Annotated in this window: 97 protein-coding genes, 4 tRNA genes and 1 pseudogene (1 of these 102 cut by a window edge); 57 read left to right on the top strand and 45 right to left on the bottom strand. The window is 73.1% G+C overall.

What is annotated here, in order from left to right; translation table 11 throughout:
• The 4 genes from ACIRBX_RS30725 to ACIRBX_RS30710 all read left to right on the top strand — a co-directional run.
• Positions 1-83 carry the end of a Mov34/MPN/PAD-1 family protein gene (locus ACIRBX_RS30725; RefSeq protein ID WP_402301922.1) on the top strand. 343 nt of this gene lie to the left of the window's left edge, so the window shows 83 of its 426 coding nt (coding positions 344-426); its start codon lies off the left edge, out of view; its stop codon occupies positions 81-83.
• A 136-nt stretch (positions 84-219) separates the two neighbouring features.
• Complete coding sequence (locus tag ACIRBX_RS30720) at positions 220-336, top strand: putative leader peptide (protein WP_402301919.1); 117 nt, start codon at positions 220-222, stop codon at positions 334-336.
• A gap of 91 nt (positions 337-427) precedes the next feature.
• Positions 428-700, top strand: coding sequence for a MoaD/ThiS family protein (locus tag ACIRBX_RS30715; RefSeq protein WP_402301917.1), 273 nt, complete (start codon positions 428-430; stop codon positions 698-700).
• Between the two features lie 166 nt (positions 701-866).
• Complete coding sequence (locus ACIRBX_RS30710; protein WP_402301915.1) at positions 867-1,835, top strand: PLP-dependent cysteine synthase family protein; 969 nt, start codon at positions 867-869, stop codon at positions 1,833-1,835.
• Between the two features lie 60 nt (positions 1,836-1,895).
• On the opposite strand, the gene ACIRBX_RS30705 is transcribed toward ACIRBX_RS30710, so the two are convergent.
• Complete coding sequence (locus ACIRBX_RS30705; protein WP_402301914.1) at positions 1,896-2,330, bottom strand: type II toxin-antitoxin system PemK/MazF family toxin; 435 nt, start codon at positions 2,328-2,330, stop codon at positions 1,896-1,898.
• A gap of 168 nt (positions 2,331-2,498) precedes the next feature.
• Between ACIRBX_RS30705 and ACIRBX_RS30700 the strand changes: the two genes are divergently transcribed.
• Together ACIRBX_RS30700 and ACIRBX_RS30695 are read left to right on the top strand one after the other, a co-directional pair.
• Positions 2,499-2,693, top strand: coding sequence for a helix-turn-helix transcriptional regulator (locus ACIRBX_RS30700; protein ID WP_402301912.1), 195 nt, complete (start codon positions 2,499-2,501; stop codon positions 2,691-2,693).
• 168 nt (positions 2,694-2,861) lie between these two features.
• Entirely contained in the window at positions 2,862-3,608 is a 747-nt protein-coding gene (locus tag ACIRBX_RS30695) for an MBL fold metallo-hydrolase (protein WP_402301910.1), read from the top strand.
• Positions 3,609-3,651: 43 nt separating this feature from the next.
• Here ACIRBX_RS30695 and ACIRBX_RS30690 read toward each other — a convergent pair whose 3' ends face one another.
• The 5 genes from ACIRBX_RS30690 to ACIRBX_RS30670 form a co-directional block, all read right to left on the bottom strand.
• Complete coding sequence (locus tag ACIRBX_RS30690) at positions 3,652-4,920, bottom strand: LLM class flavin-dependent oxidoreductase (protein WP_402301908.1); 1,269 nt, start codon at positions 4,918-4,920, stop codon at positions 3,652-3,654.
• A complete protein-coding gene (locus ACIRBX_RS30685; protein WP_402301906.1) occupies positions 4,917-5,846 on the bottom strand; it encodes an LLM class flavin-dependent oxidoreductase in 930 nt (309 codons plus the stop codon). The genes ACIRBX_RS30690 and ACIRBX_RS30685 overlap by 4 nt, the downstream gene beginning before the upstream one ends.
• 231 nt (positions 5,847-6,077) lie before the next feature.
• Positions 6,078-7,334 (bottom strand): PTS transporter subunit EIIC, encoded by a 1,257-nt coding sequence (locus ACIRBX_RS30680; RefSeq protein WP_402301903.1) that lies wholly within the window; start codon positions 7,332-7,334, stop codon positions 6,078-6,080.
• A 287-nt stretch (positions 7,335-7,621) separates the two neighbouring features.
• Positions 7,622-8,872: a PTS transporter subunit EIIC gene (locus ACIRBX_RS30675; RefSeq protein WP_402301900.1), complete on the bottom strand. Its 1,251-nt coding sequence runs from the start codon at positions 8,870-8,872 to the stop codon at positions 7,622-7,624.
• 242 nt (positions 8,873-9,114) lie between these two features.
• Complete coding sequence (locus ACIRBX_RS30670; RefSeq protein WP_402301898.1) at positions 9,115-10,404, bottom strand: PTS transporter subunit EIIC; 1,290 nt, start codon at positions 10,402-10,404, stop codon at positions 9,115-9,117.
• 343 nt (positions 10,405-10,747) lie between these two features.
• Between ACIRBX_RS30670 and ACIRBX_RS30665 the strand changes: the two genes are divergently transcribed.
• The 4 genes from ACIRBX_RS30665 to rdgB all read left to right on the top strand — a co-directional run bounded on the left by ACIRBX_RS30665 (position 10,748) and on the right by rdgB (position 13,247).
• Complete coding sequence (locus ACIRBX_RS30665) at positions 10,748-10,981, top strand: glucose PTS transporter subunit EIIB (protein ID WP_030060521.1); 234 nt, start codon at positions 10,748-10,750, stop codon at positions 10,979-10,981.
• 139 nt (positions 10,982-11,120) lie between these two features.
• Complete coding sequence (rph, locus tag ACIRBX_RS30660) at positions 11,121-11,855, top strand: ribonuclease PH (RefSeq protein ID WP_402301897.1); 735 nt, start codon at positions 11,121-11,123, stop codon at positions 11,853-11,855.
• An 84-nt stretch (positions 11,856-11,939) separates the two neighbouring features.
• Positions 11,940-12,326 carry a hypothetical protein gene (locus ACIRBX_RS30655; RefSeq protein ID WP_402301895.1) on the top strand — a complete coding sequence of 129 codons (387 nt, stop codon included), beginning with the start codon at positions 11,940-11,942 and terminating at the stop codon, positions 12,324-12,326.
• 312 nt (positions 12,327-12,638) lie between these two features.
• Entirely contained in the window at positions 12,639-13,247 is a 609-nt protein-coding gene (gene rdgB, locus ACIRBX_RS30650; protein WP_402301894.1) for an RdgB/HAM1 family non-canonical purine NTP pyrophosphatase, read from the top strand.
• Positions 13,248-13,333: 86 nt separating this feature from the next.
• Here rdgB and ACIRBX_RS30645 read toward each other — a convergent pair.
• A tRNA-Leu gene (locus tag ACIRBX_RS30645) sits at positions 13,334-13,416 on the bottom strand.
• A gap of 520 nt (positions 13,417-13,936) precedes the next feature.
• Here ACIRBX_RS30645 and ACIRBX_RS30640 point away from each other — a divergent pair.
• Positions 13,937-16,318 carry a chitinase C-terminal domain-containing protein gene (locus tag ACIRBX_RS30640; RefSeq protein ID WP_402302092.1) on the top strand — a complete coding sequence of 794 codons (2,382 nt, stop codon included), beginning with the start codon at positions 13,937-13,939 and terminating at the stop codon, positions 16,316-16,318.
• Between the two features lie 115 nt (positions 16,319-16,433).
• Here ACIRBX_RS30640 and bcp read toward each other — a convergent pair whose 3' ends face one another.
• A complete protein-coding gene (gene bcp / locus ACIRBX_RS30635) occupies positions 16,434-16,910 on the bottom strand; it encodes a thioredoxin-dependent thiol peroxidase (protein ID WP_402301893.1) in 477 nt (158 codons plus the stop codon).
• 144 nt (positions 16,911-17,054) lie between these two features.
• Between bcp and ACIRBX_RS30630 the strand changes: the two genes are divergently transcribed.
• Positions 17,055-17,396 (top strand): DUF3618 domain-containing protein, encoded by a 342-nt coding sequence (locus ACIRBX_RS30630; protein ID WP_402301892.1) that lies wholly within the window; start codon positions 17,055-17,057, stop codon positions 17,394-17,396.
• Positions 17,397-17,573: 177 nt separating this feature from the next.
• Positions 17,574-17,876 (top strand): GroES family chaperonin, encoded by a 303-nt coding sequence (locus ACIRBX_RS30625; RefSeq protein ID WP_402302091.1) that lies wholly within the window; start codon positions 17,574-17,576, stop codon positions 17,874-17,876.
• Here the strand turns inward: ACIRBX_RS30625 and ACIRBX_RS30620 are convergent.
• Entirely contained in the window at positions 17,867-20,377 is a 2,511-nt protein-coding gene (locus ACIRBX_RS30620; RefSeq protein WP_402301889.1) for a transglycosylase domain-containing protein, read from the bottom strand. The genes ACIRBX_RS30625 and ACIRBX_RS30620 overlap by 10 nt on opposite strands.
• Before the next feature lie 320 nt (positions 20,378-20,697).
• On the opposite strand from ACIRBX_RS30620, the gene ACIRBX_RS30615 reads away from it, so the two are divergent.
• The 9 genes from ACIRBX_RS30615 (at position 20,698) to ACIRBX_RS30575 (ending at position 31,035) form a co-directional block, all read left to right on the top strand.
• A complete protein-coding gene (locus tag ACIRBX_RS30615) occupies positions 20,698-21,543 on the top strand; it encodes an ABC transporter permease (protein ID WP_402301888.1) in 846 nt (281 codons plus the stop codon).
• On the top strand, positions 21,536-22,390 hold the full coding sequence (locus tag ACIRBX_RS30610) for an ABC transporter permease (RefSeq protein ID WP_402301887.1): 855 nt from the start codon (positions 21,536-21,538) through the stop codon (positions 22,388-22,390). Before ACIRBX_RS30615 ends, ACIRBX_RS30610 begins: the two co-directional genes overlap by 8 nt.
• Positions 22,391-22,418: 28 nt before the next feature.
• Positions 22,419-23,378: an ATP-binding cassette domain-containing protein gene (locus ACIRBX_RS30605; RefSeq protein WP_402301884.1), complete on the top strand. Its 960-nt coding sequence runs from the start codon at positions 22,419-22,421 to the stop codon at positions 23,376-23,378.
• 207 nt (positions 23,379-23,585) lie between these two features.
• Positions 23,586-24,731, top strand: a complete 1,146-nt coding sequence (locus tag ACIRBX_RS30600) for a DegT/DnrJ/EryC1/StrS family aminotransferase (protein WP_402301882.1) — start codon at positions 23,586-23,588, stop codon at positions 24,729-24,731.
• Positions 24,732-24,873: 142 nt separating this feature from the next.
• A complete protein-coding gene (locus ACIRBX_RS30595) occupies positions 24,874-25,887 on the top strand; it encodes a Gfo/Idh/MocA family protein (protein WP_402301879.1) in 1,014 nt (337 codons plus the stop codon).
• Entirely contained in the window at positions 25,884-26,993 is a 1,110-nt protein-coding gene (locus tag ACIRBX_RS30590) for a glycosyltransferase family 2 protein (RefSeq protein ID WP_402301876.1), read from the top strand. Before ACIRBX_RS30595 ends, ACIRBX_RS30590 begins: the two co-directional genes overlap by 4 nt.
• Positions 26,994-27,118: 125 nt before the next feature.
• Positions 27,119-28,417, top strand: a complete 1,299-nt coding sequence (locus ACIRBX_RS30585; protein WP_402302089.1) for a nucleotide sugar dehydrogenase — start codon at positions 27,119-27,121, stop codon at positions 28,415-28,417.
• A gap of 208 nt (positions 28,418-28,625) precedes the next feature.
• Positions 28,626-29,915 carry a DUF445 domain-containing protein gene (locus ACIRBX_RS30580; RefSeq protein ID WP_402301874.1) on the top strand — a complete coding sequence of 430 codons (1,290 nt, stop codon included), beginning with the start codon at positions 28,626-28,628 and terminating at the stop codon, positions 29,913-29,915.
• Between the two features lie 61 nt (positions 29,916-29,976).
• The gene (locus ACIRBX_RS30575) at positions 29,977-31,035 is read left to right on the top strand and encodes an adenosine deaminase (RefSeq protein ID WP_402301872.1); all 1,059 of its coding nucleotides are present in this window, start codon (positions 29,977-29,979) and stop codon (positions 31,033-31,035) included.
• Positions 31,036-31,038: 3 nt separating this feature from the next.
• On the opposite strand, the gene ACIRBX_RS30570 is transcribed toward ACIRBX_RS30575, so the two are convergent.
• The 4 genes from ACIRBX_RS30570 to ACIRBX_RS30555 form a co-directional block, all read right to left on the bottom strand.
• Entirely contained in the window at positions 31,039-31,908 is an 870-nt protein-coding gene (locus tag ACIRBX_RS30570; RefSeq protein ID WP_402301870.1) for a YidC/Oxa1 family membrane protein insertase, read from the bottom strand.
• Positions 31,909-32,044: 136 nt separating this feature from the next.
• The gene (locus ACIRBX_RS30565) at positions 32,045-32,338 is read right to left on the bottom strand and encodes a DUF6412 domain-containing protein (RefSeq protein ID WP_402301867.1); all 294 of its coding nucleotides are present in this window, start codon (positions 32,336-32,338) and stop codon (positions 32,045-32,047) included.
• A gap of 130 nt (positions 32,339-32,468) precedes the next feature.
• Entirely contained in the window at positions 32,469-33,569 is a 1,101-nt protein-coding gene (locus ACIRBX_RS30560; protein ID WP_402301865.1) for a Gfo/Idh/MocA family oxidoreductase, read from the bottom strand.
• A gap of 150 nt (positions 33,570-33,719) precedes the next feature.
• Entirely contained in the window at positions 33,720-34,676 is a 957-nt protein-coding gene (locus ACIRBX_RS30555; RefSeq protein WP_402301862.1) for a lytic polysaccharide monooxygenase, read from the bottom strand.
• Between the two features lie 321 nt (positions 34,677-34,997).
• On the opposite strand from ACIRBX_RS30555, the gene ACIRBX_RS30550 reads away from it, so the two are divergent.
• The 3 genes from ACIRBX_RS30550 (at position 34,998) to ACIRBX_RS30540 (ending at position 38,063) form a co-directional block, all read left to right on the top strand.
• On the top strand, positions 34,998-35,777 hold the full coding sequence (locus tag ACIRBX_RS30550) for an HAD-IIA family hydrolase (RefSeq protein ID WP_402301860.1): 780 nt from the start codon (positions 34,998-35,000) through the stop codon (positions 35,775-35,777).
• Between the two features lie 223 nt (positions 35,778-36,000).
• Positions 36,001-36,714: a uracil-DNA glycosylase gene (locus ACIRBX_RS30545; RefSeq protein ID WP_402301858.1), complete on the top strand. Its 714-nt coding sequence runs from the start codon at positions 36,001-36,003 to the stop codon at positions 36,712-36,714.
• A 482-nt stretch (positions 36,715-37,196) separates the two neighbouring features.
• Positions 37,197-38,063: a glycoside hydrolase family 6 protein gene (locus tag ACIRBX_RS30540; protein WP_402301856.1), complete on the top strand. Its 867-nt coding sequence runs from the start codon at positions 37,197-37,199 to the stop codon at positions 38,061-38,063.
• A gap of 76 nt (positions 38,064-38,139) precedes the next feature.
• On the opposite strand, the gene ACIRBX_RS30535 is transcribed toward ACIRBX_RS30540, so the two are convergent.
• Complete coding sequence (locus ACIRBX_RS30535) at positions 38,140-38,862, bottom strand: 3-oxoacid CoA-transferase subunit B (protein WP_402301854.1); 723 nt, start codon at positions 38,860-38,862, stop codon at positions 38,140-38,142.
• 4 nt (positions 38,863-38,866) lie between these two features.
• The gene (locus tag ACIRBX_RS30530) at positions 38,867-39,628 is read right to left on the bottom strand and encodes a CoA transferase subunit A (protein ID WP_402301851.1); all 762 of its coding nucleotides are present in this window, start codon (positions 39,626-39,628) and stop codon (positions 38,867-38,869) included.
• A 524-nt stretch (positions 39,629-40,152) separates the two neighbouring features.
• Between ACIRBX_RS30530 and ACIRBX_RS30525 the strand changes: the two genes are divergently transcribed.
• The 6 genes from ACIRBX_RS30525 (at position 40,153) to ACIRBX_RS30500 (ending at position 46,402) form a co-directional block, all read left to right on the top strand.
• Entirely contained in the window at positions 40,153-41,472 is a 1,320-nt protein-coding gene (locus tag ACIRBX_RS30525) for a substrate-binding domain-containing protein (RefSeq protein ID WP_402301849.1), read from the top strand.
• Between the two features lie 5 nt (positions 41,473-41,477).
• On the top strand, positions 41,478-42,299 hold the full coding sequence (locus ACIRBX_RS30520) for an ABC transporter ATP-binding protein (RefSeq protein WP_402301846.1): 822 nt from the start codon (positions 41,478-41,480) through the stop codon (positions 42,297-42,299).
• A gap of 110 nt (positions 42,300-42,409) precedes the next feature.
• Entirely contained in the window at positions 42,410-43,249 is an 840-nt protein-coding gene (locus ACIRBX_RS30515) for an ABC transporter ATP-binding protein (protein ID WP_402302087.1), read from the top strand.
• Entirely contained in the window at positions 43,249-44,130 is an 882-nt protein-coding gene (locus ACIRBX_RS30510; RefSeq protein ID WP_402301843.1) for a branched-chain amino acid ABC transporter permease, read from the top strand. The genes ACIRBX_RS30515 and ACIRBX_RS30510 overlap by 1 nt, the downstream gene beginning before the upstream one ends.
• A 74-nt stretch (positions 44,131-44,204) precedes the next feature.
• The gene (locus ACIRBX_RS30505) at positions 44,205-45,371 is read left to right on the top strand and encodes a branched-chain amino acid ABC transporter permease (protein WP_402302085.1); all 1,167 of its coding nucleotides are present in this window, start codon (positions 44,205-44,207) and stop codon (positions 45,369-45,371) included.
• A 182-nt stretch (positions 45,372-45,553) separates the two neighbouring features.
• A complete protein-coding gene (locus ACIRBX_RS30500; RefSeq protein WP_402301841.1) occupies positions 45,554-46,402 on the top strand; it encodes an alpha/beta fold hydrolase in 849 nt (282 codons plus the stop codon).
• Between the two features lie 164 nt (positions 46,403-46,566).
• Here ACIRBX_RS30500 and ACIRBX_RS30495 read toward each other — a convergent pair whose 3' ends face one another.
• The gene (locus ACIRBX_RS30495) at positions 46,567-47,841 is read right to left on the bottom strand and encodes a hypothetical protein (RefSeq protein ID WP_402301838.1); all 1,275 of its coding nucleotides are present in this window, start codon (positions 47,839-47,841) and stop codon (positions 46,567-46,569) included.
• A 415-nt stretch (positions 47,842-48,256) separates the two neighbouring features.
• Positions 48,257-48,856, bottom strand: coding sequence for a DedA family protein (locus ACIRBX_RS30490; RefSeq protein WP_402301835.1), 600 nt, complete (start codon positions 48,854-48,856; stop codon positions 48,257-48,259).
• 649 nt (positions 48,857-49,505) lie between these two features.
• Between ACIRBX_RS30490 and ACIRBX_RS30485 the strand changes: the two genes are divergently transcribed.
• The 4 genes from ACIRBX_RS30485 to ACIRBX_RS30470 all read left to right on the top strand — a co-directional run bounded on the left by ACIRBX_RS30485 (position 49,506) and on the right by ACIRBX_RS30470 (position 53,521).
• Positions 49,506-50,651, top strand: coding sequence for an LLM class flavin-dependent oxidoreductase (locus tag ACIRBX_RS30485; protein ID WP_402301833.1), 1,146 nt, complete (start codon positions 49,506-49,508; stop codon positions 50,649-50,651).
• A gap of 254 nt (positions 50,652-50,905) precedes the next feature.
• A complete protein-coding gene (locus tag ACIRBX_RS30480; RefSeq protein ID WP_402301831.1) occupies positions 50,906-51,607 on the top strand; it encodes a DedA family protein in 702 nt (233 codons plus the stop codon).
• Between the two features lie 187 nt (positions 51,608-51,794).
• Complete coding sequence (locus ACIRBX_RS30475) at positions 51,795-52,886, top strand: sensor histidine kinase (protein ID WP_402301828.1); 1,092 nt, start codon at positions 51,795-51,797, stop codon at positions 52,884-52,886.
• On the top strand, positions 52,877-53,521 hold the full coding sequence (locus tag ACIRBX_RS30470) for a response regulator (protein ID WP_402301827.1): 645 nt from the start codon (positions 52,877-52,879) through the stop codon (positions 53,519-53,521). The genes ACIRBX_RS30475 and ACIRBX_RS30470 overlap by 10 nt, the downstream gene beginning before the upstream one ends.
• 120 nt (positions 53,522-53,641) lie before the next feature.
• Here the strand turns inward: ACIRBX_RS30470 and ACIRBX_RS30465 are convergent, their stop codons facing one another.
• Together ACIRBX_RS30465 and ACIRBX_RS30460 are read right to left on the bottom strand one after the other, a co-directional pair.
• Complete coding sequence (locus ACIRBX_RS30465; RefSeq protein ID WP_402301825.1) at positions 53,642-55,555, bottom strand: putative bifunctional diguanylate cyclase/phosphodiesterase; 1,914 nt, start codon at positions 55,553-55,555, stop codon at positions 53,642-53,644.
• A 319-nt stretch (positions 55,556-55,874) separates the two neighbouring features.
• A complete protein-coding gene (locus tag ACIRBX_RS30460; RefSeq protein WP_402301822.1) occupies positions 55,875-56,300 on the bottom strand; it encodes an OsmC family protein in 426 nt (141 codons plus the stop codon).
• A gap of 213 nt (positions 56,301-56,513) precedes the next feature.
• On the opposite strand from ACIRBX_RS30460, the gene ACIRBX_RS30455 reads away from it, so the two are divergent.
• Together ACIRBX_RS30455 and lepB are read left to right on the top strand one after the other, a co-directional pair.
• Complete coding sequence (locus tag ACIRBX_RS30455; RefSeq protein ID WP_402301820.1) at positions 56,514-56,900, top strand: chorismate mutase; 387 nt, start codon at positions 56,514-56,516, stop codon at positions 56,898-56,900.
• A gap of 321 nt (positions 56,901-57,221) precedes the next feature.
• Complete coding sequence (lepB, locus tag ACIRBX_RS30450) at positions 57,222-57,995, top strand: signal peptidase I (protein ID WP_402301818.1); 774 nt, start codon at positions 57,222-57,224, stop codon at positions 57,993-57,995.
• 81 nt (positions 57,996-58,076) lie between these two features.
• Here the strand turns inward: lepB and ACIRBX_RS30445 are convergent, their stop codons facing one another.
• From ACIRBX_RS30445 to ACIRBX_RS30430, 4 genes are all read right to left on the bottom strand, one after another.
• Positions 58,077-58,730: a DNA alkylation repair protein gene (locus ACIRBX_RS30445; RefSeq protein WP_402302084.1), complete on the bottom strand. Its 654-nt coding sequence runs from the start codon at positions 58,728-58,730 to the stop codon at positions 58,077-58,079.
• Positions 58,731-58,906: 176 nt separating this feature from the next.
• Positions 58,907-59,899 carry an EamA family transporter gene (locus ACIRBX_RS30440; RefSeq protein WP_402301816.1) on the bottom strand — a complete coding sequence of 331 codons (993 nt, stop codon included), beginning with the start codon at positions 59,897-59,899 and terminating at the stop codon, positions 58,907-58,909.
• 242 nt (positions 59,900-60,141) lie between these two features.
• Positions 60,142-62,520, bottom strand: coding sequence for a transglycosylase domain-containing protein (locus tag ACIRBX_RS30435; protein ID WP_402301815.1), 2,379 nt, complete (start codon positions 62,518-62,520; stop codon positions 60,142-60,144).
• A gap of 223 nt (positions 62,521-62,743) precedes the next feature.
• Positions 62,744-62,817 (bottom strand) — tRNA-Lys (locus tag ACIRBX_RS30430).
• 80 nt (positions 62,818-62,897) lie between these two features.
• Between ACIRBX_RS30430 and ACIRBX_RS30425 the strand changes: the two genes are divergently transcribed.
• From ACIRBX_RS30425 to ACIRBX_RS30395, 7 genes are all read left to right on the top strand, one after another.
• The gene (locus ACIRBX_RS30425) at positions 62,898-63,620 is read left to right on the top strand and encodes a DUF998 domain-containing protein (RefSeq protein ID WP_402301812.1); all 723 of its coding nucleotides are present in this window, start codon (positions 62,898-62,900) and stop codon (positions 63,618-63,620) included.
• Positions 63,617-64,660, top strand: coding sequence for an alpha/beta fold hydrolase (locus tag ACIRBX_RS30420; protein WP_402301809.1), 1,044 nt, complete (start codon positions 63,617-63,619; stop codon positions 64,658-64,660). Before ACIRBX_RS30425 ends, ACIRBX_RS30420 begins: the two co-directional genes overlap by 4 nt.
• Before the next feature lie 310 nt (positions 64,661-64,970).
• Entirely contained in the window at positions 64,971-66,695 is a 1,725-nt protein-coding gene (locus tag ACIRBX_RS30415; protein ID WP_402301807.1) for an ATP-binding protein, read from the top strand.
• Positions 66,692-67,096, top strand: a complete 405-nt coding sequence (locus ACIRBX_RS30410) for a roadblock/LC7 domain-containing protein (protein WP_402301804.1) — start codon at positions 66,692-66,694, stop codon at positions 67,094-67,096. Before ACIRBX_RS30415 ends, ACIRBX_RS30410 begins: the two co-directional genes overlap by 4 nt.
• Positions 67,093-67,452: a DUF742 domain-containing protein gene (locus tag ACIRBX_RS30405; protein ID WP_402301801.1), complete on the top strand. Its 360-nt coding sequence runs from the start codon at positions 67,093-67,095 to the stop codon at positions 67,450-67,452. Before ACIRBX_RS30410 ends, ACIRBX_RS30405 begins: the two co-directional genes overlap by 4 nt.
• The gene (locus ACIRBX_RS30400; protein WP_402301798.1) at positions 67,433-68,029 is read left to right on the top strand and encodes a GTP-binding protein; all 597 of its coding nucleotides are present in this window, start codon (positions 67,433-67,435) and stop codon (positions 68,027-68,029) included. The genes ACIRBX_RS30405 and ACIRBX_RS30400 overlap by 20 nt, the downstream gene beginning before the upstream one ends.
• Before the next feature lie 295 nt (positions 68,030-68,324).
• The gene (locus tag ACIRBX_RS30395) at positions 68,325-69,710 is read left to right on the top strand and encodes a cytochrome P450 (protein ID WP_402302081.1); all 1,386 of its coding nucleotides are present in this window, start codon (positions 68,325-68,327) and stop codon (positions 69,708-69,710) included.
• A gap of 248 nt (positions 69,711-69,958) precedes the next feature.
• Here the strand turns inward: ACIRBX_RS30395 and ACIRBX_RS30390 are convergent.
• The 6 genes from ACIRBX_RS30390 to ACIRBX_RS30365 all read right to left on the bottom strand — a co-directional run bounded on the left by ACIRBX_RS30390 (position 69,959) and on the right by ACIRBX_RS30365 (position 75,645).
• Positions 69,959-70,032, bottom strand: a tRNA-Lys gene (locus ACIRBX_RS30390).
• Between the two features lie 52 nt (positions 70,033-70,084).
• Positions 70,085-70,669, bottom strand: a complete 585-nt coding sequence (locus ACIRBX_RS30385; RefSeq protein ID WP_402301795.1) for a bifunctional DNA primase/polymerase — start codon at positions 70,667-70,669, stop codon at positions 70,085-70,087.
• A gap of 133 nt (positions 70,670-70,802) precedes the next feature.
• Positions 70,803-71,207 (bottom strand): hypothetical protein, encoded by a 405-nt coding sequence (locus ACIRBX_RS30380; protein ID WP_402301793.1) that lies wholly within the window; start codon positions 71,205-71,207, stop codon positions 70,803-70,805.
• Positions 71,208-71,353: 146 nt separating this feature from the next.
• The gene (locus ACIRBX_RS30375) at positions 71,354-72,736 is read right to left on the bottom strand and encodes an AAA domain-containing protein (RefSeq protein ID WP_402301790.1); all 1,383 of its coding nucleotides are present in this window, start codon (positions 72,734-72,736) and stop codon (positions 71,354-71,356) included.
• On the bottom strand, positions 72,733-74,307 hold the full coding sequence (locus ACIRBX_RS30370) for a hypothetical protein (protein ID WP_402301788.1): 1,575 nt from the start codon (positions 74,305-74,307) through the stop codon (positions 72,733-72,735). Before ACIRBX_RS30370 ends, ACIRBX_RS30375 begins: the two co-directional genes overlap by 4 nt.
• 141 nt (positions 74,308-74,448) lie before the next feature.
• The gene (locus tag ACIRBX_RS30365) at positions 74,449-75,645 is read right to left on the bottom strand and encodes a hypothetical protein (RefSeq protein WP_402301787.1); all 1,197 of its coding nucleotides are present in this window, start codon (positions 75,643-75,645) and stop codon (positions 74,449-74,451) included.
• A 674-nt stretch (positions 75,646-76,319) separates the two neighbouring features.
• Between ACIRBX_RS30365 and ACIRBX_RS30360 the strand changes: the two genes are divergently transcribed.
• Positions 76,320-76,961, top strand: a complete 642-nt coding sequence (locus tag ACIRBX_RS30360) for a histidine phosphatase family protein (protein WP_402301785.1) — start codon at positions 76,320-76,322, stop codon at positions 76,959-76,961.
• A 20-nt stretch (positions 76,962-76,981) separates the two neighbouring features.
• On the opposite strand, the gene ACIRBX_RS30355 is transcribed toward ACIRBX_RS30360, so the two are convergent.
• Positions 76,982-78,385 carry a tetratricopeptide repeat protein gene (locus ACIRBX_RS30355; RefSeq protein WP_402301783.1) on the bottom strand — a complete coding sequence of 468 codons (1,404 nt, stop codon included), beginning with the start codon at positions 78,383-78,385 and terminating at the stop codon, positions 76,982-76,984.
• Positions 78,386-78,672: 287 nt separating this feature from the next.
• On the opposite strand from ACIRBX_RS30355, the gene ACIRBX_RS30350 reads away from it, so the two are divergent.
• Positions 78,673-79,116 (top strand): hypothetical protein, encoded by a 444-nt coding sequence (locus ACIRBX_RS30350; protein WP_402301780.1) that lies wholly within the window; start codon positions 78,673-78,675, stop codon positions 79,114-79,116.
• A gap of 230 nt (positions 79,117-79,346) precedes the next feature.
• The gene (locus ACIRBX_RS30345; RefSeq protein ID WP_402301778.1) at positions 79,347-80,270 is read left to right on the top strand and encodes a spermidine synthase; all 924 of its coding nucleotides are present in this window, start codon (positions 79,347-79,349) and stop codon (positions 80,268-80,270) included.
• A gap of 128 nt (positions 80,271-80,398) precedes the next feature.
• Here the strand turns inward: ACIRBX_RS30345 and ACIRBX_RS30340 are convergent, their stop codons facing one another.
• The 5 genes from ACIRBX_RS30340 to ACIRBX_RS30320 form a co-directional block, all read right to left on the bottom strand.
• Positions 80,399-81,232, bottom strand: a complete 834-nt coding sequence (locus ACIRBX_RS30340) for a hypothetical protein (protein WP_402301775.1) — start codon at positions 81,230-81,232, stop codon at positions 80,399-80,401.
• Between the two features lie 57 nt (positions 81,233-81,289).
• Entirely contained in the window at positions 81,290-82,741 is a 1,452-nt protein-coding gene (locus ACIRBX_RS30335) for a GH1 family beta-glucosidase (protein ID WP_402301773.1), read from the bottom strand.
• Positions 82,742-82,781: 40 nt separating this feature from the next.
• A complete protein-coding gene (locus ACIRBX_RS30330) occupies positions 82,782-83,690 on the bottom strand; it encodes a carbohydrate ABC transporter permease (protein ID WP_402301771.1) in 909 nt (302 codons plus the stop codon).
• A gap of 3 nt (positions 83,691-83,693) precedes the next feature.
• Positions 83,694-84,683, bottom strand: a complete 990-nt coding sequence (locus ACIRBX_RS30325; protein ID WP_402301769.1) for a carbohydrate ABC transporter permease — start codon at positions 84,681-84,683, stop codon at positions 83,694-83,696.
• Between the two features lie 173 nt (positions 84,684-84,856).
• Positions 84,857-86,182, bottom strand: coding sequence for an ABC transporter substrate-binding protein (locus tag ACIRBX_RS30320; protein WP_402301767.1), 1,326 nt, complete (start codon positions 86,180-86,182; stop codon positions 84,857-84,859).
• Positions 86,183-86,463: 281 nt separating this feature from the next.
• On the opposite strand from ACIRBX_RS30320, the gene ACIRBX_RS30315 reads away from it, so the two are divergent.
• The gene (locus ACIRBX_RS30315; protein WP_402301765.1) at positions 86,464-87,534 is read left to right on the top strand and encodes a LacI family DNA-binding transcriptional regulator; all 1,071 of its coding nucleotides are present in this window, start codon (positions 86,464-86,466) and stop codon (positions 87,532-87,534) included.
• A 201-nt stretch (positions 87,535-87,735) separates the two neighbouring features.
• Here the strand turns inward: ACIRBX_RS30315 and ACIRBX_RS30310 are convergent, their stop codons facing one another.
• From ACIRBX_RS30310 to ACIRBX_RS30295, 4 genes and pseudogenes are all read right to left on the bottom strand, one after another.
• Positions 87,736-88,182 (bottom strand): DUF4442 domain-containing protein, encoded by a 447-nt coding sequence (locus ACIRBX_RS30310; protein WP_402301764.1) that lies wholly within the window; start codon positions 88,180-88,182, stop codon positions 87,736-87,738.
• A gap of 318 nt (positions 88,183-88,500) precedes the next feature.
• A tRNA-His gene (locus tag ACIRBX_RS30305) sits at positions 88,501-88,576 on the bottom strand.
• 140 nt (positions 88,577-88,716) lie between these two features.
• Positions 88,717-89,319: an oligoribonuclease gene (orn, locus tag ACIRBX_RS30300; RefSeq protein ID WP_402301763.1), complete on the bottom strand. Its 603-nt coding sequence runs from the start codon at positions 89,317-89,319 to the stop codon at positions 88,717-88,719.
• 323 nt (positions 89,320-89,642) lie between these two features.
• Positions 89,643-90,845: pseudogene (locus ACIRBX_RS30295) on the bottom strand (helix-turn-helix domain-containing protein); the annotation flags it as partial.
• Positions 90,846-91,833: 988 nt separating this feature from the next.
• Here ACIRBX_RS30295 and ACIRBX_RS30290 point away from each other — a divergent pair.
• Positions 91,834-92,652, top strand: coding sequence for a GNAT family N-acetyltransferase (locus tag ACIRBX_RS30290; protein ID WP_402301761.1), 819 nt, complete (start codon positions 91,834-91,836; stop codon positions 92,650-92,652).
• Between the two features lie 275 nt (positions 92,653-92,927).
• On the opposite strand, the gene ACIRBX_RS30285 is transcribed toward ACIRBX_RS30290, so the two are convergent.
• Positions 92,928-93,773, bottom strand: coding sequence for an HAD family hydrolase (locus ACIRBX_RS30285; protein ID WP_402301760.1), 846 nt, complete (start codon positions 93,771-93,773; stop codon positions 92,928-92,930).
• Between the two features lie 851 nt (positions 93,774-94,624).
• Here ACIRBX_RS30285 and ACIRBX_RS30280 point away from each other — a divergent pair.
• Positions 94,625-95,134, top strand: a complete 510-nt coding sequence (locus tag ACIRBX_RS30280; RefSeq protein ID WP_402302080.1) for a universal stress protein — start codon at positions 94,625-94,627, stop codon at positions 95,132-95,134.
• Positions 95,135-95,339: 205 nt separating this feature from the next.
• Here the strand turns inward: ACIRBX_RS30280 and ACIRBX_RS30275 are convergent, their stop codons facing one another.
• The 4 genes from ACIRBX_RS30275 to ACIRBX_RS30260 form a co-directional block, all read right to left on the bottom strand.
• Positions 95,340-96,530: an acyl-CoA dehydrogenase family protein gene (locus tag ACIRBX_RS30275; RefSeq protein WP_402301757.1), complete on the bottom strand. Its 1,191-nt coding sequence runs from the start codon at positions 96,528-96,530 to the stop codon at positions 95,340-95,342.
• Positions 96,531-96,617: 87 nt separating this feature from the next.
• Complete coding sequence (locus tag ACIRBX_RS30270) at positions 96,618-97,601, bottom strand: hydroxymethylglutaryl-CoA lyase (RefSeq protein WP_402302078.1); 984 nt, start codon at positions 97,599-97,601, stop codon at positions 96,618-96,620.
• Between the two features lie 86 nt (positions 97,602-97,687).
• Positions 97,688-99,901, bottom strand: a complete 2,214-nt coding sequence (locus tag ACIRBX_RS30265) for an acetyl/propionyl/methylcrotonyl-CoA carboxylase subunit alpha (protein ID WP_402301755.1) — start codon at positions 99,899-99,901, stop codon at positions 97,688-97,690.
• Positions 99,902-100,064: 163 nt separating this feature from the next.
• A complete protein-coding gene (locus ACIRBX_RS30260) occupies positions 100,065-101,753 on the bottom strand; it encodes a carboxyl transferase domain-containing protein (RefSeq protein WP_402301753.1) in 1,689 nt (562 codons plus the stop codon).
• Positions 101,754-101,888: 135 nt separating this feature from the next.
• Here ACIRBX_RS30260 and ACIRBX_RS30255 point away from each other — a divergent pair, with 135 nt between their 5' ends.
• The 3 genes from ACIRBX_RS30255 to ACIRBX_RS30245 all read left to right on the top strand — a co-directional run bounded on the left by ACIRBX_RS30255 (position 101,889) and on the right by ACIRBX_RS30245 (position 108,200).
• Positions 101,889-102,512: a TetR/AcrR family transcriptional regulator gene (locus ACIRBX_RS30255; RefSeq protein WP_402301751.1), complete on the top strand. Its 624-nt coding sequence runs from the start codon at positions 101,889-101,891 to the stop codon at positions 102,510-102,512.
• A 301-nt stretch (positions 102,513-102,813) separates the two neighbouring features.
• Positions 102,814-106,689 carry an ABC transporter ATP-binding protein gene (locus ACIRBX_RS30250; RefSeq protein WP_402301749.1) on the top strand — a complete coding sequence of 1,292 codons (3,876 nt, stop codon included), beginning with the start codon at positions 102,814-102,816 and terminating at the stop codon, positions 106,687-106,689.
• A 197-nt stretch (positions 106,690-106,886) separates the two neighbouring features.
• Positions 106,887-108,200, top strand: a complete 1,314-nt coding sequence (locus ACIRBX_RS30245) for an MFS transporter (RefSeq protein ID WP_402301747.1) — start codon at positions 106,887-106,889, stop codon at positions 108,198-108,200.
• Positions 108,201-108,396: 196 nt separating this feature from the next.
• Here the strand turns inward: ACIRBX_RS30245 and ACIRBX_RS30240 are convergent, their stop codons facing one another.
• Positions 108,397-109,272: an ATP-grasp domain-containing protein gene (locus ACIRBX_RS30240; RefSeq protein ID WP_402301745.1), complete on the bottom strand. Its 876-nt coding sequence runs from the start codon at positions 109,270-109,272 to the stop codon at positions 108,397-108,399.
• A gap of 81 nt (positions 109,273-109,353) precedes the next feature.
• On the opposite strand from ACIRBX_RS30240, the gene ACIRBX_RS30235 reads away from it, so the two are divergent.
• The 4 genes from ACIRBX_RS30235 to ACIRBX_RS30220 all read left to right on the top strand — a co-directional run bounded on the left by ACIRBX_RS30235 (position 109,354) and on the right by ACIRBX_RS30220 (position 112,994).
• Positions 109,354-109,851 (top strand): NUDIX hydrolase, encoded by a 498-nt coding sequence (locus tag ACIRBX_RS30235; RefSeq protein ID WP_402301742.1) that lies wholly within the window; start codon positions 109,354-109,356, stop codon positions 109,849-109,851.
• Positions 109,852-110,118: 267 nt separating this feature from the next.
• Positions 110,119-111,165 (top strand): tryptophan--tRNA ligase, encoded by a 1,047-nt coding sequence (gene trpS, locus ACIRBX_RS30230; protein ID WP_402301739.1) that lies wholly within the window; start codon positions 110,119-110,121, stop codon positions 111,163-111,165.
• A gap of 112 nt (positions 111,166-111,277) precedes the next feature.
• On the top strand, positions 111,278-112,243 hold the full coding sequence (locus ACIRBX_RS30225) for an LD-carboxypeptidase (protein ID WP_402302077.1): 966 nt from the start codon (positions 111,278-111,280) through the stop codon (positions 112,241-112,243).
• Between the two features lie 73 nt (positions 112,244-112,316).
• Positions 112,317-112,994: a nucleoside/nucleotide kinase family protein gene (locus tag ACIRBX_RS30220; protein WP_402301737.1), complete on the top strand. Its 678-nt coding sequence runs from the start codon at positions 112,317-112,319 to the stop codon at positions 112,992-112,994.
• Positions 112,995-113,374: the final 380 nt, after the last annotated feature.

The following is a 113,374-nucleotide window of genomic DNA, read 5'->3' as shown; positions in this document are numbered from 1 at the left end:
GGGACGCCTTCCAGTTCCGTTCCTTCCGGATCGTCGAAGGGGTCATCACCGAGGAGCCGGTGGAGCTGGTCGAGGCCTACTGACCAGCCGTCCGGGGCCCGTCGCCGCACCCCCGGGGTGCGCGGCGGGCCCCTGCCGTGTCCCGGGATGTGACACGCATTCATCCGGATGGCGAGACATGGATGTCGGGGCGGGCCGGGGAATCTATACGATGAGCCCATGCGTTCCGTCGATGTGAGCAACCAGGCCCAGGGCACCCGCCTTGTCGCGCGCCTGCACGTCGACCTGTGCCGGCTCGCCAGCGCGATCTGTCCCGGCCCCGCCGCGGCTCACTGAGCCCGGCCAACCGCCTTGCCCCGTACGGGGATCGCACCGCCCTGCCGCGCCCTGCGGCCCACCCAGAACCCCACTCCACAGGAGCGCAGTCATGGCCATCGAGGTCCGCATCCCGACCATCCTCCGCACCTACACCGACGGCGCCAAGGCCGTCGAGGGTGCCGGTGCCAGCCTCGGTGAGCTCTTCGCCGACCTGGACGTCCGCCACCCGGGCATCGCCGCCCGCCTGCTGGACAACGGTGAGCTGCGCCGCTTCGTGAACGTGTACCTGAACGACGAGGACGTCCGCTTCCTGGACGGCATCGAGACCGGCCTCAAGGACGGCGACAGCGTCACCATCCTCCCCGCCGTGGCCGGCGGCTAGGGGCCTCCGGTAGTCGGGGGGCGGCGTCGCGACGCCCGGGCTCTCGCCTGACCGGCTTCTCCTCAGTCGCCGCAGCTCCGCTGCTACTCCATCGTCGGCACCGCCCAGACTCGGCCCGGACGCCGCTCCTTGCTCCACCCCCCGACTACCGGAGGCCCCGGATCTGATGAAGTACGACAGCCCGCTCGAAGCCGTCGGCAACACCCCGCTGGTCCGCCTGCCCCGCATCTCCGCCGCCGTGCCCGGCAACGGAGACGGACTGGTGACCCTCTGGGCCAAGCTGGAGGACCGCAATCCGACCGGATCGATCAAGGACCGGCCGGCCCTGCACATGATCGAGCGGGCCGAGGCCGCGGGGCTGCTCACCCCCGGCTGCACCATCCTGGAGCCCACCAGCGGGAACACCGGCATCTCGCTCGCCATGGCGGCCAAGCTCAAGGGCTACCGGATGGTCTGCGTGATGCCGGAGAACACCAGCGAGGAGCGGCGCGAGCTGCTCACCATGTGGGGCGCGGAGATCATCCCCTCCCCGGCGGCCGGCGGCTCCAACACCGCCGTCCGGATCGCCAAGGAGATCGCCGCCGAGCACCCCGACTGGGTGATGCTCTACCAGTACGGCAACCCGGACAACGCCGGCGCGCACTACGCCACCACCGGCCCGGAGATCCTCGCCGACCTCCCCACGGTCAGCCACTTCGTGGCGGGCCTGGGCACCACCGGCACCCTGATGGGCGTCGGCCGGTACCTGCGCGAGAAGGTCCCCGGCGTCCAGGTGGTGGCGGCCGAGCCGCGCTACGACGACCTGGTCTACGGGCTGCGCAACCTCGACGAGGGCTTCGTCCCCGAGCTGTACGACGCCGAGGTGCTGACCACCCGGTACTCCGTCACCTCCGAGGACGCGGTGCGCCGCACCCGGGAGCTGCTCCAGCAGGAGGGCATCTTCGCGGGCGTCTCCACCGGTGCGATCCTGCACGCCGCGATCGGGGTCGGCCGCAAGGCCGCCCAGGCGGGCGAGCGGGCGGACGTGGTCTTCGTGGTCGCGGACGGCGGCTGGAAGTACCTCTCCACCGGCATCTACACCGCCGAGTCCACCGAGGCGGCGGTCGAGGCGCTGCAGGGCCAGCTCTGGGCCTGACGGCCCGTCAGGCAGGCAGGAGGGCGCGTTCCCGGTCCCGGGGACGCGCCCTCCGGCGTGTCAGCGCAGCGCCCGCTGGACCCGGGCCCAGGTCTGCCGGTCGACCGGCCCGACCTTCCGCCGGAAGGCGCTGACCGGCACCTCGCGCAGCTCGTCCGTCTCCAGCCAGCTGGCCCGCCCCTGCCGGTCGCCGACCGAGCCCGGCGGCAGCGGCAGCACGCCCGGCCGCTCGGCGTGGTGCTTGCTGGTGATCTTCACGACGGTGGCGGTGCGGCGGTTCACCCGGAGCACCAGGCAGGGGCGGTCCTTGGCGCCCGGCCCGTCCTCGAACGGGACCTCGGCCCACCAGATCTCCTGCGGCGCGGGGGCGCCGGTCCGGGGTCCCGCCGGGGGCGTGCGGCGCGCAGCGGGCGCTGGTGCCGCGCGCCTGCGCAGCGCCCACAGGGCGACCGCCAGCACGGCCACCACCAGCAGTGTGATCAGCACCTTTTCCATCCGCAGACCGTACCCCGGGCGGTCCGGAGCGTCGTGACAGTCGGGGATTTATCCGTTCCGTGCTGCCGATTCGTCACGGAACGACCACGAAGTCCGTTCCGCGCTAAAGATTCTCGTTGGGCCGGAAAAGCTGACCACGGAAGATCATCCGACCCGAAGGTGGCCCAGATGTCCTTTTGCAGCCGCGAGTTGTGGTCCTACTCGGAGATCGCCCGGCACATCAACGTCCAGCCCGACACCGTCCGCAACTACCGCCGGCACGGCCTGCTCCCCGACCCCGACGTGGTGGACGGCAGCGGCCACCCACGCTGGTACGCCGAGACCATCCGGGCCTGGGCCCGGAACCGCCCGGGCCACCGGTGAGGCCCCGGCCACCGGGGGCGGCCCGTTCTGGTGACATCAGCCACAGCACGGCACGGGGACGGGGGCAAAGTGCCGTCCGGCCCTTACTCTCGTCTGGCAGCCCGGCCACCGCGCACCGGTGGGCGTCCGGGGCTCGGACCATGACCAGACGGGGTGGAGGGGCTCGGCATGAAACTGACCGTGGTGGGGTGCTCGGGGAGCTTCCCCTCGGCCGAGTCGCCCTGCTCCAGCTACCTGGTCGAGGCCGACGGCTACCGGGTGCTGCTGGACCTCGGCAACGGCGCGCTCGGCGCGCTGCAGAAGTACGCCGGGCTCTACGAGATCGACGCGATCCTGCTCAGCCACCTGCACGCCGACCACTGCATCGACCTCTGCGCCTACTGGGTGGCCCGCAACTACCGCCTGGAGGGCTGCCCGGACCCGGTCCCGGTGTACGGCCCGGAGGGCACCGCCGAGCGCCTCGCCCGCGCCTACGACATGCCCGAACAGCCGGGCATGACCGAGGTGTTCGACTTCCACACGCTCACCGAGGGCAGCTTCGTGCTCGGCCCGCTGCGGGTCACCGTGGCCCGGGTGAACCACCCGGTGGAGGCGTTCGCCTTCCGGATCGAGCACGAGGGCCGCAGCCTGGTCTACTCCGGCGACACCGGGGAGAGCCCGGAGCTGGTCGAACTCGCCCGGGGCACAGAGCTGTTCCTCTGCGAGGCGGCCTACACCGACGGCAAGGAGACCTTCTCGGCGGTCCACCTGAACGGCCGGGAGGCCGGCCAGCACGCCGCCGCCGCCGGGGTCGGCCGACTGGTGCTGACCCACATCCCGCCGTGGACCGACCCGGAGGTCAACCGCCGGGACGCCGCCGCCGTCTTCCCGGGGCCGGTGGAGCTGGCCCGCCCCGGCGCCGTCTACCAGGTCTGAGGACGGCACCGGGGCCTGACGGGCGGTCAGCCCGCTCCGGTGCTCAGCCGGTGAGCCGCTCGCGCAGCGTCCCGACGGGGTACTCGGTACGGTGCACCCCGCGCCGCTGGAGCAGCGGCACCACGTGGTCGACGAAGTCGTCCAGCCCGCCCGGCGTCAGGTGCGGGATCAGGATGAAGCCGTCCGCCGCGTCGCGCTGGACGTGCTCGTCCAGCGCGGCGGCCACCGACTCGGGCGTGCCGACGAAGGAGTGCCGGCCGCTGAGCTCGATCACCACTTCGCGCGAGCTGAGCCCCTTGTCGGTGGCCAGCTTCCGGTAGCGGGCGGCGAGTTCGAGCGGATCGCCCAGCCGGGTGCGGCCCTGCACCAGGGTGGAGCCGGTCACCGGGTCGGCGGTCGGCAGCGGGCCGTCCGGGTCGTGGTCGGAGAGGTCGACGCCCCAGATCTGCTCCAGGTGGGCCAGCGCGGTTCGCGGGCTGACCTGCTGACGCCGAATCAGCGCGGAGCGCTCGGCCGCCTCGGCCTCGGTGGAGCCGAGCACGAAGGTCACCCCCGGCATGATCTTCAGCTGCTCGGGCCGCCGCCCGTACGCCGCCAGCCGCCGCTTGACGTCGGCGTGGAAGGCCCGGCCGTCCTCCACGGTGGAGTGCCGGCTGAACACCACGTCGGCGTGGGCGGCGGCGAACTCCCGTCCCTCGTCCGAGTCCCCGGCCTGGATGATCACCGGCCGCCCCTGCGGGGAGGGCGGCAGCGGCCCGGCGCCCTCGACGGTGAACTGCGGCCCGGAGTGCCGCACCACCCGGCCGTCCGAGGCCCAGAGCTCCGAGGCCAGCCGGACGAACTCCTCGGCCCGGCGGTACCGGTCGGCGTGGTCCAGGTAGCCGCCCCGGCGGAAGTTCTCGCCGGTGAAGGCGTCGTTGGAGGTGACCACGTTCCAGGCCGCCCGGCCGTCCGAGAGGAAGTCCAGCGAGGCCAGCCGGCGGGCCAGCTCGTACGGCTCGTTGAAGGTGGCGCTGACCGTGCCGGCCAGGCCGAGGTGGGTGGTGACGGCGGCCAGCGCGTTCAGCACGGTGATCGACTCGGGGCGCCCGACCACGTCCAGGTCGTGGATCCGCCCGTTCACCTCGCGCAGCCGCAGGCCCTCGGCCAGGAAGAAGAAGTCGAACAGCCCGCGCTCGGCGGTGCGGGCCAGCGCCTTGAAGGAGGAGAACTCGATCTGGCTGCGGGATTCCGGATCGGCCCAGACGGTGGTGCTGTTGACGCCGGGGAAGTGCGCGGCGAGGTGCACCTGCTTCTTCGGGCGGGCGCTCATCGGGCCACCCCCGCCGCGGCGGCGTAGCGGGAGACCGGGCGGGCCAGGCCGAGCCGGTCCCGCAGGGTGCCGCCCCGGCCGCTCCCGGCCGCCGTGGCGTCGATGAACTCCCGGAGGTCGGACGGGAGATGGCGGGGCACCAGGTGCAGGCCGTCGACCGCGCCGGCCCAGTCGGCGGGGCGCACACCGGGGGAGACCCGGGCCAGCACCGGCAGCGCCCGCCCGGCGGCGGCCCGCAGGGCGGCCCGGGCGGTGCCGGCGGCCTGCGGGGTCGGTGCGTCCAGCAGCACCAGGTCGGCGTGCAGGACAGCCAACTCCCTACGGGCGCCGCCCTCCTGGTGGCCGAGCCGGACGGCCACCACCGGGCGGCCCTGCGGCGGGCGGGGGGTGATCGAGGGGCCCTTGACCGAGAACCACCGGCCCTCGAAGTCGGCGTAGTGCAGCTTGTCCCGGTCGACGAACCGGCCGGTGGCGACGTCCCGGATCTCGGCGTCGTCCTCCCAGCTGTCCCACAGCCGGGCGGCCACCTCGACCGCGTCGGCGGCCTCCTGCCAGAGCTCCTCGGCCGGCAGCACCGGCCGCCGGCCGAAGGCCCGGGCCTCCTCCTCGGTGGCCGAGACGTCCACCAGCCAGCCGGCCCGGCCCTCGCTCACCCAGTCCAGGGTGTTCACCGCGAGGGAGGTGTGGAACGGCTCGGTGTGGGTGGTGGTGACGGTCGGCACCAGGCCGATCCGCGAGGTGGCGGGCGCGACCCGGGCGAACACCGCGAGCGCGTCCAGCAGGTTGGAGCCGGGGGCCAGCGAGTCGTCCAGGGTGACGAAGTCCAGCCCGCCGTGCTCGGCGAGCAGGGCGAGGTCGGTGTAGTGCGCGGCGGTCAGCGGCCCGGGGCCGTCCAGACCGGCGGAGAGCAGCAGGGGGTGGGGCACGGCGGGGCCTCGGCCTTCCGGAGGTGGGGTGGTGTCGGGGCTGGGATCAACCGCAGCGACGACACGCCGCCGACCACACGCGACCGAAGTCGATGTGGTCGCGGGTCACCAGGAAGCACGAGGCGCGCATGCCTCCAGTGGACCAGCGATCTTGGCGGCCCGTCAACCTCCGTCCACAACGCACCGACCCCGCCCGGCGGTTGCCGGACGGGGTCGGGGGAGCGGAGCGGGTCAGGCCTTGGTGATGTCCTCGATCTCGGCGTCGTCCTCGCGACCGGGGGTCTTGAGGTCGAACTTCACGATCGCCCAGCGGAACAGCACGTAGTAGAGCGCGGCGAAGGCCAGGCCGATCGGGATGATCAGCAGCGGCGAGCTGGCCTTGGAGTAGGCCAGGCCGAAGTCGATCAGACCGGCGGAGAAGGTGAAGCCGACCTTCACGCCGAGCGCCCAGGTGACGGCCATCGAGACGGCGGTCAGCACCGCGTGGATCACGTACAGCGCCGGGGCGATGAAGACGAAGGCGAACTCGATCGGCTCGGTCACACCGGTGACGAAGGAGGTCAGCGCGAGCGACATCATCATGCCCAGCACCGCGGCGCGGCGCTCCGGCTTGGCGGCGTGCGCGATGGCCAGCGCGGCGGCGGGCAGCGCGAACATCATGATCGGGTAGAAGCCGGAGGTGAACTGACCGGCCGTCGGGTCACCGGCGAAGAAGCGGGTGATGTCACCGTGCACGACGGTGCCGTCGGACTTGGTGAAGTCACCGGTCTGGAACCAGGCGTAGGAGTTGACGAACTGGTGCATGCCGACCGGCAGCAGACCGCGGTTGATCAGGCCGAAGGCACCGGCGCCGAGCGCGCCCGCGCCGATCAGGGAGTCGTTCAGGCTGCGGATGGCGTCGCCGATCGGGCCCCAGCAGAAGCCGAAGAACACGCCGACGGCGGTGCCGACGAAGGCCATGATGATCGGGACCAGGCGGCGGCCGTTGAAGAAGCCGAGCCAGTCGACCAGCTTGGTGCGGTGGTACTTCTGCCAGAGCACCGCGCTCAGCAGACCGATGACGATGCCGCCGAGCACACCCGGGTTCTGGTAGGTGGCGGCCTCGTCCTTGCCGGGCAGGATCTGGTACTCGGTGATCGGGAACGCGGTGAGCACGTTCTTGTAGACCAGGAAGCCGACCAGCGCGGCGAGCGCGGTGGAGCCGTCGGCCTTCTTGGCGAAGCCGATCGCGATGCCCACCGCGAAGAGCAGCGGCAGGTTGCCGAAGACCGCGTCACCGGCGGTCAGGAAGACGCTGGCGACCTTGCCCCAGCCGAGGCCGTCCTTGCCGAAGACGTCGTCCTGGCCGAGGCGGAGCAGCAGACCGGCGGCCGGCAGGACGGCGATCGGGAGCTGGAGGCTGCGGCCGATCTTCTGCAGGCCCTGGAGCAGACTCTGCCCGGCCTTCTTCGCAGGGGACGGCGACGGCGCCGTTGCTGTCGTGGTCATGGGGGTGGTTCCTAACGGCAGGGCGGGTCGGTCGGGGCTGTGCATCGGGGGGCCGAACCGCGAACTGGTCTACACCACTAGTGGTGTAGACCAGTTTTCTAGCACGCGCGGAGGGGGCTCGGAAGCCCGGGGTGGTGCGCAGGTGGGAAGCGCTATGAAATCGAAACCTTCTTTTGGATTGGTGATCATGGTTACCCGCCGTAATCGCCATTTTGGCGAGTTGCGCAACAAAAAGACCCGCTCCCGGTGGGGGTGCCACCGGGAGCGGGCCGCGTGCTGAGGGGGCGTCAGGCCTTGGTGACGTCCTCGACCTCGGAGTCGTCCTCGCGACCGGGGGTCTTGAGGTTGAACTTGGTGATCGCCCAGCGGAAGAGCACGTAGTAGACCACCGCGAAGCAGAGTCCGATCGGGATCACCAGCCAGGGCTTGGTGTCCAGGTGCCAGAGCGTCACGTAGTCGATCAGCCCGGCCGAGAAGGAGAAGCCGGCGTGCACCCCGAGGGCCCAGGTGACGAACATCGAGAGGCCGGTCAGGATCGCGTGGGCCACGTAGAGCATCGGCGCCAGGAACATGAAGGAGAACTCGATCGGCTCGGTGACGCCGGTGATGAAGCTGGTCGCGGCCAGCGAGAGCATCAGGCCGGTGATCTCCTTGCGGCGGTGCGGCTTGGCGCAGTGCGCGATGGCCAGCGCGGCGGCCGGGAGGCCGAACATCATGATCGGGAAGAAGCCGGAGGTGAACTGACCGGCCGTCGGGTCGCCGGCCAGGAAGCGGCTGATGTCGCCGTGCGCCACGGTGCCGGCCGCGTCGGTGAAGTCACCGGCCTGGAACCAGAAGAAGGTGTTCACGAACTGGTGCATGCCGACCGGCAGCAGGCCGCGGTTGACCACGCCGAAGATCGCCGAGCCGAACGAGCCGAGACCGATCAGCCAGTCGCTGAAGGCGTTGATGCCGTCGCCGATCGGGCCCCAGCAGAGCGCCACCACCACGCCGAGTGCGGCGCCGACGAAGGCCATGATGATCGGGACCAGCCGGCGGCCGTTGAAGAAGCCGAGCCAGTCGACCAGCTTGGTGCGGTGGTACTTCTGCCAGAGCACCGCGCTCAGCAGGCCGATGATGATGCCGCCGAGCACCCCGGGGTTCTGGTAGGTGGCGGCCACCCACTTCTCGCCCTCGATGTGGCCCTCGGTGACCGGGAACGCCTGGATCACCTTGTTGAAGGTCAGGTAGCCGACCACGGCGGCCAGCGCGGTGGAGCCGTCGGCCTTCTTGGCGAAGCCGATCGCGATGCCGATGCAGAACAGCAGCGGGAGGCCGAAGGAGCCGTCCAGGATCGCGGTGCCGCCGCCGAGCAGGACGGCGGAGACCTTGTCCCAGAAGTCGCCCTCCAGGTAGTTGGAGACCAGGTTGCCGAGGCTGACCAGCAGCCCGGCGGCCGGGAGCACGGCGACCGGGAGCTGGAGGCTGCGGCCGACCTTCTGGAGACCTTGCAGGAGGCCGGCTCCTGGCTTCCGGGCTGGTGCGGCGGTCGTACTCATGGGCTGTCCTTCGGGCGGTGGGCGGCGTTGCGCACCGATCGGTGATCGGCCGATTGGTCTACACCACTTGGGGTGCTGTGCTTTTCTAACACGCCGTTCAAACCCGGAGGAAATAACTGCGACGGTGGGGATTCCGGTAATTCTGCGGGTAATTCCACCAGGGTCCTTGGTCCTTTCCCGAGCATGCCGAAAGGCCCTCGGACCGGTGGGTCCGAGGGCCTTTCGGGGGAGTTGACGCCGGGTCAGGCCTTGGTGACGTCCTCGATCTCGTCCTCGTCCTCGCGACCGGGGGTCTTGAGGTCGAACCTGGTGATGACGAAGCGGAAGACCACGTAGTAGACCACCGCGAAGCAGAGTCCGATCGGGATGATCAGCCAGGGTTTGGTGGCCAGGCTCCAGTTGATGACGTAGTCGATCAGGCCGGCCGAGAAGGAGAAGCCGTCGTGCACGCCGAGCGCCCAGGTGACCGCCATCGAGACGCCGGTGAGCACCGCGTGCACGGCGTACAGCGCCGGGGCGACGTAGGCGAAGGAGTACTCCAGCGGCTCGGTGACGCCGGTGACGAAGGAGGTCAGGCCGACCGAGAGCATCAGGCCGGTGATCTCCTTGCGGCGGTGCGGCTTGGCGCAGTGCGCGATGGCCAGCGCGGCGGCGGGGAGCGCGAACATCATGATCGGGAAGAAGCCGGAGGTGAACTGGCCGGCCGTCGGGTCGCCCGCCAGGAAGCGGTTGATGTCGCCGTTGACCTCGGTGCCGTCCGGCTTGGTGAAGGTGCCGAACTGGAACCAGAGGAAGGTGTTCAGCAGCTGGTGCATGCCGATCAGCAGCAGCGCGCGGTTGGCGAGGCCGAAGATGCCGGAGCCCACCGCGTCCAGGTCGGAGAGCCACTCGCTGAAGGAGTTGAGCGCGTCGCCGATCGGCGGCCAGACCCAGAGGCAGATGCAGGCGAAGGCCAGGCCCATCACGGCGGTGATCATCGGGACCAGGCGCCGGCCGTTGAAGAAGCCGAGCCAGTCGACCAGCCGGACCCGGTGGTAGCGCACCCACAGCCAGGCCGACATCAGGCCGATCGCGATGCCGCCCAGCACGCCGGGGTTCTGGTAGACCGCGTTGGAGGACTTCTGGGCCGCGTAGTCCACGCACTGGTTGCCGACCAGCTTGGCCGCGCCCGCGCAGTCCTCCGGGAAGGCCTGCAGGACCGTGAAGTAGACCAGGAAGCCGACCACGGCGGCCAGCGCGGTGGAGCCGTCGGCCTTCTTGGCCATGCCGATCGCGACGCCGATGCAGAACAGCAGCGGCAGTCCGAGGTTGGAGCTGAGCAGCGCGCCGCCGGCCGCCGCGAAGACCTTGGCCACGTTGTCCCAGCCGAGGCCGTCCGCGCCGAACACGTCCGGCTGGCCGATCCGGTTGAGCAGGCCGGCGGCGGGCAGCACCGCCACCGGGAGCTGGAGGCTGCGGCCCATCTTCTGGAGGCCGCCGTACAGGCCGTGCCACCACTGTTTCTGCGGAACTACCGCGCCTGCCGAACTCATCATCGTCCTCCGAGTGCCGAACCGGTCCGGGCAGGAACACCGGAGGACGGCGGCGCGTTGTCCGAAGTGCACCTAATATTGGTGTAGACCACTTCTGGTACGACGGGCCCCGCGGGTCCGGGTTCCCACTGATCGTCATCCTGGGGTGACCATCGGCGGCGCGCGCGTCGTGCGCGGCCAAAAGTGGACTAACGTGGCAAGTCGGTCGGACTCGGGCGATGCTGTCCGTGCGCCGTGGTGGGCGCGGCAACTGAGCCCGCGTCACCTTCCGGCCACTGCCACCAGCACCGAGCGGTACGGTCCCCGGCGGAGCTGCCGGGAGCCGAGACAGAGGGAGAAAGACATGGCCAGCAAGGCTGAGAAGATCGTCGCCGGCCTCGGCGGCATCGACAACATCGAAGAGGTCGAGGGCTGCATCACCCGCCTGCGCACCGAGGTCAAGGACGCCTCCCTGGTCGACGAAGCCGCGCTGAAGGCCGCCGGCGCCCACGGCGTCGTCAAGATGGGCACCGCGATCCAGGTCGTCATCGGCACCGACGCCGACCCGATCGCCGCCGACATCGAGGACATGATGTGAGCTGAGACCCCCTCAGGTCCCAGCGCGAGCCGGCCCGTCACCCCGCCAGGGGTGCACGGGCCGTTCTGCTTCCCGGCGGCGGTCCACCACGCGGCCGGGGCGGCCGGGACGGGGGCCCGCAGCGGATAGGCTCGGTGCCATGTCTCGCATCGACGGCCGCACGCCCGATCAGCTCCGCCCGGTCACCATCGAACGCGGATGGAGCAAGCACGCCGAAGGCTCCGTCCTGGTCTCCTACGGGGACACCAAGGTGCTCTGCACCGCCAGCGTCACCGAGGGCGTGCCGCGCTGGCGCAAGGGCAGCGGCGAGGGCTGGGTCACCGCCGAGTACGCCATGCTGCCCCGGGCCACCAACACCCGTGGCGACCGCGAGTCGGTGCGCGGCAAGATCGGGGGCCGCACCCACGAGATCAGCCGGCTGATCGGCCGCTCGCTGCGCGCCGTGGTCGACCACCGCGCGCTGGCCGAGAACACCATCGTGCTCGACTGCGACGTGCTCCAGGCCGACGGCGGCACCCGGACCGCCGCCATCACCGGCGCCTACGTCGCGCTGGCGGACGCGGTGTCCTGGGCCCGCGAGAAGAAGCTGCTGCGGGCCAAGGGCCAGCCGATCACCGGCGGGGTCAGCGCGGTCAGCGTGGGCATCATCGACGGCGTCCCGATGCTCGACCTCCGCTACGAGGAGGACGTCCGGGCCGAGACCGACATGAACATCGTCTGCACCTCGGACGGCCGCTTCGTCGAGGTCCAGGGCACCGCCGAGGGCGCGCCCTTCGACCGTGCGCTGCTGGACCAGCTGCTGGACCTGGGCACGCTGGGCTGCGCCGAGCTGGACGAGGTCCAGAAGAAGGCGCTGGAGTCGCTGCAGGGCTGACCGGTGGTCAGGACCGCCACCGGGAACCGGTGGCGGTCGCCGGTCGTCCTCCCGGGTGCCAGCCCCACCCGACCGGAGGACCCGATGCCGTTCCGCACCCACCGCTCCACCGTCCTGTCCGTCGCCGCGCTGGCCCTGCTGGTGCCGCTCGGCGTGGGCTGCTCGGCCGCGCAGAAGGCGCTGGACTGCGGCAGCACCGCCGTCACCATCAGCTCGGACATCGTCGAGGTGAGCAACGCCTTCGGCAACGCGCAGAACGACCCGCAGGCGGCCGGTCAGGCCCTCCAGAAGCTCAAGACCGACCTGGACAAGCTGGGCCGCAACTCCAGCGACACCGACGTCGCCAAGGCCGTCACCGACCTGCAGACCCAGGTCGAGAACCTCCAGCAGGCGGCCAACGCCAACCGGGTCCCCGACCTCAAGCCGCTCGGCGACGCGGCGGCGAACCTCTCCAAGGTCTGCACCGGCTGACGCTCCGTCGGAGACGGGCCCGGCCGGGCGGCTGCCGTGCTCCGCAAGTGGCCCGGGCGGCCGGCCCGGGGGCGGGGGTCCGTTCGGTGCGGCTCGGGTGCCGGGTGGGCGCGGACGCCCCGTCAGGAGCCGGACGGGGGCTCCGCGTCGGCCATCCGCCCGGTCCGGCCGATCCGGAAGGGGCCGAGGCCCGGTTCCGGACTCCGTACGGGCCCCGGGCTCCGGGCTCCGGGCCCTGGGATCTGACCCTTGGCCCCGGCCTCCGCGATCCGCTGTCCGGTCGGCCCGGGCGGCAGCGCCTAGGCTGGCCGCATGACTACCCGACGACTCGTCCTCGCCACCCGGAACCGGCACAAGGTGACCGAGCTGCGCGACATCCTCGGTGCGGCCGGCCTCGACGTGGAGCTGGTCGGGGCCGACGCCTACCCCGAGATCCCGGACGTCCCGGAGACCGGCGTGACCTTCGCGGAGAACGCCCTGCTGAAGGCGCACGCGCTGGCCCGCGCCACCGGACTGCCGGCCGTCGCGGACGACTCCGGCCTCTGCGTGGACGTGCTGAACGGCGCCCCCGGGATCTTCTCCGCCCGCTGGGCCGGCAAGCACGGTGACGACGTGGCCAACCTGGACCTGCTGCTGGCCCAGCTCTCCGACATCGCCGAGCCGCACCGGGGCGCGCACTTCGCCTGCGCCGCGGCCTTCGCGCTGCCGGACGGCACCGAGCGGGTGGTGGAGGGCCGGCTGCCCGGGACCCTGCGCACCGAGCCGGCCGGGAGCGGCGGCTTCGGCTACGACCCGATCCTCCAGCCGCTCGGCGAGAGCCGGACCTGCGCCGAGCTCACCCCGGAGGAGAAGAACGCCATCAGCCACCGGGGCCAGGCGTTCCGCGGCCTCGCCCCGGTGGTCCGGGAGCTGCTCGGCTGACCCGTCGTCACCCCGCGCCCCCGCCCTGACGGGACGTGAGAAGGCCCCCGCCTCCGGATGATCCGGAGGCGGGGGCCTTCCCGTTGTGCGGCCTGAGGGATTCGAACCCTCACGAGGTCTCCCTCACGGGCACCTAAAGCCAGCGCGTCTGCCGTTCCGCCAAGGCCGCAGGGTGCTTCGCCGCCATGCTACTTGGCCGGTCGGCCACCCGGCACCTGCCTTACCGCCGGGGCCCGCGCCGGGGGCGCCCGGGGCAGCCCCGGGCGCCCCCGGGGAGGCGCTCGGAGCGGTGCCCGATCCGGTCAAACCCGATTCCCAAGGATTGGCCAAGTCGTTGTGATCACGGGATCGCCGCACCGGGCACCGGGGAGGCCCGGAACGTCACCCGGCACGAAGCACCCTTGGGGCCAAAGGGTCGGGCGGATACGGAAGATGAACGGGTGATGAGCATCACCTGACGGTCCAGGTCTCGGTTCTTCGTCTATTGGTACAGACCTATTGACCTCTGTGGTTCAGACCACATAGCTTCTCGGCAATTCCCCCACAGCGTGCGTTCCCACAGCGCGCGCCGGCACTCTCCCCTGGAGGAACGAGTGTTGATCCGAAGCACGACGGAGCAGCGTCCCACCGCTGCGGGCCGTCGGACGTCCGGCAAGCGGGTGGCCTTCGCCACCTCTGCCGCGGCCGCCATGGCCGGACTGCTGGTCGCCACGCTCGGCACCGCGCCCTCGCAGGCCGCCGCCGCCGTCGACAACCAGTCCTGTCGCCCCGACGGCATGTACTCCACGCCCGGCGTGGACGTGCCGTACTGCAGCGTCTACGACACCGAGGGCCGCGAGAAGATGGGCGCGGACCACCAGCGCCGCATCATCGGCTACTTCACCGGCTGGCGGACCGGCAAGGACGGCACCCCCGCCTACCTGGCCAACAACATCCCGTGGGACAAGGTCACCCACATCAACTACGCCTTCGCGCACATCGACGGCAGCAACAAGCTCTCGGTCGGTGACGACACCCCGACCAACGAGGCGACCGGCATCACCTTCCCCGGCGTGGCCGGCGCGGAGATGGACCCGACGCTGCCGTACAAGGGTCACTTCAACCTGCTGACCAAGTACAAGAAGCAGTACCCGAACGTCAAGACCCTGATCTCGGTGGGTGGTTGGGCCGAGACCGGCGGCTACTTCGGTGCCGACGGCAAGCGCGTCAACTCGGGCGGCTTCTACAACACCACGGTGAACGCGGACGGTTCGGTCAACCAGACCGGCATCAACACCTTCGCCGACTCCGCCGTGGACTTCATCAAGAAGTACGGCTTCAACGGCGTCGACATCGACTACGAGTACGCCACCTCGATGAAGGACGCGGGCAACCCGCTCGACTGGACCACCGCGAACGCCAAGCGCGGCTCGCTGGTCAAGGCGTACGACGCGCTGCTGAAGACCCTGCGCGAGAAGCTGGACCGGGCCGGCGCCACCGACGGCAAGCACTACATGCTGACCGTCGCCGCTCCGTCCTCCGGGTACCTGCTCCGCGGCATGGAGACGTACCAGATGGCGAAGTACCTGGACTACGTCAACATCATGTCGTACGACCTGCACGGCGCCTGGAACAAGTACGTCGGCCCGAACGCCTCGCTGTTCGACGACGGCAAGGACGCCGAGCTGGCCGCCGCCAACGTGTACGGCACCTCGCAGTACGGCGGCATCGGCTACCTCAACACCGACTGGGCGTACCACTACTTCCGCGGGGCGATGACCTCCGGCCGGATCAACGTCGGCCTGCCGTACTACACCCGCGGCTTCAAGAACGTCACCGGCGGCACCAACGGTCTCTGGGGCACCGCCTCGACCAACAACTGCCCGGCCGGCTCCGGTCTGACGACCTGTGGTGACGGCGCCGTCGGCATCGACAACATCTGGAACGACAAGGACACCAACGGGGTCGAGTCCCCGGCGGGCTCCAACCCGATGTGGCACGCCAAGAACCTGGAGAAGGGCATCGTCCCGGACTACCTCTCCAAGTACGGCGTCAGCGACACCGCGCTCCAGGGCACCTACACCCGCAACTACGACTCGACCCTGGTCGCGCCGTGGCTGTGGAACGCGCAGAAGAAGGTCTTCCTCTCCACCGAGGACGAGCAGTCGGTCGGCGCCAAGGCCGACTACGTCGTGAACAACGGCATCGGCGGCGCGATGATCTGGGAGCTGGCCGGCGACTACAAGTGGGACGCCGCCAAGAACCAGTACGTGCCGGGCTCGACCCTGACCTCGCTGATGTACGACAAGTTCAAGTCCGCCTCGGCGTACGGCGCGAAGCGCTCCACCATCGCGCTGCCGCAGCAGACCCTGCCGATCGACGTCGAGTTCAACAGCTTCGCGCTGGGCGACTCGAACTACCCGATCAGCCCGAAGCTGAAGATCACCAACAACTCCACGGTGACCCTGCCGGGCGGTACCGAGTTCCAGTTCGACTACTCGACCTCGGCCCCGGGCAACGCCAAGGACTCCTCCGGCTTCGGCCTCACCACGATCCGTCAGGACCACACCGGCAACAACGTCGGCGGCCTGAAGGGCATCTACAACCGGGCCTCGGTCAAGCTCCCCGGCTGGCAGTCGCTGGCCCCGGGCGCCTCGCTGACCATGGACTTCACGTACTACCTGCCGGTCTCGACCCCGAGCAACTGGACCGTGAACGTCGGTGGCACGCTCTACGGCCTGAACTCGGACCTGACCCGCGGCAGCGGCGGCGCGACCTCCTCGCCGTCCCCGTCCACCTCGGCCAGCCCGTCCCCGTCGACCTCGGCCTCGCCGTCGCCCTCCGCCTCGGCCTCGCCGTCGGCCTCCGCGTCGCCGTCGCCGAGCACCTCCGCCTCCCCGTCGGCCTCGGCCTCGCCGAGCCCGTCCGGTGGCACCTGCACCGCACCGAGCTGGGCCTCCGGCACGGTGTACGCCAGCCCCACCAAGGTCTCCTGGAAGGGCCGCTACTACCAGAACAAGTGGTGGACCACCGGAGAGGACCCCTCGACCACCGGTCAGTGGGGCGTGTGGACCGACCTCGGCGCCTGCTGAACTGAGGCCCTGAGGTAACAGACGGCGGTGGCGGTGCACCCGGTCGGGGGGTGCGCCGCCACCGCTCTGCGTTTCCTGCGTCCCCGAGGGGCTTCCCGTGTTGCCTGAGCGACCGTCAGACGGTCTCGATCTTCAGGTCGCGGAGCAGCTTGGCGACGTGGCCGGTGGCCTTGACGTTGTAGAGGGCGCGCTCGACCTTGCCCTGCTCGTCCACGATCACGGTGGAGCGGATGACGCCCTGGTAGGTGCGGCCGTAGTTCACCTTCTCGCCGTACGCGGCGTACGCCTCCAGCACCGCGTGGTCCTCGTCGGCCAGCAGGGTGACCTTGAGGTTCTCGGCCTCGCGGAACTTGCCCAGCTTGGCCGGCTTGTCGGGCGAGATGCCGATCACGTCGTAGCCGGAGCCCGCGAAGACCTCCAGGTTGTCGGTGAAGTCGCAGGCCTGCTTGGTGCAGCCGGGGGTGAGCGCGGCCGGGTAGAAGTAGACGATCACCTTGCGGCCGAGGTGGTCGGCGAGGGAGACCTGGTTGCCGTCGGCGTCCGGCAGGGTGAAGGCGGGGGCGGTGTCGCCGGGCTGAAGGCGCTCGCTCATGGTGGGGCTTCTCCTCGTGCTCGCTCGTGGGTCGTGCCGTCGCCAACCTACCTCCGTTGGTGGGTGGCACTGCGCGGCCCGGGCGGCGAGCTGACAGACTGACACCTGTCGTAGCGGAAGACCGAGTGAGAAGGGGTGGCCCGAGTGGGCAAGGCCGGAGCAGAGCAGAAGGCGGGGCGGTCCACCGCACAGATCGAGGCGGACATCGCGCGCACCCGCACCCAGCTCGCGGCGACCCTGGACGAGCTGGCCGTCCGGGTGCACCCGAGCACCATCGCCGCGCAGACCAAGGCCAAGGTGGTCGGCTCGGTCGAGGAGAAGGCCGGCCGGGCGTACGTGGCCACGAGCGGTGCGGTGGAGCAGCTCAAGGCGCAGTTCACCGACGAGAAGGGGCAGCCGCGTCCGGACCGGATCGTGCCGGCCGCGCTGGTCGGCGTCGGCGTGCTGCTGCTGGTCGGCGCGGTGCGCCGGCGTCGGCGCGGCTGAGCCCCGCGCGGTGACCGGACGGGGTCGGGCCCATCGGGCCCGGCCCCGTTCCCGCATTCCGGTCCGGCGTCACGCCCGGCCGGGTGGCCGGGTACCGTCGGGGACGTGAACGAAGAGCGGAACGAGCAGCAGGCCCCGACCCGGCACGACCGGCTGGGCGAGAAGCTGCCGATCAAGATGCTGCACGACCGGGTGCTGGTGAAGACCGAGGGCAGCGAGGGGGAGCGCCGCTCCACCGGCGGCATCCTCATCCCGGCCACCGCCGAGCTGTCCAAGCGCTGCACCTGGGCCGAGGCGGCGGCCGTCGGCCAGAGCGTGCGCTCGGTGGAGCCGGGTGACCGGGTGCTCTACGACCCGGAGGACAAGCTGGAGGTCGAGGTGGGCGGCGCGACCTACGTGCTGCTGCGCGAGCGCGACCTGCACGCGGTGGCGGCCACCCGGTTCGGTGACGCGGAGGGCTCGACCGGGCTCTACCTCTGACCCGGAGCCGCTGACGGGGACTCGGGGCGGCGGGCCCCGGCGGCCTGCTGGCCCTGGCCCGGGCCCTGGGTCCGGCTCGCCGGCTGGCTCTGGGCGGCCTGACTCCGGCTCACCTGACCCGGGCTCACCTGACCTGGGCTCACCTGCCCTTGGCTCACGGTCGGATCCGGCACCCGGCTGGCCGCCGGGCTCCGGCTCGGCGGGACGGCCGGTCCGGTCGGCGAGGGGGAGCGGCTGCCCGACGGGGAGAGCGGCGCGGTGGGTGTGACCGAGGGCGTGCGGCTCGGCAGCCGGGACGGGGAGAGCGGGGACACGGGGGTCGGGCTCGGGCCGGTGGTCGGGTCCTCGGGCGTGGGGCTCGGGGTACTGGTCGGTGAGGGACTGGTCGTGGCCGAGGGTGAGGCGGCGTCGGTCGGCTGGGCGTTGCCCTGGCCGGGCTGGAGGTCGAACTGCCGGACGGGGGTGCCGCGCAGTGCCCCGGTCATGTAGGCGGTCCAGATCTGGGTCGGGAAGGCGCCGCCGTTGATCCGGTTGTACCCGGCCGTGCCGGCCAGCGACTCCTTGGCGTGGGTGGTCGGGTTCTCCCTGAACAGGCCGACCACGGTGGCCAGTTCGGGTGTGTACCCGGCGAACCAGGCCGACCGGTTGCTGTCCGTGGTGCCGGTCTTGCCGGCCGCCGGGCGGCCCAGGCCCAGCGCCCGGGCGCCGGTGCCGTCGGGGGCGATCACGTCCTGGAGCACGTCGGTGACGGCGTCGGCGGTGCCCCGGGAGACCGCCTCCCGGGCGGGGTGCGCGGGCAGCTCGGGCAGGTCGGTGAAGCCGCTGGAGCGCTCCAGCTTGAGCACGGCCCACGGGGCGTACGCCTGGCCGTGGTTGGCGAGCGCGGCGTAGGCGGCGGCCAGGTCCACCGCGCTGGGGGTGGAGGTGCCCAGGGTCATCGAGGAGTTGGCCGGGTCCATGCCGGGGGTGGTGTCCGGCAGTCCGAGCTTCACGGCGGTGTCCCGCACCTTGGCCAGGCCGGCGTCCACGCCCTCCTGGGCGTAGACCGCGTTCACCGACTTCACCATGGCGTACCGCAGGGTGATCGAGCCGTAGTCCACGTCGTCCTCGTTGGGCGGCGCGTAGGCGGTCGGGCCGCCGACCACCGGGCGGCGGGTGGAGCCGTCGTAGACGGTCCGGGTGGTGATCGGGCGCCCGTCCTGGGTGCGGCCGCCCTCCAGACCGGCGGCCAGGTCGAAGGGCTTGAAGGTGGAGCCGACCTGGTTGTCCTGCCGGAGCGCGTCGTTGTACTGCTGCTTGCTGTGGTCCGGCCCGCCGTAGGCGGCCACCAGCCTCCCGGTGCCGGGCTCCACCGAGGCCCCGGCGACCCGGACGTCGGTGTCGGTGGAGGGCCGGGCGGCCGGGTCCAGCTCGGCGGTCAGCTCGTCCTTGACCGCCTGGACGAAGGCGTCCTGCCGGGCCTTGTCGAAGGTGGTGGTGATCCGCCAGCCGCCGGCCTTCAGGGTGGCGGCGTCCAGCACCTCGGCCCCGGTGAGGTAGTTCTCGGCGATCTCCACCAGGTACCCGGCCTGGCCGCCCAGGCCGGTCAGCGGCTGCGGGTCGACCGGCTCGGGGAAGGTGGTCGTGGCCCGGGCGGCGGCGTCCAGGAAGCCCAGGGTGACCATGCCGTCCAGCACGTAGTTCCACCGGGCCAGGGCCCGGGCCCGGTTCGCCGGGGTGGCGGTCTTCACGTCGAAGGCGCTGGGCGCCTGGAGCAGGGCGGCCAGGTAGGCGCCCTGACCGACCGTCAGCCGGGAGACGTCCACGCCGTAGTACGCCTTGGCGGCGGTCTGGACGCCGTAGGCGTTGCGGCCGTAGTAGCTGGTGTTCAGGTAGCCCTGGAGGATCTCGTCCTTGCTCTGCCGCTGGTCCACCTTGAGCGCGATGAACAGCTCCTTGACCTTGCGGGAGAGGGTCTGGTCCTGCGTCAGGTAGTAGTTCTTGACGTACTGCTGGGTGATGGTGGAGCCGCCCTGGGTGCCCTTGCCGGTCGCGGTGTTCCAGGCGGCCCGGGCGGTGCCGCGCAGGTCCACGCCCTTGTTCCGGTAGAAGCTGCGGTCCTCGGCGGCGATCACCGCGTGCTGGGTTTCCAGCGGGATCTGACGGATCGGCACGTCCTGGCGGTTCACCGTGCCGGTGCGGGCCAGCTCGGTGGTGCCGTCGGCGTAGTAGTAGACGTTGCTCTGGGCCACCGCCCGGGTGTTCGGGTCGGGGACGGGGACGATCAGGTAGAGCGTCACGAAGCCGGCCAGGCCGAGCAGCAGCAGGGTGAGCAGGGTGCCGAGCACCATCCGCCAGGTCGGTACCGCCCGGCGCCAGAGCGGGAGGGCCCGGCGGCGCGCCTTCCGGGCCGCGCGCCGGGCGCGACGGCGGTCGCGCCGGGAGCCCTCGGCCAAGTCCTCCGACTCCAGACCGTCGGGGGAGGGGGGTCCCGGCTGCGCGGGCTCCGGCTGCTGGTCCATGGGGGAAGTATGGGCGAATTGATGCTGAATCAGATGTTTTGACGGTCTCGACGGGGTGGCGGGCGTGGTGCCGACCGTGCCGACGGGCGTCGGTAATTCGGCTGCGCGCCGCAGCGGGCAGCGGTACGTTGAAAGGTGACAACCCCATAGCGCGGCAGGTTCCCGCACAGGCCACCAGCTCCGCCCGCGACACCCGGCACCCCCGGGGGTCAGCCGGTCGGAGCCGCTCCGGTCTGCCCCCGGGTGCTCTCCTGCCGTGCGCTCCGCCCTGCCCGCCGCGCGCCCGTGTGCGCGCCGGTAAGTCGACAAGGAGACAAATGATGCTGCTCGCACAGCGGCTTCGCCCACCGGATACCGGGGGAGCCGCCCGGCTCTACCTCGGGGTGGCCGCCGGGGCGTTCCGCCGCTACTCCACCTACCGGGCCGCCACCCTGGCCGGGGTCTTCACCAACACCGTCTTCGGCTTCATCCTGGCCTACACCTTCCTCGCCCTCTGGCAGGCCCGGCCCGGCCTCGGCGGCTACGACGCCGAGCAGGCGGTGGCCTACATCTGGATCAGCCAGTCGCTGCTGGTCACCGTCGCGGTCTGGGGCGGCGGCTTCCAGGACGACGTCCAGCAGCGCTTCCGCACCGGGGACATCGCCGTCGACCTCTACCGTCCGGTGGACTTCACGGGCTGGTGGCTGGCCACCGACCTCGGCCGGGCCGGCTTCCACCTGCTCGGCCGGGGCCTGGCGCCGACCGTGGTCGGCGCGCTGGCCTTCGGCTTCGCCCTCCCGGTCGACCCGCTGGTCTGGGCGGCCTTCCTGGTCTCGGTGCTGCTGGCGGTGGTGGTCAGCTTCGGGCTGCGCTACCTGGTCGCCCTCACCGGCTTCTGGCTGCACGACTCCGAGGGCATCCGCTCGGTGGCCGTGGTGGTCTCGATGTTCTTCTCCGGTGCCCTGCTCCCGGTGGTGGTCTACCCGGGGTGGCTGGGCACCCTGGCCGCCGTGCTGCCGTGGTCCGGGATGGTGCAGATCCCCACCGACGTGCTGCTGGAGCGGCGCACCGGAGGCGCCCTGCTCGCCGGGCTCGGCTTCCAACTCGCCTGGGCGGTCGTCCTGCTGGCACTCGGCCGGGGCGTACAGCTGCTGGCCACCCGGAAGGTGGTGGTCCAGGGTGGCTGACACCCACGGGCTCCGGCTCGCCCGGCAGGGCCTCCTGGCGAAGACCGGCCGGGCGCTGCACTCCTGGTGGCTGGTGGCGGTCATGTGGAACCGCGCCAGCATGGCCTACCGGGCCTCCTTCACCATGATGCTGGTGGCCAGCACCGTGGTCACCGCGCTGGACTTCGTGGTGATCCTGCTGATGTTCCAGCACACCGAGCAGCTCGGCGGTTGGTCGCTGGCCGAGCTCGCCTTCCTGTACGGCACCTCGGGCTTCGCGCTCGGGATGGCCAATCTGCTGGTCGGCTGCGTGGACGCGCTCGGCGACCGGATCCGCACCGGCACCCTGGACATCATGCTGATCCGGCCCGCCGCCGTGCTGGCCCAGCTCTGCGCGGAACGCTTCACGCTGCGCCGGGTCGGCCGCCCGATCCAGGCCGCCGCGGTGCTGGCCTGGGCGATCGGCCGGCTGGAGGTGAGCTGGACGGTGGACAGGGTGCTGCTGCTGGCGGTGATGCTGGTCTGCGGCAGCGTGATCTTCTGCACCGTCTTCATCGGCTTCGCCACCGTGCAGTTCTGGTGGGGAGAGGCCGAGCAGTTCCAGAACGCCTTCACCTACGGCGGCGGCACCCTGCTCCAGTACCCGCCGACCATCTTCGCCAAGGAGCTGGTGGCCGGCACCGTCTTCGGCCTGCCGTTGGCCTTCGTCAACTGGCTGCCCGCGCTGCACATCCTCGGCCGACCCGACCCGCTCGGCCTGCCCGAGGCGTTCCGCTTCGCCTCCCCGCTGGCCGCCCTGCTCTGCGTGCTGGCCGCCGGCCTGGCCTGGCGGGTCGGACTGCGGGCCTACCGGGGCACCGGCAACTGACCGCGCTCACCGAAAGAGGTACCGACACATGTCCCTGATCGAACTCGACGACGTCAGCCGGGAGTTCACGGTGCGGGCGAAGACCGGGCGGTTCCGCCGGGAGAAGCGCACGGTCCGTGCGGTGGACGGCCTGAGCTTCCGGGTGGAGGCCGGCGAGTGCGTCGGCTACATCGGGCCCAACGGCGCCGGCAAGTCCACCACCATCAAGATGCTCACCGGCATCCTGGTGCCCACCGGCGGCCGGCTCCGGGTGGCCGGGGTCGAACCTGCCCGGGAGCGGGTGCAGTTGGCCCGCCGGATCGGCGTGGTCTTCGGCCAGCGCACCACCCTCTGGTGGGACCTGCCGCTGCGCGACTCGTACGAGCTGGCCCGGCGGATCTACCGCATCCCGGACGCCCGGTACCGGCAGAACCTCGACCGCTGTGTCGAACTGCTGGACCTGGGAGCCCTGCTGGACACCCCGGTGCGCCAGCTCTCGCTCGGCCAGCGGATGCGCGGCGACCTGGCGGCGGCCCTGCTGCACAGCCCCCGGGTGCTCTACCTGGACGAGCCGACCATCGGCCTGGACGTGGTCAGCAAGGCCCGGGTGCGCGAGTTCCTGCGCGAGGTGAACCGGGACCAGGGCACCACCGTGCTGCTCACCACCCACGACCTGACCGACATCGAACAGCTCTGCGACCGGGTGATGGTGATCGACCACGGCCGGGTGGTGCACGACGGCGGCCTGGACACGCTGCACGCGGCGGCCGAGAGTGAGCGCACCCTGGTGGTCGACCTGGCCGAGCCGGGCCCGGCGATCGAGCTGCCCGGCGCCCGGCTGGTCCGGGTCGAAGGGCCGCGGCAGTGGCTGGCCTTCCCGGCCACCCAGAGCGCCGCCCCGCTGGTCGCCGCGGTGGCCGCGCGCTACCCGCTGGTCGACCTCTCGGTCCGGGAGCCGGCCATCGAGGACGTGATCGCCCGGATGTACGCCGAGGTGTCGATCGGCTGAACCGGTGCTCCGTGCTGACGCCCGTTCACTCGGGAGAGTGGAATCGGTGACTCCGGGGTGTCACGGCTCGTTGACATCCCGGAGTACCGGACGGGCGCGAGGAGTTGGGCGGGGATGGCGGGGCAGACCGGTCGGTCGGACGGACCGGAGCCGACATCGGCGGCGGGCTCGGAGCCGGCGTCGGCGGTGCGGGCGGAGTCCGGGCGGGTGCCGGTGGCACGGCCGGTGATCGGGGACGAGGAGATCGCGGCGGCGGTCCGGGTGCTGCGCAGCGGTGCCGTCGTCCAGGGGCCCGAAGTCGCGGCCTTCGAGCAGGAGTTCGCCGAGCTGGTGGACGGCCGGGAGTGCGTGGCCGTCAACTCCGGGACCTCCGCGCTGCACCTGGCCCTGGTGGCGCTGGGCATCGGGCCGGGCGACGAGGTGGTGGTGCCCTCGTTCTCCTTCGCCGCCACCGCCAACGCCGTCCGGCTGGCCGGGGCCGAACCGGTCTTCGCCGACATCGAGCCCGGCACCTTCGGCCTGGACCCGGCCGCCGTGGCCGCCGCCGTCGGCCCGCGGACCGCCGCGCTGCTGCCCGTCCACCTGTACGGACACCCGGCCGCCATGGGCGAGTTGGGGCGGCTCGCGGAGCGGCACGGCCTGGCCGTGGTCGAGGACGCCTGCCAGGCGCACGGCGCGGCGCTCGGTGCCACCTCGGTCGGCGCGTTCGGCGAGGCCGGCTGCTTCAGCTTCTACCCGACCAAGAACATGCACGCCCTGGAGGGCGGCATGGTGACCGTCGCCGACCCGGCGGTGGCCCGGCAGCTGCGGCTGCTGCGCAACCAGGGCATGGAGCAGCGCTACCGGAACGAGATCGTCGGCGCCAACCTGCGGATGACGGACGTCTCGGCCGCCGTCGGCCGGGTCCAGCTGCGGCGGCTGCCGGCCGCCAACGAGCGGCGGCGGGCCCACGCGGCTCTGCTGGACCGTGAGTTGGCCGGGCTGCGGGGCGGACTGCCGGCCGGTGCTCCGGGGGCCGGGCTGCGGACACCGGTGGTGGCCCCCGGCGCACGGCACGTCTACCACCAGTACACCGTCCGGATCGCGGCCGGCGAGCGCGACGCCTTCCGGGCGGCGCTGGCGGCGGCGGGTGTCGGGACCGAGGTGTACTACCCGGTGCCGATCCACCGGCTGCCGCCGTTCGTGGGGTGGTGGGAGCTGCCGGAGACCGAGCGGGCGGCGGCCGAGGTGGTGTCGCTGCCGGTCCACCCCTCGCTGACCGAAGGGGAGTTGGCGCGGGTGGTGGCGGCCGTCCGGGACGCCCTGGGCGTGGCCGACCGGGTGGGCGGGGCGGTGCCGAGTGCGGTCGCCTGAGCCGGGGACGAGGACGGGGGCGGGGGCAGCTACTGGGGCAGGGGCGGGACCAGCGACCGGGGCGGGGGTGAGGCCGGGAGCGAGGGCGCGATCCGGGGCCGGGACCGAGGCGGCCCCCGTGGTCGTGAGCCGGGCACGTGCGGTGGGACGACAGCGGCGGGCCGCGCCCCTGCGGGCCGAGCCGCTGCGGGCCGGGCTGGTCGGTTTCGGCGCGATGGGCCGTAACCACGCCCGGGTGCTGGGCGCCCTGCCCGGGGTCGAACTGGTCGGCGTGGTCGACCCCTCGGGCGGAGCGGGCCCCTGCGGCGTCCCGGTGCTGCGCAAGCTGGAGCGGCTGCTCGACCTCGGCATCGACTACGCGGTGGTGGCCTGCCCCACCGCCGGGCACGAGGAGGTCGGGCTCCGGCTGGCCGAGGCCGGGCTCCCCGCCCTGATCGAGAAGCCGCTGGCCCCGGACTCCCGGGCGGCCGGCCGGCTGGTGGCCGCCTTCGAGGGACTCACCGCCGGGGTGGGCCAGGTGGAGCGGTACAACCCGGCGCTCCAGCAGCTGCGCACCCGGCTGGCGGCCGGCGAGCTGGGGGAGGTCTACCAGGTCTCGACCCGCCGTCAGGGCCCGTTCCCGCAGCGGATCGCGGACGTCGGGGTGGTGCAGGACCTGGCCACCCACGACATCGACCTGACCGGCTGGATCACCGGGCAGGCGTACGCCTCGGTGGCCGCCCGGACGGTGCGCAAGAGCGGTCGTCCGCACGAGGACATGGTGGCGGTGGTCGGCACGCTGGCCGACGGCACCATGGTCAGCCACCTGGTGAACTGGCTCAGCCCGCAGAAGGAGCGGCAGGTCGCGGTGACGGGCGAGCGCGGCTGCCTGGTGGCCGACACCCTCACCGGTGACCTCACCCTGCACGCCAACGGCGCGGTGGCCACCGAGTGGGAGCTGGTGCGGGCCTTCCGGGGGGTGAGCGAGGGCGACGTGGTGCGGTACGCCTTCCCCAAGCGGGAGCCGCTGCTGAGCGAGCACGAGCAGTTCCGGGAGGCGGTGGCCGGACGCCCCGCCACCATCGTCCCGCTGGCCGAGGGCCTGCGCACCGTCACGGTCGCCGAGTCGGTGCTGGCCGCCGCCGGGCGTCCGGTGCCGCTGGAGGTGGCGGGATGAGCGCGGACCGGGTCCCCGACGTCACGGTGGTCATCGCGGTCTACGACACCATGCCGTACCTGACGGTCTGTCTGAGCTCCCTGGTGCGGCAGACCCTGGGCCCCGGGCGGCTGGAGGTGATCGCGGTGGACGACGGCTCCACCGACGGCAGCGGCGCCGAGCTGGACCGGTTCGCGGCCGGGCACCCCGGCCTGTTCCGGGTGGTCCACCAGGCGAACTCCGGCGGCCCCGCCGCACCCAGCAACCGGGCCACCGACCTGGCCCGGGGCCGCTACGTTTTCTACCTGGGCGCGGACGACTGGCTCGGCCCGGAGGCGCTGGCGCGGATGGTCGCCGCCGCCGACCGGTACGGCTCCGACGTGGTGCTCGGCCGGATGGTCGGCGAGGGCGGACGGCACGTCCCGCAGGGCGTCTTCGACCGGAGCGCGCCGTCGGTCGGCTTCGCCGACTCGGCGCTGGCCTGGGCGCTCTCCGACACCAAGCTGTTCCGCCGGGAGCCGCTGGTGCGGTACGGCATCCGCCGCCGGGAGGACCTGCCGGTCTACTCCGACCAGCCGTTCACCCTGCAGGCCCTGCTGCGGGCCGAGGGGCCGGTCTCGGTGGTGGCCGACTACGACTGCTACCACGCGGTGCTGCGGGCCGACCGGGGCAACGTCACCGTCCGCTCCGGCCTGCTCAACCGGCTGCGCGGGCTGGAGGCGATCCTCGCGGTGGTCGAGCAGCTCACCGGACCGGGCAGCCCGGAGCGCCGGGCGCTGAACCTCCGTCACTTCGGCTGGGACGTCCCGCAACTGCTCCGGGAGGGCCTGCTGGAGCTGACGCCGGGTGAGCAGCGGCGGCTGGTGGAGGGCGTGGGCCGACTGGTGCGGGAGCACTGCACGGTCCTCCCGGAGCTGGGCACCGCCGAGCGGCTGCGGCTGGAGCTGGCGGCCGAGGGGCGCTGCCGGGCGGTGCGCGGGCTGGTCGAGGACGAGGCCGGGGTGTCCGGGGAGCGGTTGGTGCTGCCCCGGCAGCTCTGGCGGGACGTGGTGCCCGAGCGGACCCGGAAGGAGCTCCGGCGCCGGGCCGGGTGGCGGAAGTTCACCGCGCGGGTGAGCGGGGGCTGACGGGAGAGGTGGACGTGGTGGGCACGGCGGGTGAGGCGGTGGGTGTGGCGGGCGAGGCGGTGGGTGTGGTGGGCGAGGTAGCGGCCGTGGTGGGAGAGGTGCCGGACGGCGGGACGCGGGCCGAGGTGGACCGGACGGTCTGCGTGGTCGGACTGGGGAAGATCGGCCTGCCGCTCGCGGTCCAGTGCGCCGCGAGCGGGCGGCGGGTGCTCGGCGTGGACACCGCGCCCCTGGTGGTCCGTCAGGTGAACGACGGCGAACCGCCGTTCCCCGGGGAGCCCGAGCTGGCCGAGCGGCTGAAGCGGGCCGTCACCGAGGGCCGGCTGACGGCGGGCGGGGACACCGCTGCCGCCGTGGCCGCCGCCTCGGTGGTGCTGGTCGCGGTGCCGCTGCTCACCGCGCCCGACCACAGCCCGGACTTCACCCTGCTGGACGCCGCCACCGACGCGGTCGCGGCCGGGCTGCGGCGCGGGACGCTGGTCTCGTACGAGACCACCCTGCCGGTCGGCACCACCCGGGGCCGGGTGGCCGAGCGGCTCGCGGCCGGCTCCGGGCTGCGCCCCGGGGCGGACTTCGGCCTGGTGTTCAGCCCCGAACGGGTCTCCTCCGGCCGGGTCTTCGCCGATCTGCGCTGCTACCCCAAGCTGGTCGGCGGGATCGACGAACGCTCCACCCGGCAGGGCGCGGAGTTCTACCGGTCGGTGCTGAGCTTCGACCCCCGGCCCGACCTGCCCCGGCCGAACGGCGTCTGGACGCTGGCCTCGGCCGAGGCGGCCGAGTTCGCCAAGCTGGCCGAGACCACCTACCGGGACGTCAACATCGGGCTGGCCAACCAGTTCGCCCGCTACGCCGACCGGATCGGGGTGGACTTCGCCGAGGTCGCGGAGGCGTGCAACTCCCAGCCCTACAGCCACCTGCACCGGCCCGGTGTCGCGGTCGGTGGCCACTGCATCCCGGTCTACCCCCGGCTCTACCTCTGGGGCGACCCCTCCGCCACCGTGGTCCGGGCCGCCCGGGAGGCCAACCTCGCCATGCCGGCCCACGCGGTGGACCGGCTGGCCGCCGTGCTGGACCTGACGGACCGTCCGGTGCTGGTGCTCGGCGCGGCGTACCGGGGCGGGGTCCGGGAGACCGCCTGCTCCGGCGTCTTCCCGCTGGTGGACGCGCTCTGGGCGGCCGGGGCCCGGCCGTACGTCGCCGACCCGCTCTACCGGGCCGAGGAGCTGACCGCGCTCGGCCTGCCGCCGCACCGGGGCGAGCCGGTGAGTGCGGCGATCGTGCAGACCGACCACGAGGAGTACCGGACCCTCGGGGCCGAGCAGTTGCCCGGGGTGCGGGTGCTGCTGGACGGCCGGCGGATCACCGACCCGGAGCGCTGGGCCGGGGTGCACCGGATCGTGCTGGGCGGTGGGGGCGGCTCGTAGCGGACACCTGGGCCTGCCCGCCCGGCCCTTGGGGACTCGGGCCGTCCGGCCGTCCGGCGGTCGCCCGGCCGGCCCGCCCGTTCCGGGTCGGATCGGTACCACGGTGGCCGGCGGTCGGGGGCTGAACTCCTCGGGGTGACCCGGAACTGCCCCTGAACTCCACCGTGCCCCGGCCGCTTCCGGGGGAGGTCCGGGGCAGACTGGCGGGGTGAGTGCCGATCAGACGGCCGGGACCGGAGTCCGGTTCACCGCGGCCGACGAGGAGAAGCGCCGGGGCGTCCGGCGGATGAAGCTGTTCGCCACCGGGCTGTTCGTGCTGGCCACGGTGGTGTTCGGCCTGGCCACCTGGGCCGATGCGGCCGGGGCGGGTGCCTGGGCCGGGTACGTCGCGGCGGCGGCCGAGGCCGGGATGGTGGGTGCGCTGGCGGACTGGTTCGCCGTCACCGCGCTGTTCCGCCGCCCGTTCGGGCTGCCGATCCCGCACACCGCGATCATCCCCACCAAGAAGGACGCCTTCGGCCAGTCGCTGGGCGACTTCGTCGGGGACAACTTCCTCTCCGCCCCGGTGGTCCGCGAACGGCTGGCCCGGATCGGCATCGCCCGGCGGCTCGGCGAGTGGCTGGCCGCGCCGGGCGGTGCCGAGCGGGTGACCAGCGAGGCGGCGGCCGCGCTGCGCGGAGTGCTGGCGGTGCTCAACGACGACGACGTGCAGGCCGTGGTGGCCGAGGCGGTCACCCGCCGGGCCGCCGCCACCTCGGTGGCCGAACCGGCCGGCCGACTGCTCGGCAAGGTGGCGGCCGACGGCGGCCACCACGGGGTGGTCGACCTGGTCGCGGTCCGGGTGCACGCCTGGCTGACGGAGCACCACCAGGACGTGGTGGGGCGGATCACCCAGAAGACCCCCGGCTGGACCCCGCGCTTCATCGACCACCAGGTCGGCGAGCGGGTCTACAAGGAGCTGATGCGCTTCGTCACCGACATCCGGGACGACCCGCGGCACCCGGCCCGGGGTGCGGTCGACGCCTTCCTGACCGACTTCGCGGTCGAGCTCCAGCAGGACCCGGCCACCATCGCCCGGGTCGAACGGGCCAAGGACGACCTGCTGGCCCGTCCCGAGGTGCAGGACCTGATCGCCTCCTCCTGGGCCGCCGTCCGGACCCTGGTGCTGACCGCCGCCGAGGACGAGAACAGCGAGCTGCGCCGCCGGATCCGGGACGGCCTGCGCGACTTCGGGCACAAGCTGGCCACCGAGCGGCGGTTGCAGTCGAAGGTGGACGGCTGGCTGCAGGACGCGGCCGGGTACGTGGTGCAGAACTACCGGGCCGAGATCACCGCGCTGATCTCCGACACCGTGGCGGGCTGGGACGCGGACGACGCCTCCCGGAAGATCGAGGCCAACGTCGGCCGGGACCTCCAGTTCATCCGGATCAACGGCACCGTGGTCGGCGCGCTGGCCGGGCTGCTGATCCACACCGTGGCGGTGGCGCTGGGCGGCTGACGGTGGGTCGGGAGCGACGGAGTTAGCATGACCCCGACCACACCGTACGAAGGAGAACGCAGTGGCTGACGGCGCCGGTAGCACCGGGAGCAAGCGGGACATCGGGGCGTTCATCGCGGGGATGCCCAAGGCCGAGCTGCACGTCCACCACGTCGGCTCCGCCTCCCCCCGGGTGGTCGCCGAGCTGGCGGCCCGCCACGAGGGCCGGACCAAGGTGCCGCTGGACCCGGCCGCGCTGGCCGAGTACTTCACCTTCACCGACTTCGCGCACTTCATCGAGGTCTACCTGAGTGTGGTCGACCTGATCCGGGACGCCGAGGACGTCCGCGCCCTCACCTACGGCGTGGCCGAGGACATGGCCCGGCAGAACATCCGCTACGCCGAGCTGACCGTCACCCCCTACTCCTCGGTCAGCCGGGGCATCCCGGACGTGGCCTTCATGGAGGCCATCGAGGACGCCCGGAAGTCGGCCGAGAAGGACCTCGGCGTGGTGCTCCGCTGGTGCTTCGACATCCCCGGCGAGGCCGGGCTGGCCGCTGCCGAGGAGACCGCGCGCCTCGCCGTCGACCTGGCCCCCGAGGGGCTGGTCAGCTTCGGCCTCGGCGGCCCGGAGATCGGCGTGCCGCGCCCGCAGTTCAAGCCCTACTTCGACCGGGCCCGGGCGGCCGGCCTGCGCTCGGTCCCGCACGCGGGCGAGACCACCGGCCCCGAGACGGTCTGGGACGCGATCCGGGTGCTGGGCGCCGAGCGGATCGGCCACGGCACCCAGGCGGTCAAGGACCCGGCCCTGCTGGACTTCCTCGGTGAGCACCGCATCCCGCTGGAGGTCTGCCCGACCTCCAACATCGCCACCCGGGCGGTGCAGCGGCTGGAGGAGCACCCGATCCGTCAGATGGTGGACGCCGGGCTGCTGGTGACGGTCAACAGCGACGACCCGCCGATGTTCGGCACCGACCTGAACACCGAGTACGAGGTGGCCGCCCGGCTGCTCGGACTGGACGAGACGGGCGTGGCCGGGCTGGCCCGCAACGCCGTCGAGGCCAGCTTCCTGGACGCACCCGGCAAGGCCCGGCTGATCGGTGAGATCGACCGGTACCTGGCCGGGTGGGACCGGGGCTGAGACTCAGGCCTTCGCCTTCCTCGTCCTCCTCGCCTTCCTCGTCCCCCTCGCGGTACTCGCCTTCCTCGCGGTCAGGGACCGGGACTTCGTGGACTCGGTCCTCCTGGGCCGGGCCTTCCTGGCCCCGGCCGTCGTTGCCCCGGTCGTTGTAGAGCCGGTCGTCGTGAGCCCGGCCGTCGTCGGCGTGGCACCGGCTCCCGCCGTGGGGTCGGTGCCGCGCTGCAGCCAGGCCCGTTCGGCCAGGGTCCAGGCGGTGGTGGTGAGCAGGTAGAGCGCTCCGGCGAGCGGGAGCACCACGGCGAACAGCGCGGTGCCGTAGGAGAGGTAGGGCGCGATCCCGGCCCCGGGGGCCGCCGGGCCGGGCTGGGCCGCCACCGTCCGTCGGGCGCGGCGGAATCCGAGCCAGCCGAGGGCCGTGAGGGCGGCGAACACGGCGGCGAACAGCGCGAGCTCGGGCCCACTGTGGGCCGAGCCCGGGTGCAGGCCGAGCGGGACACCGAACAGGGTCGCGCCGAGCAGGTCGTTCGGCGTGGTGAAGAGCCGGTACATCACGGTGAAGAACGGCAGCTGGGCCAGCATCGGCAGGCAGCCCGCGAACGGCGAGCCCCCTTCCCGCCGGTACAGCTCGGCGGTCGCCTCGCGCAGCCGCTCCGGCCGACCCTCGTGCCGGCGGCCCAACTCGGCCAACTGCGGGGCCAACCGGACCCGGACCCGCTCGCCCCGGGCGGCGGAGCGGGCCAGCGGGTGGAGCAGCAGCCGGACGGCGACGGTGAACAGGACGATCGCCAGGGCGGTCGGCAGGTGGGCGGCGAGCGCCGCGACGGCGTCGTGGGCCAGCCCGACGACGGGGTCGAGCAGGGTGAACACGGACATGACGGGGTGAGCCCTCCGGGGTCTCAGGGGGCGCGCGGTGGCGGCCTGCGGGCAGGCGGGCGCGCGGGGTGAGAGGCAGACGGAGGACGGCCGTCGAGCGGTGTGATCGGTCCCGACGGTGAGCGGTGACGCGGGCTCAGGCGGCCGTCGGGGCCGCGCCCGGCGCCCTGGGGCGGCGACGGCCCCGGGCGTCCGGATCACGCTGGGGGAGGAAGGCCGAACGGTAGGCCCGGCGCCGCAGCGAGCGGTCGCGGACCGCGCTCGGGGCCCGGGCGCCGAGCAGCCGGGCGGTGGCCAGCGCGGCGGCGGCCACCCCGGCCAGCAGGACCAGGGTGGCGGCTGCCGCGACGGCGCCGAAGCCGCCGGAGGAGACCAGCTGATCGCCCGTCAGCAGGCGGACCAGGCCGAGGAGTACGGCGAGCAGCGACATCGGCCGGACCTCCTCGGACTGGTGCGTGAGCGTGTGTGCGTGCGGTACGGCCATCGTACGCACATCCGGCAGGCTGCGGACGGGGTTCCGTCAGCCGTGCTCGGCTCCGTTCGGCCCCTCCCGGGGGGTGTCAGCCGTCGGTGCCTTCGAGCCGGACGGTGGTGCCGGTGGCGGACGAGGTGCGGGCGGCCTCCAGGACGGTGAGGGTGGCGACCGCGTCCCGGGGGTCGACCGGAGGCGGGGTGCCGTCGGTCAGCGAGGCGGCGATGCCCGCGTAGTAGGCCGGGTAGTCGCCGGGGGCGGTCGGGGCCGGGACGGAGGAGTCGTCGGTGCCGAGCACGCCGTACGCGGCCGGGCTCTCGGTGCCCCAGGGGGTGCCGGGGGCGGGGTGGTGACCGGCCCGCAGCTCGTTCTCCTGCGGGTCCATGCCGTACTTGACGTAGCCGGCCGCGTCGCCGAGCACCCGCAGGCGCGGGCCGCCGAGCGGGCTCAGCGCGCTGGTCCACAGATGGGAGCGCACCCCCGAGGCGTGCGAGAGCGCGAGGAAGGCGTCGTCGTCCACCACCGCGCCGTCCCGCAGGGTCTCGATCTCGGCGTAGACGGTGTCGACCGGCCCGAACAGGGTGAGCGCCTGGTCCACCAGGTGGCTGCCCAGGTCGTACAGCGTGCCGCCGACCTCGGCCGGGTCGGCCAGCTCGCGCCAGCCCGGCTTGGGCTTGGGGCGGAAGCGCTCGAAGCGGGACTCGAAGCGGTGCACCCGGCCGAGCGCGCCGGAGTCCACCAGTTGACGGGCGGTCAGGAAGTCGCCGTCCCAGCGGCGGTTCTGGAAGACCGACAGCAGGACGCCGCGCTGCTCGGCGAGCGCGCACAGCCCGGCGGCCTCGGCGGCGGTGGCGGCCAGCGGCTTGTCCACCACGGTGGGCACCCCGGCGGTGAGCGCGGCCCGGGCCAGCGGCACGTGGGTGCGGTTCGGGGAGGCGATCACCACCAGGTCGATCCGCCCGGCGGCGGCCTCGTCGAGGAGCTGCTCCGGGGTGTCCAACGGACGGGCGTCGGGGTGCTGCTCGCTCAGCTGGGTGCGGCGGTCGGGGTTGGCGGTGACCACCGCGTCCAGCCGCAGCCCGGGGGTGGTGGCGATCAGCGGCGCGTGGAAGGCGGAACCGGCCAGGCCGTAGCCGACCAGGCCGACGCGGAACGGGGTGCGTGCGGGGGAGGGGGGAGTGCTGCTCATGTCCCTACCCAACCACGACGGTGGTGCCGGGCAGCCGTGCCGCGTCACGGCGTGGCTGCCCGGCACCGGGTCCGCTCCAGGGGCACTCGGGCCGCTCCGGGGCGTCTGGGGTGGGGGCGGGCGGGGGTGGGGCGCGGGTGGGTCTGCGGGTCAGCGGGTCGGCTGGGCGGTCGCGCGGCGGCGACGGTGCAGGAAGGCCATGGTGCCGCCGGCCAGCAGGAAGGAGGTGCCGACGGCGGTCATCAGACCGGTGGAGCGGTCGGTGCCGGTCTCGGCCAGCTGCTGGGTCGTGCCGGCGCTGGCGGGCTGGGCAGCAGCGGCCGGCTGGGCGGCGGGAGCGGCGGGAGCGGGCTGGGCGGCGGGCGCAGCCGGGGCGGCCGGGGCTGCGACGGGGACGGCGTTGTGGTCGTGGTGGGCGGCGGCGTCCGTGCCCGGGGCGACCGCCTGGGCGACGGCGGGGGCCGCCCCGGTGCCGTCGAAGGTGACGTCCGAGCAGGTGTAGAAGGCCTCCGGGCTGTCCGAGCGCTGCCAGATCGCGTAGATCAGCTGACGGCCCGTCTTCCCGGTCGGGACGGTCACGGGGAAGGTGTAGTAGCCGTCCACCACCTGGGGGTCGGTGATGCTGGCGAACGGGGTGGTCTCCAGGTTCGACCAGCTCAGCGCAACGTTCGGGTTGTAGGTGCTGTTGGTCAGGAAGAGCTGGAAGGTGCCCCGGTGCGGCGCGGTGGCGCGGAACTTGAAGTTGGTCTTGGCGCCGGGCGTGAGGTTGGTGGCCGGCCAGTCGTTGCGGGCCAGGTCCAGGCCGACGAACTCGTTGGCACCGGCGCTGCACAGCCGGCCGTCCGGGATCAGCTGGCGGTGGCGGCCGGCCGCGTCGCCGATCCGGACACCGTTCCAGTCGTACATGGCCTGGGTGCCGCCGAACGCGATGGCCGCCTTGCAGGCGGCCGACTTCGGCTGCTCCGGGCCCTCCAGGTAGCAGCCGTAGACCCGGCTGAGCGGATTCTGCAGGGAGCCGTGCGCGGAGGCGGTGCCGGAGCCCAGCACGGTGGAGGCGAACGCGGTGCCGGCCAGCGTCAGCACGGCTGCGGTGCGGCGGATGGACATGGGTGGGTGCTCCGATCGGCTTTCAGCGGTGGGGGTCACCGGGTGCGGCGGTGTGGGGCCGCCGCGGTCGGCGATGTGGGGTCGCTGAGGAGACGGTAGCCAGGGAGCGGCCGGTAGTTGACGGCCCTTCAGATCGTTAGGGCGTCTTTAAGGCTGCATTGAGATGGGCATGAGGGGTCGTTCCCGGGGCGGATCCCGGCGTCCGGTGGGCGGGCAGTGCTGCGATCGGCCACGCGTGCGGATTAGGCTGGGGGCCAGTCGGGGCAGCCGCAGTACCCGTTCGACCTCGTTCCACCTCGCACGATTTCGGGAGACACGCACGTGGCAGAGCGCAAGCCCATCGAGTCCTGGCTGACCGACATGGACGGGGTCCTCATTCACGAGGGCACCCCGATCCCCGGGGCGAAGGAGTTCATCCAGCGCCTGCGCGAGTCCGGGAAGCCGTTCCTGGTCCTGACCAACAACTCCATCTACACCCCGCGCGACCTGAGCGCCCGGCTGGCCGGGATGGGCCTGGAGGTGCCGGAGGAGTGCATCTGGACCTCCGCCCTGGCCACCGCCAAGTTCCTCAAGGGTCAGCGCCCCGGCGGCACCGCGTACGTGATCGGCGAGGCCGGTCTCACCACCGCGCTCTACCAGGCCGGTTACGTGCTGACCGACAAGGACCCGGACTACGTGGTCCTCGGCGAGACCCGCACCTACAGCTTCGAGGCGCTGACCAAGGCGATCCGGCTGATCAACGCCGGTGCCCGCTTCATCTGCACCAACCCCGACGAGACCGGTCCGTCCACCGAGGGCGTGCTGCCGGCCACCGGTTCGGTCGCGGCGCTGATCACCAAGGCGACCGGCGTCGACCCGTACTTCGTCGGCAAGCCCAACCCGCTGATGATGCGCGAGGCGCTGAACACCGCCGGGGCCCACTCCGAGTCCGCCGTGATGATCGGCGACCGGATGGACACCGACATCGTGGCCGGCATGGAAGCCGGCATGGAGACCATCCTGGTCCTCACCGGTCTGACGGCGGAGTCGGACGTGGAGCGCTTCCCGTACCGGCCGACCCGGGTGGCCAAGTCGGTCGCCGACCTGATCGACCTGATCTGACGCGTTCCTCCTGGGAAGCCCCTGCGGCCGGTCTCCGGTGGCCGCGGGGGCTTCCTGATGCCGGTCTTCGGTGGTTGCGGGGGGTCTGCCGCTTCCGGTTCGGGCGTATCGGCGGGGGTGTCGGCGGGAGTGTGTAGCGTTCGGGGTGTTGGAGACGGTTTACGGGCGTTCGAGCCCTCGGGCCACTCGGGTGGCTCGGGTTTGTCGTGAAAGGCAGTGGGTCGTGACGGAGTTGGTGGAGACGGTGGCGGCGTTCGAGGTGCCGGAGTCCTGGCAGGCGGCGCTGGCCGGGGAGTTGGCGAAGCCCTACTTCGCGGAGCTGACGGACTTCGTGGCCGCCCAGCGAGCCGAGCACCAGGTCTTCCCGCCCAGCGGGCAGGAGTTCGCGGCGCTGGCGGCGACCCCGTACGACAAGGTCCGGGTGCTGGTGCTCGGTCAGGACCCGTACCACGACGACAACCAGGCGCACGGGATGAGCTTCTCGGTGCAGCCCGGCATCAAGATCCCGCCGTCGCTGCGGAACATCTACAAGGAGCTGGACGCCGACCTCGGCGTGCCGGCGCCCGACCACGGCTACCTGATGAACTGGGCCGAGCAGGGCGTGCTGCTGCTGAACGCGGTGCTCACCGTGCGCGCCCACGAGGCCAACTCCCACAAGGGCAAGGGCTGGGAGAAGTTCACCGACGCGGTGATCTCGGCGGTCAGCGACCGCGAGGAGCCCTGCGTCTTCGTGCTCTGGGGCAACTACGCGAAGAAGAAGCTCCCGCTGATCGACACCAGCCGCCACGTGGTGGTGCAGGGCGCCCACCCGTCGCCGCTCTCGGCCAAGCTGTTCTTCGGCAGCAAGCCGTTCTCCCAGATCAATGAGGCGCTGGCCGGCTTCGGCGGCGAGCCGATCGACTGGCAGCTGCCGAAGCTCGCCGAGCTCAAGGGCTGATCGCGCCGGTCCTCTCCCTCCTCCGTACGTCTTTCCTGACGGACACCCGTGATCGGTGCGGTCGTGCTGTGCAAGGCTGACCGCCGGGGGCGATCACGGGTGTCGGTGTTTTCGGGCGGCTGGGGAGACGGCGGATGGCAGGGCGGCTGAGGGACGCGTCGGCGGTGGCGGCGTCGAGGGCTGAGGCGTTGAGGGCTCAGGCATCGAGGGCCGAGGCGTTGAGGTCGGCGACGGTGCTGATGGCGGTCGGGGCGTTGGTCGCCCTGGCGGGGTGTGGCAGCGGTGCCGGTCAACCGGACGGCCGGTCGCTCGCCCCGCCGTCCGTGGCGGCATCCGCCACCGCTCCGTCCACCGTGGTCCCACCGTCGGTGGTTCCTGAACTGCCCTCTCCGCTTGCCTCCGCCCCTGCTTCCGTCGCTGCTCCGGTGGCCCCGGTCTCCTCGCCCCCAGCCGCCTCGGCGCCCGCGCCCGCTCCCTCCGCCGTGGCCACCACGCCCGGGCCCACGGCCTTCTACGTCTCGCCCTTCGGGGCGGCCCGGCGGGCCGCCGGGCAGGTAGGGGGACCGCAGGCCGTCGCGCTGGAGCGGATCGCCCGGAGCGCAGCGGCACTCTGGCTGACCGGCGCCGACGCCGGGCAACTCGCCGAAGCGCAGAGCAGACGGGCGGCGGCGGAGGGGCGGGTGCCGCTGCTGGTCGCCTACGGCATCCCGAACCGGGACTGCGGCCTCTACTCGGCGGGCGGGGCCGCGGACGGTGCGGCCTACCGGGCCTGGATCGGCCGGATCGCGGCGGGGCTGGGCGACCGCCCGGCCTGGGTGGTGCTGGAGCCGGACGCGGTCGCCCACGCGGTGGAGGGCTGTGCTGACGCCGGCGCTGACCGCTCCGCCCTGCTGGCTCACGCGGTGAAGGAGTTGAAGAAGAACCCGAAGGTGCGCGTCTACCTCGACGCGGGCAACGCCGGCTGGGTCCGTGACCGGGCCGCCCTGGCCCGCGCGTTGGAACGGGCCGGGGTCGGCGCGGCCGACGGCTTCGCCCTCAACGTCTCCAACTTCTTCCCCACCGACCAGAGTTACGCCTACGGGCGGGAGGTGTCGGCGGCGCTCGGCGGCAAGCACTTCGTGATCGACACCAGTCGGAACGGCAACGGTGCTCCGGGCGGCGGGAGTTGGTGCAACCCGCCCGGGCGTGCCCTCGGGCAGGAACCGACCACCCGGACCGGGCGCGAGGGGCTGGATGCGCTGCTCTGGGTGAAGATCCCGGGGGAGTCCGACGGCGACTGCGGCCGGGGGGAGCCTGCGGCGGGGGAGTTCTGGCTGTCCTACGCCCTCGGCCTGGCCGGAGCCGCCTGACATGACCGGCACCGCGTCGGCGGATCGCGGTCGGCCGATCGCGGTTGGCGGATGCGGTCGGCGGAGCGCGATCCGGTCAGAGCAGGCGGGGGCCGGTGGCGGCCTGGACCTCCTCGAAGGTGTGCCCCGGAGCGACCTCCACCAGCCGCAGGCCCTCGGGCGTCACGTCGATGACCGCCAGCTCGGTGACGATCCGGTGGACGACCCTCCGGCCGGTGGCGGGGAGTGACAGCTCGTCCACGATCTTCGGGGAGCCGTCCCTGGCGGTGTGCTCCATCACCACGATGACCCGGCGGGCGCCGTGCACCAGGTCCATCGCGCCGCCCATGCCCTTGACCATCTTGCCGGGGATCATCCAGTTGGCCAGGTCACCGCAGGCGGAGACCTGCATCGCGCCGAGGACCGAGATGTCGATCCGGCCGGCCCGGATCATGCCGAAGGAGACGGCCGAGTCGAAGTAGCCGCCACCGTCGGCGACCGTGACGGTCTCCTTCCCCGCGTTGATCACGTCCGGGTGCTCGGCCCCGGCGACGGGGTACGGCCCGACGCCGAGGACGCCGTTCTCGGAGTGCAGCACCACGTGCACGCCGGGCGGGAGGTGATCGGGGATCAGGGTGGGCAGGCCGATGCCCAGGTTCACGTACTGACCGTCGCGCAGCTCCCGTGCGGCGCGGGCGGCGAGGGCGTGTCGGGGATCTGCGATTCCCGCAGTGCCGGAAGTGCCTTCCGCGCTCGCCGTGTCAGTGGTGGTGCGTGTGGTTGTGGTGGTGTTAGTGGTCGTGGTGCTGTGGGTGGTCATGAGTTCAGTGCCCCCGGGAGTCGGTGCGGACGGTGCGACGCTCGATCCGGCGGTCGTCCGGGTCGGCGGAGACCACCCGGTCGACGTAGATGCCGGGCAGGTGGACAGCGTCCGGCGGGATCGCACCGGGCTCGACGATCCGGTCGGCCTCGACCAGGGTGATCCGGCCGGCGCTCGCGCAGAGCGGGTTGAAGTTGCGGGCGGTGGCGTGGAAGACGCAGTTGCCGTGGCGGTCCGCGAGCTCGGCACGGACCAGGGCGAAGTCGGTGGTGATGGCCTCCTCCAGCAGGTGGCGACGGCCGCCGAAGTCCCTGGTCTCCTTGGGCGGTGAGGCCACCGCGACCTCACCGTCGGCCGTGTACCGCCACGGCAGGCCGCCCTCCTCGACCTGGGTGCCGACGCCCGCCGGGGTGAAGAAGGCGGGGATGCCGGCGCCGCCCGCGCGCAGTCGCTCGGCGAGCGTGCCCTGCGGGGTGAGCTCCACCTCCAACTCGCCCGAGAGGTACCGGCGGGCGAACTCCTTGTTCTCCCCGACGTAGGAGGAGGTCATCCGGGCGATCCGACCGGCCCGCAGCAGCAGGCCGAGGCCCCAGTCGTCCACACCGCAGTTGTTGGAGACCACCCGGAGGTCGGTGGTCCCGGCCTCGGCCAGGGCACCGATCAGGGTGCTCGGGATGCCGCAGAGGCCGAAGCCGCCCACGGCGAGGGTGGCGCCGTCGGGGATGTCCTCGACCGCACGGGCTGCGGATTCCAAGACCTTGTCCAAGGAAGTCACCTCATGAGGGTTGGGGGTTTGCTGCGCTTCCACCCTCACCGGGCGGCCGGGCGTCCTCCATGGGGGTCGGAGCCATGGGGTGCGTGGGTGCCATGGGCGCGCGGCACACCCGGTGGGTCCCTTCGGCAGCCGGGCGCGGCGATATGGCGGTCCGTCACACAATCCCGGGTGCTGCTGCGTCATCCCGTCACATGTCGCGGGGCAGGTGGCGCACCTACGGTTCCGGAATCCACCACCGCTGCCGCGCCGACGGCCTCCCTGGTGAGCCCCGGCGCCGGCTGAGCCGAACCGTGCCGTGCCCGCGCCGTACCCCGGTGCCGACCGGCGCCGTACCGCCACGTCGCAGTACCCGTCATGCCCCAGATGTCGTTCCGGCCGCAGCCGCAGCCGCAGCCGCAGCCGCAGCCGCAGCCGCAGCCGCAGCCGCAGCCGCAGCCGCAGCCGCAGCCGCAGCCGCAGCCGCAGCCGCAGCCAGCCCCAGCCGCAGTCCCAGCCCCCGTCAGGAGTCGGACACCATGCCCCACACCTCCCGCAGCACCAGATCCGTACCTCGGACGGACCGTCAGGCGCGGCGTCCGGTCACCCCCGTGGAGCCCGGAGGAGGCCGGGCCCGGCGTGGGCTCGCGCTGGTTGCGGCCTGCGGACTGCTCCTGACGGGCGCGGGCTGCGCCAAGGCCGGGACGGCCGGGACCACGGCCGCCGGGGGTGGGGCGGGATCGGCAGGAGAGGCGAAGAGCCCGGTCAAGGTCGGCCTGGTGTACTCCAAGACCGGGCCGCTGGCGGCCTACGGCAAGCAGTACGCGGAGGGCTTCAAGGCGGGGTTGGACTACGCGACCAAGGGCACTGGCGCGGTGGACGGGCACCCGGTCGAACTGGCCGAGCAGGACGACGCGGGCGATCCGGCCAAGGCGGTCTCGGCGGCCAAGGACCTGATCGGCAAGGGGCACAAGATCCTGGCCGGCTCGACCGCCTCCGGGGTCGCGCTCCAGGTGGGGCCGATCGCGGCGCAGAACAAGGTGCTCTTCCTCAGCGGCCCGGCCGCTGCCGACAAGGTCACCGGGCTGAACAAGTACACCTTCCGCACGGGGCGGCAATCCTACCAGGACATCCGGACGGCTGCCTCGTTCATCGGTGACGCCAAGGGCAAGAAGGTCGCGGTGCTGGCCCAGGACAATGCCTTCGGGCAGGCCAACGTGGCAGCGGTCAAGGCAGTGCTGGGCGAGCAAGGGGCCATCGTGGAGCCAGTGTTGGCGCCACCGAGCGCGACCGACCTCACCCCCTTCGCGACGCAGGCCAAGTCGTCCAAGCCGGACCTGTTGTTCGTGGCCTGGGCGGGGGAGACGGCCTCGGCGCTGTGGACCTCCCTCAACCAGCAGGATGTGTTCGCCTCCACCAAGGTGGTCACCGGGCTCGACCTGGCGGCCTCCTACCCGCTCTTCGGCCCGGCGGCCGAGAAGATCTCCTTCCTGAACCACTACTTCGACGGTGCGGCCGGCACCGAGGTGGAGAAGGCGATGACCGCCGCGGTGGCCAAGGCCGGTGCCAAGCCGGACATCTTCACGCCGGACGGCTTCACGGCCGCCCAGATGGTGGTGCACGCGATCGAGGCGAACAAGGGCTCGGCCGAGGACACCGACGCCCTGGTGAAGGCGCTGGAGGGGTGGAGCTTCGACGGGGTGAAGGGGCGTCTGACGGTCCGGGCCGAGGACCACGCGCTGCTCCAGCCGATGTTCCAGGTGAAGCTGGCCGGCACCGGGGCCTCCGCCATGCCCTCGGTGGAGCAGGTGATCCCGGCCGACCGGGTGGCGCCTCCGGCCACCAAGATCGCGGGCTGATCCGGATGACCGAGCGCGCATCATCCGGTACCCCCGCCGGGGTGGTGACGACGGCGGTCGGCCAGGTGGTCGCGGCGGCCGGTCCGGTGCTGCGGCTGCGCGGCGTCGGCTGGTCGGTGCGCGGGGTGCCGATCGTCGAGGACGTCTCGTTCGACGTGCGGGAGGGCGAGTTCATCGCCTTCATCGGGCCGAACGGGGCCGGCAAGACCTCCCTCTTCAACCTGATCTCCGGCATCCACCCGGCGACGCACGGGGCGATCGAACTCGACGGCGCCGACATCACCACCGAGTCGGTGCACGGCCGGGCCCGCCGGGGCCTCGGCCGGACCTTCCAGACCTCCTCGCTCTGGACCGGGATGACAGTGTCCGACCACGTCCGGCTGGCCGCCCAGGCGGCGGCCGGGCCGGGCGCCTCGTACCGGATCTGGCGTCGGGCCGGGCTGTACGCCCCCCAGGTCACCGAGACTCTGGAGCGGACCGAACTCGCCCACCGCGCCGACACCTTGGCCGGGGCCCTCTCGCACGGTGAGAAGCGCAAGCTCGAACTGGCCGTGCTGCTGGTCTCCGACCCCCGGCTGATCCTCCTGGACGAGCCGATGGCGGGAGTCAGCGCGGAGGAGGTCCCGGCCCTGACCGCGCTGATCCGCTCGGTGCACCGGGACCTCGGCCGCACCGTACTGATGGTGGAGCACCACATGGACGTCCTGCTCGGTCTGGCGGACCGGCTGGCCGTGATGCACCACGGCACCCTGCTCGCGCTCGACACCCCGGCGGCGGTGATGGCCGACGCCACCGTGCAGCAGGCATACCTGGGGGAGGGGCTGTGACCGACTCCTTCGCTTCCCGGGCCGTCTCACCGGACGGCACCTCAGACGGCGGTTCCAGTGACGGTTCAAGGGGCGGTTCGGGTGGGAGCTCGTCCGGGACCTCCAGGGCCCTGTCCGGGCAAGCGGGCGCTGCCGGAGCGCTGCTGACGGTCCGGGACCTCCGGGTGGTGATCGACGGTCTCCACATCCTGCATGGGGTGGACTTCGAGGTGGCGCCGACCGGCGTCACCGCGCTGCTCGGCCGCAACGGCGCGGGGAAGACGACCACCGTCAAGGCGGTCATGGGACTGGTGCCCCGGACCGGCAGCCTGCGGTTCGCCGGGACCGAACTTGCCGGACTGCCGACCCACCTGGTGGTCCGTCAGGGCATCGGGTACGCCCCCGAGGACCGGGGCGTGTTCGCGGGGCTCACCGTGGCCGAGAACCTCCGGCTGGCGGAGCGGGACGCCGCCCCCGCGTACGACCTGGTGTACGAGCTCTTCCCCGAACTGAAGAGGCGTGCAGGACAGTTGGCCGGAACGCTGTCCGGTGGCCAGCAGCAGATGGTGGCGATCGGGCGGACCCTGCTGAACGGCAACCGACTGATCATCGCCGACGAACCCACCAAGGGCCTGGCGCCGAAGATCGTGGCCGAGGTGGCGGAGGTGCTGGAGCGGGCCGCCGCGACCGTGCCCGTCCTGCTGGTCGAGCAGAACCTCGCGCTGGTCCGGCGCCTGGCCGGCACCTGCGCGGTGCTGGCCGACGGCCGGACCGCCCATCAGGGCGGCACCGCAGCGCTGTTGGCCGATGAGGAGGCCGCCCGCCGACTGCTCGGAGTCGGCCGCCCGACATCCGCCCAGCCCGCTCACTCCTCGCCGTCCTCCTCGCTCCCCTCCTCGTCGTCCTCCGCCCCGGCACGGTCCTCTCCGCTCCCCTCCCCTGTTCCTGTCACCACGGAGGTGGCTCCCTGATGGACACCGTCGTCCTCCTCACGTGCACCGGCCTCGGCCTCGGTGCGCTGTACTTCCTGGTGGCCTCCGGTCTCTCGCTGATCTTCGGGCTGATGGACGTGCTCAACTTCGCCCATGGTGCGCTGCTCTCGGTCGGTGCGTACGCCACCTGGTGGGCGGGCACCGAGGGCGGGATGAGCTTCTGGTTGGCGGTGGTCTTCGGTACGGGGGTCGGCACGGTCGCGGCCGTGCTGCTGGAACTGCTACTGATCCGTCCTCTCTACAGCCGGCCCCGGGACCAGATCCTGGCCACCGTCGGCGTCGGTCTCGCATTGCCGGCCCTGCTGATGGGCATCTGGGGAGCGGACTCCCGGCCGTTCCCCCAACCCGCCGCGCTCTCGGGCACGGTGGGCCTGTTCGGAGCGATCGTCCCGGTCAATCGCTTCGTCCTGCTGGCGGCGGCGGGCCTGGTCCTGGTGGCGCTGCGCCTCTTCCTCGACCGCACCAGGTACGGGCTGGTGGTCCGGGCCGGGGTGGAGGACCGTGCGATGGTCACGGCCCTCGGCATCGACGTCCGCAGGGCGTTCACGCTGGTCTTCGCGATCGGCGGAGCCGCTGCCGCCCTGGGCGGCGCGCTCAGCGGCCTCTACTTCGGCTCGATCCACCCCGGCCAGGGGACCAGCCTGCTCGTCTTCGCCTTCGTGGTGGTGGTGATGGGCGGTATGGGCTCCGTCACCGGAGCGGCAGTGGCCTCCGTCGCGGTCGGTCTGGTCCAGCAGTTCGCCAACTACGCCGCGTCCGCCGGGCTCGGCGCCGCCGGACTGGGCGACCTCTCGGTCGTCGTGCTCCTGGCCGTGCTGCTCCTCATCCGGCCGCGCGGACTCACCGGGAGGCTCGCGTGAGCACCAACACCTCAACCACGAGCACCAGTGGCACCGCTGACGAACAGTCTGCTCCGGCGACCTCGGTCCGCACCATCCCTCGAACAGGTGAATCAATCGGGAAGGTCTCGACAGCTCCCCGGCGGAACGTCCTACGCTGGTGGCCGATCGCTCTGCTGATCCTGTTCCTTGTCGCCCCGTATAGTGCGCTTCCCGTCCCGGGGCTGCTCGACGGCCCGCTCGGCAGCCCCGGGAGTCTTCAACTGCTCGCCCTGTGCCTGGTCTACGGGGCCCTGGCCACCGGGTACGACCTCCTGCTCGGCCGTACCGGTCTGCTCTCCTTCGGCCACGCGCTCTACTTCGCCGCCGGTCTGTACGGGACCGACCTCGGCATGCTGGAGTTCCAACTCCCCTTCGCCGCCGCCGCGCTGTTCGGCGTCGGGTGCAGCGTCAGCCTGGCGCTGCTGCTCGGCTCGGTCAGCCTCCGGGTGACCGGCATCGGCTTCTCGATGGTGACGCTCGCCTTCGCCCAGGCCGGCTCGATCCTGGTGCAGCGCAACCCCGGCGGGGTCACCGGCGGCGAGGAGGGCCGGGCCGCTCCCGCCGAGTTGCTGCCGGACGCCCTGGTCGGGATCGAGAACACCGCGAACCTCTACTGGATCGCCCTCGGGTACCTGGTGCTCACGCTCGCGGTGGTGCACTGGACCGTCAACTCCCCGACCGGCCGGGTCTGGGAGGGCATCAAGGAGAACGAGCGCCGGGTCGAGGTGCTGGGCCTGCGACCCTACGGCTTCAAGCTGGTCGCCTTCGTGATCGCCGGCGGCCTGGCCGGGCTCGGCGGAGTGGTCTACCTGCTGCTCACCGGCGGCGCGACCCCGCAGGCGGCCAGCTCGGACGCGACGCTGGCGCTCCTGGTCATGGTGGTGCTGGGCGGCTCCGGCAGCCGCTGGGGCCCGCTGCTCGGCGGGGTGCTCTACACCTGGGCCGGGCACCGGCTGGGGGACCTGGCCAACTCCTCCGCCATTGCCGATCTCCCGGCGGTGCTCCGGGTGCCGCTCTCGCAGCCGCTCTTCCTGCTCGGAGCGATGTTCGTCGCAGTGGTCTACCTGCTGCCCGGCGGCCTCGCCAGGCTGCCTGCCCGGATCCGCACAGGCCGGACCGGTGCGGCACCCGCCGTCCCCGTCGCCGGTGCCGTCCGCGCAGACGGCACCGCGGCCGAGGCCCCGACTCCGGCCCGCTCCCTGGAAGGTGATCCTGCGTGAACCCGACACCCGCCACGCCCGACCGGTCGGACCCCGTGTCCGCGTCCCCGGCTTCCGTGCCGACTGCCGCCCCGGTCCCGGTCCTGGCCCCAGGCCTGGCTTCTGCGCCGGCTCAGGCTCCGGCCGAGGCATCGATCTCCGCCGCTCCTGAGGAACTGAGCGTCGCCGTGCCGGGTGGCGAGTTGGCAGTGCTTCGTTGGCCGGCCGTCGCCCCGGCCGCTCCCACCATCCTGGCCGTGCACGGCATCACGGCCAACGCCCTGGCCTGGGGTGAGGTGGCCCGCCAACTGGCCGGCCGGGCCACCTTGGTCGCGCCCGACCTCCGTGGTCGGGCCGGGAGCCGGGAGGTCGCCGGACCGTACGGCCTGGCCCGGCACGCCGACGACCTGGCCGTCCTGATCGCCACTCTCGGCCTCGGCGGGGTGCGACTGGTGGGGCACTCGATGGGCGCCTGGATCAGTGCCCTGGCCGCCGTCCGTCATCCCGAACTGGTGGGCTCGCTGGTCCTGGTGGACGGTGCGGTCAGCTTCCCGCTGCCGGCGGGTGTCAGCGAGGACGACGCGCTCGCCGCCGTGCTCGGTCCGGCGCTGGCACGCCTGGACATGACCTTCGAGAGCCGGGACGCCTACCGGGCGTTCTGGCAGCGCCACCCCGCCTTCGCGGCCGGGTGGCGGGCGACGCTGGATGAGTACACCCAGCGCGACCTGGTGGGCAAGGAGCCGGAGTTGCGGTCGTCCTGCGTACCGGAGGCGATCCACCAGGACGGTCGACAGGTGCTGCTGGACCAGGATGCGGCCACCGCGATCCACCGACTGCCCTGCCGGGCCGAACTGCTCTGGGCCGAGCGCGGGTTGCTCGATCAGCAGCAGGGCCTCTACGACGCCGCGCGGATCGAGCAGGCGGGGCTGGATCCGGCCCGGGTCGGTGTGGCGGCGGTGCCGGACACCAACCACTACACGATCATCGCCGGCCCGGAGGGCGCAGCCCGGGTCGTCCGCAGCCTGCTCGCGACCCAAGGGCCCGAGGCTTGAGGATAGGAGGCCTCCGCCCTGCCAGTTGGCTGCGATCCACCGATCCACCGATCCACCGGGCTGCCGCTCCGCCGGGCCGCCGAGTTGACGATCCGGCAGCCCGGCAGCCCGGCAGCCCGGCAGCCCGCTGAGCCGCCTGCCCGCAGGATCGGGCTCGGGAGCCCTCAGGATGCGGGCGTCCCCAGGAAGGCGCCCCAGCCGCCCTCGGGGGCCTTCCCGACCCCGAGGGTGCGCAGCTTCCGCAGCGTGGACTGGTCCTGCACCTCCAGCCAGTCAACCAACTGACGGAACGACACCAACCGGACGTCCGGCTTCCCGGCGATGGTCTTCAGCGTCTCTTCCACGGCGTCCATGTAGATGCCGCCGTTCCACTGCTCGAAGTGGTTCCCGATGAAGAGCGGAGCCCGGTTGCTGTTGTAGGCCCGGTCGAACCCGGCCAGGTAGGCGCCCTTGGCCTGCTCCCGCCACTCGTCGTACTTCGACGGGTCGCCCTTGGTGCTGCCGCCGGACTGGTTGGCGAGGATGTTGTAGTCCATCGAGAGCACCTGGAAGCCGCGCCCGGGGAACGGGAGGGACTGCAGCGGGAAGTCCCAGATCTTCCCGTCCTGCACCTTCTGCGGCCAGATCTGCAGCCCGCCCGGCGAGCTGGCGTCGTACTTCCAGCCCAGCTTGACCGCTGTCGGCAGCAGCGCCTTCTGGCCTTCCAAGCAGGGGGTCCGGCCCCCGATCAGCTCCTTCCGGTAGTCGAAGGGGAGCGGATCGACGTCCGTGAAGCCGGTGTTGGTGCGCCACTGGGTCACGAAGGAGATCGCCTGGTCGATCTCGCTCTGCCAGTCCTCGGGGGTCCACTTGTTGACCCCGTTGCCGTCCGAACGGGTCGAGCAGAAGTGCCCGTTGAAGTGCGTGCCGATCTCGTGGCCGGCCGTCCACGCCTGGCTGATCAGCTTGAGGGTGCTCTTCACCGCGCCGTCGGAGAGGAAGGGGATGTCGGAGGCACCGACGGAGTGCTTCGGCGGGTGGTAGAGGTTGGACTTCTCCTTCGGCAGGGCGTAGATGCCGGACAGGAAGAAGGTCATGGTGGCCTTGTGCTGCTCGGCCAGCTTCAGGAAGCGGGGGAACTGCCCGTCCTCGGTGCCGCCGGCACCGTCCCAGGAGAAGACCACGAACTGCGGCGGCTGCTCGCCGGGCTTGAGCTTCTCGGGCTTCGGCTGGTTCGGCTGGGCACCCGTGTCCGCGTTGGAGCCGTCCCCGAGCGGGGTTCCCTTCACGGTGGGCTTCGCCGAAGTGGCGCTCGGGGAGCCACCGTTCGGGGTGGCACTGCCGGTGCTGCCGGTAGTGCCCGAGCCCGTACCGCCGCTGCTGCCGCAGGCCGCCACGGCACCGAGTGCGGCGGTGGCGGCGGTGGCACTGAGCACGGTCCTGCGCGAGATGCTGCCCATGGTCTCCCCAGCCGTAAGTGCATCCGACCGTCCGACAGGAAAAATCGGATATTGATGGATATATCTGCGCCAGCATGCCACGAGGTGGGGCGGGGACTCCAACGCCCCTCGACTGCTGAACAGCACGCAGTACAAGGGGCGTCCGGCTCCGGGGCAGGAGCTTTGTTGCAGTCTTGGGACAGAGCGTCAGGTCCGGCACGCCGAATGGTTCCGCCCGGACCGGCGGAGCGAGTTGACGGTGGGGCCGGGTCGGCCGCAGCGAGCGACGGCGCTCGCCGATCCAGGTGGGCTCGGGCGGGTTCGCCCGCGCCGGGGCCGCACCCGCCCGGTCGGGCTCGGGCAGGGGCAGGGGCAGGGGTAAGGGCAGAGGCGGTGTCGGCGCCGACGCGGGGTCGGGATGCCGGGCCCGGGACGGTCAGGTGAGCGCGAACTCGCGTCGGCGGCGTCGGACCATGCGGGCGACGGTGGTGCTGATCGCGGTGGCGGCTGCGCAGGAGACCACCAGGCTCAGCCAGTCGGTGTGGAACCAGTGGCTGTTCACCCAGCCCAGGCTGACGATGTAGCTGGCCCAGATCAGCGCGGCGAGCGCCGAGAGCCGGAGGAAGCGGCGGGTGGAGTCGGCGGAGTGACCGACCGCCAGGTCGAGGATGGTCCGGCCGGCCGGGACGAAGCGGGCGACGATCACCAGGAGGGCGGCCGTCCGGCTGGTCTGACTGGTCAGGTACTGCTGGAGCCGCGCGACATTGGCGGCGAGCTCCGGCCGGTGATCGAGGCGGCGCTGCACGGCGGGTGAGCCGCGCCGGGCCAGGTTGAGCAGTACCAGGTCCCCGAGGAAGGAAGCGACGGCCACGCCCGCGGCCAGCATCAGCGGGGCGCCGTCCGTCTCGGTGGTGTTGAGCACCGCCAGGATCACCAGCGTGCCGCTCGGGATGAAGGGGATGAAGGCGTCGCCGAGTACGGCGCACAGCGCGAGTGCGCAGATCCACGCCGGTCCTACTACCGCTGCGGCATCCAAGGCGAGCTCCCTGACTCCAGTCGCCTGGAGGCGTCCAGGTGGCTACGGGAACCAACGCTAGCGGGTAGACGTTTCATGTCCTTAAGCACCCCCTTGTGTCCCGCGTCACAGCATCGCGCCCGGCGGTCGCGGCGGGGGTCGGGAGGCAGGTCGCGGAGGTCGGGCGACCTGACGTTGTATCGGTGAAACGGGGTGCGGCCGAAATGGCGCAAGCCCCTGGGGCGGGGTGCCGCTCCAGGGGCTCGCGGGGGTCCAGCGGCACTGGTCCAGCCCGCCGACCTTGCAGGTGGGGTGCGGTGGGCGATTCCCCTCCGTCACTGATCTGTAGCCTGCCGCATTCGGCTGGTGCGGCGCGACCCCTGCGTCTGGCGGGTTCTGGCGGTGGCGGCAAACCGCCAAGCTGGAAGGATCCCTGGCGGATCATCAGCTCGCGGACGATCCCCCGGACGGGCCGCCGGGGCACCCGGCAGCCCGGCGGAGCCGGGCGACTCCGTCAGTTCGTTCTCCGCAGTTCGTACCCTTTCGGGCCCTTCCGTCCGGTGCGTCACACCATCCGGAACCGGGGAACAGACGGAGCACCGATCCGGTTGTGGGAGCCCGGACAGTGGCTGCGCCAAGAGCACCCGTACGTCAGCAGGAGGAGACCGGCATGACCTTCGAGGACGAGCAGCGGACCGAGCGGTCCGGCACCGAGCCCACCGGCATTGGTACCGGCGGCGGTACCGCCGGCAGCGATACCGGCCCCGACCCGGCCGCCGACCCGGTGCGAGGGACTCCCCGGGGCAGTGCACCGGCCCCGCTCTCCATCCTCGACCTGGCCACCGTCGGCATCGGCTACTCGCCCGGCGAGGCCCTCGCCACCACGACCGCGCTGGCCCAGCAGGCCGAGCAACTGGGCTACCACCGGTTCTGGGTCGCCGAGCACCACGGCATGCCCGGCGTCGCCAGCTCCACCCCGGCCGTCCTGCTCGCCCACCTCGGGGCCCGCACCTCCACGCTCCGGCTCGGCTCCGGGGGCGTGATGCTGCCCAACCACGCTCCGCTGGCGATCGCCGAGCAGTTCGGCATGTTGGAGGCCCTCCACCCGGGCCGGATCGACCTCGGCCTCGGTCGGGCCCCGGGCACCGACATGGCGACCGCCAGGGCGCTGCGACGCGGCACCGAGGAGGGCCCGGACGACTTCCCGTTCCAACTCTCCGAGCTCACCCACTTCCTGGACGGCGACTTTCCCGACGGCCACCCCTACGCCCGGCTCACCGCGGTCCCGCGCGACGCGTCCCGCCCGCCCGTCTGGCTGCTCGGGTCCTCCGGCTTCAGCGCCCAACTGGCAGGCCGGCTCGGCCTGCCGTTCGCCTTCGCCCACCACTTCAGCGCGGCCAACACGGTGCCCGCGCTCGACCTCTACCGCAGCTCGTTCCGCCCGTCGGCGGTGCTGGACGCGCCCTACGCCCTGATCGGCGTCAACGCGGTGGCCTCCGAGGAGCCCGGGCAGGCCCTCCGGCTGGCCCGCTCCTCCGGCCTGGCGATGCTCCGGCTGCGTAAGGGCACCCCGGACCTCATCCCGTCCCCCGAGGAGGCCGAGGCCTACCCCTACAGCGCAGCCGAGAGCGAGTTCATGAAGGGCTGGCTCGCCAACCTGGTGATCGGACTGCCGGGCGAGGTGGCCGACGGTCTGGAGGAACTGCGCAAGCGGACCGGAGCCGACGAGCTGATGGTCACCTCGCACATCCACGGCCACCAGAACCGCCTCCGCTCCTACCGCCTGATCGCCGAGGCATACGGGCTGACGGGCTGACCGACCCTCAGGCTGCCCGACTGCCCGACTGCCCGACTGCCCGACTGCCCGACTGCCTGACTGGTCGGTCGACCGAACGGCAGGCGGCGGGCCGCCCGCCCGGTCGCCCTGCGGTTTCTCGTGCCCACCGGGGTGCGGGAAACCGCAGGGCGGTTCGAAGGTGACCCTCATACCGGTGCTGACCTGCGATTCCTAGCGTGGAGGTGCTCGGGGCGACCGCCCCGGCGGAGGACTTCCGGCTTGGAGACCACCCGATGCGACAGCTCGTCCACCTGGCCACATCCGCCCAGCCCGCCGACGGCGTGGCCGGCTGGGCCGCAGGCCTGATCGACACCATGGGCGGCCCGGGGGCCGGCCTGGTGATCGCCCTGGAGAACCTCTTCCCGCCGCTGCCCAGCGAGGTGATCCTGCCGCTGACCGGCTTCGCCGCCGGGCAGGGCGTGCTCAGTCTCACCTCGGCACTGTTCTGGACCATGCTCGGGTCGGTGGTCGGCGCCCTGGTGCTCTACTGGTTCGGCGCGCTGTTCGGCCGGGAGCGGATGCACGCCGTCTGGGCCCGGCTGCCTCTGGTGAAGGTCTCGGACCTGGAGCGGACCGAGCAGTGGTTCGCCCGGCACGGCACACGCGCCGTGCTGCTCGGCCGGATGGTGCCGATCTTCCGCAGCCTGATCTCCGTCCCGGCCGGAGTCGAGCGGATGCCCCTGTCGGTCTTCCTCGCACTGACCACGGTCGGCAGCCTGGTCTGGAACGGAGTGTTGGTGCTGGCCGGCTACCAACTCGGTGATCGCTGGGACGTGGTGGAGACCTATGTGGGTGTGCTCTCCAAGCTGGTCGTGGTGCTGGTGGCCGCCGCCCTGATCGGCTACCTGACGGTCCGTCTGCGCGGCCGTTCCCGTGCCCGTGCCCGCGGCCGTGCCAGCGCACGGGCCAATGCCCAGCACCGCCGTGCCCGGTGAACGGGAGGAGGGCCGCGCGGTCGGCGGACCGCGCCCCCGGCACCCCGGCCCGAGCGACGTAAGCTCGGACCCCATGTGGGGGCACGGAGGACAGCGCCGGGTGGAGCGGGGCCGATCGGACCGTGTTCCTGACCCGGCGTCACGACCGTTGCGCGCGACGGGTGTCCTGCTCGGCTGCCTGACCGCCGTGCCCGCCGCGTTGTACCTGGTGCTCGCCGGGCTCCTGCTCGGCCCGTTCCTGCTCTGGCCCCGCACCAGGGGCTCCGCATCGACGAGGCTGTACGCCGGGGTCCGCCGCTTGGTGGCACTGGAGCGGGCCCGGCGCTCGGCCTTCTTCGGGGACGGCTTCCCGGACCACTACCGGGCTGCCGACCGACGGCAGTTGCACTACCTGGCGGTGCGCACCGGGGCCGGTCTGGTCTGTGGGGCTGTGGTGGCACTGCTGGGATTCGGGGCGGTGCTGGCCGGACTGCTGGTCAGCGGGGTGCTCCGGGGCTCGCTGGGCTGGGGCGAGCTGCTCACCCAGCTGGTGCTGGGCGGGGTGCTGCTCTTCCTGGGGGTCCAAGGGCTGTACTCCCTGGTCGAGTTGGACGCCCGGACGGCTCGCGACTGCTTCGGCCCCTCCGAGGCCGAGCTGCTCCGGCAGCGGATCACCGAGCTGGCCGACAGCCGGGCCGCTGTCCTCCAAGCCGTGGACGCCGAACGCCGCCGGATCGAACGCGATCTGCATGACGGCGTCCAACAGCGCCTGGTGGCGCTGGCCGTGCTGCTCGGCCGGGCCCGTCGCGGTCGTGATCCCGAGCGGGCCGACCAGCTGCTGCGACAGGCGCACCAGGAGGCCCGGGAGGTGCTCACCGATCTGCGCGAGGTGGCCTGGCGGGTGTACCCGTCGGCCCTGGACAGCCTCGGCCTGGCCGAAGCCCTGGGCGGGGTGGCCGAGCGGAGCACCGTCCCGCTGCGGCTCGGCTACGAGGTGGCGGCGCCGCTGCCGGATCCGGTGCGGACGGCGGCGTACTTCGTGGTCTCGGAGTGCGTCACCAACACCGCCAAGCACTCGGGGGCCTCGGCGGTATCGGTCCGGGTCGCCCTCCGGGACGGGCCGCCGGACCGGAGGGTGCTCACGGTGCGGATCGAGGACGACGGTGTGGGCGGCGCCGATCCCGGCGGCAGCGGGTTGACCGGCCTGCGCGGACGGGTGGCCGCCCTGGACGGCACCCTGCACATCGACAGCCCCTGCGGGGGACCGACCGTCATCACTGCGGAGCTGCCGTGCGCGTGATCATCGCCGAGGACTCGACCCTGCTGCGGGAGGGGCTGGTCCGCCTGCTCGCGGAGGAGGAGCACGAGGTGCAGGCAGCGGTCGGCGATGCCGCCGCCCTGCTCCGGGAAGTGGCCGAACGGCGGCCGGACGTCGTGGTGGTGGACATCCGGATGCCGCCGACCCACACCGACGAGGGCCTGCGGGCAGCGGTGGAGATCCGCGAACGCTGGCCGGAGGTCGGGGTGTTGGTCCTCTCCCAGTACATCGAGCGCAGCTACGCGGCCCGGCTCCTCGCCGCCGGGGCCGAGCGGGTCGGGTACCTGCTCAAGGACCGGGTGGCGCAGGTCGAGGAGTTCCTCGACGCGCTGGAGCGGGTCGAGGCCGGCGGGGCGGCGATCGACCCGGAGGTGGTCCGGCAACTGGTGGTCCGGACCACGCGCGCGGATCCGCTGGCCCGGCTGACCCCGCGGGAGCGCAGTGTCCTGGAGGCGCTGGCCCAGGGACACACCAACGCGGCCATCGCCGGGAAGCTCCACGTCTCGCTCAGTGCGGTGGAGAAGCACCTCAACGCGGTCTTCGACAAGCTGGAGCTCGGCCACGCCACCGGCTACAGCCGCCGCATCCTGGCCGTCCTGCGTTACCTGGAGGTCTGACCGGGCACGGGGTGACGGGCGCCGGGCGGCGGCGACCGGTGCCGCCCAGCCGACGGAAGGTCAGGACCCGCTCCATCAGGACCCGTTGCGCCGGGGTCCGTCGTCTCGGGGCCCGTTGCCTCAGGAGCCCGAGCGGGCGCGGTCCTCGCGCAGCATGGCGGACACCCGGTCGGCCTCGCCGGGGCGGGCGAAGTACCAGCCCTGGGCGGTGTCGCAGCCGGTGAGGCGGAGCCGTTCGGCCTGGGAGGCGTTCTCGATCCCCTCGGCGGTGACGGTGAGGCCGAGGGCGTGGGCGAGTTGGACCATCGCTCCGACGATCTGCTCGTCCGCGTCGGTGCGCCGGGAGCGCTTGTCCGGTCGGCCGCCGGGGCCCGGCTCGCGGAATCCGGCGATGAAGCTGCCGTCCAGCTTGAGGACGTGCACCGGCAGCCGGGAGAGGTAGGCGAGGTTGGAGTAGCCGGTGCCGAAGTCGTCGATGGCGATCCGCACGCCCATGTCGGCCAGCGCCTGGAGGGCCTGGACCGGTCGGCCGCCGGGGCCGAGCACGGCGCTCTCGGTGATCTCCAGTTGGAGCAGTCGGGCGGGCAGGCCAGTGGTCGCCAGCGCGTTGGCGACGTCGGCTACCACGTCCGAGTCCCAGATCTGACGGGCCGCCAGGTTGACGCTCACGAAGGTCTCGGCGTCGGGGAACTCGGTCAGCCAGCGCTTGGCCTGGCGGCAGGACTCCTCGAGCACCCACTTGCCGAGCGGAACGATCGCGCCGGACTCCTCGGCCAGCGGGATGAAGCGGTCGGGCGAGATCGTCCCGTACCGGGGGTGGCGCCAGCGGACCAGCGCCTCGGCGCCGTGCACCGTCCCGTCGGCCAGTCCGACCAGCGGCTGGTACTCGACCGCGAACTCCCCGCGCTCCAGCGCCGGGCGCAGCGCGGTGGCCAGCCGCTGCCGACTCAGTTGGTAGGCACCCCGGGCCGGGTCGTAGAGCGTCCAGCGGGCCCGGCCGTCCGACTTCGACCAGTACAGCGTCGCGTCGGCGTCCTTGAGCAGGTCGGTCGGCGTGGTCTCGCGGACCTGACGCTCCACCACACCCACACTGGCGGTCACCGCCAACTGCTGCCCGGCGACGTCGAAGGGCTCCTCCAGCGTCTTGATCAGATCGGCCGCGAGCCCGGTCAGCTGCTCGCTCCCGGCACTGTCGCAGACCAGGACGGCGAACTCGTCCCCGCCCAGCCGCGCCACCAGCCGGCCCTCGCCCCGGGCGAAGCCGCGCTCCAGACGGGCGGCCACCGCGACCAGGAGCTCGTCCCCGATGTGGTGGCCCAGCGTCTCGTTGATCGCGGCGAAGCCGTCGAGGTCGACGTAGCAGAGTCCGACCCGACCACCCCGGCCGTTGACGCCACCGTCAACTGCACCAGCACCAGCACCACTGTCGGCACCGGCAGTGCCGACGGCACTCGCAGTACCGGCACCGGCGGCACTGGAGTCGAAGGCCGCATTCAGCCGTTCGAAGAACAGGGCCCGGTTCGGCAGCCTGGTCAGCGGGTCGTGCAGGGACTGGTAGGCGAGCTGGTCGCCGAGGAGCCGCTGTTCGGTGACGTCCTCGACCATGGCCAGGGTGTACATCGGTTCGCCGGAGCCGTTGCGGATCAGCGAGATGGTGACGTTGCTCCACACCACCCGGCCGTCGCGGTGCTTGAGCTGCTTCTCCACCCGGAGCCGGTCGCGTTCGCCCCGGACCAGTTCCAGGTAGAGGCGGCGCGGGGTGTCCTCGGGGTCGATGATCTCGTGGATGTGGGTGCCCACCAGGTCGGGCGCCTCGTACCCGATCATGGCGGCGAACGCCGGGTTGGCCTCGATGATCAGGTCGTCGGGCCCGACCAGGGCCATCCCGATCCCGGCGTCGGCGAAGGCGGCCCGGAAGCGGGACTCGCTGGCCTGGAGGGCAGCGAGCAGTGCGCCGGGGTGCCGGTCCTCGTGGCCCAGGGGCGCGGAGCAGACCGGACAACGGCGGTCGGGCCCCTCGTTCCGACCCGGCACGGCACGCTCCCGTCCGCTGCTGATGCTGATCGCACGGCCGCTGCCTCGGTCGATGCCGGGTGGAGGGCATCGGGTCGGCTCGCGACACTGCGGTGATCATAGGACGCGCGAAGTTGCGGTGACGACCGCCGCGAGGGTGATTCGTCAGGGTTTCGGGACGAGAAGCCCTGCTCATGGCGGCGCCCCCGGTGTGCACCGGATGGTGCACACCGGGGGCGCATGCGCCCCTCTCGCACTACCGGTTGACGACCCGGCAGGTGATCGGCGGGCGAACCGATGGGCGGAGGAGCGGGGTGACCCGGTGGATCGGGTCGCTGCCTCAGGCGAGGCTGGCGCTCAGGGTGATGGTGGTGCCGGCCAGCGCCTGGCTCACCGGGCAGTTGGCCTTGGCGTCCTCGGCGGCCTTGACGAAGCCGGCCTCGTCGAGCCCGGCCACCTCGCCGACCACGGTCAGGTGGATGCCGGTGATGCCGGTGCCCGGCTGGAAGGTCACGTCCGCCTTGGTGTCCAGCTTGGTGGGCGGGGTGCCGGCGCCGGTCAGGCCGTGCGAGAGCGCCATCGAGAAGCAGGCGGAGTGCGCGGCCGCGATGAGCTCCTCCGGGCTGGTCTTGCCGTTGGCCTGCTCCGCACGGGAGGGCCAGGAGACCGGGAAGGTGCCGATGCCGGAGGAGTCCAAGGTGGTCTCGCCCTTGCCGTCGACCAGGTTGCCTTCCCAGGCGGTGTGCGCGGTGCGAGTGGTTGCCATGTCAGGTCCTCCATGTGCTGTGGGACTGGTGGTCCGTCAGTTCCGGTCCGTGCGCGCCCAGCCTACGGGGCGCCCGGGGGCCGGTCCGGCAAAGCGCCGGACCCGGGGCGGGTGTGTCCGGATGCCGGACGCAGGGTCGTCCGGCCGGGCCCCGGCGCCGCTCGCCCTGTTAGATTGCAGGGCCCAGCCAGCCGACCCCGGAGAGCCACCCCGATGACGGACCTGCCCCTGAACTCCGATGCCACTCCCGCTGGTTCCGCGGCCGCCACCGGCGATGCGGCGGACGGCAACGGGGGAGTCTCCGAGGCGGTCCGGGCCGAGCTGGTCGCCCTGCGGGAGAGCATCGACAACATCGATGCCGCCGTGGTCCACATGCTGGCCGAGCGCTTCAAGGCCACCCAGCGGGTCGGCAAGCTGAAGGCCGAGCACAAGCTGCCGCCGGCCGACCCCGCCCGGGAGCGGGCCCAGATCACCAGGCTCCGCGAGCTCGCGGTGAGCGCCCACCTCGACCCGGTCTTCGCCGAGAAGTTCCTGAACTTCATCATCGCCGAGGTGATCCGCCACCACGAGGCCATCGCGGGGGAGCCGCAGGCCCGCTGACCGGCTGCGATGCCACCGGCGCGGCCGGGGCCGGGTGTCCCCGGCCGCGCCGCTCCGGTCCGCCGGGGCGGGACCGGGCCGCTCCGCAGTCCGCCTTCCCGGGGGAGTCCTGGCAGGATTTGCCGTCAACAGCGGCTAAATGTCTGATTTCGCGACAGTTCAGGTGCGGCGTTAGCGTGCTGTTCTCCCCGGACCCTCCGGAAAGGCAGATCAGCGATGGCGAACCAGCACCACCCGGGCCGGACCAGGCCCCGTAGTGCCGCCCGCCCCGGCAGGTCTGCCCGCACCACTCCCGATCTCCCTCCGCAGGCGGCCTGATCCGTGACGATTCCTCAACCCGGCCCGGCAATGGCGCCCGGCTCGGCGGTCGAGACCCCGACCGACTCCACCGAAGCCCGGACGGGCGACCCCGGCACCTCGCCGAAGGGGTCGCCCGGGTGGATCCGGGGTCGGCGCAGGCTGCCCTGGTGGGCAGAGTTCCCGGCGATGATCGTGCTCGGGCTGGTCATCGCCCTGGGCATCAAGACCTGTCTGTTCCAGGTGTTCTCGATCCCGTCCGGTTCGATGGAGAACACCCTGCGGGTCGGTGACCGGGTCGCGGTCAACAAGCTGGCCCCGCTGCTCGGCTGGGAGCCGGGCGCGGGCGAGCCGGTGGTCTTCAAGGACCCGGGCGGCTGGCTGCCCAAGCCCGTACCGAGCGGCGGTTCGTTCTCCGACGCGGCCGGCGGTGTGCTGAGCTTCGTCGGGCTGCTGCCTCCGAAGGACGACAACTACCTGGTCAAACGGGTGATCGCGACCGGTGGCGAGACCGTCGCGTGCACCGGCACCACCCTCAGCGTGAACGGGAAGCCGGTCTCCGAGCCGTACCTCCACCCGGGGGACGACTCCTGCGCCGGCATGCCCTTCGGCCCGATCACCGTCCCGAAGGGCTACGTCTGGGTCGAGGGCGACCACCGCAGCGACTCGGCCGACTCCCGCTACCACCAGGGTGGCCCGGGCGGCGGCGCGGTCCCGGTGGAGAACGTGGTGGGGCCGGCCACCGCCGTGGTCTGGCCGCTCGGTCACCTGGACTGGTTCGGCTGGGCCGGGAAGTGAGCCGGTGGTCAGTGGTCAGCGGTCAGTGGTGAGCGGTAGGAGGCAAGCGGCCGGCGGGACGGCGCTCGACGCGGCGGGGGCTCAGCCCGTCGTCGCGTCGTCCCGCCGCCGCACCATCTCGGCGATCCAGACCGGGGCGTACGGCGAGGTGCAGCCCGGCGGGGTCGGGTAGTCCTGGAGCACCCCGAGGCGCTCACCGATCCCGATCGCCCGCTCGCGGTACTCGGGGAGCTCGATCCCGATCTGGGCCAGGCAGTGGTTCATCGCCCACTGGAGGCGGTCCGGCGCGTCCTTCATGCTGGCCTCGATGAGGTCCAGCAGCCCGGCCGGGTCGAGGCCTTCGGGCTTCCGGGCGACCCGCTCGGTGGTCAGCGCCCACCCGGCGGAGGCGACCACCGGATCGGGGTCGGCCGACCAGGCCACCCGGAGCTCCTCGGCGTACGGGCTCTTCTTCACCACGTAGCCGACCAGCCAGTCCTGCACCTTGGGCGTGCGCGCCTCACGCAGCATCAGGTCCAGCTCGTCCCGGCCGAACGCCTTCGGGCGGCAGATCAGCAGCGCCAGCAGCCGGGCCGCACCGTCACCCGTCGCCCACAGGCCGACGGCCAGGTCCTGCTGCGTCTTCAGCCGCTTGGCGACGGCGCGCAGCTTGCCGAGGTTCACGCCGTGGTCGTCGCCGTGCCGCTCGTTGACCCGGCGTACCTTCGGATCCTCCAGAGCGGCGAGCTCAGCCATCACCTCCGCCAGCACCTCGGCGAGCGCCTCGCCGGGGCCCGCTCCGTCCGCTGCCGCCGTCCCGGTCATCCCAACCTCCTGCTGCGTCACCGACCCACCGACCTACCGACCCGCCGCACCACCGACCCAGTGCACCACCGGACGGACACACCGTCAGACCGATCGGTCAGTCGCGCTCACCGAGTGGTCAGCCTATGGCGCTCGTCCTCCAGCACGGGTTCCGGCAGGGCGGGTTCGGCAGGTTCGGAAGGGCGGCTGGTCTGGGCGGCGAAGGCGCCGGCCAGTACCAGCAGTCCACCGGCCAGCTGGGCCGGTCCGAGCGTCTCGCCGAGCAGGAACCAGGCGGTGACGGTGGCCACCACCGCCTCCAGGTTGGCCACCACCCCGGCCACCGGCGGAGAGAGGAACTGCACCGAGACCACACCGGTCAGGTACGCGAGCACGGTGGCGACCAGCACCATCCAGGCGGCCGGGAGGAGCGCGGGCAGCACCCGGCCGTTCATGGTGACGTCGCCGCCGAGCAGACTCCAGTCGGCGGTCCACGGCCGGGTGAAGACGGTCAGCGCGATGGCGCCGATCAGCAGCCCGAACGCGCTCACCGCCATCGGGTCCACCGGTTCGCTGCCCTGCTTGGCGGCGTCGGCCAGGACGAAGTAGCCCACCTGGCAGCAGGCCGCGCCGAGGCCGAACAGCACCCCGAGGGTGTCGAACGCGAGCCCGTGCCAGAACTCCACCACACAGGCCAGGCCGGTGACGGCGACCCCGGCCCCGATGGTCGCGGCCCGGGAGACCGGCTTGCGCTGGACGAACTTCACGTAGCCGAGCAGCAGGAGCGGCCCGAGGTACTCGATCAGCAGGGCCACCCCGACGGGTATCCGGGATATCGAGGCGAAGTAGCAGGCCTGCACGCCGGCCACCGCCAGCAGCCCGAAGCCGATGAGCAGCTTCGGGCGCCGACGGAAGGCGTCACGGTGCCGGTAGGCGAGCGGGAGCAGTACGAGGGCGGCCCCGGTGACCCGGAGCCAGACCACGTGGAGCGGGGAGAGCCCGGCCTCGATCAGCGGCTTGGCGGCCGTGCCCGAACCGCCGAACGCCACGGCCGAGACCAGGGCGAGGGTGAGGCCGAGGGTCCGGGCCGAGGCACGCCTGCCGGGCGCGGGCGCGGGCACGGGCGTGGGCGCAGTCGCAGCCACGGCTACCGGCGCGGGAACGGGCACGGGCGTGGGTGCGAGCGGCGGGGAGGGCTGGGGTGAGGGCTTCGGAGATGAGCTGTGCACCGACGCATTCTGTCAGCCGGGCACCGCTTCGGTAAGGGCTGTCAACGGCAGACGGTCCTGCCGGTCTCCCGGTGGTCCGGGAGACCGGCAGGACCGGTCGCTGACGTACCGTCAGGCGGGCTGCGCCGCGCGGACTATCCCCCGGCCCGGCTCTCGCTCTGGCCCTGACTCTGCCCCCGGTCCTGGCCGGTCTCCTCGACCGCGCCGCCGGTCGGCGTGGGTTTCGGGGCCGAGGTCTGGCTCTGGGTGGGGGTCGGCTTCGGCGTGGGCGTGGGCTTGGCCGACGGGGTTGGCGTGGGCGTGGGCGTGGGCGGTGTCCGGCTCGGGGTCGGGTCCGGCCGCTGGGAGGTGGCCGAGGACGCTCCGCCGCTCGGGGTCGACGGGGTGTCCGAGGGGGTCGGGCGGTTGCCGCCACCGGGGGCGTCCGACGGGGTCGGGGTCCGGGTGCTCGAACCGTTCGACGCCGAGGGGGAGGACGCCGTGGAGGGCGAGGACGCCGCCGAGGAGGAGTCGTCGTCGGAGGCGGAGGAGCCGCCGAAGGACGAGACCGGCTGGCCGGCCAGGGCCGACTTCATGTAGGCGGTCCAGATCTGGGCCGGGAACTGCCCGCCCGCCGCACCGGCCAGGCCGGCGGTGCCGCTCAACGAGACCTGCTTGCCGTTGGCCGGGTCCTGCCCGAACAGGGCGACCACGGTGACGAGTTCGGGGGTGTAGCCGGCGAACCAGACCGAGCGGTGGCCGTCGGTGGTACCGGTCTTGCCGGCCGTCGGACGGCCGAGCTCCTTGGCCCGGTAGCCGGTGCCGCCGGGGTTGCTCACCACGCCCTGCAGCATCGTGGTGACCCGCTGGGCGGTCCGCTCGCTGACGGCCTGGGTGGTCTTGTGCTCGGGCAGGCCGATCCCCTCGCCGCCGCGCTCCAGCGACTGCACCAGCCAGGGGGTGATCTGCCGGCCGCCGTTGTCCAGGGTGGCGTACACCCCGGCCATGTCCAGCACGCTCGGCGTGGCGACACCGAGCGGGACCGACGCGTCGGCGGTCAGGCCGGGGGTGCCGGACGGCAGGCCGAGCGCGATGGCGGTGTCCCGGACCTTGGCCAGGCCGGTGTCCTGGGCGAGCTGGGCGAAGGCGGAGTTGACCGACCAGTCGGTGGCCTGCTGGAGGGTGATCTGGCCGTAGCTGCGGTCGCCCTCGTTCGGCGGGGCGTACGGGGTGCCCTTGCCGCCGACCACCGGGCGGCGCGAGGTGCCGTCGTAGACGGTGTCCGGGGTGATGGTCCGTCCGGACTGGGTGGTCGCCCCGCTCTCCAGGGCGGCGGCCAGCGCGATCGCCTTGAAGGTCGAGCCCGCCTGGTAGTCCTGCCGGGTGGCGTTGTCGACCCAGTGCTTGGTGGCGTCCGCGCCGCCGTGCAGGGCGACCACGGCACCGGTCTTCGGGTCCACCGAGACGGCACCGGCCTGGGTGGCCGCGTCCACCTTGCGGGTGTCCGGCTTGAGCTTGTCGGTCAGCTGCTGCTGGACGGAGTCCTGGAGCGCCTGCTGCTTCTTCGGGTCGATGCTCAGCTTGATGGTGTAGCCGCCCTGGGCCAGTTGGGCGTCGGTGACCACGTTGTTGGTGGTCAGGTACTCGGTGGCGGCGTTCACCAGGTAGCCGGCCTGGCCGGAGAGGCCGGGGGAGCTCTTCGGGGCCTGCACCTCGGGGAAGGCGGCGGCGGCCCGGTCCTCGGCGGAGAGCCACTTCTCCTGGACCATCGCGTCCATCACGTAGGCCCACCGGTCGGTGGCCCGCTGCTTGCCGTTCTCGGTGGCCGTGGAGACGTCGTAGGCGCTCGGGGCGTTCAGCAGCACGGCGAGGTAGGCGCCCTGGGCGGGGTTCAGGTCCTTGGCGTCGATGCCGAAGTAGGCCTGGGCGGCGGCCTGGATGCCGTAGGCGCCCCGGCCGTAGTAGGAGGTGTTCAGGTAGGCCGCCAGGACGTCGTCCTTGGTCTCGGTGGCGTCCACCTTGATGGCTATGAAGAGCTCCTTCACCTTCCGCGAGACGGTCTGCTTCTGGTTCAGGTAGGCGTTCTTGACGTACTGCTGGGTGATGGTCGAGCCGCCCTGGGTGGAGCCGCCGGTCGCGGTGTTCACCGCCGCCCGGACCATGCCCTTCACGTTGACCGCGCCCTCCTGGTAGAAGTTCCGGTCCTCGGCGGCCATCGCCGCGTGGCGGGCGGCCTCGGAGATCCGGTCCAGTGGCACGCTCTGCCGGTTGGTCTCTCCGGTCCGGGTGAGCAGCGAGCCGTCCGAGTAGAGCCAGGTGTTGCTCTGCCGGGTGGCCTGGGCGTGCGCGTCGGGCACCTGGACCAGGGCCAGGCCGAGTGCGAACAGGCCGATGCCGAGCACCGCGCAGCCGAGCGTGCTGAACAGCGCGAAGCGCCAGGTCGGGACGAGCCGGCGCCACCCGGTCCGGCGGGGCCGCCGCTTGCCGGTCTGCTGCGGGCGCGGGAGGCGGCCGTTCGGGGTGGGGCGGGGCAAGGGTCGGCCTTTCGCGGACGGACGGAGAACCGTGCCAGCCTGCCTCGGCCGAAGGGGCAGCCGTTAGGGACCTTTGTCCTGATTTTCCTGAGAACAGCCTTATCTGTCTTGGTTGCGTAACGATCAGGTGATATGGGCCACGGGCGCACCGGAGGGCGGGTGGGCGAACGCGCGAATGCCGAAGGGCCCTCCATTCGAGAATGGAGGGCCCTTCGGCTGTCTGTGCGCCGCCAGGGACTCGAACCCCGGACCCGCTGATTAAGAGTCAGCTGCTCTAACCAACTGAGCTAGCGGCGCCTGCTGACGAAGAGAACACTACACGGTCGGCCCGGAAGCACCGAATCGGTTACCGCCGCCCGTGCGCCTAGGCTGACCTGATGTCGAGCAGTGCCGCCGCCGTCCGGGCCGTCCGCGCCCTCCTGCTGTTCAGCGCCGTCGCCTACACCGCCTGGGTGTTGGAGGTGGTGGTGAGCACCGGACTCGATCCGGTGCAGACCTACGTCAGCGAGCTCGCCGCCGAGGACCAACCGCTGGGCGGTCTCTTCCGGGCCACCGACCTGGTCGCCGGGCTGGCCGTGCTGGCCGGGGCCGGGACGGCACTGTGGTGCCTGGAGCGGCGGCCGTGGGCACTGGCGGGCTGGGCCGCCCTGGCCCTGTTCGGTCTGGCCACGGCGGTGGACTCGCGGCTCCCGCTGAGCTGCACCCCGACCGCCGATCCGGAGTGCGCGGCCCGGGAGACGGCTGGTCTGGTGCCCGCCACCCACACGGCGCACGCGATCAGCTCCAGCCTGGCGATGGTGGGCGCGATCGGGGCGGTGGTGCTGCTCACCACGGCGGCCCGCCGGTACGGCTGGTGGCCGCCGCTGGCGCGGTACGGGCCGTGGTTGGTGGCCGCCGAACTGCTGGCCACCTGCTGGAGCCTGGGGGCGATCGCGGCGTTCGAGGCCGGCCACGGCACCTGGACCCTGGGGGCGGGGCAGCGCTCGCAGATCCTGCTGATCGCGCTCTGGCTGGCGGTGCTGGCGGTCAGTGTCGGCGGGGCGGGGCATGTGACGGATTCGGGTGGATCGACGGAGGAGAAGGTGGAGGGGCAAGGGTGACGTTCGGTCAGGGGCGGGTCCAGGGGCGGCGGAGCGAAGAGGGGGAGGAGGCGCGATTCCTTCGGATCGGTGGGCGGGCGCTGCACGTCCGGGTCTCCGGGCAGGGGCCGGTGGTCGTGCTGAGCGGAGGGCTCGGCTGTTGCTGGTTCGACTGGGACGCGGTGGTGCCGTTGCTCGAACCGCACCGGACGGTGGTGCGGTTCGACCGACCGGGGCACGGCCTCAGCGAGCTCGCGCCGGAACCGCCGACCGCGCGCGGGGAGGCTGACCGGATCGCCGCGCTGCTGGACGGGTTGATCCGGGAGAAGGTCCTGACGGGGGATCGGGCCGGAACGGGAGCCGGGGGTGTGACCGGTGGTGAAGCGGAGGCCGAGGCGGAGGCCGAAGCCGGAGCGGGAGCCGGCGGCGAGGCACCGGCGGCAAGGGGGGCGGCGGGTACGGGGAGCGAGCCGGCCGCCGGGGCCGTGGGGCCGGTCACGGTGGTCGGGCACTCGATCGCGGCCTTCCACGTCGAGGCGTTCGCCCGGCTGTACCCGGAGCGCACCGCCGCCCTGGTGCTGCTGGACGGCTCGACCGAGCCGCAGGCGCGGCCCGCGCCCGCGCGGGCCCTCCGGGACCTGACGGCCCGGGTGACCGGCACGGTGCTGGCCGCCGCCGGGCTGCCGTACCTGCTCGGCCCGTTGGCCCGCCGCGCGGTGGCGGCCGCCACCACGGCGGCGCACCGCGATCCGGCCCCGGCGGAGTCGGTCCGGCGCTGCTACCGGACCGGCCGGATGCTCCGCTCCGTCCTGGCGGAGAACACCAGGTACCTGGACGTGGCCGCCGAGTTGGACGTGCTCCGGCGCACGACCCCGCTCCGGGCGCCCGCCGTGGTGCTGGCCGCGGCGGCTCGGCCGGACGAGCGGTGGCTCGGCCGGCAGCGGGAGTTGGCGGTACTGCTCGGTGCGGAGTACCGCGAGGTGGTCCCGGCCGGGCACCTGGTGATGTGGGACGGGCCGGAGGCGGTCGCGGCGGCGGTGCTGGACGCCCCCTCGGTGTAACGGCCCTGGCGCGCAGCGGGGGTGGATGTCCGTCCGGGTGCCGGTCGTGTGCGCCCCAAGGGGCGCGCGGGCGGCGGCGCGCTCTCCTTCGGTGTGATCTGTGCCTAAAAAGCCGCGAGAAAGCCTCAAACCTGGTAGGCCGATGGTGTATTGAGACCCCGTCAGCCAGATCGACGGGACCGGCTATGCTTCCTTCGATCCGGCCCGCCCCGCCCATGTCAGAAGTGGGTGGGACGACCGGAGAGGGCCCTTTCCTATGGCCGGTACGCGGTCCGATGTTCCGTACACCTTCCGACAGTTGAGGACGCTGATGCTTGGTGCTGGATCGTCATCCGGAGATCGGCGCCCCGCAGCGGGGCTGGGATGGCTCCTGCCCACCGCGGTGACCGCCGCAGCGGCTGCCGTGGCCACCGTGCTGATGGACGGGAGCGCGCGCTGGGCGGTCGGCTGGTGCGGTGGAGTGGCCACCCTGATAGTCGCCGTGGTGGCTGCCGAGTCGGCCCGTCGCGGGCGGGCGCTGGCCACCTTCCAGGAGCGTGCGGCCCGCCAGGAGGCCGAGCTGCGGCAGCAGTTGGCCGACCAGGAGGAGCAGACCGCACGGCTGGCCGAGGCACTGCCGCAGGCGGTGGCCCGGCTCCAGGGCGGTGAGTTCCTGGAGGACGTGCTGCGCGAGTCGGGCACCGGCTCCGGCTCGGCCGGCTTCCAGCAGGCCCGGCACGCGGTGCTGCGCACCGTGCTGGAGGCGGTGGACGCGGAGGAGGGTCTGCGTGAGTCGGCCCAGCGCGCGTTCGTGAACATCGCGCGCCGGGTGCAGGCGATCGTGCACCGGCAGGCGCAGGACCTGCGGGAGATGGAGGACCGGCACGGGAACGATCCGGCGGTCTTCGAGGACCTGCTGCGGCTCGACCACGGGAACGCGCTGGTCGGCCGCCTGGCGGACAGCATCGCGGTGCTCGGCGGGGCCCGTCCCGGCCGTCAGTGGAGCAAGGGCGTGCCGCTGTACAGCGTGCTGCGCGGTGCGGTCTCGCGGATCCTCGACTACCAGCGGGTCGAGCTGCACCCGGTCTCCGAGGTGGCGGTGGTCGGCCCCGCGGTCGAGCCGCTGATCCACGCGCTGGCCGAGCTGCTGGACAACGCGACGCGCTACTCCCCGCCGCAGACCAACGTGCACCTGACCGCCGTCGAGGTGCAGACCGGCATCGCGATCGAGATCGAGGACGGCGGTCTGAGCCTGAGCGAGGAGGGCCGGGCCCGGGCCGAGCGGATGCTCCGTGAGGCGCAGGAGGGCATCGACCTCAAGGACTTGGGGGAGACGCCCCGGCTGGGCCTGGCCGTGGTCGGCCGGCTGGCGCAGGCGTACGGCTTCCAGGTCTCGCTCCGCCCGTCCGCCTACGGCGGTGTGCGCGCGGTCCTGATCGTCCCTCAGGACCTGCTGACCGCGACCCCGGCCAGCTCGGACTGGGCGCACGGCATCGGTGCGGTCTCCGGTCCGCGCCCGGCCGCCGCCGTGGCGGCTCCGGTCCGCGCGGCGGTCACCGGCCCCCGGCTGCCGGTCGGCGGGCAGCAGGCCGGCCCGCAGCACGCGGGTGTCCAGCAGGCGGATGTCCGGCAGGCCGGTGCGCCGGGAAGCGGAGTGGAGCGGGGCGGGGTGGAACACGGTTGGGCCGAGGACGCTCCCGTGGTGGTGACCGAGCGGGCCGCCAGCGGCCTGCCGCAGCGTCGCCGCCACGCCCGGCCGGCAGCGGAGGCCCCGGCCGCCCCGGCGGCGCAGCAGTACCCCGGCCGGCAGTCGACGGGTCAGTACCCGGCGGCCCGGCACACCACGGGTCAGTACCCCACCGGGCAGTACCCCACTGCTCCGGCCCCGGTGGCCGTCCCGGCCACCCCCGCTCCGGCCGCCCCGGCCGCAGATCCGGTGCAGCCCGGCATGTGGCTGGCGGCTTTCAGCGACGGCGTGAACGGCCAGTCGGAGCGGACCAGTGACCAGTCGTCAGGTACCACAGCCAGTACCACGCGCAGTAAGGGTGAGCAGTGATTCAGCAGCGGGCCAACATGGACTGGATGCTCAAGGAACTGGCCGACAGCGTGCCGCAGACCCGGCACGTGGTGGTGCTCTCCTCGGACGGGTTGCGGATGGCCCAGCACGGCACCGACACCGACACGGCGGACCGGCTGGCTGCGGCCTGCGCCGGTCTGCAGAGCCTGGCCACCGCGATCGGCACCGAGTTCCCGCACGGGGACGGCCGGATGCGGCTGGTCGTGATCGAGATCTCCGGCGGCTTCTTCTACATGATGGCGGCCGGCGCCCGGGCGTACCTCGCGGTGCTGGCCGACGAGGGCGTGGACGCCGGGCTGATGGGCCAGCGGATGCGGGACCTGGTGGCCAGGATCGGGGAGCACCTCAGCACACCGGTCCGCGGCGAGCAGGTCGCATGACCGGTCGCGGGATGGAGTGGGACGAGGGCCACCCCGAGCGCCTGTACGTGATCACCCGCGGCCGGAGCGGTGCCACCGAGCGGATCTCACTGGACCTGGTCACCCTGATCGTGGCCAGGTCCCGGCCGCAGCCCGCGATGCAGCCCGAGCAGGCGGCGATCCTGCGGCTGTGCCAGTCGCCGCTCGCGGTCGCGGAGGTCTCCGCCCACCTGGGCCTGCCGATGAGCGTGGTCACCGTCCTGCTGGCCGACCTGCTGGCCGAGGGGCGGGTGGAGGCGCGCGCGCCCGTCCCCAAGGCCGAACTACCCGACCGTGCCCTGATCGAAGCGGTGATGAATGGACTACAGAGGCTCTGACGCCCCCTCCGGTGTCGAGGCGCTGCCGGACTCGGCGGCCACCGCGGTCAAGGTGGTGATCGTCGGCGGGTTCGGTGCCGGCAAGACCACCCTGGTCGGTTCGGTCAGCGAGATCCGTCCGCTGACCACCGAGGAGACCATGACCAGAGCCGGCGAGGGCGTGGACGACGTCGCCGGGGTCGAGCGCAAGACGGTCACCACCGTGGCCATGGACTTCGGTCGGATCACCGTCTCCGACGAGCTGGTGCTCTACCTCTTCGGCACCCCGGGCCAGCAGCGGTTCTGGTTCCTCTGGAACGGGCTGTTCGAGGGCGCGTTGGGCGCGGTGGTGCTGGTCGACACCCGCCGGCTGGAGGTCAGCTTCGACGTGATCGGGCGGCTGGAGGAGCGCGGCGTCCCGTTCGTGGTCGCGGTCAACGGCTTCCCCGACTCCCCGGGCCACCCGGTCGACGACCTGCGGGCCGCGCTCGACCTGCCCGACGAGGTCCCGATAGTGCTCTGCGACGCGCGCAGCCGGGAGTCCAGCCGCGACGTGCTGCTCGCCCTGATGCGCTACCTCTACTCGCTCACCTCCTGAACCACCGTCACTCCCGGCACCACCGCACCGCCCGAACCACCGGCACTGCCTGAACCACCGTCATTCCCGGCACCACCGGCAATGCCCGAACCACCAGTGCGACCAGTGCCATCCGAACCACCAGCACCGCCGTCACGCGCACCGCACCGCTCCGCCCCTTCCGCCTGCCCACCCCCGGGATGCCACCCCGGGGGACACACCCCGGAGACACACCCAAGTGACCACCATCGACGGCCCGTTCGAGACCCCGCTCGGCGGTTCGCCCACCCCGCCCCCCGGCTGCCCCGCCCACGGGATGGCCACCGGGGGCATAGGCCCCGGCGGCATCCGCCGCCTGTACGGGCCGGAGGCCGAGGCCGACCCGAGCGGCCTGTACGAGAAGCTGCGCGCCGAGCACGGCGCGGTGGCACCGGTGCTGCTGCACGGTGACCTCCCGGCCTGGATGGTGCTCGGCCACTCGGCCAACCTGACCGCGATGCGCAATCCGTCCCGCTTCTCCCGGGACTCCCGCCGCTGGTCGGCGTTCCAGCGCAACGAGGTGGCGATGGACTCGCCGCTGATGCCGATCCTGGCCTGGCAGCCGCTCTGCCTGTTCGCCGACGGGGCCGAGCACCGCCGGCTGCGCGGTGCGGTGACCGACGGTCTGGACCGTTTCGACCGACGGGGCATGCGCCGCTACGTCACCCGGTTCGCCGACCAGTTGGTGGACGGCTTCACCGGGCGGGGCGCCGCCGACCTGGTGAAGGAGTTCGCCGAGCACCTGCCGATGCTGGTGATGACCCAGCTGATCGGCATGCCCGAGGAGTACGGCCCGAACCTGGTGAAGGCTGCCCGGGACATGATGCTCGGCACCGAGACCGCGATCGCCAGCAACGAGTACGTGGCGGCCACCCTCCGTCAGCTGGTGGACCGCAAGCGCCTGGAGCCCGGCAACGACCTCGCCAGCTGGCTGATCCAGCACGAGGCCGCGCTGACCGACGACGAGCTGATGGAGCACCTGCGTCTGGTGCTGCTGGCGGCCAACGAGACCACCGTCAACCTGATCGCCGACACCCTGCGGATGGTCCTCACCGACTCCCGCTTCCGGGCCAATCTCTCCGGCGGCCACATGACCCTGCCGGACGCGCTCGACCAGGTGCTCTGGGACAGCCCGCCGCTGTCGATGATCCCCGGCCGCTGGGCCACCATCGACACCGACCTGGGAGGCCGTCAGATCAAGGCCGGCGACATGCTGCTGCTCGGCCTGGCGGCCGGCAACGTCGACCCGGAGGTCCGCCCCGACCTCAACACCCCGCTGTACGGCAACCGTTCGCACCTGGCGTTCAGCGGCGGCCCGCACGAGTGCCCGGGACAGGACGTCGGCCGGGCGATCGCCGAGACCGGCATCGACGTCCTGCTCACCCGGCTCCCCGACCTCCGGCTGGCGGTCCGGGAGGAGGAGCTCAACTGGAGCGGCGCCTGGCTGGCCCGCCACCTCACCGGGCTGCCGGTGCGGTTCGCCCCGGGGCGCCCGAAGGGGCTGTCCGCCGCGGACCCGGCGGCGCCGGTGCCCGGTGGGATCACCGTCCCGCCGGTGGCGGCGGAACCGGCGCGACCGGCACGACCGGCGTGGCAGGCCGACCAGCCGAAGCAGCGGCGCCGTTGGTGGCGCGTACTGACGGCCCTCCTCCGCCGGGGCTGACGGTCGCCGCCGGCGAGCGGTGGCCGTCGGCTGACGGGTCGTCGGATTCGGCCGTCGGCGGCCACACACCCTCGACCGGTCCGTCCGCATTCGCGATCGACGCTCCGTGATCATTTCGGCCGGGCAGTCCCGACTGCCCGGCCGAGGCGGTGGCCGCGATGCCGTACGCCGACCGCATCCCGATGACGGTCCCCGCCCGGAAACGCCGGAAGGCCCCTCACCTGAGTGAGGGGCCTTCCGGCTGTCTGTGCGCCGCCAGGGACTCGAACCCCGGACCCGCTGATTAAGAGTCAGCTGCTCTAACCAACTGAGCTAGCGGCGCCTGCTGACGTGGAAGACTTTAGCAGCGTGTTCGGGTGGAACCAAAATCCAATTCACCCGTGGTCCGTCTCCGTGCTGACCGTCCCCGCAGTGGCCGTCCCGGTGGTGCCGGCCGTGGCCGTGCGGCGGAGCCGGGAGGCCCGGACGCAGGCCCAGAGCACGGTGGGCGCCCCCGGCAGCCAGGGCTCCCGGGAGTCGGGGGCGACGATCCAGCGGCCCGCGCCCTGGCCGGGCGAGTCCGGGGCGTCCAGCATCCGCTGGACCGGCGGCACCGTCACCGCGTCGCCGAGCCCGTGGCAGAGCAGCGGCGGCACCTCGCGGGCCCACTCCTCCCAGGCCAGCAGGGTGCGCAGCCGTGCGGCGGCACCGGGCTGCACGAACAGCAGGGTGCGGCCCCGGTAGGAGGCGACCGGGCCGCAGCCCGGGCCGGAGGCCCAGAGCTCGTCCAGCACCGCCCGGCCGAACAGGGCCGGCATGCTGATCACGTCGAAGGCACGGCCGCAGGGCAGCACCGTCGGGGCCCAGGGGCGGGACTCCCACAGGGCACGCATGCTGCGCGGGTACTCGCTCGCGGTGGCGAGCCACGCCTCGCCGGCGGCGGTGACGTACTCCACGGATTGATACGTCCAGATGTCCACGCACAGCAGGGTGGCGCGTGACGGGGGCCGCACGGAGCGAAAGCCGCGTTCGCCGGACAGCGGGCGGGGCGTGGGCGTACCCTTCCCGTCCGCATATGCCAGGGGTCTGCGATCGGTGACCCCCGGGGGTGGCTCAGTGCTCGCCGGAGTGCTGCCGGCGGAGCAGCGAGCGGCCGTACTCGACCATCTTGTCGGCGTAGTCGGGCGTCCAGTCCGCGCGCTCGGCGATCGCGGCGGGGGAGAGCGCGTCGAACCGCCGGGTGTCCGCCAGCTGGGCGGCGGCGATCGCCTGGAAGTCGGCGGCCCGCTCGGCGGCGGCCCGGAAGGCCAGGGTCAACTCCGTGGACCGGCGCAGCAGTTCGGCCGGGTCGTCGATGGAGTCCAGGTCGAAGAACCGTTCCGGCTCGGGCTCGTCGGCCTGCGGCTCGAAGAGCAGCTGGGCCGGGCGCAGCCGACGGGCGGGCGCGGGCACGGCTGACGGGGCGTCCGGTGCGACGAGGTCGGCAGCGTCGGGGCGGGATGCACCGGCGTCGGGCATGGGGGGACACCTCCGGGGTGTGGTGGGTGGCTGCCGTCCCATTGTCGCGCGGGGACGGCCGGTAACGGAACGGTGCGCGTGCGGTCGCTATTCCCGCTGCGTGCGCCCCTGAAAGCTGCCGATGACCCCATCGACCGGCCGCCGGCTCAGCGCAGCCGGACCCGGTGCTCGCCCAGCAGGGCCAGCACCGCGTGGTTGGCCTCCCAACCGTCCGGGAACTTCATCGTGACGCCGAGCTGCACGGGCTCGGTGGACGGGTGTTCGTCCAGCAGCTCCGGGATGCCGGCCCGTGCCACCACGATGCATGCGTGCCGGTGCCGGGAGGCCAGCACGCAGAGCCGGCCGGTCTCCAGGTGGAAGGCGGTGGCGTCCGGGCGGCCGGAGAGCGGGTGCAGCACCACGGTGACGTCGTACTCCCGGCCCTGCAACCGGTTGGCGGTGTCCACCGTGACGGCCGGGCCGGCCGCGTGGTCGACCGGCACCCGGAGCCGGGCCAGCGCGGCCCGGACCGCCGCCGCCTGGTCCCGGTGCGCGGTGCCGACCGCGATCCGGTCCGGGGTGAGCGGGGCCGAGCCCTGCTCCGAGTGCGCCGTCAGACCCCTGGTCAGCAGCCGGTGCACCACCGCGGCGGTGGCCTGCACCGCCTGCGGGTCGGTCCGCACGGTGTGCCGGGCGGGCAGCTCCAGCAGGGCCCAGCCGTGCTCAGCCGCCTCGTCCACCGCCGCGTCCAGCGCCGAGCCGTCCCCGGCGGTGGCGGCGGTCAGCCGACGGTCGTCCGGGCCGGTGCCGGAGCGGAACGGGGTGTAGGGGTAGAAGGCCTGCGAGATCAGCGGCGCCGCCGAGTACGGCAGCCGCCAGGAGACCGGCAGCCGGTGCGGGCGGATCGCCGGATTGTGCGCGAGCAGGGTGACCACCGCGCTGCTGGACGGGTCGTAGGAGAGCCCGGCCCACTGGTCGGTGCCGACCACGGTGAACGGGTCCAACTGCCCGGGGTCCCCGACGAACAGCGCCCGCTCGAACAGCCCGGCGACGGCCAGCAGTGCGTCCGAGCGCATCTGGTACGCCTCGTCCACGATCGCGTGCCGCCAGGGCTGCTCGGCCTTCACCCACTGCCACTTGGCGGCGGTGGAGATCACCACGTCCTGCTCCAGCAGGTCGGCCACCTTGGCGGAGGCCGTCACGTTCGCCAGCTCCGCCAGCTCCGGGCCCGGCTTCGCGTCCGAGGCGTGCAGCCGGCCGATGGTCAGCTCCGGGCCCTTCTCCGCCAACCGGCCGACCAGGTCGTCCACCTGACCGTTCGTCTGGGCCACGATCATCAGCCGCTCGCCACCGGCGACCAGCTCCTTGGCGGCCCGCACCACCAACGTCGACTTGCCGGCCCCGGGCGGGGAGTCCACCACCACACCGCGCGGCCCGCCCGGCACCGGGTGGACGGTGGCGGCCAGGATGGCGGCCACGGCGGAGTCGGCGGCGGCACCGGGGTGCTCGGCCGCCGGGGCGGACTGGTCGATGGTCATGCTGGTGGTCATTCCCACTCTTCGGTGCCGGTAGGCGAAGGATCGGTGCTGCCGCCGCCGGGCGGACCGCCGTGCGTCCACGGGGTGTCCTCCGGCTCGGGCAGCGGGGCGGACTGACGCACGGTCAGCTCGAAGAGCGTGAAGGTGACCCGCTCGCCCGGCTCCGGCAGGGTGCCGGGCTCCGGCTCCTTCTTCCGGCCCATGCCGTTCAGCACCCGGACGGTGATGCTGCCCGGGGCGGCCGAGACGATCTCCGCCTTCTGGGCGTTCGGCCCGTTCGCCCGGTGCACCTCACGGCCCGGGTCGGCGTGCGGGCGGTCCTCGGTGCGCAGCACCAGCAGCGGGCGGGGCTTCGGGGAGCGGCCGGTGGTGTCGTACTCCGGCACCACCTCGACCACCTCGCCGCTGAACGCCTCGCCGGAGAGCCGGTGCCCGGCCATCGCCAGCGGGTCGTCCAGCGCCTCCTGCACGTCCACCTTGGCCTGCTCGCGCTCGCGCTGGGCCAGCTTGCGGGCGGCCGTCACGGCGTCGTCCTGCTTGGGCTGCGGCGGCTCGCCGGCCGCCAGCCGATCCCGGTGGTTGGTGAAGGACCAGCGGTCGCTCTCCCACCGCTCCGTCAGATGGGCGGCCGGGGGCAGCTCGCGCAGCAGGTCCAGGCCGTGCCAGACGTCCCGCCAGGTCGGTAGGGTGGCCCCCAGCAGCGCGGCGTGCAGCTCCTCGGCGGCCCGCTTCACCGCCAACTGCGACTCCGGGCCGTCCCGGTGGGCCAGTGCGGCGAGCGCCTTGTCGTGCCGGGCGATCGCCGGGGCGAGCACCTTGGCGTCGAAGACCGGATCGGTGGCCGGGCCGGCCGGCGGGTGCAGCGGCACGCCCCGGGCGTCCCGCTCGGTCTCCACCCGCTCGGCCAGCTCGGCGCCCGAGACCCCGGCCGGCGGGTGGTGCCAGGCCAGCCGGGCCCCGAGGTGCTGGTCCTCCAGCATGCTCTGGCCGGTCGCCCAGTGCCGGGCCAGCAGCTGGGTGAGCGGCAGCAGGAGGGACGAGCCGGGCACCTGGGCCCGCTCGGTGTAGTGCGTCAGCCAGCGGCCCAGCAGCGGCACCTGGGTCGGCGCCGGGTAGGGCCCCGGATCGGGGTCGGAGGCCGTCCGGCGGAAGCGGGTGGACCGGCCGAGCAGCGCCAGGTGCTGCACCGCACCGCTGTTCGGCACGATCAACTGGGGTGCGTCGGCGCAGAGTTCGCGGAAGGACTGGGTCTTCTCGCCGGTCTCCGGGTCCTTCTCGGTGCGCTCGACCAGCTCCACCTCGTCGGCGTACGGGCCCAGGTGAGCCAGCAGCTCGGCGGCGAAGTCGGCCAGGAAGGCGAAGCGCTGGTCCCGGTTGAGCGGCTGGGGCACCAGCAGCAGCCGGGGGTGCTCGCGGTCGGTGCCCAGCAGCACCGCCAGCGGGGCGCCCGCCTCACCGGCGGCGGCCAGCGGCACCAGGACCATCGGGCGCTCGGACAGGTGCCGGTGCCGCACGGTGGCGAGCGGCTCGGCGTGCCCGCTGCGGACCGCCTCCATCCGGGCCAGGGTGTCCAACAGGCTCACCGGGGGACCTCCGTCCGAGCCGGGGCGGCAGCCGGGGGCGGGGGCGGCGCCGTGGTCGTGGTGGCGGTGCTCAGGGCCGGGGCAGTCGGGGTGTCGCGCGGGCTCACCGGGGGACCTCCGTCCGGGGCACGTCCGGCGCGGTCATCGGGACGGCTCGCCGAGGCCGGCCGCGCAGAGCGCCTCGGAGCGGAGTGCGGCGGCGTGCGCCAGCCGGGCCGCCGCCTCGTCGGTGCCGTCCGGGCTGCCCGCCCGGGCGGCGGCCAGTGCCGCCTCGACCGTCCGCAGGGTGCCCAACTCGCCGCGCACGCCCCGGCCCAGCTGCTCCACCGCACCGCTCTGCCGGGCCTGCGAGCGGCAGAGGAAGCCCAGCTCGCAGGCGGCCAGGCAGTCCGGGCCGTAGCTGGCCGGCACCGCCTCCACCGCACTGCCCAACTCGGCGGCCGGCCTGGTCGGCACCCCGGCCGGATCCGGCGCCAGGTCGAAGCTGGTGCCGGGCGGCAGCGCGTCCAGCAGCTCCTCGATCCTGGTCAGCCGGGCGAGCTGACGCCTGGTCACCGAGAGCTCGCGGCGGATGTCCACACTGCTCGCGGTCGGCCGGTTGGAGAAGTCCTTGGGGCAGACCAGCAGCACGCTCAGCTCCGGCGAGCCGGGCAACTCCTGGGTGCCGTACGGAGACTGGTCGGCCGTCACGCCCGCCGACTCGGCGGCGGTCTGCTGGAGCGCCAGCACGTACACCGCCGCCTGGCGGGCCGCCGCGCCGACCTTGGCCGGATCGGCGGTGCCGTCGATCACCGGGAAGGACTTGATCTCCACCACGGTGCAGCGGCCCCCGTGCACCAGTACCGCGTCCGGCTCCAGGTAGGCCGGGGTGCCGGCCACCGTGAGGCGGAGCATCGGGTGGTCCAGCAGGGTCCAGCCGTCCGGGTCCGCAGCGGCCTCGGCGAGCGCCTGGCGGGTGCGGTCGGCCCGGGTGGCCGGGGCGGAGCGCGGCAGCAGGTCGGGGACGGCCAGCGGGCCGCCCTCGGGCGGCAGCCCGAGCCGGGACCGGAGCGGCGCCAGCAGCGCCGCGTAGCCGTCGTCCTTGAGGCGGGCCTCGAAGACGTTCCCCCGGGTGATCGCGAACGGCGACTGCCCGAACGGCGCGGGCCGCCCGAGCCGCTCGGCCACCGCCCGTTTGTCCACCCCCGCCGCGTCCAGCACCGCCCGCCGCCGGCACCCCGGATTGGCCGCGAGGGCGGCCAGCGCCCGGGCGTCGAGGCTGCGCTGCGGCACCGGGCCGCGCAGTTCACGGAGCCGTCGCGCGACCGGCTCCGCCTGCCCTTGGATCGAGACGTTCATGGTGCGGCCCAGTCTCGCACCCGCCACCGACACTCCGGGGCAGGACGCCCCAACCCGGGACGGAGCCCGCAATCACGGCGAGCCGGGGACGAGTCGGTAGGGCGGGTGGGTGGTGGTCGGTGGTGCTGCTGACGGTGTGACAGGCGAGCGGGTGGGCGGGGCGGGCCCGGACGCGGCGATCGGGTACGGCGGGACGCGGACCTGCCGGAGGGGCGGAGGCGCCCGCCGCGGCGAGGGCGTCCGGCCCCGGCTCGCCGCAGGCGGCCGTGGTGCTGTTGTGGTTGGTCGTGTTCCGTCTCGGCTCCCGGTTCGGGGTGAGCCCGGACCTGGCGTGCCGCAGGTGGCCGCGCTCCGCTCCGGTACCGGCCCGCCGCATCGAGCGCTGCGTGCTCGGTGCGGAGGCGCCCGCCGCGGCGAGGGCGTCCGGCCCCGGCTCGCCGCAGGTGGCCGTGGTGCTGTTGTGGTTGGTCGTGTTCCGTCCCGGCTTCCGGTTCGGGGTGAGCCCGGTCCTGGCGTGCCGCAGGTGGTCCCGCTCCGGGCCGGTACCGGCCCGCCGCAGCGAGGGCTGCGCGCTCGGTGCGGGATCATGGAGTGTCGGCGACTCGATGGCGAGGTGCGGCCGGTGCCCGTCTTGGCCGGGGAGAGAATGCCAATGAGTCTGTGAGGAGCCGCTCATGCCCGCCCGTATCGTGCTCGTCCGCCACGGTGAGACCGCCTGGTCCGTCACCGGCCAGCACACCGGCCGTACCGACGTGCCGCTCACCGAGGAGGGCCGCGAGATGGCCCGTGCCCTCGGGGGCCGACTGGCCGCCGCACCGTGGTTCGGGCTGCCGGAGGCGACCGTGTACACCAGCCCGCTCTCCCGGGCCAGGGAGACCTGCGAGCTGGCGGGCTTCGGGCCCCGCGCGGTGGACCGGGACGAGCTGCTGGAGTGGGACTACGGCCAGTACGAGGGCCGTACCGGTCCGGACATCCGGGCGACCGACCAGCCGGGCTGGCTGATCTGGCGGGACGGCGTGCCCGGCGGCGAGGAGCTGTCCGAGGTGGCTGCCCGGGTGGACGCGTTCCTGGCGAGCCTGCACGAGGAGCACGGCACGCCGGACCCGGACACCACCACCATGCACTGCGCCGACCACGACGTGGTGGTGTTCGCGCACGGCCACCTGCTGCGGATCCTGACGGCCCGTTGGCTGGGCCTGCCGCCCGAGTTCGCCCAGCGGTTCAAGCTCGGCACGGCCGCGCTCTCGGTGCTCTCCTGGGAGTACGGCGCCCCGGCGGTCGAGCTCTGGAACGACCAGTCCCACCTGGGCAGGTAGCGGCCGGAGCGGACCCGCCGTCAGGTGGCTTCTCGCGCGTGCGCGGCCAGGAAGGCCGCCACCTCCGGGACGGCGCGGTGCGGTCGCAGCTGCCGCGCCGTCCCGGCCAGCATGGCCCGGATCCGGGCCGAACGGACGTCGCCGAGCAGCGCGGTGGCCTCGGTGGCGTGGGTGGCCGCGCCGGCCAGGTCGCCGAGGCCGAGCCGGTCGTGCGCCAGCTCGGCGGTGTAGAGCACCCGGTTCCGCACGAAGTGCGGCTCCTGGAGGTCCACCGCCTGCCGGGCCAGCACCCCGGCCCGGTCCCAGAGTTCGAGGGCCGCCCAGCACTGCGACTCCAGACCGGCGATCTCGGCCTCGCCGAAGAAGGTCATCCACTCCGGGTCGGCCTCCGACTCGCCCTGGTCGAAGAGGGTGTAGGCCCGCCCGAGCGCCCGCTCGCACGCGCCCCGGTCGCGCAGCAGTGCCCACGCGCCGGCCTCCCGCATCGCGAGCAGCGACAGCAGCCGGGCCGAGTCCAGCTTCCGGGCGGCGGACTGCCCGGCCTGGGCGGCCCGGAGGGCCTCGCGGGCCCGGCCGGTGTCCCGGGCCAGGAAGGCGCTGTTGCAGAAGACGTGTGCCTCCAGCGCCGGGTCGTTGGCCATCCGGGCGGTGGCCAGGGCCTCGGCGTAGAACGAGCGGGCCTCCACGGTGCGGTCCGAGTCGTGCGCCAGCCAGCCGACCGAGATGGCCAACTCCCCCGCCCCGGACTGGAGTCGGCGCTCGGTGGCGGCGCCGTAGTCGCCGTCGTTCAGCAGTACGTAGGCGCTCCGCAGCGACTGCCCGGCCAGCTCGAACAGGGTGTCGGCGCCGTGCACGTCGTCCAGCAGCCGGATGCTCCGGACGGCCTGCTCGACGCCGCGCACCTCGGCGGCGCCGACCCGGCGCGGTGGCGGCACGGTGGACCCGGGGGCGGCGGAGCGGGGGGCCGCCAGGGCGGGGCGGTCCAGGCCGAGCGCGGCGGCCAGTGAGGTGGGCGCCAGCACGGCGGCAGGTCCGCCGGTCAGGAAGGTGCGGCGACGCAAGTCGTCGTTCTCCTCGTCGGGAAGGTACGAGTCGTCGAGCAGCGGCAGCCCGCCCGGACGAAGCCTCGGACCCCGGGCTGACGGCGGGTCGGCCGCGCGGCGGCGGACCGCCGTACGCGGGGTGAACCCGAGCTCGGCCAGCGACCGTTCGGGCCACATGTGCCGGAACACCCGCTCGTACGCGTAGTTGGGGCAGCGGATCTCGCCGGCCTCCACCCGGCCGACGTAGCGCGCGTCGCAGGACACGTGCTCGCCGATCTCCCGGGCGGCCCGGCGGATCGCCAGGGCGAACTCACCGGGGGAGAGGCCGCCACGGAGTGCCCGCATGGTGGTGTTGGGGACGGTCGGTCTCGTGGCTGCCATCGCGCTGCGCTCCGAGGTGGGGGTCTCGATCCGGAGCAGAGAGTACCGACTGTCACGGACCGGACACGTCCGGTTGCGGGGTGATCTCCTGTCAATTGGCCATAAAACGGACAGAGTTGCGGTGAAATGCCATGAAGTGCCATGGGTTGCGGTACGTCAACCCGTGGCCTTTCGGCACCCTTGGGCGTTGTCCTGATACGTGGCGGCCCCCTGCCGACCCCGCGCCGTTCCGCACCGCCGGACGAGCGGCCGGGGGCCGCCTGGTTGACGAGGAGACAGGAGGGCCCATGTCCGCCGGACTTCCGCAGTACCGTCACATCACCGTCCCGGCCACCCCGAGGGCATCCCGCCGCCCGCTACTGGCGGCGGCACCGGCCGTGCCCGTCCTGCCCTCCCTCCCGGCCGGCTTCGACACCGTCACGGTGGCCGTCCGGCACGGCCTGGAGACGGTGGACATCCTGCGGCTGCGCCGGGCCTGCGGCACGGTGCTGCAGAGCGACGGGGGGACGGCGGTCGCGTTCCTCGTCCCGGCCGGGGTGTCCGGGCAGTGGCACCTGCCCGGCACCTCCTGTACCCCGGGAGCCCGGCTGCTCCCCGCCACCGATCCGCGCTGGGTGATGCCCCCGGCCGGCCCCTCCGCCCTCGCCCGCCCGACCGATCCGTGGGTGCTCCGGACGGCCCTCTGCGAGGCCGCCTGCACCCTGGCCGCCGGGGGCCTCGGGCCTTTCTGAGCCCGCCGGACGGCGCACCACCGTGCCCCTCTCTGCGGTGCTGCTGCCGCCACCGCGGCACCCCGCCACTGCCGCCGCGCTGTTCCGCCGCCCGGGCGGCGCGGCGCTCGCTCCTGCTCCGTCCCCGCCGTGGAGACCTGCCGTGAGCTGCGGGTCCGTTCGTCTCGGCCGGCCTCCGCCGGTCCTCCCCGCGCCGGGCCCCGCCACGCTCCCCGGCGATAATGACTGCCATGGGACGCAACCGGGCCGGTCGGGCTCGCACCGAGACCGAGGCCGAGACCACCGGGCCGGACACCACCGGGGCCGAGGGCCGCACCCACGCGCAGGGCCCGCTGGCCCGGCAGGTCGCCTCCGGTCTGGCCGAGCTGGTGCCCGACCGGGACCGCTCCCGGGCCTGGACGCTGCTGCTCGACGGCGCCCCGCAGTCCCTGGTGGACCTCGCCGACCCGACCCACCTCGGCTTCGAGTACCAGCGCCGGCTGGGCCACCTGATCGACCTGGCGGCCCCACCGGGCCGTCCGCTCACCGTGCTGCACCTTGGCGGCGGTGCCCTCACCCTGGCCCGCTACACCGCCGCCACCCGCCCGCGGTCCCGGCAGCAGGTCGCCGAGATCGACCCCGCGCTGACCGAACTGGTGCGTGGTGAGCTGCCGTTGGAGCGCGGCTGGCAGATCAAGGTGCGCGGCGCGGACGCCCGTGCGGTGCTGGAACGCACTCCCGAGGGCTCGGTGGACCTGGTGATCACCGACGTCTTCTCCGGAGCCCGGACCCCGGCACACTGCGCCACCGTCGAGTTCGCCGGTCTGGCGGTCAAGGCGCTGGCCCCGGGCGGGCGGTACGCGGCGAACATCGCCGACGGCGGCGCGCTGCCCTTCGCCCGCTCCCAGGTGGCCACCCTGCAGGCGGTCTTCCCGGAGGTCTGCCTGATCGCCGATCCGGCGGTGCTGCGCGGCAAGCGGTTCGGGAACCTGATCCTGGCGGCGGCCCAGCAGCCGCTCCCGTTGGACGAGTTGGGCCGCCGGGTGGCCTCCGACTCCTACCTCGGCCGGATCGAACACGGCCGGGGGCTGACCGACTTCACCGCCGGAGCACGCCCGGCCACCGACGCCACGGCGGCTCCGTCACCGACTCCGCCGCCCGGGGTCTTCCGCTGACCGACGGCGCCGACCGGCTCCGGTCGGAGCCACCGGGACGTGCCGCCTCGGGTCGTGTCTCCGCATTGCCGCATTGCCGTGCCCCCCGGCCGTCCCGGGTCGTCGTGAGGGTGGTGGGGCGAAGGGGCTCAGTGCCCGCGCGGCAGGCCCTTGTGCTTGTACATCGCCGCCCCGGTGAGCAGCATCCCGGCCGCGATCGGTACCAGGACGGCGGTCACCTCGCCCTCGGCCTCCACCGAGGCGGCGGAGGTGCCGGCCAGCTCCACCTGCTCCTCCGGTGCGGACAGCGTCCAACTGCCCTGCGGGAGCTGCACGGTGGCCGACCGGATGACGGGTGACGTCGATGCCGCCATGGCGTCGGCGGTCCGCACCGCCCCGGCGGCGGCTGAGGCCCCCGGAGTGGCGGTCGGTGCCAGCCGGGGCCGGACGGCGGCTGCCCCGGCCCCGGGGGCGGCCGGCTGGCCGGCGTCCTCGGCGGTGGCGCGGGAGGCCCGGGGCTCGTCGCCGCGCGCCTGCGGCGGCACCGAGGGGAGCAGCACCGCGGCGATCGCGAAGGCGTCCGGCACGGTGGTGGCCTGGCCGGGCAGCGGCAGTCCGTCGGTCCTGATCCGCTCCTGCAGGGCCTTGGCGACCGAGGCGGTCTGCTGCTCCAGCACCGGGGTGGCCAGCCCGGTCAGCTGGCCCAACAGGGCCGGGGCATCCGCCCGTTGGACCAGGTCAGCGCCGAGCAGCTCGGTGGCTGCCGGGCCGTCCGCCGCGTACGCGGTGCCCACCCCGAGCCCGAGGCCCCAGACGTGGGCGAGCACCGCCCCACCGGCCGCCAGCGTCCTGGTCCGGGGGCGGGGGAGCCGCCCCCGGCCGGTCGCGACCTCGGTCCCGGGCCGGCCCTCGGTACCTGCCCCGGCGTCCGCCCGGGGCCGCGCACACTCGCCGTCCGGACCCTCGACTCGCGGCTGCGCCACGTGGTTTGCTCGCACGTCAACAGAGAACGAGTCCCCACCCGTCGAGGTCACGCACCGTCAGTTCGGCACGGGCAGCGTGCCGGTGCGGATCACCTGGGCGTACCAGTGCGCGCTGGCCTTGGGGGTGCGGGCCAGGGTCCGGTAGTCGACGTGGACGGCTCCGAAGCGCTTGGCGTACCCGTACGCCCACTCGAAGTTGTCCAGCAGCGACCAGAGGTAGTAGCCGCGCACGTCGGCGCCGAGCTCCACGGCCCGGGCCAGTGCGGCCAGGTGGCCGTGCAGGTAGGCGATCCGGTCCCGGTCGTCCACGGTGCCGTCGGGGCCGACCCGGTCCTCGAAGGCGGCGCCGTTCTCGGTGACCAGCATCGGCAGGCCGGGGTGGGCCCGGTGCACGGCGAGCAGCAGGTCGGTCAGGCCGGTCGGGTCGATCGGCCAGCCCATCGCGGTGAGTTCGCCGGGGGCGAGGTGGAAGGCGACCTGGTCGGCGCCCGGCCAGGGGGAGTGCTCGCTGGCGCCGTGGCCGTCGTGGCGGTGGCGGTCGTCCGCATGGGCGGCGCTCGAAACCACGGTCGGGGTGTAGTAGTTGATGCCCAGCAGGTCGATGGGCCGGCTGATCTCGGCCAGGTCGCCCGGCCGCACCAGGGTGTCCCAGTCGACCAGCCGGGCGGTGTCGGCGAGCAGGTCGGCGGGGTAGGCGCCGTCCAGCATCGGCCCGGTGAAGACCCGGTTCCCGACGGCGTCGATCCGGCGGGCTGCGTCCAGGTCGGCCGGGTCCTGGCTCAGCGGGCGGACTTGGTGCAGGTTCAGCGAGACCGCGAGCTGCGCGGTACCGGGGAGCGCGGCGCGCAGGGCGCCGACGGCCAGGCCGTGGCCCAGGTTGAGGTGGTGGGCGGCCCGCAGGGCGTCGCCCGGGTCGGTGCGCCCCGGGGCGTGCACACCGGAGCCGTAGCCCAGGAAGGCGCTGCACCAGGGCTCGTTGAGGGTGGTCCAGGTGGCGATCCGGTCGCCGAGCGCCTCGGCTGCCAGCGCGGCGTAGTCGGCGAACCGGTACGCGGTGTCCCGGGCCGGCCAGCCGCCGGCGTCCTCCAGGTGCTGCGGGAGGTCCCAGTGGTAGAGGGTGGCGAGCGGGGTGATGCCGTGCGCCAGCAGTTCGTCGGTGAGCGCCCGGTAGAAGTCCAGGCCGCGTTGGACGGCCGGGCCCCGGCCGGTGGGCTGGACGCGCGGCCAGGAGATGGAGAAGCGGTAGGAGGTCAGCCCGAGCTCGGCCATCAGCCGGACGTCCTCGCGGAAGCGGTGGTAGTGGTCGACGGCGACGTCGCCGGTGTCACCGGCGGCGGTCCGGCCGGGGGTGTGGCTGAAGGTGTCCCAGATCGAGGGGGTGCGGCCGTCCTCGGCGGCGGCCCCCTCGATCTGGTAGGCAGCGGTGGCGGCGCCCCAGACGAAGCCTGGCGGGAAGGCCGGGGCCGGGGTCGCGGAGTCGGCGAGCGGGCCGGATTCGGTCACGGTCATTGCGGGAGCGCTCCCAAGGTGGAAGGGGGCTGACGCACGGTCAGCTCTTGACGGCACCGGCGGTGATGCCGCCGACGATGTGCTTGCCCAGGACGGCGAAGATCAGCAGCAGCGGCAGGGTGCCGACCAGCGCGCCGGTCATGATGACCGCCTGGTTGACGTCGTAGGCGCTGCCGCCGCCGATCGCGGAGAGCGCGACCTGCACCGTCGGGTTCTGCTGGGTGAGGACCACGAAGGGCCAGAAGAAGTCGTTCCAGGACTGCACGAAGACCAGCATGCCGAGCACCGCCATGGCCGGGCGGGCGATCGGGAAGACCACGTGCCAGACGATCCGCAGGCTGTGCGCGCCGTCCATCCGAGCCGCCTCGACCAGCTCCACCGGTAGGGCCTCGGCCAGGAACTGCCGCATGAAGAACACCCCGAAGGCGGCCACCAGGGAGGGCAGGATGACGGACTGCAGCTGATTGCCCCACTCCAGGCCGGTGATGATCCGGTAGAGCGGGATCACGCTGAGCTGGGGCGGGATGGTCATGGTCGCCACCACCAGGGTGAGCAGCGCGTTCCGGCCCCGGAACGGCAGCTTGGCGAAGGCGAAGCCGGCCAGCGTGGAGAAGGCCACCGTGGAGAGCGAGACCAGCCCCGCCACGATGGTGGAGTTGAGCAGTGCCTGCCCCATCGCCGCCTGCTCCCAGACGGTGGAGACGTTGGCCCAGAGCGAGCCGCCCGGCAGCAGCGGGGGCGGTGACTGGGCCACCCGCTCGCCGGTGTGACTGGCCGCCACGAAGGTCCAGTAGAGCGGGAAGAGCGAGACGGCGGCGGCCAGTCCGAGCAGCAGGTAGGAGACCGGCCCGGCCTTGTCCTGGTCGCCGGCCCCGGTCCGGAACCGCCGCCTGGCGGTCGGCTCCGCCACCGTCGGCGTGGGGGCGGGTGCGGTGGTCAGGGTGCTCATCGGTCAGCCTCCCAGCTTGCTGCGGTTGCGGCGGGCGATCAGCAGCTGGACCGCGCCGACCAGCAGCAGGATCAGCAGCATCGTCCAGGCCACCGCCGAGGCGCGGCCCAACTGGCGGTTCGGCCAGCCGAGTTCGTACAGGTAGAGGCTCAGGGTCTGGAACTGGTGCGCGGAGCCGCCGCTCACCCCGACCCCGCCGCCGAACAGCATCGGCTCGCCGAACAGCTGGGTGGCGCCGATGGTCGAGACGATGACGGTGAACAGGATGGTCGGCCGGATCGAGGGGATGGTGATCCGGGTGAACTGCTGCCAGCGGCTGGCCCCGTCGAGCGCCGCCGCTTCGTAGAGGTCCTTCGGCACGGCCTGCATCGCGGCCAGGTAGATCAGCGCGTTGTAGCCCGTCCAGCGCCAGGTCACGATGGTGGCGATGGCGGTCTGCGAGGCCCAGGTGTCGGCGAACCAGTCGGTCCGGTCGAAGCCGAGCGCCGAGAGCACCCAGTTGACCATCCCGTAGTCCGGGTTGAACAGCTGGACGAAGACCAGGGTGGCCGCCGCGATCGAGGTGGCGTACGGGGCGAGCACCGCGACCCGGAGGAAACCCCGGCCGCGCAGCCGGTAGTTGAGCAGGTGGGCCAGGCCCAGGGCCATCAGCAGCTGGGGCACGGTGGAGAGCACCCCGATGGTGAAGGTGTTCCGCAGCGCGGTCCAGAACTGCTCGCTCTGCCAGAGCCGGGTGTAGTTGCCGAGCCCGCGCCACTCCATGGTGTCCGGGGTGAGCAGGTCCACCTGGTGCAGCGAGAGCCAGCCGGTCCAGATCAGCGGGACCAGGCCGAAGGCGGCGAAGCAGAGGAAGAACGGGGCGACGAAGGCGTAGGGCGCCGCCTTGAGGTCGAGGCGGTAGAGCCGGGACCGCCAACCGGCCCGGGCGACGGCCCGGGTGACGGTGGGTGTGGGGCGGGGCGGAGCGGGGCGGGGTGGGGCGGGGGTGGCCACGGGGCGTCCTCCCGGGGTGGTGGCTGGGGCGCCGCCCGGCCGGCGGCTCGTCGGAGCTGACCGGGCGGCTGCCGAACGGGTGGCTGCGCGAACCGGCGTCCGCGGGAACGGGCGTCCGCGGGAACGGGCGTCCGCGCAGAAGGGTGGCCGTGCGAACGGGCCTGCGGTGGGGGTCAGTTGGTGATCTTGTCGTCGATCGCCTTCAGCACGTTCTGCCAGGCCTTGGCCGGGTCGGTGCCGTGCTCCTCGATGTCGAGGATGCCGTTGTCGGTGATGACGGTCTTGGCGGTGCCGTCGTCCGGGCCGATCTTGGCGGGCTGGATCGAGCCGGCCGCGGTGGCGTAGATCTGCCCGGTCGGGGTGTCGCCGAAGTAGTCCAGCTTGGCCGACTGCACGGCCGGCAGCTGCAGGCCGGCCGAGGTCGAGGGCAGGTTGCCGACCTTGGTGAAGACCTTCGCCTGCTGCTCGGGCGCGGTCAGCCAGGCAGCCAGCGCGGCGGCCTCCTTCTGGTGCTTGCCCGCCTTCGGCACGGTCAGGAAGGCCCCGCCCCAGTTGGCCGCGACCGGCGGTGCGGCGATGTCCCACTTGCCCTTGCCGGCCTCGCCCGACTGCTTGCTGACAATCCCGGTCATCCAGGACGGGCAGACCACGGTGGCGAACTTGGCGTTGGCGAAGGCGGACTCCCACGGCTTCTGGAACTGCCGCAGCCCCGCGCTGATCTTCGCCTGCGAGGCGGACACCGCCAGGTCCCAGGCCTTCTGCACGCTGGCGCTGCCCTTGACGTCCAACTTCCCCGAGGCGTCCGAGTACTGGCGGGTGTCGCTGGAGACCACCGCGTTGAACAGCCCGCTGGCCGAGTCGGTGAAGAAGGTGCCGGTCGGGGCCTTGGCCTGGTAGGCCTTGCCCTGCTCGACGAACTTCGACCAGTCACCGGCCCACAGCGCGCCGACCGCCGCCCGGTCGGCGGGCAGCCCGGCCTGCTCGAACAGGTCCTTGCGGTAGCAGATCGCCATCGGGCCGATGTCGGTGCCGAGGCCGATCAGTGCCCCCTGGGCGGTGGTCGCCTGCTGCGACTTCCACGGCAGCCAGGCCCCCGCGCTGACCCCCTCGGTCTTGCCGAGGTCGACGAACTTGTCCGCCAACTTGCCGGTGGCCTGGGCGATGTAGCCGACCTCGACGGCCTGGATGTCGGACAGGCCGCTGCCGGCCGCCAGGCGGGTGGTGAGCGCGTCCCAGTACTTCTGGCCGTCCTGTGCGGTCTCGTACTTGATCGTGATGTCCGGGTGGGCCGCCATGTACTCCTGGTAGAGCCCGGCCTCCTGGTAGCCGAAGGTGCCGAAGTCGCCGACGGTGAGGGTGATCTTCCCGCCCGCCGATCCGCTGGTGCCCCCGTCGGCGGAGCCGCCGGAACCGTCGGAGGTGCTGGAGCAGCCCGCCAGCACGAGGGTGGCGATGGCGAGGGCGGCGGCTCTGCGGGGGAGGGCGGTACTGCGGCGCATGACGTTCTCCTTGGTCCGGGTGGGGAGGATGTGGGAGTGTGGGAGCGCACTGTGGGAGCGCTCCCATGAAGTGCCTGCCGGAAGGTTGCTGGCTGTCGGGGGCGGGTGTCAAGAGCAGTTGCCGGATCCGTGGACGGTGCGACCGGGCCGGCACCGGCCACAATGAGCAGCGAACCGCCCGATCACGTGCCCGGTCACGTGCTCGGCCACGTCCCCGGTCACCTGCGTGACCACGTCCCGGGTCACGTGCGCGACCGCGTACGCGTCCCACGAGGTGAGCGATGAGCCAGACCGCCGCACGGCGTCCGACGGGGCCCCAGTCGGAACCGGGGGCCGGCCGCGCCGCGGCCCGGCCCACCCTGGAGGAGGTGGCCGCCCTGGCCGGGGTGGGCCGGGGCACGGTCTCCCGGGTGGTCAACGGCTCCCCCCGGGTCAGCGAGAAGGCCCGCGAGGCGGTGAACGCCGCCATCGCCGAACTCGGCTACGTCCCCAACCGGGCCGCCCGCACCCTGGTCACCTCGCGCACCGACTCGATCGCCCTGGTGGTGCCGGAGGCGGAGACCCGGCTGTTCTCCGAGCCGTACTTCTCCGACATCATCAGCGGCGTCTCGGCCGAGCTCGCCGAGACCGACATGCAGCTGCTGCTGATCCTGGTCCGCAACCAGCGCGAGCGGGAACGACTTTCGGCCTATCTGACCGCGCAACGGGTGGACGGCGTACTGGTGGTGTCGGTGCATCAGGACGATCCGCTGCCCGCCCTGCTGGAGAGCCTGGAGATCCCCTCGGTGCTGGCCGGGCGGCGGGGCGACCTGGAGCCGCTCAGCTACGTCCACGCGGACAACGCGGGCGGGGCCCGGATGGCCGTCCGGCACCTGCTGCGACGCGGGTGCGAGCAGGTGGCCACCGTCACCGGGCCGATGGACATGGAGGTGGCCCGGGCCCGGCTGGCCGGGTACCGGGCGGCGCTGGAGGAGGCCGGCCGCGCGTACCGGGAGGAGCTGGTGGTGCTCGGCGACTTCACCGAGGAGGGCGGGCGGCTGGCGATGCGCGAGCTGCTGACGCGGCGTCCGGAGGTGGACGCGGTGTTCTGCGCCTCGGACCTGATGGCGGCGGGGGCGATGCAGGTGCTCCGGGCCGCCGGGCGGCGGGTGCCGGACGACGTGGCGGTGATCGGCTTCGACGACTCGGTGGTGGCCCGGCACACCGAGCCGGCCATGACCAGCGTGCGGCAGCCGATCGAGGAGATGGGGCGGACGATGGCGCGGCTGCTGCTGGACGAGATCGCCGAGCGGGGGCGGGCGCGGCGGCAGGTGGTGCTGGCGACCGAGCTGGTGGTGCGGGACTCGGCCTGACGACGGGCGTCCGTCCGCGTCGAAGCGGGCGTCCGTTCGTGACGGAGCGGGTGTCCGGGTGCGTCGAAGCGGGCGTTCGTTCGTGACGGAGCGGGTGCCCGTGTGCGTCGAAGCGGGTGCCGACCGGCTGCGGGGGCCGCAGTGACCGCGGCGGCCCGGGTGGGTGTGACGCGCCTCACCCGGGCCGGGGCTGACGCCGGGTCAGGCGTTCGGGCGCAGGGTCCAGGAGATCTTCATGGTGCTGGTGACGTCGCCGTCCTCGCGGGTGACGTCGACGGTGACCTCGAACTCCGGGCGCTCGCCCTTGTCCAGCTCGGCCACCACGTCGGCGATCGGGCGCCTCAGGGTGGCGGTCGCGGTCAGCGGGCCCTTGGCCAGCTTGAGGTAGGCGGTCTCGGTCTTCACGACCAGCGGCACGGCCCGGCTCAGCTGGTCGCCGAAGGCGGCCAGCACGATGCAGCCGCTGGCGGTCTCGGCCAGCGTGAACATCGCGCCGGCGTGCGGGCCGCCGACGTGGTTGCGGTACTCGGCGTGGTCCGGGAGGCGCAGCACGGCGCGCTCGGGGGTGGTCTCCAGGTACTCCAGGCCGAGGGTGTGGGCCATCGGGACGGTGGAGTCGAGCAGCTGGCCGATCTGGGTCATGGTCATGGGCGCGATGTTACTAGTCGGTAGCTAATGAGGGTAGTGGTGGCGTGCGCGGGGCGGCGCGGGTTCCCGGTGGCGGGCTCGGGGGATGGGTGGGCGCGGCCCGGTGGTCGACTCCGTGGGGGTGTCGGGCATCGGAGAGGGCGCCGGGTGAGGGTAGCCAGTGAGCCTGCGGGAGCGTGGGCCGTTGTCGGCGGGCCGGTAGGTCGGCGGGCCGATGGGAGGTCGACCGGCGGGGTCCGCGGGAGGTCGGCCGGTGGGGGCGACGGAACGCGAAAAGCCTTCAGGCCCCGATCCGTTGGGATCGGGGCCTGAAGGTGATGGGGTGAGTGACGGGACTCGAACCCGCGGCCACCTGGACCACAACCAGGTGCTCTACCAACTGAGCTACACCCACCATCTTTCGGGGCGTTCCCGCTCCGACAAGAAGAACTCTACAGGATCGGAGAGGGTGCTCGCGCCAGGGTTTCGGCGACCGGCCGCGGAGTGGTGCTGGTCAGCCTGCCGGTGCCGGCGGGCGGGCGATCCGGCGGCCCGTCAGGTCGAGGGCAGCTGGTGCTTGGCGGCGATCGCGCGGGCGGCGTCGGTGTCCGGGCCGGGCTGCGGGACGAACACGGCCTCGCGGTAGTACCGGAGTTCGGCGATGCTCTCCCGGATGTCCGCCAGGGCGCGGTGGTTGCCGCCCTTCTGCGGGCTGTTGTAGTAGGCGCGGGGGAACCACCGCCGGGCCAGCTCCTTGATCGAGGACACGTCGACGATCCGGTAGTGGAGGTGGCCCTCCAGGGCAGGCATGTCCCGGGAGAGGAAGCCCCGGTCGGTGGCCACCGAGTTGCCGCAGAGCGGGGTCTTGCCGGCCTCGGGCGCGTGCTCGCGGACGTAGGCGAGCACCCGGGCCTCGGCCTCGGCCAGGGTCACGCCGTGCTCCAGCTCGTCGAGCAGGCCGGAGGAGGTGTGCATGGTGCGCACCACGTCCGGCATGCTCTCGAGCGCCTCGGCCGGCGGGCGGATGATGACGTCCACGCCCTCGCCGAGGATGTTGAGTTCGGAGTCGGTCACCAACGCGGCGACCTCGACCAGGGCGTCCCGGTCGAGGTCGAGCCCCGTCATTTCACAGTCGATCCATACCAGGCGGTCATTCACGTGCCTCAGCCTACGGCGCGATCCCTCGAACCGGACAGCTGCCGTCCCGGTGCGGGGTCGGTGCCGTTGCCCGTGGCCGGGCGCTCGGCGTGTTGGACGTGGTCGGGATGATCCTGGTAGCTCCGGTCGGCATGCGCGTGGGACCCCGACGGCGGTGTGCCGTCCGGACGGTGACCCTGCGCCAGGTCGCGGGCCGTCGGCGGGCCGTAGCCCTCCTCGGTGGCGGTCGCGTGGGCGTGCTCGACGCCGGAGGCGGCCTGACCGTGCGGCCGTGCGCCGGGGCGCGGGTGGCCGTGGCCGTGCTGCACGGCTCCCTGGCCGCCCTGGGTCGGGACCAGTGGGCGCAGCGGACCGTTCGTCAGGTGCGCCGCCGGCGCTCCCGCGTGCGGTGCCCCGCCGTGCGGCGTGCCGTGGGGCGCCCCGTGCGGTGCCAGCGCGGAACGGTCGGCGGGGTGCGCCTGCTGGGGCACCGTCGGGGCGGCCGACCCGGGCCCGGCGAGCCCGGCACCGCCGGCCGGCGACGGACGCCTGGCGCGGTAGCTGGTCCGGTAGGCGGCCGGGGAGACCCCGAGCTGCCGCCGGAAGTGCCCGCGCAGCGCGACGGGGGAGCGGAAGCCGCAGCGGCGTGCGACGTCGTCCACCGAGAGCTCGGAGGCCTCCAGCAACCGCTGTGCCTGGAGCACCCGTTGGGTGATCAGCCACTGGAGCGGGGCGCTGCCGGTGAGCGTGCGGAACCGCCGGTCGAAGGTGCGGCGGCTCATGTAGGCGCGGGCGGCCAGGACCTCGACGTCGAACTGCTGGTTGAGGTTCTCCAGGGCCCAGGTCACGACCTCGGCGAGCGGGTCGTTGCCGATCTCTTCAGGTAAAGACTGATCGATGTACTGGGCCTGCCCTCCACCGCTGCGGCGGTTGGGCACCACCAGGCGGCGGGCCAGCGCGTTGGCCGCCTCGGCGCCGTGGTCGCTGCGCACCACGTGCAGGCAGAGGTCTATCCCGGCGGCGGTCCCGGCGGAGGTGAGCACGTCGCCGTCGTCGACGAAGAGCTCGCGCGGGTCGACGTGCACCTTCGGGTAGCGCTTGGCCAGCGTCGGTGCGTACATCCAGTGGGTGGTGGCCGGGCGGCCGTCCAGCAGGCCGGCGGCGGCCAGCACGAAGGCGCCGGTGCAGAGGCCGATGATCCGGGCGCCCTCGTGGTGCGCCTTGCGGAGTGCGGCGATGGCCTCGGGCGGGGGCGGCTGCGAGATCGAGCGCCAGGCCGGGACGACGATGGTGCCGGCCCGGGCGAGCGCCTCCAGGCCGAACGGGGCGGTGAGGGTGAGGCCACCGGTGGTCGCGAGCGGGCCGTCCTCGCCGGCGCAGACCAGCAGGCGGTACCGGGGGACGCCGGCGTCCTGGCGGTCCACCCCGAAGACCGAGAGCGGGATCGAGCTCTCGAAGATCGGGGCTCCGCCGAAGATCAGGACGGCGACGGTCTCGCGGCGGCGTCGGCCGGAGAGCTTGCGCGGGGCGCTGCCGAGGCCGAGCAGTCCGTTGCCGGCCGGTGCGGGCGGGGCCGTGGCGGTGATCGCCGTGCCGCCGGTCAGGCCGGCCGAGTGGCCGGTGCCGCCGGTTGCGGACGCCGGTGCGAACTGGCTGTGCGTCAGTTGCCCTCCCCCTTGCGGAGACTGACCTGCCGCCAGGGGCGAGCTCGGAGAACTCGGGCGTCGCGTGGGTGAGTTGTACGGCTGCGGGGTGGAGGGCGGGCCGGAGGGTGACTGGCCGGTGGCGGAAGCCGGGAGGTGGCCCTGGGGGGCACCGGGCGGCTGGCCGAACTGGTGTCCGGACTGCTGGCCGGGCTGAGCCTCGGTCCGCAGGCCGAGGTGCTGGCCCTGGTGCGGTGGGTGTGGCTGGTACGGCTGGTGCGGCGCGTTGTCTCTCGACGAGCGGATCGTGAAGCCGGCCGACGGCTGGCTGCCGCCAGGACCCGTGTCGCTCCTGCTCACCCTGCTCAAGGCGCTCCAGCCCCCTCGGTGGTGTGTGTGGTGGTGCCGCGGTGCTCGGTCACTCGCCCTGCGTGCCCTGCGTGCCCTGCGTTCCCTGCTTCGCTCGCCAAGATCGAATCTAGTCGGTGGACCGTTGCCGTTGTGACAAGTTCACCATCCGACGCTATGTCGACATGGCAATTTGGCGTGATGCATTCGATCACGAAGCGTGGCAGGCGTCGACCCCCCTGTGAAGAGGGCAGGCGCTCCGATGGCTGGTTGCCGCACGACCGACCGCCCGGCTGAGCCTGAGAACCCGCTGCCCGGGGCGGCCTGGTCTGCGACTTTGCCGAACGGCAGGCGTCGGTAACGAGATTGACTGAAAACAGCCGGTCCGTGAAGGGGGCGTGCGGTGTCGACGCGTGCGCCGGTGAGCGCCGGATGGCGTGGATGCGCCGGTGGGTGGAGGGCGCCCGGGCCGGCCCGGGGCGGGCTGTGACCTGCTCCTCCGTTCGGGCCACGGGGCGGTGGGCCCGGATCGTATGGTCGGAACATGAAGAAGATCGGTCGACTCGAACAGGCCAACGACAACGCCGCCTCCTTCTGGCTGGCCCAAGCCCGGGTCCACGGATGGGGGTCGGAGCAGCGGCCCGGCTTCGTGGCGGTCCGCTGTGCCCGGAGCGCGACCGACGCCGTCCGGGTCGTGGTCACCCGTCCGTACGGGGGTGAGGGCGCGACCGGGGGCGAGAGTGCGACCGGGGATGAGGGTGCGGTCGGTGCGGTCGGACTGCGGGCCGAGATCACGGGGTTGTTCGAGAAGTGGGGGGCGGAGCGGATCGTGGTCGAGGACCCCTATGGCGGCCTCGACTTCAGCTCCGGCGGGCAGACACCGACCCGGCCGATGGCCGTCATGGTCCGCGAACCGGAGGAGGCGGCTGGGGACGTGCAGGGTGCGGTGGCGCGTCTGCGACCGGGTGTGACGGTGGAGCAGGTCGGCGGGGCGGCTGAACTCTCCGAACTGGAGCGGGTGGTGGTGGACGGGTTCCCGCTGGAGGACCACCAGCCTTGGCGGGCCGGTGTGGTGCTCCCGCCCGGGATCTTGGCCGAGCCCGGCTGCCGAGCCTGGCTCGCCCGGGTCGACGGCGCTCCGGCCGCAGCCTGCATGACGTACGACAACGGCGAGACGGTGGGCGTCTACTGGGTGACGACACTCCCTTCGTACCGCTCGTTGGGGCTCGGGCGGGGCGTGCTCTCGGCGGCCCTCGCGGCCGAGCCCGGTCGGCGGTTCACCCTGGTGGCCACCCTGCTCGGTGAACCCCTCTACCGGCAGCTGGGATTCGAGGTGCGCGGCACCACGCGCTGGTGGCGGTAGCGGTAGCCGCGGCCGTGGCCGCCCGGTCGGGGTGCCATCCTCGCCGGGGGCGCGGAGAGGATGGGGAGTCGCCTGCGCATCCGGCCCGGGGGCCCGGTGTCGCGGAGGCTGGTCCGGCTGGCTGGGGTGGCCGGGCTGCCTCTGTGCCCGAGCACCGCTCCCGGGTCCCGGGCCGAGCGCGTACGGCCCGGGAGCGGTCGCGGACGAGGCAGTGGACGTTTCAGCGGAGGGGTCGATGCGGGCTTGCCGGAGTGCGGAGCCGGGGTGACGCCCCGTCAGCCGACTCCGTCCAGGAGGCGTCCCCTGGTGTCCGGCAGGGCGGCGGCTTGGGCGGTCAGCGGGGTGACCCCGACGAGGCGGGGCCGGGCGGTCGGGCGGGGTGTCGGTTCGGTACGGGCCCGGGCCGTGGAGGAGGTGGCCGGGGTGGTGCGGCGGGTGGCGGTGGCGGGGCCCGGGGCGGAGCGGGAGGAGAGCACCAGCCCGACGGCCTCGGGGAGGCCGGCCGCGCTGAGGGTGGGGCGGTAGCCCGACTCGGCCCACGGGCGGCCGTGGTGGATCCAGACGCTGCGCAGGCCGGTCAGCTCGGCGCCGGCGATGTCGGCGGGGCCGTGGTCGCCGACCATCCAGGTCCGGTCGGTCCAGTCGCCGGTGGGGGTGACGCCGCAGCGTTGGGCGGCGATCTCGAAGATGCGCGGGTCGGGCTTGAGGTAGCGGGCCTCCTCGGATATCACCCAGCCGTCGACCAGGGCGCTGAGCCCGGCCCGGCGGATCTTCTCCAACTGCGGGCGGGTGCCGCCGTTGCTCACGATGCCGATCGACCATCCCGCCGATCTGGCCGCGTTGAGTGCGGAGAGGTGCGAGGGCGGACAGTGGATGTGCGAGTTGATGCCCCGTCGGTAGTGGCCGAGCAGGAAGTCCAGCGAACGATCCAGCCCGTAGCGGCGCTTGGCCGCTCCCAGTACGGTGCTGCGCGGCACGTAGCCGCCGCCGTCGATGGTGGTGAGCCAGCTCAGGTCGGCGTCCGGCAGCCGGTGCTCGGCCAGGAAGTCCCGGGCCCAGGCGCGGAATGCGGCGTCCCGGGGGAGCAGGGTGTTGTCGAGGTCGAGCAGCAGCAGCGGCATGCGGTGCATGCTGCCAGCCGCCCGGCGTATGCAGCAGGCAATTGCCACGTTACCCTCCGTGCCGGGCCGAATTGGCCGGAAGCGGTTGGTCGGTTGATGTTCGGCGGGGCGGGAGGTTTGGTGCGGCGAGGGGGGCGGAACGGTGCGGCGGCGTTCGGCATCGTCGGGTGGGGGTGCGTGACGTGCGCGTATATAGGGGACAGCCCGGCGCGCGGAGTGCGGCCGGAGCGGCGTTGGTCCGGCAAGCGGAGGGTGACAGTCGGATCACGGTGTACCTGAGCCCTGTTGCGTCCAGGGGCTTCCTCGGCGAAGCTCCATGGAACTCGCCCTGAAGGGCCGGGCGCACCGGCTCGTCGGTGGGGCGTGTAGAACCGGAAGCGCGCGACTCCGTTCGCGGGATTCCTCGCCGATTTCCGGCTCTGCCGCTGGGCGGGACCGGGGGCCGGTCGTACTCTGAGAGGAACAGGTCACATTCGGTGGTGCGCGGCGGAGACCGGCTCGACGGTTCGGGTGGACCTGTTGCCCGGGCATCCGTGTCCCCCTCCTGTCGGCCCATTCCACTCGAAGAGCTTTGAGACATGGTCGATTTTGAGCTCCCCGAACCGGCGGACGCCGCGTTTCGCGCCCGGCTCGCCCGGGAGCTGCGACCCGGAGTGCCGCACGCACCCGGCAGCGCGGACCCGTCGGACACCACGCCAGGGGCCGATTGGTCCGGGGCCGGTCGGTCCGGGGTCGCTCCGGTCCGGGACGGGGAGCATCGGAGTCGACTGCGGCCACGCCAGCGGTGGCTGGGTCAGCGGGGTGGGGGTCGTGGTGGACGTGGCGAGGGGGCTGCGATGACGGACGGAACGATCGCGGGTGGCACCGGAGCGGCAGGAGCCGTCCCGGGCCGGGCCGGTGGACCCGAGCTCGCGGCGCAGCCCGCGCAGGTCTGCGATCCGGTCTTCCAGCACGGTGTGGTGGTCGGTTTCGACGGCTCGCTCTCCAGCGAGCGCGCCTTGGCGTACGCGGTCGGCATGGCCCGCCGGTCGCAGTGCGGCCTGGTGATCGTGCACGTGGCCAACCGGCTCCCCGCGACGGTCTGGGCCGGCTGCGAGCCGCCGGTTTTCGTGGACCTGCCGGACCACCGGACCGAGGTCCTCGGCCTCGAACTCGCGTGCGCGGACTACCTCGACGGGGTGCCCTGGATCCTGGTGGAGCGCGGTGGGGACATCTGCCACGAGATCGAGGAGGTCGGCCGGGAGTACGCCGCCGACGCGATCGTGGTGGGGACCACCCACGGGCTGCTGGGCAAGCTGTTCGGTTCGGTCTCGGGTCGGCTGGCGCGCCGGGCGAACCGCCCCGTGATCGTCATCCCCTGAGCGGGGACGCCGAGCGGACCGGGCTCCTTCGGGGTGGCCGGGGCAGGTGGGTCGGCGACCGGTGGGTCCGTGGGCAGTGGGTCGTTGGGCAGTGGGTCGGTGGACGGTGCTTGCGGTGGACGGTGCTGCGAGGTGAGGCCGGCCGGGCGCTCGGCCCCACCCGTGACCGAATCCGTGACGAAGGGTCAGGAGTCGTGCGGCGTGGTCAGGGGTTGATGCCCAACTCCCGCGCGATCAGCATCCGCTGGACCTCGGAGGTGCCCTCCCCGATCTCCAGGATCTTGCAGTCGCGCCACATGCGGGCGACGGGGTACTCGTTCATGAATCCGTAGCCGCCGTGGATCTGGGTGGCCTCCCGCGCGTTGTCGACGGCAGCCTCGGACGAGTACAGCTTCGCGATCGCGGCCTCCTTCTTGAACGGCTCGGAGTGCAGCAGCCGGGAGGCGGCGTCCCGCCAGGCCAGGCGGGAGGTGTGGGCGCGCATCTCCATGTCGGCGAGCTTGAACTGGATGACCTGGTTGGCGCCGATCGCCCGCCCGAAGGCGCGGCGGGTGGCGGCGTAGCTGACGGACTGGTCGACGCAGCCCTGGGCCAGGCCGGTGGCCAGGGCTGCGATGGCGATGCGCCCCTCGTCGAGGATGCGCAGGAACTGGGCGTAGCCGCGGCCTCGGGCGCCGAGCAGGTTGGCGGCGGGGACCCGGCAGTCGGTGAAGGACAGTTCACGGGTGTCGGATGCGTTCCACCCGACCTTGGAGTACTTGCGCGAGACGGTGAACCCAGGGGTACCGGTGGGAACGATGATGGAGGAGATCTCACGGGTTGACGAGGGGTCAGCCGGGTCTTCACTCGAACGAGCGATCGGTTCGGTGAGGGCGGTCACGGTGACCAGACCGGTCATCTCGGTGCCCGAGTTGGTGATGAAGCACTTGGTGCCGTTGATCACCCACTCGTCGGTCTCCGCGTCGTAGCGGGCCGTGGTGCGGGTGGCGCCTGCGTCGGAGCCGCCCTCCGGCTCGGTCAGGCCGAAGGCGCCGAGCAGTTCGCCCGAGGTGAGCCGGGGCAGCCATTCCCGCTTCTGCTCCTCGGTGCCGAAGCGGTAGATCGGCATCGCGCCGAGCGAGACCGCCGCCTCCAGGGTGATCGCCACCGAGGAGTCGACCCGGGCCAGCTCCTCCAGCGCCAGGCCGAGGGCGAAGTAGTCGCCGCCCATGCCGCCGTACTCCTCCGGGAAGGGCAGGCCGAACAGGCCCATCCCGGCCATCTCGCGGATGATCTCGTACGGGAATTCGTTCTGCTCGTAGTACTCCCCGATCTTGGGGGCCACCACGTCGTTGGCGAACTGCTCGACGGTGCGGCGCAGTTCCTCGTACTCGCTGTCCAAACGGTGGTCGAGCATGGTGGTTCCTCCTGGAACGGGGCTGAGAGGTGTGGGGTCCGGACGGGCGGGGCCGCGCGGGAAGGGGGAGGGGCCGGCCGCGCGGCCTCAGGCGGAGGGGGTGTCCGCGGAGTCGGCCGGGTCGGCGGTGAGGCTGCCGGCCAGGGCCTGGACGGCCCGGGAGGGGCTCGGGCGGCCGAGCTGTCGCGCCATCCAGGTGCTCGTGGCGACCAGCGAGCGCAGGTCCACGCCGGTCTCGATGCCGAGGCCGTGCAGCATCCAGACCAGGTCCTCGGTGGCGAGGTTCCCGGTCGCGCTCTTGGCGTACGGGCAGCCGCCCAGGCCGCCGGCCGAGGCGTCCACGGTGCTGACGCCGGAGCGCAGCGCGGCGAGGGTGTTGGCCAGGGCCTGGCCGTAGGTGTCGTGGAAGTGCACCGCCAACCGTTCGGCCGGCACGCCGGCCCGGTCGAACGCCGCGAGCAGCGCGGTGACCTGGCCCGGGGTGGCCACGCCGATGGTGTCGCCGAGGCTGAGCTCGGTGCAGCCGAGTTCGAGCAGCCGGACACCGAAGCCGACCACCTGGTCGAGCGGGACGGGGCCCTCCCACGGGTCGCCGAAGCACATCGAGAGGTAGCCCCGGGTCGGCACCCCGGCCCCGGCGGCGCGCTCGACCACCGGCCGGAACATCTCCAGTGCCTCGGCCGCCGAGCGGTTGAGGTTGCGCCGGGCGAAGGTCTCGGTGGCGCTGGCGAAGACCGCGATCTCGGTGGCGTGGTGGGCCAGGGCCCGGTCCAGGCCGCGCTCGTTCGGCACCAGGACCGGTAGCCGCAGGCCGGGGTGACGGTCGGTCAGTCCGGCGAGCCGGGGCATCAGTTCCTCGGCGTCGGCCAACTGCGGCACCCACTTGGGGTGGACGAAGCTGGTGGCCTCGACCCGCTCCAGCCCGGCGGCCGCGAGCCGGGCGATGAACTCGGCCTTCACCGTCACCGGTACGAGTGAACTCTCGTTCTGGAGACCGTCACGAGGCCCGACCTCGTGGATACTGACCCGACCGGGCAGGCCGGAGTCCGGGACGACGCTGGGCAGGCCCAGGTCGAGCGCATCGGGCTCGCGCCCCGCAGTGTGCTGGTCCGTGGTGTGGTGCTCGGAGGTGTCGCGGCCGGTGCCGGGCGGCGGGGTCACGACGCCTCCCCGGTGGTGGCCGGCACGGCGGCGGAGTCGGTGGTCCCGGAGGGATCGACCACGACCAGCAGTTCGTCCATCGCCACGGTGGCTCCGGCGCTCGTCCGCAGCTCGCTGACGGTGCCGTCGTGCGGAGCGGTGATCACGTGCTCCATCTTCATCGCCTCCAGGACGAGCAGGGGTTGACCACGGCGGACCTGCTCGCCGGGCGAGGTCTTCACCACGGTGACGGTGCCGGGCATCGGCGCGGTCAGGCCGCCGTGGTGGTCGCCACCGCCCCGCGTCCGGTCGGCGGCCGGGTCGTACGGGTGGACGGCCCAGGCATCGCCGTCGACGCCGAGCCACTGCACCGCTCCGGCAGGGGAGTCGTCGGTGGTGTGGGTGAAGGTGGTCTGCAGACCGTCCACGGTGAGGCGGAGCCGTCCGGCGGTCAGGGCGGCGCGGACGGTCCGGATCGGGCCGTCGTCGAGTCGGGCGTCCCAGATGCTGCCAGTTCCCGGGGAGGCGGGTGCGGCAGCGGCGGCGGGGCGCAGTCGGACGGTCACCGGTTCCTGACCGGGCAGCCTGAGCCGGTGCACGGTCCAGGCGGGGGTGCCGCCGAGCCGCCAGCCGGTGGATTCGGCGAACGGGTCGGTCCAGCCACCGTCGGGGGAGGCGGCCGGGGCCGGGCTCAACTGCCGGGCCAGTGCGGCGGCGTGGAAGAGGGGTTCGGCCGGGGAGCCGTCCGCCGTCGGGGCGGGGCCGGTCGGAGCGGCCGTGAAGGAGGAGGCCAGCAGCTCCGGCGTCAGCTCCATCGTGCGCTCGACCAGCCCGGTGTCCAGCCGACCGGCGACCACGTCCGGATGGGCCAGCAGCCGCCGGAGGAAGCCGGCGTTGGTGGTGACGCCGAGCACCCGGGTGTCGGCCAGCGCCGCCCGGAGCCGACGGAGCGCGGTGGCCCGGTCCGGTCCGTAGGCGATCACCTTGGCGAGCATCGGGTCGTACAGGCTGCCGACCTCGGTGCCCCGCTGGATGCCGGAGTCCACCCGGACGCCCTCACCCTGCGGGTCCTCCAGGAGCAGGACCCGACCACCCGTCGGGAGGAAGTCCCGCTCGGGGTCCTCGGCGCAGATCCGGGCCTCGATCGCGTGGCCCAGGAAGGAGAGGTCCGACTGATCGAAGGTCAACTGCTCGCCGGAGGCGACCCGCACCTGCCACTCGACCAGGTCCAGCCGGGCCGGGGCCGGGGTGTCCGCCCCCACCGCGATGGCCAGTTCGGTGACGGGGTGCTCGACCTGGAGCCGGGTGTTCATCTCCATGAAAAAGAAGTCCATGACGCCCTTGGGCGCGGGCCCGTCCGGATCCAGCCCGGGGACGATGAACTCGACCGTGCCGGCCCCGGTGTAGCCGCAGGCCTCGGCCGCGCGGACCGCCGCCGCCCCCATCGCCGCCCGGGTCTCCGGGTTCAGCAGGACGGAGGGAGCCTCCTCGATCAGCTTCTGGTGCCGGCGCTGCAGGCTGCACTCGCGCTCGCCCAGGTGCACCGTCCGGCCGTGGGTGTCGGCCAGGACCTGCACCTCGATGTGGCGCGGGCGGTCGACCCAGCGCTCCAGCAGCAGGGTGTCGTCGCCGAAGGCGGTCCGGGCGATCCGGCGGGCGGCGGCCAGTTCGGTCGCCAGGTCGGCCGGGTCGCGGACCAGCCGCATGCCCTTGCCGCCGCCGCCGGCCGAGGGCTTGAGCAGTACGGGGTAGCCGATCTCGGTCGCGGCGGCGGTCAGTTCGGCATCGGTGGGGGCACCGGCACCGCGTCCGACGCTGCCCGGGACCACGGGCACCCCGGCGGCTCGGACGGCCTCCTTGGCGTTGATCTTGTCGCCCATCAGCTCCACCGCGCCGGGCGGCGGGCCGATGAAGACCACCCCGGCCTCGGAGCAGGCCCGGGCGAAGCCCGGGTTCTCGGCGAGGAAGCCGTAGCCCGGGTGGATCGCCTGCGCCCCGGTCCGGTGGGCTGCGGCCAGGATCAGGTCACCGCGCAGGTAGGTCTCGGTGGCGGAGCTGTCGCTGAGGCCGTCCGGGCCGAGCCGGACGGCGAGGTCAGCCTCCCGGACGTGCGGAGCGTCGGCGTCCGCGTCGCTGAACACCGCGACCGAGCGCACGCCGAGGCGGCGGAGCGTGCGGATCACCCGGACCGCGATCTCGCCTCGGTTGGCGACCAGAACTGTGTCGAACATGGGAGGCGTTCCTCCGGGTCGTGAGCGGGATCGGGCGGATCGGTCGGGGCGGATCGGGGCGGGCGGATCGGGACGGCAGGGTCGGACCCTGCGGGCCGCGATCCGGGCGGGCGGCGATCCGGGGAGGGCACCGGGTCGGCCCGGCGCCCTCCCTGACGTCGCGTCACATGCGGAAGACGCCGTACGGCCGGGCCGGAGCGAGCGGGGCGTTGGCGCACGCGGTCAGTGCCAGGCCGAGCGCGGTCCGGGTGTCCAGCGGGTCGATCACGCCGTCGTCCCACAGCCGCGCGGTGGAGTAGTAGGCGTTGCCCTGCCGCTCGTACTGCTCGCGGACCGGCCGCTTGAACTCCTCCTCGGCCTCGCCGGGCCACTCCTCGCCCTGGGCCTCCAACTGGTCGCGGCGCACCGTCGCGAGCACCGAGGCCGCCTGCTCACCGCCCATCACCGAGATCTTGGCGTTCGGCCACATCCAGAGGAAGCGGGGGGAGTAGGCCCGGCCGCACATCGAGTAGTTCCCGGCGCCGTACGAGCCGCCGATCACCACCGTCAGCTTGGGCACCCGGGTGCAGGCCACGGCGGTGACCATCTTGGCGCCGTGCTTGGCGATGCCGCCGGCCTCGTACTGGCGCCCGACCATGAAGCCGGTGATGTTCTGCAGGAAGAGCAGCGGGATGCCGCGCTGGTCGCAGAGCTCGATGAAGTGCGCGCCCTTGAGGGCGGATTCGGCGAACAGCACGCCGTTGTTGGCGACGATGCCGACCGGGTGGCCGTGGATCCGGGCGAAGCCGGTGACCAGGGTGGCTCCGTACTCCGCCTTGAACTCGGCGAACCGGCTGCCGTCCACCAGCCGGGCGATCACCTCGCGGACGTCGTACGGCGTGCGCGGGTCCACCGCCACCGCGCCGTACAGCCCGGCCGGGTCGAGCGCGGGGGCTTCGACCGGGGCGAGCGGCCAGGGCTTGGCGGCGCGCGGGGCGAGGCCGGAGACGATGGTCCGGACGATGGCCAGGGCGTGCGCGTCGTCCTCGGCCAGATGGTCCGTCACGCCCGAGGTGCGGGAGTGCAGTTCGCCGCCGCCCAGCTCCTCGGCGGTGACCACCTCACCGGTGGCCGCCTTCACCAGCGGCGGGCCGCCGAGGAAGATGGTGCCCTGGTTCCGGACGATCACGGCCTGGTCGCTCATCGCCGGGACGTACGCGCCGCCGGCCGTGCAGGAGCCGAGCACGGCGGCGATCTGCGGGATGCCGGCGGCCGACAGCCGGGCCTGGTTGTAGAAGATCCGGCCGAAGTGGTCGCGGTCCGGGAAGACCTCGTCCTGCATCGGCAGGAAGGCGCCGCCGGAGTCCACCAGGTAGAGGCAGGGCAGCTGGTTCTCCAGCGCCACCTCCTGGGCCCGGAGGTGCTTCTTCACCGTCATCGGGTAGTAGGTGCCGCCCTTGACGGTGGCGTCGTTGGCGACCACCACCACCTCGCGCCCGGCCACCCGGCCGATCCCGGCGATCACGCCGGCCGCCGGGGCGGCGCCGTCGTAGAGGCCGTCCGCCGCGAGTGGGGCCAGCTCCAGGAAGGGGGAGCCCGGGTCGAGCAGGGTGTCCACCCGGTCGCGCGGCAGCAGCTTGCCGCGTGCGGTGTGCCGGGCACGGGCCTTGGCGCCGCCGCCCTCGGCGGCCGTGCCGAGCTTCGTCCGCAGCTCGGCCACCAAGGCCCGGTGCGCGGCGACGTTCGCCCGGTAGGCGGCGGAGCCCGGATCGGCCGCGCTCTCCAGCCGTGGCGCGGGCGCGGCGGCCGGATCGAACGCCGGCAGTGCGCTGCCGGCCGGACCGGCGTGCGGTCCGGCAGTAGAGAGGACCATCCCCAGAGCTCCCTTGCCCTCGGAGAGCGGACGGGCCGGGCCGACGGTACGGGTGGCCGGGACCCGGAGCCGCCCCAAGTTAATGAGCGTTAACTCCCGCCCTCAGGTTAACCATCGATAACCCCACTGTCTACGATGGGTGTCATGTCGAAGGTCCCCGTAGCCCCCGCCGTCCCGCGCCGGGACCAGATCCGCCGCGAGGCGGCCCGGCTGTTCGCCGCCCGGGGCTTCCTCGGTGTCGGGGTGGACGAGATCGGCAAGGCGGTGGGCATCAGCGGCCCCGCGCTCTACCGGCACTTCTCCGGCAAGGACGCGATGCTCGCCGACCTCCTGATCGGCATCAGCGAGCGACTGCTGGAGGAGGGACGGCGCCGAGCGGGTGAGGCCGGTACGCCGGACGGCGCACTGGACGCCCTGATCGACGGCCACGTCGAGTTCGCGCTGGACGACCGCGACCTGATCACCCTGCACGACCGTGAGCTGCTGCACCTCAAGGAGGAGGACCGCCGCAAGGTCCGCCGGCTCCAGCGCTCCTACGTCGAGCTCTGGGTCGACGCCGTCCGCCAGGCCCACCCGGCGCTGGCCGAGCCCGCTGCCGAGCCGACCGCCCGCACGGTGGTCCACGCGGTCTTCGGCCTGCTCAACTCCACCCCGCACAGCGCCGACCGCACCGGCCTGTCCCGCGCCGCCACCGCCGCCCTGCTGCGTGGCCTGGCCCAGGGCGCCTTCAGCGCCGCCGCCGAGCAGTCCGCCCGCTGAGCCGGTCCGCCTGAGGATCCGCTCCGCCCGCCGGCCCGGTCCGCCTGAGGATCCGCTCCGTCGGCTGATCCGGTCCGGTCCGGTGCGCTCCGGCCCGGCGGGTCCTCCAGGGCGGCGGTCCGCCCACCGGCCTAGGTCCAACGGCGGTCCGCACGGAGTACGTCCGACCGGTCCGCCGGGTCGCGCCGGGAAGTGATGCTGGTCGGACCGGGAAGCAGCCCGGTGGCGGGGCTGTTCGCATCGAGGGGCCCGTCGGATAAGCACTGGGGGGCGAGCGATGAAATGGTTAGTATCCCTAAATATGCGTGAGACTCACGGATCTGCATCCGAAGACCGGACCGCCGGCTGGCTCCGCCGCCTGGCCGGCTACAGCTGGCGTCACCGCCGGGGCGTGCTGCTCGCGTTCGGCGCCTCGCTGGTCGGCATGGCCGTCACCTCCACCATCCCGCTGATCACCAAGGTGATCATCGACGACGTGATCACCACGCACAGCCGCCCGCTCACCCCCTGGGCGGTCGCGCTGCTGGTGGCCGCCGCCGTCGTCTTCCTCTGCACCCAGGTCCGCCGGTACTTCGGCGGCCAGCTCGCCATCGACGTCCAGCACGACATGCGGTCCGACCTGTTCCGCTCGCTCACCCGCCTCGACGGGCGGCGGCAGGACGAGCTGGACACCGGTCAGGTGGTCGGCCGGGCCACCTCCGACCTCCAGCTCGTGGTCGGGCTGCTCTTCATGCTGCCGATGATGACCGGGAACGTGCTGATGTTCGGCATGTCACTGGGCGTCATGCTCTGGCTCTCCCCGCCGCTCACCCTGATCGCCCTGCTGATGGGCCCGGCCCTCTGGTGGACGGCGACGCTCAGCCGCAAGCGGCTGTTCCCCGCGACCTGGGCCGCACAGCAGGAGGCCGCCGCAGTGGCCGGGGTGGTGGACGGCGCGGTCGGCGGCGTCCGGGTGGTCAAGGGCTTCGGCCAGGAGGCCCAGGAGCGGGCCAAGCTGGAGGCCGCCTCCGGCCGGTTGTTCGCCGCCCGGCTGCGCTCCATCCGGCTGAGTGCCCGTTACAACCCGGCGATGCAGGCCGTGCCCGCCCTCGGCCAGGTCGCGGTGCTGGCGCTCGGCGGCTGGCTGGCCGTCAGGGGTCAGATCAGCCTCGGCACCTTCGTCGCCTTCTCCACCTACCTGGCCCAGCTCACCGGCCCGGTCCGGATGCTCACCATGGTGATCACCGTCGGCCAGCAGGCCCGGGCCGGCGTGGAGCGCGTGCTCGAACTGGTCGACCTGCGCCCGAAGGTCCAGCAGGCCGCGGATGCCCTCGACCTCACCGCGCTGCCGCGTTCGGTGGGCGCTCCCGCGATCGAGTTCGACCGGGTCGACTTCTCCTACGGTGATCTGACGAGCCGTCCGGCGAGCGATCCGACCGACGGTGCGACGAGCGCTGCGACGAGCGCTCAGGCTGCCGACCGGACCGCTGACCGGACCGGTGAGGGCAGCGGCCACGTGCTGCGCGGCCTGAGCTTCCGGTTGGCCGAGGGCGAGACGCTCGCCCTGGTCGGCGCCTCCGGGTCCGGCAAGTCCACCGTGGCGCAGTTGGTGCCGCGCTTCTACGACCCCGCGTCGGGCGCGGTCCGGCTCTACGGGCACGACGTCCGCGAGCTCACCCTGGACTCCGTCCGGGCCACCGTCGGCATCGTCCCGGAGGACAGCTTCCTGTTCTCCGACAGCGTCCGGGCCAACATCGCCTACGGCCGCCCCGACGCCACCGACGAGCAGGTCGAGGCCGCCGCCCGGGCCGCCCAGGCCGACGGCTTCATCCGCGAGCTGCCCGAGGGCTACGCGACCAAGGTCGGCGAGCAGGGCCTCACCCTCTCCGGCGGCCAGCGGCAGCGGATCGCGCTGGCCCGGGCCATCCTCACCGATCCGGCGGTGCTGCTGCTGGACGACGCGACCTCGGCGGTGGACCCGCAGGTCGAGGCCGAGATCCACCGGGCACTGCACGGTGTCACGGCCGGCCGGACCACCCTGCTGATCGCGCACCGCCGCTCCACCCTCCAACTCGCCGACCGGATCGCGGTGCTGGACCGGGGCGGACTGGTCGACATCGGCACGCACGACGAGCTGGACGCCCGATGTCCGCTCTACCGGGCCCTGATCAGCAATCCCGACGAGATCCTCGACGCGCCCCCGGCCGAGCCGGTCGCATCGACCGCACCGCTCGCCGCGGCTGCTCCGCCCCCGCCGCCTTCGGCGACGGCCGGGCCGACCGATGCCCCCACGACCGATGCCCCCACGACCGGGAAGCCCTCCCGGAAGGACGCCCAGCAGGCCGGCAAGAAGGCCGACGACAAGGCGGAGCTGCTGGCCAAGGTGGCCGCGCTGCCGCCCGCCACCGACACCCCGGCGATCCCGGTCGAGCAGGCCGAGGCCGGTGACCCGGACTTCAACCTGCGCCGGATGCTGGCCCCGTTCCGCCTCCCGCTGCTGATCGCCCTGCTGCTGGTCGCCCTGGACGCGGCGGCCGGGCTCAGCCTGCCGATCCTGATCCGGCACGGCATCGACGACGGCGTCAGCAAGGCCGCGATGTCCGGAGTGGCGGTCGCCTCGCTCGCCGCGCTGGTCATCGTGCTGCTCGACTGGCTGGTGCAGAGCACCGAGACCAGGGTCAGCGGACGGACCGGCGAGCGGATGCTCTACGGCCTGCGGCTGAAGATCTTCGCCCACCTCAACCGGCTCGGCCTGGACTACTACGAGCGCGAGCTGTCCGGCCGGATCATGACCCGGATGACCACCGACGTCGACTCGATCAGCTCCTTCCTGCAGACCGGTGTGGTGACCGCCGTGGTCAGCCTGCTGACCTTCTTCGGCATCTTCGCCGCGCTGCTGGTGATCGACCCGGGCCTGGCCCTGGTGGTGTTCGCCGTGCTGCCGCTGCTGGCGGTGGCGACCTGGATCTTCCGCCGCAAGTCCAGCAGCCAGTACCAGCTCTCCCGCGAGCTGATCAGCACCGTCAACGCCGAGCTCCAGGAGAACGTCGCGGGCATGCGGATCGTCCAGGCGTTCCGCCGGCAGACCGTCAACACCCAGCGGTTCGAGGCCAGCGGGCTCGCCTACCGCAACTCCCGCAACCGCGCCCAGTTCTACATCTCCCTCTACTTCCCGTTCGTCCAGTTCCTCTCCGGCACGGCCGCCGCGCTGGTGCTGATCGTCGGCGCGGCCCGGGTCGACTCGGGCACCCTGACGATCGGCGCGCTGGTCGCCTACCTGCTCTACATCGACCTGTTCTTCGCCCCGGTCAACCAGCTCTCGCAGATCTTCGACGGCTACCAGCAGGCCGCCGTCGGCCTCGGCCGGATCCGTGAACTGCTGCGCACCCCCACCAGCACTCCCGACGCCGAGCATCCGCTACCGGTCGGCAAGCTGCGCGGCGAGATCACCTTCCAGGACGTCAGTTTCGGCTACCGGAGCGCCGACGAGACCCGGCCGGACGTGCTCAGCGGCATCGACCTGCACGTCCCGGCCGGGCAGACCGTCGCCCTGGTCGGCGAGACCGGTGCCGGCAAGTCCACCCTGGTCAAGCTGGTGGCGCGGTTCTACGACGTGACCGGCGGCCGGGTGCTGGTGGACGGGACCGACGTCGCCGCGTACGACCTGGCCCAGTACCGGCACCGGCTCGGTGTGGTGCCGCAGGAGGCGTACCTGTTCGCCGGCACGGTCCGCGAGGCCATCGCGTACGGGCGGCCGGAGGCGGGCGAGGCCGAGGTGGAGGCGGCGGCCCGGGCGGTCGGCGCGCACGAGATGATCACCGGCCTGTCCGGTGGCTACGAGCACCAGGTCACCTCCCGGGGGCGCAACCTCTCGGCCGGCCAGCGCCAGCTGATCGCCCTGGCCCGGGCCGAGCTGGTCGACCCGGACGTGCTGTTGCTGGACGAGGCCACCGCCGCGCTCGACCTGGCCACCGAGGCCGCCGTCAACCGCGCCGCCGACCGGCTGGCCGGTGGCCGCACCACCCTGGTCATCGCCCACCGCCTGACCACCGCCGAGCGGGCCGACCGGGTGGTGGTGCTGGACCACGGCCGGGTGGTGGAGGACGGCACCCACGACGCGCTGCTCGCCCTCGACGGTGCCTACGCCCGCCTGTGGCGCGCGTTCATCGCCGAGCACCACGAGAAGGAACGGGTGTAGCAGCCGCCAGGTGACGTCCCGCCCCGGGGGTCGTTCGATCACGGAGCGATCTCGGGCGGGACGCAACTGTGCAGCCTGCGGGTTGCGGGACGGTTCTGACGGGCCGTCACCCGGGGGCGGGCTGGTAGACAGGGCGGGCGACCGCGCGAGAGGCCGGGAGCACCACCCCGGTCCGCCCTGGTCGAGAGGCCATGCCCATGGTTCCGCGCGCCCGCGCGGCACGGCTCAGCACCGTGCGCCCCGCGCCCGCCGATGTCGCGTCCGCCGACGTCGCACCCGGCGACGTCGCTTCCCGCGCTCCCCGCAGCGCCGCCCTCGCGCTGGTGGCGCTGTTCTCGGCCGGGTACCTGCCCGCCTACCTGCTGCCGACCGTGGTCGGCCGGTTGGTCGCCTCGTTCGGGCTGACCGTGCCTCAGGCCGGGTCGGTGGGCAGCGCCCTGCTGCTCGCCTCGGCCTCGGCCGGGCTGGCGCTGGCCGGCCGGGTGCGGCGGTACGGGCCGGTCCGGCTGGCCCGGGGCGCGATCGGGCTGCTCGCGGTCGGCGGCACGCTCGCCGCCCTCTCCACCCACCTGCCGCAGCTGCTGGTCGGCTGCCTGCTCACCGGCCTCGGCGCGGGTACCGCGACGGCCGTGGCCGCCACCGGCATCGCCGCCACTGCCGACCCGCAGCGCGGCTCGGCCCTGGGCCTGCTCACCACCTCCTCGGTGGCCGGGGTGCTCTTCCTGGCCCTGCCCCGGCTCGGGGCCGGGCACGGGTGGCCGTTCGCTGCGGTCGCGGGCTGGGCGCTGCTGGCCGGTCTGACGACGGGTCGGCTGACGGTCGGTCCGACGGCGGCTGCCGGCCTGTCGGCTGCGGGCCCAGCGGCGGTCGGCACCGGCGGAGGGGGTCTGCCCAGGAAGGCGGCCGGCTGCGTGCTGGCCGGTGGGTTGCTGCTCTGGTCGATGGGTCAGAACGCGCTCTGGGGCATCAGCGGCCAGATCGGCACCGCCCGGGTCGGCCTGGACGAGCGGACGCTCGGCCTGGTCTTCGCCGCCGCCCTCGGCGGCGGGCTGCTCGGGGTGGCGGTGGCGAGCGCGGTGGGCCCGCGCTTCGGCCGGGCGCTGCCGATCGGGGCGGGCACGGCGGTGATCGCGCTGTGCATGGTGCTGGCGGGCGGTGCCGGGTCGGTCCTGCCCTTCGCGGTCGGCGAGGTGCTCTGGAACACCTGCTACCCGCTGGTGCTCAGTCACCTGATCGCCGTGGCCGCCGGGTTGGACCCGGCCGGACGCTGGGCCGTGCTGGCCGGTGCCGGCTCCTCGCTCGGCGTGGCGGCCGGCCCGCTGACCGGCGCCGTGCTGGCCTCCGCCGTCGGCTACCCGGGCACGGGCCTGGCCCTCGGCGCCCTGCTCGCCACGGTGGCCGTCCCCCTGGTCCTGATCGCCCGCCGCCGGGCGACGGCCCCGACGGTCCGGGTGTTCGTGCCGGCCCAGCGGACGGCGGCAGCGCAGCACCGGGTCACCGTCCCCCGCTGACCAGCCGCCCGAAGGGCCGTCAGGGGCGCGGGGAACCGCCCGAGTCGGGAGCCGGCCACTCGGCTGCCAGGCACGGTGCGGTCCTCCGGGGCGAGCGCCCGCACCCGGCACCCCGGCCCGGGGCCTGCGACTCCTCGCCCTCCTGGGACGTCACCGATCTCCGCCCCGGCTCCGGCGTCGTGCTCCTCCTTGGACCTCAGCCCCCCGTCCGCGAGAGCAACGCCGTGAGCAGCCGCCCCAGGTCCGCCCCGCGCGGCAGCTCGCTCACCTGACCGTCCCCGACCTCCACCACCCGCCAGGAACCGTCCGCCGCCGACTGCGCCAGGTCGGTGGTGACGAAGCGGCATCCCAGCGACCGCACCAGCCACTGCACCCCGCCGAGCTCCGGCCGGACCACCGCGTCCGGCCGGTCCGGGTGCGGGCCGACCAGCACCGGATCGCCGTCCAGCCACCACACCCGGGCCTCCACCGCCCGCCCGTCCGGGCCCTGCCGGTACTCCTCGAACCGCCGCAGCACCACACCCCCGGCCAGGAACTCCCCCTGGAGCTCCACGAACCGCCGCACCACCCTGGCCAACCCCGCCGTGTCGGCCAACTCCGGCACGTAGCACGCCTGGTCCCACTCGTCCTTGCGGGACTTCACGTAGTCCTTCACCACGGCCGGCCCGCGCCCGCCCAGCCGCTGCGCCGCCTCCGCGAGCGCTCCGTCCTCCACCACCGCACCGGGCAGCCAGACGCTCTCCGGCGTCGAACCCTCGAACACCGGGTACCAGCCCGGCAGTTCGTGGGCGTCGGCGTAGGAGGCTCCGCCGGTGAGCAGGGGCCGCCCGCGCGCGGCGAGGGTCTCGGCCAGCTCCGCGTACCGGGCCGTCGGGATCATCCACCCCCGGTACCAGAGCGGTCCGCCACCCGCCGGGACCCCTCGGACGGCCGCCCGGACATCCCCGGCCAGCAGTGCGTCGTGGTCCAGGAGGACGCTTCCGCCGCCGAGTTCGGTGACCCGGCGGGCCTCCAGCAGGAAGTGCGGGTCGGGGCGCCGGGGCGTCAGCGGATCGACGGGGAAGAGGATCATTCGCCCAGGGTAGGGGCGGGGGAGTGCCGCGCACCGGAAATGCCGTTGGGCCCGGCCGGAGGGGTCTGCCAGGGTGACCGGATGCGAACCCCACGACGCGCGGCGCGGACCGCCGTACTGGAGCCCGGCGGGTCGGTCTTCCTGCTCCGTTCGGACAACAGCGAGGTCGGCGTCCACTGGAACCTGCCGGGCGGTGGCATCGAGGACGGCGAGTCCCCGACCACCGGAGCCCGGCGTGAGCTCTGGGAGGAGACCGGCTGGACCGACCTGGCCCCCGGCCCGCTGCTCTGCACCTGGGAGCACGACTTCACCTGGCACGGCATCCCGGTCCGCCAGCACGAGCACATCTACCTGAGCCGGGGCCCCCGGCGCGGCACGGTCGGCGACGTCAGCGCCGTGCACACCGCCGACCGCATCCTGGACTCCCGCTGGTGGACCCCTGAGGACCTGGCCGACCCGGCGGCCGATCCGCTCTGGCCCCCGCAACTGCCCGAGCTGCTGGCTGCCGTCCGCGAGGACTGGCTGGCCGGCCGGGGCACCGTGATCCCGGTCGAGCTCGGCTACGTGCCCAACCGCTGAGCCGGGCCCGGCAGCTGACGGACCGACCGCGCCGACCGCCCCTACCGCCCGGACCGCCCCGACCGAAAGTCCCTGGCCCCGGGCCGAGGCCGCGGCTAGCCTGGGCGGCATGAAGCTTCAGCCGTGCCTCACCTGGTGGCCGTCCTAGGACGGCCACCCCGCACGCATGACCGCAGGGCCGTCCGCGAGGGCGGCCCTGCGGCGTGTCCGCACGCGGCGGCTCCCGGCGGACGGTCCCGACCCACCGTCACCCCCCAGGAGCCACCGATGCAGACCACCGCCCCCGCAACCGCCACCACCGCACACCTCACCTTCGACGAGGTCCGCCGCCACCCCGAGGGCCACCGCATCCTCACCGGCGACCGCCCCACCGGCCCGCTCCACCTCGGCCACTACTTCGGCACCCTGAAGAACCGGGTCGACCTCCAGGCCTCCGGCGTGGAACTCCTCCTGGTGGTCGCCGACTACCAGACCCTCACCGACCGGGACCGGGCCGACCGCCCGGCCGAGGCCGCCGAGGACCTGGTGCTGGACTACCTCGCGGCGGGCGTCGACCCGGATCGCGCCACGATCTTCACCCACAGCTCCGTCCCCGCCCTGAACCAGCTGCTGCTCCCCTTCCTCAGCCTGGTCAGCGTCGCCGAACTCAGCCGCAACCCCACCGTCAAGGACGAGATCGCGCACTCCAGCCAGGCGGCCGTCAGCGGCCTGATGTTCACCTACCCCGTGCACCAGGCCGCCGACATCCTGTTCTGCAAGGCCACCCTGGTCCCGGTCGGCCGCGACCAGCTCCCGCACCTGGAGACCACCCGCACCATCGCCCGCCGCTTCAACGAGCGCTACGCCACCGAGCTCTTCCCCGAGCCCCGCCCGCTGCTCTCCGACACCCCACTGCTCGTCGGCACCGACGGCGGCAAGATGAGCAAGAGCCGGGGCAACGCCATCCCGCTCGGCGCCACCGAGGACCAGACCGCCAAGCTCATTCGGGGTGCCACCACCGACGCCTCGCGTCACATCGACTACGACCCCGAGGCCCGCCCGGGCGTCTCCGGCCTGCTCCGGCTGGCCGCCCTCTGCCAGGACCGCGACCCGGCCGCGATCGCCGCCGAGATCGGCGACGGCGGCGCCGCCGCGCTCAAGGGGCACGTGACCGAGGCGGTCAACGAGTACCTCCGCCCGATCCGCGCCCGCCGTGCCGAACTCGCCCGGGACCGAACCCTGCTGCGTACCGTCCTCGCCGACGGCGCCGATCGGGCCAACGCGATCGCCGACGCCACCCTGGCCGAGGTCCGCCACGCGATGGGCATGCGGTAGGACTGGGAGGGACCGCGCGGTACCGGCCGGGCACCCGTCCGGCCGGCACCGGGCCTGCGCCGCCGAGGGGTACCTGACGATGTCTCAGCCGATCACCACCGCTCCGTCCACCATGCCCACCACACCCGCCGCCGTGCACGCGGCCGGCCCGTCGCCGCGCCGGGGCCGCCGCCTGGTGCCCGGTGACCGGGTCGCCCTGGTGGCCACCAGCGGACCGCTCGAAGCCGAGCAGATCACGGCGGGCACCGCGATCCTCCGCTCCTGGGGTCTGGAGGTCGTCCCCGGCGCGCACCACCGGGACAACCACCTCGGCTACCTGGCCGGCACCGACGCCGACCGTGCCGCCGACTTCCAGCAGGCGTGGCTGGACCCCACCATCGCGGCCGTCATCTGTGCCCGGGGCGGCTACGGCGTCCAGCGGATGGTCGACCTGCTCGACTGGGACGCACTGCGCGCCGCACCGGCGAAGGCCCTGGTCGGGTTCAGCGACATCACCGTCCTGCACGAGGCGATCGCCCAGCGCCTCGGCGTCCCCACCCTCTACGGCCCGCTCGGCACCGGCGCCACCTTCATCGCCGACCCGCCCACCGCCGAGCACCTGCGGCGCACCCTCTTCGAGCCGCAGACCACCCTGGTGGTCGGCGGCACCGGCACCCCCCTCGTGCCCGGTACCGCCCGGGGCATCACGGCGGGCGGTTGCGCCGCCCTGCTCGCCGCCGAACGCGGCACCCCCACCGCGCGTCCGTCCTTCGCGGGCACCCTCCTGCTGCTGGAGGACGTCGGCGAGCACCCGTACCAGCTCGACCGCATCCTCACCCAGCTGCTCCGCAGCGGCGCCCTGGACGGGGTGGCCGGGATCGCCCTCGGATCCTGGGAGGACTGCGGCCCGCTCGACCAGGTCCGCGCCACCATGGCGGACCGGCTCGCCCCGCTCGGCGTCCCGGTGGTCTGGGAGTTCGGCTTCGGCCACTGCCCCTCCACCCTGACCGTGCCGCTCGGCCTGCCCGCCACCCTCGACGCCGACGCGGGCACCCTCACCTTCGACGTGCCGGTTCTCACCGCGCACCCGGCTGAGTAGGGTGCGCCCCATGCCGCTGGAATCCCCTCGTCCTTCTTCCTCCCCCTCCTCCGCCGGCCCGGTCACGGAGTCCGTGACCGCAGCGGAGCTGGTCGACCTCGCGGCCCGCCTCCTCAACGGCCGCACCGTCCACAAGGGCCGCTCGATCCTCGGCCTCACCGGCCCGCCCGGCGCCGGCAAGTCCACCCTCGCCCTGCACCTGGTCACCGAGATCGACCGCGCCCACGGCCCCGGCACCGCCGCCTACCTGCCCCTGGACGGCTTCCACCTCGCCAACGCCCAGCTCGACCGCCTGGGCCTGCGCCACCGGAAGGGCTCCCCGCCGAGCTTCGACGCTCACGGCTACGTCGCCCTGCTGCGCCGAGCCCATGCCGAACGCTTCACCGAGGTGTACGCCCCCGGTTTCGACCGCACCCTCGACGAGCCGGTGGCCGGCCGCCATGCCATCCACCCCCACACCCGCCTGGTGATCACCGAGGGCAACTACCTCGCCAACACCGACACCCCGTGGGCGGCAGTCCGCTCCCTGCTCCACGAGCTCTGGTACCTCTCCACCCCGGCCGCTGTGCGCGATGAGCGCCTGATGCACCGTCATGTGAGCGGAGGCCGCACCCCGGAGGCCGCCCGTGCGTGGATCGACGGCAACGACGGACCCAACGGCGCGTACGTGGAGGAGGCACTCGCCATGTGCACGCGGGCCTTCGAGGTGGGACGTTTGCCTTCGGTCGGAGACGGGCGTACAGTTCTCTAGTCGCTCGGCAGGGAGCACCGGACACGCGTTCTGTGTGGACGGTCCCGGGGCGGCCAATCCTTGGAACACCTCTTCTGATTCAGTGCTGCCTCGTGCTCTTTTGCGGGGTGGGTCTATTCGGCGTGGGCGTTTATATGGATTGCGGCTGGATTCGCTTTTCGGAGCGGGGATCGGCTAAGGTTTGAAACGTCGGACAGGCCGTCAGGTCGCAGAAGACGCAAGCGAGTTGGATGAACGAAGCGCCGGAAACGGAGCGGAAAACATCTGGTAAGCTAAGAACACGAAAGAACGAAGCGCCCGGAGGGCCTGCCGGAAGGCAGACCGAAGGAAGCCACCGTTCCTTGAGAACTCAACAGCGTGCCAAAAGTCAACGCCAGATA

The organism is Kitasatospora sp. NPDC096147, from assembly GCF_044763225.1.
Lineage (GTDB): Bacteria > Actinomycetota > Actinomycetes > Streptomycetales > Streptomycetaceae > Kitasatospora.
The sequence above is the reverse complement of the archived record's forward strand: the minus strand, read 5'-3'. Positions and strand labels throughout refer to the sequence as shown.

What these genes read in the sequence shown, in the direction of transcription:
- ACIRBX_RS30705 (WP_402301914.1), bottom strand. Translation starts at nt 2,330, where the DNA reads ATGGAAAAGGTGCTGATCACACTGCTGGTGGTGGCCGTGCTGGCGGTC.
- ACIRBX_RS30285 (WP_402301760.1), bottom strand. Translation starts at nt 93,773, where the DNA reads ATGCCGCTGCTGCTGCTCGACCTCGACAACACCCTGCTCCCCCGGGAC.
- ACIRBX_RS30360 (WP_402301785.1), top strand. Translation starts at nt 76,320, where the DNA reads ATGCCCGCCCGTATCGTGCTCGTCCGCCACGGTGAGACCGCCTGGTCC.
- ACIRBX_RS30525 (WP_402301849.1), top strand. Translation starts at nt 40,153, where the DNA reads ATGCCCCACACCTCCCGCAGCACCAGATCCGTACCTCGGACGGACCGT.
- ACIRBX_RS30365 (WP_402301787.1), bottom strand. Translation starts at nt 75,645, where the DNA reads ATGAACGTCTCGATCCAAGGGCAGGCGGAGCCGGTCGCGCGACGGCTC.
- ACIRBX_RS30315 (WP_402301765.1), top strand. Translation starts at nt 86,464, where the DNA reads ATGAGCCAGACCGCCGCACGGCGTCCGACGGGGCCCCAGTCGGAACCG.
- ACIRBX_RS30265 (WP_402301755.1), bottom strand. Translation starts at nt 99,901, where the DNA reads ATGTTCGACACAGTTCTGGTCGCCAACCGAGGCGAGATCGCGGTCCGG.
- ACIRBX_RS30690 (WP_402301908.1), bottom strand. Translation starts at nt 4,920, where the DNA reads ATGAGCGCCCGCCCGAAGAAGCAGGTGCACCTCGCCGCGCACTTCCCC.
- ACIRBX_RS30620 (WP_402301889.1), bottom strand. Translation starts at nt 20,377, where the DNA reads ATGGACCAGCAGCCGGAGCCCGCGCAGCCGGGACCCCCCTCCCCCGAC.
- ACIRBX_RS30605 (WP_402301884.1), top strand. Translation starts at nt 22,419, where the DNA reads ATGTCCCTGATCGAACTCGACGACGTCAGCCGGGAGTTCACGGTGCGG.
- ACIRBX_RS30400 (WP_402301798.1), top strand. Translation starts at nt 67,433, where the DNA reads ATGGACTACAGAGGCTCTGACGCCCCCTCCGGTGTCGAGGCGCTGCCG.
- ACIRBX_RS30250 (WP_402301749.1), top strand. Translation starts at nt 102,814, where the DNA reads ATGCGTGAGACTCACGGATCTGCATCCGAAGACCGGACCGCCGGCTGG.
- ACIRBX_RS30355 (WP_402301783.1), bottom strand. Translation starts at nt 78,385, where the DNA reads ATGGCAGCCACGAGACCGACCGTCCCCAACACCACCATGCGGGCACTC.
- ACIRBX_RS30720 (WP_402301919.1), top strand. Translation starts at nt 220, where the DNA reads ATGCGTTCCGTCGATGTGAGCAACCAGGCCCAGGGCACCCGCCTTGTC.
- ACIRBX_RS30455 (WP_402301820.1), top strand. Translation starts at nt 56,514, where the DNA reads ATGACGGACCTGCCCCTGAACTCCGATGCCACTCCCGCTGGTTCCGCG.
- ACIRBX_RS30665 (WP_030060521.1), top strand. Translation starts at nt 10,748, where the DNA reads ATGGCCAGCAAGGCTGAGAAGATCGTCGCCGGCCTCGGCGGCATCGAC.
- ACIRBX_RS30710 (WP_402301915.1), top strand. Translation starts at nt 867, where the DNA reads ATGAAGTACGACAGCCCGCTCGAAGCCGTCGGCAACACCCCGCTGGTC.
- ACIRBX_RS30640 (WP_402302092.1), top strand. Translation starts at nt 13,937, where the DNA reads ATGGCCGGACTGCTGGTCGCCACGCTCGGCACCGCGCCCTCGCAGGCC.
- ACIRBX_RS30395 (WP_402302081.1), top strand. Translation starts at nt 68,325, where the DNA reads ATGGCCACCGGGGGCATAGGCCCCGGCGGCATCCGCCGCCTGTACGGG.
- ACIRBX_RS30565 (WP_402301867.1), bottom strand. Translation starts at nt 32,338, where the DNA reads ATGTCGCTGCTCGCCGTACTCCTCGGCCTGGTCCGCCTGCTGACGGGC.
- ACIRBX_RS30560 (WP_402301865.1), bottom strand. Translation starts at nt 33,569, where the DNA reads ATGAGCAGCACTCCCCCCTCCCCCGCACGCACCCCGTTCCGCGTCGGC.
- ACIRBX_RS30615 (WP_402301888.1), top strand. Translation starts at nt 20,698, where the DNA reads ATGCTGCTCGCACAGCGGCTTCGCCCACCGGATACCGGGGGAGCCGCC.
- ACIRBX_RS30275 (WP_402301757.1), bottom strand. Translation starts at nt 96,530, where the DNA reads ATGCTCGACCACCGTTTGGACAGCGAGTACGAGGAACTGCGCCGCACC.
- ACIRBX_RS30535 (WP_402301854.1), bottom strand. Translation starts at nt 38,862, where the DNA reads ATGACCACCCACAGCACCACGACCACTAACACCACCACAACCACACGC.
- ACIRBX_RS30350 (WP_402301780.1), top strand. Translation starts at nt 78,673, where the DNA reads ATGTCCGCCGGACTTCCGCAGTACCGTCACATCACCGTCCCGGCCACC.
- ACIRBX_RS30680 (WP_402301903.1), bottom strand. Translation starts at nt 7,334, where the DNA reads ATGACCACGACAGCAACGGCGCCGTCGCCGTCCCCTGCGAAGAAGGCC.
- ACIRBX_RS30310 (WP_402301764.1), bottom strand. Translation starts at nt 88,182, where the DNA reads ATGACCATGACCCAGATCGGCCAGCTGCTCGACTCCACCGTCCCGATG.
- ACIRBX_RS30510 (WP_402301843.1), top strand. Translation starts at nt 43,249, where the DNA reads ATGGACACCGTCGTCCTCCTCACGTGCACCGGCCTCGGCCTCGGTGCG.
- ACIRBX_RS30485 (WP_402301833.1), top strand. Translation starts at nt 49,506, where the DNA reads ATGACCTTCGAGGACGAGCAGCGGACCGAGCGGTCCGGCACCGAGCCC.
- ACIRBX_RS30655 (WP_402301895.1), top strand. Translation starts at nt 11,940, where the DNA reads ATGCCGTTCCGCACCCACCGCTCCACCGTCCTGTCCGTCGCCGCGCTG.
- ACIRBX_RS30345 (WP_402301778.1), top strand. Translation starts at nt 79,347, where the DNA reads ATGGGACGCAACCGGGCCGGTCGGGCTCGCACCGAGACCGAGGCCGAG.
- ACIRBX_RS30335 (WP_402301773.1), bottom strand. Translation starts at nt 82,741, where the DNA reads ATGACCGTGACCGAATCCGGCCCGCTCGCCGACTCCGCGACCCCGGCC.
- ACIRBX_RS30445 (WP_402302084.1), bottom strand. Translation starts at nt 58,730, where the DNA reads ATGGCTGAGCTCGCCGCTCTGGAGGATCCGAAGGTACGCCGGGTCAAC.
- ACIRBX_RS30320 (WP_402301767.1), bottom strand. Translation starts at nt 86,182, where the DNA reads ATGCGCCGCAGTACCGCCCTCCCCCGCAGAGCCGCCGCCCTCGCCATC.
- ACIRBX_RS30290 (WP_402301761.1), top strand. Translation starts at nt 91,834, where the DNA reads ATGAAGAAGATCGGTCGACTCGAACAGGCCAACGACAACGCCGCCTCC.
- rph (WP_402301897.1), top strand. Translation starts at nt 11,121, where the DNA reads ATGTCTCGCATCGACGGCCGCACGCCCGATCAGCTCCGCCCGGTCACC.
- ACIRBX_RS30555 (WP_402301862.1), bottom strand. Translation starts at nt 34,676, where the DNA reads ATGTCCATCCGCCGCACCGCAGCCGTGCTGACGCTGGCCGGCACCGCG.
- ACIRBX_RS30520 (WP_402301846.1), top strand. Translation starts at nt 41,478, where the DNA reads ATGACCGAGCGCGCATCATCCGGTACCCCCGCCGGGGTGGTGACGACG.
- ACIRBX_RS30235 (WP_402301742.1), top strand. Translation starts at nt 109,354, where the DNA reads ATGCGAACCCCACGACGCGCGGCGCGGACCGCCGTACTGGAGCCCGGC.
- ACIRBX_RS30405 (WP_402301801.1), top strand. Translation starts at nt 67,093, where the DNA reads ATGACCGGTCGCGGGATGGAGTGGGACGAGGGCCACCCCGAGCGCCTG.
- ACIRBX_RS30675 (WP_402301900.1), bottom strand. Translation starts at nt 8,872, where the DNA reads ATGAGTACGACCGCCGCACCAGCCCGGAAGCCAGGAGCCGGCCTCCTG.
- rdgB (WP_402301894.1), top strand. Translation starts at nt 12,639, where the DNA reads ATGACTACCCGACGACTCGTCCTCGCCACCCGGAACCGGCACAAGGTG.
- ACIRBX_RS30260 (WP_402301753.1), bottom strand. Translation starts at nt 101,753, where the DNA reads ATGGTCCTCTCTACTGCCGGACCGCACGCCGGTCCGGCCGGCAGCGCA.
- ACIRBX_RS30715 (WP_402301917.1), top strand. Translation starts at nt 428, where the DNA reads ATGGCCATCGAGGTCCGCATCCCGACCATCCTCCGCACCTACACCGAC.
- ACIRBX_RS30330 (WP_402301771.1), bottom strand. Translation starts at nt 83,690, where the DNA reads ATGAGCACCCTGACCACCGCACCCGCCCCCACGCCGACGGTGGCGGAG.
- trpS (WP_402301739.1), top strand. Translation starts at nt 110,119, where the DNA reads ATGCAGACCACCGCCCCCGCAACCGCCACCACCGCACACCTCACCTTC.
- ACIRBX_RS30700 (WP_402301912.1), top strand. Translation starts at nt 2,499, where the DNA reads ATGTCCTTTTGCAGCCGCGAGTTGTGGTCCTACTCGGAGATCGCCCGG.
- ACIRBX_RS30670 (WP_402301898.1), bottom strand. Translation starts at nt 10,404, where the DNA reads ATGAGTTCGGCAGGCGCGGTAGTTCCGCAGAAACAGTGGTGGCACGGC.
- ACIRBX_RS30425 (WP_402301812.1), top strand. Translation starts at nt 62,898, where the DNA reads ATGTCGAGCAGTGCCGCCGCCGTCCGGGCCGTCCGCGCCCTCCTGCTG.
- ACIRBX_RS30460 (WP_402301822.1), bottom strand. Translation starts at nt 56,300, where the DNA reads ATGGCAACCACTCGCACCGCGCACACCGCCTGGGAAGGCAACCTGGTC.
- ACIRBX_RS30590 (WP_402301876.1), top strand. Translation starts at nt 25,884, where the DNA reads ATGAGCGCGGACCGGGTCCCCGACGTCACGGTGGTCATCGCGGTCTAC.
- ACIRBX_RS30225 (WP_402302077.1), top strand. Translation starts at nt 111,278, where the DNA reads ATGCCCACCACACCCGCCGCCGTGCACGCGGCCGGCCCGTCGCCGCGC.
- ACIRBX_RS30480 (WP_402301831.1), top strand. Translation starts at nt 50,906, where the DNA reads ATGCGACAGCTCGTCCACCTGGCCACATCCGCCCAGCCCGCCGACGGC.
- ACIRBX_RS30240 (WP_402301745.1), bottom strand. Translation starts at nt 109,272, where the DNA reads ATGATCCTCTTCCCCGTCGATCCGCTGACGCCCCGGCGCCCCGACCCG.
- ACIRBX_RS30245 (WP_402301747.1), top strand. Translation starts at nt 106,887, where the DNA reads ATGGTTCCGCGCGCCCGCGCGGCACGGCTCAGCACCGTGCGCCCCGCG.
- ACIRBX_RS30625 (WP_402302091.1), top strand. Translation starts at nt 17,574, where the DNA reads ATGCTGCACGACCGGGTGCTGGTGAAGACCGAGGGCAGCGAGGGGGAG.
- ACIRBX_RS30570 (WP_402301870.1), bottom strand. Translation starts at nt 31,908, where the DNA reads ATGTCCGTGTTCACCCTGCTCGACCCCGTCGTCGGGCTGGCCCACGAC.
- bcp (WP_402301893.1), bottom strand. Translation starts at nt 16,910, where the DNA reads ATGAGCGAGCGCCTTCAGCCCGGCGACACCGCCCCCGCCTTCACCCTG.
- ACIRBX_RS30495 (WP_402301838.1), bottom strand. Translation starts at nt 47,841, where the DNA reads ATGGGCAGCATCTCGCGCAGGACCGTGCTCAGTGCCACCGCCGCCACC.
- ACIRBX_RS30695 (WP_402301910.1), top strand. Translation starts at nt 2,862, where the DNA reads ATGAAACTGACCGTGGTGGGGTGCTCGGGGAGCTTCCCCTCGGCCGAG.
- ACIRBX_RS30375 (WP_402301790.1), bottom strand. Translation starts at nt 72,736, where the DNA reads ATGACCACCAGCATGACCATCGACCAGTCCGCCCCGGCGGCCGAGCAC.
- ACIRBX_RS30255 (WP_402301751.1), top strand. Translation starts at nt 101,889, where the DNA reads ATGGGTGTCATGTCGAAGGTCCCCGTAGCCCCCGCCGTCCCGCGCCGG.
- ACIRBX_RS30380 (WP_402301793.1), bottom strand. Translation starts at nt 71,207, where the DNA reads ATGCCCGACGCCGGTGCATCCCGCCCCGACGCTGCCGACCTCGTCGCA.
- ACIRBX_RS30415 (WP_402301807.1), top strand. Translation starts at nt 64,971, where the DNA reads ATGCTTGGTGCTGGATCGTCATCCGGAGATCGGCGCCCCGCAGCGGGG.